The 115,343-nt window shown below is 63.1% G+C and carries 95 protein-coding genes and 4 pseudogenes (1 of these 99 running past the window's edge); 58 read left to right on the forward strand and 41 right to left on the reverse strand.

The features are described 5' to 3' along the window. From dnaA to gyrB, 3 genes are all read left to right on the forward strand, one after another. Positions 1–1,410, forward strand: a complete 1,410-nt coding sequence (gene dnaA, locus F9K07_RS00010; protein WP_159588150.1) for a chromosomal replication initiator protein DnaA — start codon at positions 1–3, stop codon at positions 1,408–1,410. Between the two features lie 108 nt (positions 1,411–1,518). Beyond that, a complete protein-coding gene (gene dnaN / locus F9K07_RS00015) occupies positions 1,519–2,625 on the forward strand; it encodes a DNA polymerase III subunit beta (RefSeq protein ID WP_159588152.1) in 1,107 nt (368 codons plus the stop codon). Positions 2,626–2,707: 82 nt separating this feature from the next. Next, a complete protein-coding gene (gene gyrB, locus F9K07_RS00020; protein ID WP_201451494.1) occupies positions 2,708–5,323 on the forward strand; it encodes a DNA topoisomerase (ATP-hydrolyzing) subunit B in 2,616 nt (871 codons plus the stop codon). Positions 5,324–5,977: 654 nt separating this feature from the next. Here the strand turns inward: gyrB and F9K07_RS00025 are convergent. The 4 genes from F9K07_RS00025 to F9K07_RS00040 all read right to left on the reverse strand — a co-directional run bounded on the left by F9K07_RS00025 (position 5,978) and on the right by F9K07_RS00040 (position 14,950). Then, complete coding sequence (locus tag F9K07_RS00025) at positions 5,978–7,717, reverse strand: hypothetical protein (RefSeq protein WP_159588154.1); 1,740 nt, start codon at positions 7,715–7,717, stop codon at positions 5,978–5,980. After that, a complete protein-coding gene (locus tag F9K07_RS00030; protein ID WP_159588156.1) occupies positions 7,714–9,672 on the reverse strand; it encodes a hypothetical protein in 1,959 nt (652 codons plus the stop codon). Before F9K07_RS00030 ends, F9K07_RS00025 begins: the two co-directional genes overlap by 4 nt. Positions 9,673–11,030: 1,358 nt before the next feature. After that, entirely contained in the window at positions 11,031–12,812 is a 1,782-nt protein-coding gene (locus F9K07_RS00035) for a UvrD-helicase domain-containing protein (protein WP_159588158.1), read from the reverse strand. After that, on the reverse strand, positions 12,812–14,950 hold the full coding sequence (locus F9K07_RS00040; RefSeq protein WP_159588160.1) for an AAA family ATPase: 2,139 nt from the start codon (positions 14,948–14,950) through the stop codon (positions 12,812–12,814). Before F9K07_RS00040 ends, F9K07_RS00035 begins: the two co-directional genes overlap by 1 nt. A 393-nt stretch (positions 14,951–15,343) precedes the next feature. Between F9K07_RS00040 and F9K07_RS31675 the strand changes: the two genes are divergently transcribed. The 10 genes and pseudogenes from F9K07_RS31675 (at position 15,344) to F9K07_RS00080 (ending at position 23,765) form a co-directional block, all read left to right on the forward strand. Continuing rightward, positions 15,344–15,616: a tyrosine-type recombinase/integrase gene (locus F9K07_RS31675; RefSeq protein ID WP_442907363.1), complete on the forward strand. Its 273-nt coding sequence runs from the start codon at positions 15,344–15,346 to the stop codon at positions 15,614–15,616. A 537-nt stretch (positions 15,617–16,153) separates the two neighbouring features. Next, positions 16,154–16,585, forward strand: a complete 432-nt coding sequence (locus tag F9K07_RS00050; RefSeq protein WP_159588162.1) for a helix-turn-helix transcriptional regulator — start codon at positions 16,154–16,156, stop codon at positions 16,583–16,585. Positions 16,586–16,836: 251 nt separating this feature from the next. Then, positions 16,837–17,610 (forward strand): TnsA endonuclease N-terminal domain-containing protein, encoded by a 774-nt coding sequence (locus F9K07_RS00055; protein ID WP_159588164.1) that lies wholly within the window; start codon positions 16,837–16,839, stop codon positions 17,608–17,610. Next, complete coding sequence (locus F9K07_RS00060) at positions 17,591–19,600, forward strand: Mu transposase C-terminal domain-containing protein (protein WP_159588166.1); 2,010 nt, start codon at positions 17,591–17,593, stop codon at positions 19,598–19,600. The genes F9K07_RS00055 and F9K07_RS00060 overlap by 20 nt, the downstream gene beginning before the upstream one ends. A gap of 15 nt (positions 19,601–19,615) precedes the next feature. Continuing rightward, a complete protein-coding gene (locus tag F9K07_RS00065) occupies positions 19,616–20,572 on the forward strand; it encodes a TniB family NTP-binding protein (protein ID WP_159588168.1) in 957 nt (318 codons plus the stop codon). Continuing rightward, positions 20,569–20,943 (forward strand): annotated as a pseudogene (locus F9K07_RS32230) (TniQ family protein); the annotation flags it as partial. The gene F9K07_RS00065 and the pseudogene F9K07_RS32230, both read left to right, overlap by 4 nt. Positions 20,944–21,165: 222 nt before the next feature. Next, positions 21,166–21,927: a hypothetical protein gene (locus F9K07_RS31680; protein ID WP_236581752.1), complete on the forward strand. Its 762-nt coding sequence runs from the start codon at positions 21,166–21,168 to the stop codon at positions 21,925–21,927. 118 nt (positions 21,928–22,045) lie between these two features. After that, a pseudogene (locus F9K07_RS32235) lies at positions 22,046–22,324 on the forward strand (TniQ family protein); the annotation flags it as partial. A gap of 132 nt (positions 22,325–22,456) precedes the next feature. Then, entirely contained in the window at positions 22,457–23,260 is an 804-nt protein-coding gene (locus tag F9K07_RS31685) for a hypothetical protein (RefSeq protein WP_236581753.1), read from the forward strand. 58 nt (positions 23,261–23,318) lie between these two features. Then, a complete protein-coding gene (locus F9K07_RS00080; RefSeq protein WP_159588174.1) occupies positions 23,319–23,765 on the forward strand; it encodes a helix-turn-helix domain-containing protein in 447 nt (148 codons plus the stop codon). Positions 23,766–23,807: 42 nt separating this feature from the next. Here the strand turns inward: F9K07_RS00080 and F9K07_RS00085 are convergent, their stop codons facing one another. The 15 genes from F9K07_RS00085 to F9K07_RS00155 all read right to left on the reverse strand — a co-directional run bounded on the left by F9K07_RS00085 (position 23,808) and on the right by F9K07_RS00155 (position 39,945). Then, positions 23,808–24,308 (reverse strand): dual specificity protein phosphatase family protein, encoded by a 501-nt coding sequence (locus F9K07_RS00085; RefSeq protein WP_159588176.1) that lies wholly within the window; start codon positions 24,306–24,308, stop codon positions 23,808–23,810. Positions 24,309–24,502: 194 nt separating this feature from the next. Then, entirely contained in the window at positions 24,503–24,868 is a 366-nt protein-coding gene (locus tag F9K07_RS00090) for a hypothetical protein (protein WP_159588178.1), read from the reverse strand. A gap of 36 nt (positions 24,869–24,904) precedes the next feature. Beyond that, positions 24,905–26,665 carry an AAA family ATPase gene (locus F9K07_RS00095; RefSeq protein WP_159588180.1) on the reverse strand — a complete coding sequence of 587 codons (1,761 nt, stop codon included), beginning with the start codon at positions 26,663–26,665 and terminating at the stop codon, positions 24,905–24,907. 472 nt (positions 26,666–27,137) lie between these two features. After that, positions 27,138–28,286: a CaiB/BaiF CoA transferase family protein gene (locus F9K07_RS00100; RefSeq protein ID WP_159588182.1), complete on the reverse strand. Its 1,149-nt coding sequence runs from the start codon at positions 28,284–28,286 to the stop codon at positions 27,138–27,140. A 227-nt stretch (positions 28,287–28,513) separates the two neighbouring features. Next, positions 28,514–29,779, reverse strand: a complete 1,266-nt coding sequence (locus tag F9K07_RS00105; RefSeq protein WP_236581754.1) for an acyl-CoA dehydrogenase family protein — start codon at positions 29,777–29,779, stop codon at positions 28,514–28,516. Then, positions 29,760–31,322 (reverse strand): acyl-CoA synthetase, encoded by a 1,563-nt coding sequence (locus F9K07_RS00110; protein ID WP_159588184.1) that lies wholly within the window; start codon positions 31,320–31,322, stop codon positions 29,760–29,762. Before F9K07_RS00110 ends, F9K07_RS00105 begins: the two co-directional genes overlap by 20 nt. A 9-nt stretch (positions 31,323–31,331) precedes the next feature. Then, positions 31,332–32,480 (reverse strand): thiolase C-terminal domain-containing protein, encoded by a 1,149-nt coding sequence (locus tag F9K07_RS00115; RefSeq protein WP_159588186.1) that lies wholly within the window; start codon positions 32,478–32,480, stop codon positions 31,332–31,334. Further along, positions 32,477–32,914: a Zn-ribbon domain-containing OB-fold protein gene (locus F9K07_RS00120; RefSeq protein ID WP_159588188.1), complete on the reverse strand. Its 438-nt coding sequence runs from the start codon at positions 32,912–32,914 to the stop codon at positions 32,477–32,479. Before F9K07_RS00120 ends, F9K07_RS00115 begins: the two co-directional genes overlap by 4 nt. Beyond that, positions 32,911–33,774, reverse strand: coding sequence for a MaoC/PaaZ C-terminal domain-containing protein (locus F9K07_RS00125; RefSeq protein WP_159588190.1), 864 nt, complete (start codon positions 33,772–33,774; stop codon positions 32,911–32,913). Before F9K07_RS00125 ends, F9K07_RS00120 begins: the two co-directional genes overlap by 4 nt. Before the next feature lie 15 nt (positions 33,775–33,789). Beyond that, on the reverse strand, positions 33,790–34,719 hold the full coding sequence (locus F9K07_RS00130) for an SDR family oxidoreductase (protein WP_159588192.1): 930 nt from the start codon (positions 34,717–34,719) through the stop codon (positions 33,790–33,792). A gap of 11 nt (positions 34,720–34,730) precedes the next feature. Beyond that, on the reverse strand, positions 34,731–35,741 hold the full coding sequence (locus F9K07_RS00135) for a Bug family tripartite tricarboxylate transporter substrate binding protein (protein ID WP_159588194.1): 1,011 nt from the start codon (positions 35,739–35,741) through the stop codon (positions 34,731–34,733). A gap of 122 nt (positions 35,742–35,863) precedes the next feature. After that, entirely contained in the window at positions 35,864–37,072 is a 1,209-nt protein-coding gene (locus F9K07_RS00140) for a CaiB/BaiF CoA transferase family protein (RefSeq protein WP_159588196.1), read from the reverse strand. 8 nt (positions 37,073–37,080) lie between these two features. Continuing rightward, positions 37,081–38,067, reverse strand: a complete 987-nt coding sequence (locus F9K07_RS00145; RefSeq protein WP_159588198.1) for an HpcH/HpaI aldolase/citrate lyase family protein — start codon at positions 38,065–38,067, stop codon at positions 37,081–37,083. 7 nt (positions 38,068–38,074) lie between these two features. Further along, on the reverse strand, positions 38,075–39,043 hold the full coding sequence (locus F9K07_RS00150; protein ID WP_159588200.1) for a Bug family tripartite tricarboxylate transporter substrate binding protein: 969 nt from the start codon (positions 39,041–39,043) through the stop codon (positions 38,075–38,077). 14 nt (positions 39,044–39,057) lie between these two features. Continuing rightward, a complete protein-coding gene (locus tag F9K07_RS00155) occupies positions 39,058–39,945 on the reverse strand; it encodes a TauD/TfdA dioxygenase family protein (protein ID WP_236581755.1) in 888 nt (295 codons plus the stop codon). 163 nt (positions 39,946–40,108) lie between these two features. Here F9K07_RS00155 and F9K07_RS00160 point away from each other — a divergent pair. Beyond that, a pseudogene (locus tag F9K07_RS00160) lies at positions 40,109–40,482 on the forward strand (IS3 family transposase); the annotation flags it as partial. 670 nt (positions 40,483–41,152) lie between these two features. Here F9K07_RS00160 and F9K07_RS00165 read toward each other — a convergent pair. Continuing rightward, positions 41,153–41,656 (reverse strand): Lrp/AsnC family transcriptional regulator, encoded by a 504-nt coding sequence (locus F9K07_RS00165; RefSeq protein WP_159588204.1) that lies wholly within the window; start codon positions 41,654–41,656, stop codon positions 41,153–41,155. A gap of 71 nt (positions 41,657–41,727) precedes the next feature. Here F9K07_RS00165 and F9K07_RS00170 point away from each other — a divergent pair, with 71 nt between their 5' ends. Continuing rightward, on the forward strand, positions 41,728–42,915 hold the full coding sequence (locus F9K07_RS00170) for an MFS transporter (RefSeq protein ID WP_159588206.1): 1,188 nt from the start codon (positions 41,728–41,730) through the stop codon (positions 42,913–42,915). Positions 42,916–43,218: 303 nt separating this feature from the next. Here the strand turns inward: F9K07_RS00170 and F9K07_RS00175 are convergent, their stop codons facing one another. Beyond that, positions 43,219–44,535: a serine hydrolase domain-containing protein gene (locus F9K07_RS00175; RefSeq protein WP_159588208.1), complete on the reverse strand. Its 1,317-nt coding sequence runs from the start codon at positions 44,533–44,535 to the stop codon at positions 43,219–43,221. A 265-nt stretch (positions 44,536–44,800) separates the two neighbouring features. Here F9K07_RS00175 and F9K07_RS00180 point away from each other — a divergent pair, with 265 nt between their 5' ends. After that, the gene (locus F9K07_RS00180) at positions 44,801–45,730 is read left to right on the forward strand and encodes a LysR family transcriptional regulator (protein WP_159588210.1); all 930 of its coding nucleotides are present in this window, start codon (positions 44,801–44,803) and stop codon (positions 45,728–45,730) included. 713 nt (positions 45,731–46,443) lie between these two features. Here the strand turns inward: F9K07_RS00180 and F9K07_RS00185 are convergent. Next, positions 46,444–47,325, reverse strand: coding sequence for a LysR substrate-binding domain-containing protein (locus F9K07_RS00185; protein WP_159588212.1), 882 nt, complete (start codon positions 47,323–47,325; stop codon positions 46,444–46,446). 242 nt (positions 47,326–47,567) lie between these two features. Between F9K07_RS00185 and argH the strand changes: the two genes are divergently transcribed. From argH to F9K07_RS31535, 5 genes and pseudogenes are all read left to right on the forward strand, one after another. Then, positions 47,568–49,067 (forward strand): argininosuccinate lyase, encoded by a 1,500-nt coding sequence (gene argH / locus F9K07_RS00190; RefSeq protein WP_159588214.1) that lies wholly within the window; start codon positions 47,568–47,570, stop codon positions 49,065–49,067. A 34-nt stretch (positions 49,068–49,101) separates the two neighbouring features. Next, positions 49,102–50,070: a Bug family tripartite tricarboxylate transporter substrate binding protein gene (locus tag F9K07_RS00195; protein ID WP_159588216.1), complete on the forward strand. Its 969-nt coding sequence runs from the start codon at positions 49,102–49,104 to the stop codon at positions 50,068–50,070. A gap of 69 nt (positions 50,071–50,139) precedes the next feature. Further along, a complete protein-coding gene (locus tag F9K07_RS00200) occupies positions 50,140–51,084 on the forward strand; it encodes an ornithine cyclodeaminase family protein (protein WP_159588218.1) in 945 nt (314 codons plus the stop codon). Further along, positions 51,081–52,406, forward strand: coding sequence for an FAD-dependent oxidoreductase (locus tag F9K07_RS00205; RefSeq protein WP_159588220.1), 1,326 nt, complete (start codon positions 51,081–51,083; stop codon positions 52,404–52,406). Before F9K07_RS00200 ends, F9K07_RS00205 begins: the two co-directional genes overlap by 4 nt. Positions 52,407–52,616: 210 nt before the next feature. Continuing rightward, positions 52,617–52,790 (forward strand): annotated as a pseudogene (locus F9K07_RS31535) (integrase core domain-containing protein); the annotation flags it as partial. 404 nt (positions 52,791–53,194) lie between these two features. On the opposite strand, the gene glpK reads toward F9K07_RS31535, so the two are convergent. Both glpK and F9K07_RS00215 read right to left on the reverse strand, forming a co-directional pair. Next, positions 53,195–54,688 carry a glycerol kinase GlpK gene (gene glpK / locus F9K07_RS00210; protein ID WP_159588222.1) on the reverse strand — a complete coding sequence of 498 codons (1,494 nt, stop codon included), beginning with the start codon at positions 54,686–54,688 and terminating at the stop codon, positions 53,195–53,197. After that, on the reverse strand, positions 54,685–55,464 hold the full coding sequence (locus F9K07_RS00215; RefSeq protein WP_159588224.1) for a DeoR/GlpR family DNA-binding transcription regulator: 780 nt from the start codon (positions 55,462–55,464) through the stop codon (positions 54,685–54,687). The genes glpK and F9K07_RS00215 overlap by 4 nt, the downstream gene beginning before the upstream one ends. A 139-nt stretch (positions 55,465–55,603) precedes the next feature. Between F9K07_RS00215 and F9K07_RS00220 the strand changes: the two genes are divergently transcribed. The 10 genes from F9K07_RS00220 to glpD all read left to right on the forward strand — a co-directional run bounded on the left by F9K07_RS00220 (position 55,604) and on the right by glpD (position 66,405). Next, on the forward strand, positions 55,604–56,461 hold the full coding sequence (locus tag F9K07_RS00220; RefSeq protein WP_236581756.1) for a phytanoyl-CoA dioxygenase family protein: 858 nt from the start codon (positions 55,604–55,606) through the stop codon (positions 56,459–56,461). Then, positions 56,458–57,996, forward strand: coding sequence for a class I adenylate-forming enzyme family protein (locus F9K07_RS00225; RefSeq protein WP_159588226.1), 1,539 nt, complete (start codon positions 56,458–56,460; stop codon positions 57,994–57,996). Before F9K07_RS00220 ends, F9K07_RS00225 begins: the two co-directional genes overlap by 4 nt. Positions 57,997–58,007: 11 nt before the next feature. Next, complete coding sequence (locus tag F9K07_RS00230; protein ID WP_159588228.1) at positions 58,008–58,940, forward strand: phytanoyl-CoA dioxygenase family protein; 933 nt, start codon at positions 58,008–58,010, stop codon at positions 58,938–58,940. An 11-nt stretch (positions 58,941–58,951) separates the two neighbouring features. After that, complete coding sequence (locus F9K07_RS00235) at positions 58,952–60,196, forward strand: serine hydrolase domain-containing protein (protein ID WP_159588230.1); 1,245 nt, start codon at positions 58,952–58,954, stop codon at positions 60,194–60,196. A gap of 37 nt (positions 60,197–60,233) precedes the next feature. After that, on the forward strand, positions 60,234–61,490 hold the full coding sequence (locus tag F9K07_RS00240) for an ABC transporter substrate-binding protein (protein ID WP_159588232.1): 1,257 nt from the start codon (positions 60,234–60,236) through the stop codon (positions 61,488–61,490). A gap of 63 nt (positions 61,491–61,553) precedes the next feature. Next, the gene (locus F9K07_RS00245) at positions 61,554–62,432 is read left to right on the forward strand and encodes a branched-chain amino acid ABC transporter permease (RefSeq protein WP_159588234.1); all 879 of its coding nucleotides are present in this window, start codon (positions 61,554–61,556) and stop codon (positions 62,430–62,432) included. Continuing rightward, complete coding sequence (locus F9K07_RS00250) at positions 62,429–63,424, forward strand: branched-chain amino acid ABC transporter permease (RefSeq protein ID WP_159588236.1); 996 nt, start codon at positions 62,429–62,431, stop codon at positions 63,422–63,424. Before F9K07_RS00245 ends, F9K07_RS00250 begins: the two co-directional genes overlap by 4 nt. Then, positions 63,421–64,140, forward strand: coding sequence for an ABC transporter ATP-binding protein (locus F9K07_RS00255; protein ID WP_159588238.1), 720 nt, complete (start codon positions 63,421–63,423; stop codon positions 64,138–64,140). The genes F9K07_RS00250 and F9K07_RS00255 overlap by 4 nt, the downstream gene beginning before the upstream one ends. Continuing rightward, the gene (locus tag F9K07_RS00260) at positions 64,137–64,844 is read left to right on the forward strand and encodes an ABC transporter ATP-binding protein (protein ID WP_159588240.1); all 708 of its coding nucleotides are present in this window, start codon (positions 64,137–64,139) and stop codon (positions 64,842–64,844) included. Before F9K07_RS00255 ends, F9K07_RS00260 begins: the two co-directional genes overlap by 4 nt. Further along, the gene (glpD, locus tag F9K07_RS00265; RefSeq protein ID WP_159588242.1) at positions 64,765–66,405 is read left to right on the forward strand and encodes a glycerol-3-phosphate dehydrogenase; all 1,641 of its coding nucleotides are present in this window, start codon (positions 64,765–64,767) and stop codon (positions 66,403–66,405) included. Before F9K07_RS00260 ends, glpD begins: the two co-directional genes overlap by 80 nt. A 161-nt stretch (positions 66,406–66,566) precedes the next feature. Here glpD and F9K07_RS31540 read toward each other — a convergent pair whose 3' ends face one another. Both F9K07_RS31540 and F9K07_RS00275 read right to left on the reverse strand, forming a co-directional pair. Next, positions 66,567–66,818 carry a hypothetical protein gene (locus F9K07_RS31540; protein ID WP_201451495.1) on the reverse strand — a complete coding sequence of 84 codons (252 nt, stop codon included), beginning with the start codon at positions 66,816–66,818 and terminating at the stop codon, positions 66,567–66,569. 130 nt (positions 66,819–66,948) lie between these two features. Further along, on the reverse strand, positions 66,949–67,989 hold the full coding sequence (locus F9K07_RS00275; protein ID WP_159588244.1) for a Bug family tripartite tricarboxylate transporter substrate binding protein: 1,041 nt from the start codon (positions 67,987–67,989) through the stop codon (positions 66,949–66,951). Between the two features lie 232 nt (positions 67,990–68,221). Between F9K07_RS00275 and F9K07_RS00280 the strand changes: the two genes are divergently transcribed. Next, complete coding sequence (locus F9K07_RS00280; protein WP_159588246.1) at positions 68,222–69,736, forward strand: amidase; 1,515 nt, start codon at positions 68,222–68,224, stop codon at positions 69,734–69,736. Here the strand turns inward: F9K07_RS00280 and F9K07_RS00285 are convergent. Next, a complete protein-coding gene (locus F9K07_RS00285; RefSeq protein WP_159588248.1) occupies positions 69,700–70,629 on the reverse strand; it encodes a LysR substrate-binding domain-containing protein in 930 nt (309 codons plus the stop codon). The genes F9K07_RS00280 and F9K07_RS00285 overlap by 37 nt on opposite strands. A 296-nt stretch (positions 70,630–70,925) precedes the next feature. On the opposite strand from F9K07_RS00285, the gene F9K07_RS00290 reads away from it, so the two are divergent. Genes F9K07_RS00290 through F9K07_RS00335 form a run of 10 tightly spaced genes read left to right on the forward strand, consistent with a single transcriptional unit; the run spans position 70,926 to position 81,219 of the window. Next, positions 70,926–71,699, forward strand: a complete 774-nt coding sequence (locus F9K07_RS00290) for an SDR family NAD(P)-dependent oxidoreductase (protein ID WP_159588250.1) — start codon at positions 70,926–70,928, stop codon at positions 71,697–71,699. A gap of 13 nt (positions 71,700–71,712) precedes the next feature. Further along, entirely contained in the window at positions 71,713–73,089 is a 1,377-nt protein-coding gene (locus F9K07_RS00295) for an acyclic terpene utilization AtuA family protein (protein ID WP_159588252.1), read from the forward strand. Positions 73,090–73,094: 5 nt separating this feature from the next. Beyond that, positions 73,095–73,409: an AtuA-related protein gene (locus F9K07_RS00300; RefSeq protein ID WP_159596753.1), complete on the forward strand. Its 315-nt coding sequence runs from the start codon at positions 73,095–73,097 to the stop codon at positions 73,407–73,409. Continuing rightward, positions 73,406–75,010: a carboxyl transferase domain-containing protein gene (locus tag F9K07_RS00305; protein WP_159588254.1), complete on the forward strand. Its 1,605-nt coding sequence runs from the start codon at positions 73,406–73,408 to the stop codon at positions 75,008–75,010. Before F9K07_RS00300 ends, F9K07_RS00305 begins: the two co-directional genes overlap by 4 nt. Positions 75,011–75,014: 4 nt before the next feature. Then, a complete protein-coding gene (locus tag F9K07_RS00310; protein ID WP_159588256.1) occupies positions 75,015–77,009 on the forward strand; it encodes an acetyl/propionyl/methylcrotonyl-CoA carboxylase subunit alpha in 1,995 nt (664 codons plus the stop codon). Positions 77,010–77,011: 2 nt separating this feature from the next. Continuing rightward, positions 77,012–77,389: a DUF6285 domain-containing protein gene (locus tag F9K07_RS00315; RefSeq protein ID WP_159588258.1), complete on the forward strand. Its 378-nt coding sequence runs from the start codon at positions 77,012–77,014 to the stop codon at positions 77,387–77,389. A gap of 18 nt (positions 77,390–77,407) precedes the next feature. Next, entirely contained in the window at positions 77,408–78,604 is a 1,197-nt protein-coding gene (locus tag F9K07_RS00320; protein ID WP_159588260.1) for an acyl-CoA dehydrogenase family protein, read from the forward strand. Continuing rightward, the gene (locus F9K07_RS00325) at positions 78,595–79,614 is read left to right on the forward strand and encodes a phosphotransferase family protein (RefSeq protein WP_159588262.1); all 1,020 of its coding nucleotides are present in this window, start codon (positions 78,595–78,597) and stop codon (positions 79,612–79,614) included. Before F9K07_RS00320 ends, F9K07_RS00325 begins: the two co-directional genes overlap by 10 nt. A gap of 28 nt (positions 79,615–79,642) precedes the next feature. Then, on the forward strand, positions 79,643–80,419 hold the full coding sequence (locus tag F9K07_RS00330) for an enoyl-CoA hydratase/isomerase family protein (protein WP_159588264.1): 777 nt from the start codon (positions 79,643–79,645) through the stop codon (positions 80,417–80,419). Between the two features lie 23 nt (positions 80,420–80,442). Beyond that, complete coding sequence (locus F9K07_RS00335; protein ID WP_159588266.1) at positions 80,443–81,219, forward strand: SDR family NAD(P)-dependent oxidoreductase; 777 nt, start codon at positions 80,443–80,445, stop codon at positions 81,217–81,219. Between the two features lie 57 nt (positions 81,220–81,276). On the opposite strand, the gene F9K07_RS00340 is transcribed toward F9K07_RS00335, so the two are convergent. After that, positions 81,277–82,434, reverse strand: a complete 1,158-nt coding sequence (locus F9K07_RS00340; RefSeq protein ID WP_159588268.1) for an acyl-CoA dehydrogenase family protein — start codon at positions 82,432–82,434, stop codon at positions 81,277–81,279. Positions 82,435–82,588: 154 nt separating this feature from the next. On the opposite strand from F9K07_RS00340, the gene F9K07_RS00345 reads away from it, so the two are divergent. Together F9K07_RS00345 and F9K07_RS00350 are read left to right on the forward strand one after the other, a co-directional pair. Beyond that, entirely contained in the window at positions 82,589–83,842 is a 1,254-nt protein-coding gene (locus tag F9K07_RS00345) for a CaiB/BaiF CoA transferase family protein (protein WP_159588270.1), read from the forward strand. 11 nt (positions 83,843–83,853) lie between these two features. Beyond that, positions 83,854–84,624 (forward strand): IclR family transcriptional regulator, encoded by a 771-nt coding sequence (locus F9K07_RS00350; RefSeq protein ID WP_159588272.1) that lies wholly within the window; start codon positions 83,854–83,856, stop codon positions 84,622–84,624. A 274-nt stretch (positions 84,625–84,898) separates the two neighbouring features. Here the strand turns inward: F9K07_RS00350 and F9K07_RS00355 are convergent, their stop codons facing one another. Next, a complete protein-coding gene (locus F9K07_RS00355) occupies positions 84,899–85,684 on the reverse strand; it encodes a crotonase/enoyl-CoA hydratase family protein (protein WP_159588274.1) in 786 nt (261 codons plus the stop codon). A gap of 141 nt (positions 85,685–85,825) precedes the next feature. On the opposite strand from F9K07_RS00355, the gene F9K07_RS00360 reads away from it, so the two are divergent. From F9K07_RS00360 to F9K07_RS00380, 5 genes are all read left to right on the forward strand, one after another. Then, complete coding sequence (locus tag F9K07_RS00360; RefSeq protein WP_159588276.1) at positions 85,826–86,638, forward strand: SDR family oxidoreductase; 813 nt, start codon at positions 85,826–85,828, stop codon at positions 86,636–86,638. Positions 86,639–86,918: 280 nt separating this feature from the next. After that, positions 86,919–87,902: a Bug family tripartite tricarboxylate transporter substrate binding protein gene (locus F9K07_RS00365; protein ID WP_159588278.1), complete on the forward strand. Its 984-nt coding sequence runs from the start codon at positions 86,919–86,921 to the stop codon at positions 87,900–87,902. A 6-nt stretch (positions 87,903–87,908) separates the two neighbouring features. Beyond that, the gene (locus F9K07_RS00370) at positions 87,909–88,796 is read left to right on the forward strand and encodes an SMP-30/gluconolactonase/LRE family protein (protein WP_201451496.1); all 888 of its coding nucleotides are present in this window, start codon (positions 87,909–87,911) and stop codon (positions 88,794–88,796) included. Then, the gene (locus F9K07_RS00375; protein ID WP_159588280.1) at positions 88,793–89,596 is read left to right on the forward strand and encodes an NAD-dependent epimerase/dehydratase family protein; all 804 of its coding nucleotides are present in this window, start codon (positions 88,793–88,795) and stop codon (positions 89,594–89,596) included. The genes F9K07_RS00370 and F9K07_RS00375 overlap by 4 nt, the downstream gene beginning before the upstream one ends. A gap of 138 nt (positions 89,597–89,734) precedes the next feature. Then, positions 89,735–91,099: an amidase gene (locus F9K07_RS00380; RefSeq protein ID WP_159588282.1), complete on the forward strand. Its 1,365-nt coding sequence runs from the start codon at positions 89,735–89,737 to the stop codon at positions 91,097–91,099. Here the strand turns inward: F9K07_RS00380 and F9K07_RS00385 are convergent. Both F9K07_RS00385 and F9K07_RS00390 read right to left on the reverse strand, forming a co-directional pair. After that, the gene (locus F9K07_RS00385; protein ID WP_159588284.1) at positions 91,079–91,690 is read right to left on the reverse strand and encodes an SRPBCC domain-containing protein; all 612 of its coding nucleotides are present in this window, start codon (positions 91,688–91,690) and stop codon (positions 91,079–91,081) included. The genes F9K07_RS00380 and F9K07_RS00385 overlap by 21 nt on opposite strands. Before the next feature lie 4 nt (positions 91,691–91,694). After that, positions 91,695–93,371 carry a thiamine pyrophosphate-binding protein gene (locus F9K07_RS00390; RefSeq protein ID WP_159588286.1) on the reverse strand — a complete coding sequence of 559 codons (1,677 nt, stop codon included), beginning with the start codon at positions 93,369–93,371 and terminating at the stop codon, positions 91,695–91,697. Positions 93,372–93,579: 208 nt separating this feature from the next. Here F9K07_RS00390 and F9K07_RS00395 point away from each other — a divergent pair, with 208 nt between their 5' ends. Further along, positions 93,580–95,115 (forward strand): amidase, encoded by a 1,536-nt coding sequence (locus F9K07_RS00395; protein ID WP_159588288.1) that lies wholly within the window; start codon positions 93,580–93,582, stop codon positions 95,113–95,115. A 27-nt stretch (positions 95,116–95,142) separates the two neighbouring features. On the opposite strand, the gene F9K07_RS00400 is transcribed toward F9K07_RS00395, so the two are convergent. From F9K07_RS00400 to F9K07_RS00415, 4 genes are all read right to left on the reverse strand, one after another. Continuing rightward, positions 95,143–96,096, reverse strand: coding sequence for a Bug family tripartite tricarboxylate transporter substrate binding protein (locus F9K07_RS00400; protein WP_159588290.1), 954 nt, complete (start codon positions 96,094–96,096; stop codon positions 95,143–95,145). A 91-nt stretch (positions 96,097–96,187) separates the two neighbouring features. Next, on the reverse strand, positions 96,188–96,637 hold the full coding sequence (locus F9K07_RS00405; protein WP_159588292.1) for a DNA-binding protein: 450 nt from the start codon (positions 96,635–96,637) through the stop codon (positions 96,188–96,190). Continuing rightward, positions 96,585–97,274, reverse strand: a complete 690-nt coding sequence (locus F9K07_RS00410) for a nucleotidyltransferase domain-containing protein (RefSeq protein ID WP_236581758.1) — start codon at positions 97,272–97,274, stop codon at positions 96,585–96,587. The genes F9K07_RS00405 and F9K07_RS00410 overlap by 53 nt, the downstream gene beginning before the upstream one ends. Beyond that, positions 97,267–97,566, reverse strand: a complete 300-nt coding sequence (locus tag F9K07_RS00415) for a DUF3892 domain-containing protein (RefSeq protein ID WP_159588294.1) — start codon at positions 97,564–97,566, stop codon at positions 97,267–97,269. Before F9K07_RS00415 ends, F9K07_RS00410 begins: the two co-directional genes overlap by 8 nt. Before the next feature lie 111 nt (positions 97,567–97,677). Between F9K07_RS00415 and F9K07_RS00420 the strand changes: the two genes are divergently transcribed. The 7 genes from F9K07_RS00420 to F9K07_RS00450 all read left to right on the forward strand — a co-directional run bounded on the left by F9K07_RS00420 (position 97,678) and on the right by F9K07_RS00450 (position 106,810). Continuing rightward, complete coding sequence (locus F9K07_RS00420) at positions 97,678–98,277, forward strand: restriction endonuclease subunit S (RefSeq protein WP_159588296.1); 600 nt, start codon at positions 97,678–97,680, stop codon at positions 98,275–98,277. Further along, entirely contained in the window at positions 98,274–99,785 is a 1,512-nt protein-coding gene (locus F9K07_RS00425; RefSeq protein WP_159588298.1) for a type I restriction-modification system subunit M, read from the forward strand. Before F9K07_RS00420 ends, F9K07_RS00425 begins: the two co-directional genes overlap by 4 nt. A gap of 179 nt (positions 99,786–99,964) precedes the next feature. Continuing rightward, entirely contained in the window at positions 99,965–100,813 is an 849-nt protein-coding gene (gene dinD / locus F9K07_RS00430) for a DNA damage-inducible protein D (protein ID WP_159588300.1), read from the forward strand. A gap of 70 nt (positions 100,814–100,883) precedes the next feature. Further along, a complete protein-coding gene (locus F9K07_RS00435; RefSeq protein WP_159588302.1) occupies positions 100,884–101,327 on the forward strand; it encodes a hypothetical protein in 444 nt (147 codons plus the stop codon). A 105-nt stretch (positions 101,328–101,432) separates the two neighbouring features. Next, positions 101,433–102,602: a restriction endonuclease subunit S gene (locus F9K07_RS00440; protein ID WP_159588304.1), complete on the forward strand. Its 1,170-nt coding sequence runs from the start codon at positions 101,433–101,435 to the stop codon at positions 102,600–102,602. A gap of 193 nt (positions 102,603–102,795) precedes the next feature. Beyond that, positions 102,796–106,080, forward strand: a complete 3,285-nt coding sequence (locus F9K07_RS00445; RefSeq protein WP_159588306.1) for a type I restriction endonuclease subunit R — start codon at positions 102,796–102,798, stop codon at positions 106,078–106,080. 7 nt (positions 106,081–106,087) lie between these two features. After that, positions 106,088–106,810: a M48 family metallopeptidase gene (locus F9K07_RS00450; protein WP_236581759.1), complete on the forward strand. Its 723-nt coding sequence runs from the start codon at positions 106,088–106,090 to the stop codon at positions 106,808–106,810. Positions 106,811–106,817: 7 nt separating this feature from the next. Here the strand turns inward: F9K07_RS00450 and F9K07_RS00455 are convergent, their stop codons facing one another. The 5 genes from F9K07_RS00455 to ilvB all read right to left on the reverse strand — a co-directional run bounded on the left by F9K07_RS00455 (position 106,818) and on the right by ilvB (position 114,085). Then, on the reverse strand, positions 106,818–107,270 hold the full coding sequence (locus F9K07_RS00455; protein ID WP_268894764.1) for an AAC(3)-I family aminoglycoside N-acetyltransferase: 453 nt from the start codon (positions 107,268–107,270) through the stop codon (positions 106,818–106,820). Between the two features lie 53 nt (positions 107,271–107,323). Then, positions 107,324–108,019 (reverse strand): nucleotidyl transferase AbiEii/AbiGii toxin family protein, encoded by a 696-nt coding sequence (locus F9K07_RS00460; protein ID WP_159588312.1) that lies wholly within the window; start codon positions 108,017–108,019, stop codon positions 107,324–107,326. Next, entirely contained in the window at positions 108,006–108,554 is a 549-nt protein-coding gene (locus tag F9K07_RS00465) for a MarR family transcriptional regulator (RefSeq protein WP_159588314.1), read from the reverse strand. The genes F9K07_RS00460 and F9K07_RS00465 overlap by 14 nt, the downstream gene beginning before the upstream one ends. Before the next feature lie 66 nt (positions 108,555–108,620). Further along, positions 108,621–112,184, reverse strand: coding sequence for an indolepyruvate ferredoxin oxidoreductase family protein (locus F9K07_RS00470; protein WP_159588316.1), 3,564 nt, complete (start codon positions 112,182–112,184; stop codon positions 108,621–108,623). A gap of 122 nt (positions 112,185–112,306) precedes the next feature. Beyond that, positions 112,307–114,085, reverse strand: coding sequence for a biosynthetic-type acetolactate synthase large subunit (gene ilvB / locus F9K07_RS00475; protein WP_159588318.1), 1,779 nt, complete (start codon positions 114,083–114,085; stop codon positions 112,307–112,309). Between the two features lie 56 nt (positions 114,086–114,141). On the opposite strand from ilvB, the gene F9K07_RS00480 reads away from it, so the two are divergent. Further along, positions 114,142–114,654, forward strand: a complete 513-nt coding sequence (locus F9K07_RS00480) for an Lrp/AsnC family transcriptional regulator (protein ID WP_159588320.1) — start codon at positions 114,142–114,144, stop codon at positions 114,652–114,654. Between the two features lie 53 nt (positions 114,655–114,707). On the opposite strand, the gene F9K07_RS00485 is transcribed toward F9K07_RS00480, so the two are convergent. Then, on the reverse strand, positions 114,708–115,343 hold the 3' portion of the coding sequence (locus tag F9K07_RS00485; RefSeq protein ID WP_159588322.1) for an alpha/beta fold hydrolase. Its footprint extends 210 nt past the window's final position; only the last 636 of its 846 coding nucleotides appear in the window; the start codon falls outside the window, past its right edge; the stop codon is at positions 114,708–114,710.

Raw genomic sequence — 115,343 nt, forward strand, 5'->3', positions numbered from 1 at the left:
ATGATCGAGGGCACTTCCCCTGACACCCTCCCGGCCGCAGGCACCGCCTCGCTCTGGTCCGCCTGCATGGACCGTCTGGCCCAGGAAATCCCCGAGCAGCAGTTCAACACCTGGATCCGCCCGTTGGCCGCCACGGTCGCGCCCGACGGTTCCCGCATCACCCTGGCCGTGGCCAACCGGTTCAAGATGGACTGGATCCGCGCGCAGTATGCGTCCCGAATCAGTGCGTTGCTCGAGGCCATTCAGGGCGCCCCCACGATCCTTGAGTTAGTGCTCGCTCCTCGCGAAACCACCAGCAGAACCTCCCCTTCTCCGCGGGTTGCTCAAGATCCCGTGCTGGCGGAGCTCCCCGATCTGGCACCTGTGGAAGCGGCGGCGCCCAGTGGGGCCAAGACAAGGCTCAATCCGGCGCTCACCTTCACCACCCTGGTGGAAGGCTCGGCCAACCGCATGGCGCGGGCAGCGGCCATGCACGTCGCCGGCAGTCTGGGGCAGTTGTACAACCCGCTGTTCATCTACGGCGGCGTCGGCCTGGGCAAGACCCACCTGGTGCACGCCATCGGCAACCATTTGCTGGCGGATCGTCCACAGGCGAAAGTTCTGTACATCCACGCCGAGCAGTTCGTCTCCGATGTGGTCAAGTCCTACCAGCGCAAGACCTTCGACGAGTTCAAGGAGCGCTACCACTCGCTCGATCTGCTGCTGATCGACGACGTGCAGTTCTTCGCCAACAAGGAGCGCACGCAGGAGGAGTTCTTCAACGCATTCGAGGCGCTGCTGGCCAAGAAGAGCCACATCGTCCTCACCAGCGACACCTACCCCAAAGGCCTGGCCGACATCCACGAACGGCTGGTCTCGCGCTTCGACTCGGGCCTCACGGTGGCCATCGAACCGCCCGAGCTGGAGATGCGTGTGGCGATCCTGATCAACAAGGCCGCGGTGGAAAACGCCGTCATGCCAGAGGAAGTCGCCTTCTTCGTGGCCAAGAACGTGCGTTCCAACGTGCGCGAGCTCGAGGGTGCCTTGCGCAAGATCCTGGCGTACTCGCGGTTCAACCAGAAGGACATCTCGATCCAGCTGGCCCGCGATGCGCTCAAGGACCTGCTGTCGATCCAGAACCGGCAGATCGGCGTGGAGAACATCCAGAAGACCGTGGCCGACTTCTACAAGATCAAGGTCGCGGACATGTACAGCAAGAAGCGCCCGGCAAGCATTGCCCGCCCGCGCCAGATTGCCATGTTCCTGGCCAAGGAGCTCACCCAGAAAAGCCTGCCGGAAATCGGCGAATTGTTCGGCGGACGCGACCACACCACCGTGCTGCACGCGGTGCGAAAGATCGGCGCGGAACGCCAGCAGAACACCGAGTTGAACCAGCAACTGCACGTGCTCGAGCAGACGCTCAAGGGATGAGCTCACAAAAGGGCAAAATAGCGAGGATTTGGCCCGCGCAAACAAGGACACGGGGCCACCGGGAGGCAGGGGCCGGCCGACACGCAACCAGAGAAGAAAGAGTCTGACATGATCGTTTTGAAATCGACCCAGGACAAGGTACTGGCCGCGCTGCAATCCGTGGCGGGCATCGTGGAACGGCGCCACACCCTGCCGATCCTGGCCAACGTCCTGCTTCGCAAGACCGGCTCCCAGGTGCAGCTGACCACCAGCGACCTGGAAATTCAGATCCGCACCACGGCCGAGCTGGACGGCGACGGCGCAAACTTCGCCACCACCCTGGGCGCGCGCAAGCTGATCGACATCCTGCGCACCATGCCGGGCGACCAATCCGTGAGCCTGGAGTCGAGCGGCGGCAAACTGATCCTCAAGGGCGGCAAGAGCCGTTTCACGCTGCAGAGCATGCCCGCCGAAGATTTCCCGCTGGTGCAGGAGTCGGCCAGCTTTGGCCCGGTGTTCTCGGTGCCACAGAAAACGCTGAAGAACTTGCTGGGCCAGGTGTCGTTCTCGATGGCCGTGCACGACATTCGCTACTACTTGAACGGCATCCTGTTCGTGGCCGAAGGCAAGCAGCTCAGCCTGGTGGCCACCGATGGCCACCGTCTGGCATTTGCGTCCGCCACGCTGGATGTGGAAGTGCCCAAACAAGAGGTGATCCTGCCGCGCAAAACCGTGCTCGAACTGCAGCGCCTGCTCTCCGACAAGGAAGGCGCGATCGAAATGCAGTTCGCCGCCAACCAGGCCAAGTTCAGCTTCGATGGCATGGAGTTCGTCACCAAGCTGGTCGAGGGCAAGTTCCCCGACTACAACCGCGTGATCCCGAAGAACCACAAGAACATCGTCACGCTCGGCCGCCAGCCGCTGCTGGCCTCGCTGCAACGCACGGCCATCATGACGAGCGAGAAGTTCAAGGGTGTGCGCTTGAATGTCGAGCCCGGCGTGCTGCGCGTGGCCTCGAGCAACGCAGAACAGGAAGAAGCGGTCGACGAGCTCGACATCGACTACGGTGGCGACACGATCGAAATTGGCTTCAACGTCACCTACCTGATCGACGCGCTGCAGAACATGTCGCAGGAGATGGTTCGCATCGAACTCTCCGATGGCAACAGCTCCGCGCTGGTCACCAATCCCGACGACAACGCCTTCAAGTACGTTGTCATGCCCATGCGCATCTAAGGCCAGCCACTCCGCTTGCCTGCGCCTTCCAAACCCGCGACCACCGCGGGTTTGGCGTTTACTGAGATCGAGAAATTCCACCATGTCCGACGTCAACAAGCCCGCCGACTCCGTCAACACCGGTGCGGCCCAAGCCGACAGTTCCAATTTCCAACCCACCATTGACGCCCACCAGGCTGGCGCCAGCGAGGGGTATGGCGAGGGCTCGATCCAGATCCTGGAGGGCCTGGAGGCCGTGCGCAAGCGCCCGGGCATGTACATCGGTGACACTTCCGACGGTACTGGCCTCCACCATCTGGTGTTCGAGGTGGTCGACAACTCGATCGACGAGGCTCTGGCCGGCCACTGCGACGACATCGTCGTGACCATCCACACCGACAACTCCATCAGCGTGGTGGACAACGGCCGCGGGATTCCCACCGGCGTGAAAATGGACGACAAGCACGAGCCCAAGCGCTCAGCGTCCGAGATCGCGCTGACCGAACTGCACGCGGGCGGCAAGTTCAACCAGAACAGCTACAAGGTCTCGGGTGGCCTGCACGGCGTGGGCGTGAGCTGCGTGAACGCGCTCTCGCAATGGCTGCGCCTGACGGTGCGCCGAGAAGGCCATGTGCACCAGATCGAATTCGCGCGCGGCTTCGTGCAGAACCGTCTGATCGAGACCACGCCCACCGGTGTGGAGATCTCGCCCATGCGCATCACGGGCGCCACCGAGAAGCGTGGCACCGAAGTGCACTTTCTGCCCGACTACGAAATCTTCCGCGAGAACGCCGATTTCCACTACGAGATCCTGTCCAAGCGCCTGCGCGAGCTCTCGTTCCTGAACAACGGCGTGCGCATCCGCCTGAAGGACGAGCGCAGCGGCAAGGAAGACGACTTCTCCGGCGCTGGCGGCGTGAAGGGCTTCGTTGATTTCATCAACAAGGGCAAGACCGTTCTGCACCCCAACGTGTTTCACGCCATGGGCGATCGCGCAAGCGACCAGGGCACCAACATCGGCGTCGAAGTGGCGATGCAGTGGAACAGCGGCTACAACGAGCAGGTACTGTGCTTCACCAACAACATTCCGCAGCGCGACGGCGGCACCCACCTCACGGGCTTGCGCGCGGCGATGACGCGGGTGATCAACAAGTACATCGAAGAAAGCGAAATGGCCAAGAAGGCCAAGGTGGAGGTCACCGGCGACGACATGCGCGAAGGCCTGTGCTGCGTGTTGAGCGTGAAGGTGCCCGAGCCCAAGTTTTCCAGCCAGACCAAGGACAAGCTGGTGTCCAGCGAAGTGCGCGGCCCGGTGGAAGACATCGTGAGCCGCTTGCTGGCCGACTACCTGCAGGAGCGCCCGAACGACGCCAAGATCATCTGCGGCAAGATCGTGGAGGCCGCGCGCGCGCGTGAAGCCGCGCGCAAGGCGCGCGAAATGACGCGCCGCAAGGGCGTGCTCGACGGCATGGGCCTGCCCGGCAAGCTGGCCGACTGCCAGGAAAAAGACCCGGCACTGTGCGAGATCTACATCGTCGAGGGCGACTCCGCCGGGGGGTCCGCAAAGCAAGGCCGCGACCGCAAGTTCCAGGCAATCCTGCCGCTGCGCGGCAAGATTCTGAACGTGGAGAAAGCGCGTTACGAGAAGCTGCTGACCAGCAACGAAATTCTCACGCTGATCACCGCGCTGGGTACCGGTATCGGCAAAGCCACGGGTGTGGGCGGCACGGCCGGCGTGGACGATTTCAACGTCGCCAAGCTGCGCTACCACCGCATCATCATCATGACCGACGCCGACGTGGACGGCGCGCACATCCGCACGCTGCTGCTGACCTTCTTCTACCGCCAGATGCCCGAGCTGGTCGAGCGTGGCCACATCTACATTGCGCAGCCCCCGCTGTACAAGGTGAAGGCCGGCAAGGAAGAGCTCTATCTCAAGGACGGTTCCGCGCTCGACGGCTTCCTGCTGCGCATCGCGCTGAAAGACGCGAGTGTGTTCACCGGCGGCGCCACGCAAGCCACGCTGAGCGGCGACACCCTAGGTGAACTGGCGCGAAAGCACCAGGTGGCAGAGAGCGTCATCGCGCGCCTGTCCAACTTCATGGATGCCGAGGCGCTGCGCGCGATCGCCGACGGCGTGTCGCTCAACCTGGACAGTGTGGAGCAAGCCGAAGCGAGCGCGGTGGCGTTGCAGGCCAAGCTGCGCGAACTCACCACGACCGGCGTGCCCGCCGAAGTGGCTTCCGAGTTCGACGCGCGCACCGACAAACCCATTCTGCGCATCAGCCGCCGCCACCACGGCAACATCAAGAGCAGCGTGCTCACGCAAGACTTCGTGCACGGCGCGGACTACGCCGCGCTGTCGACCGCGGCCGACACCTTCCGCGGCTTGCTGGGCGAAGGCGCGAAAGTGTTGCGCGGCGAAGGCGAGAAGCAGAAGGAAGAAAAGGTCAACGACTTCCGCCAGGCCATGCGCTGGCTGATCAGCGAAGCCGAACGCACCACCAGCCGCCAGCGCTACAAAGGCCTGGGCGAGATGAACCCCGAGCAGCTGTGGGAAACCACGATGGACCCGAACGTGCGCCGCCTGTTGCGCGTACAGATCGACGACGCGATCGAGGCCGATCGCGTGTTCACGATGCTGATGGGCGATGAGGTGGAGCCGCGTCGCGACTTCATCGAGACGAACGCGTTGCGGGCAGGGAATATCGACGTATAGGCCTGTGTAGATGAGAGGAACTCGAATTAGTCGGACTGAACTCGAGTTCCTCAGACTGGAGAAACTGAAATAGTCAGACTTTCTCGCTTACTCTTCAGATGTGAGTTTGCGATCACTCTCAACAGAGAGGCCAAAAACGGCGCTTTTCTTACGCAGGCATCCCGATACCAAGGCTCTGGCGTTTTCGACCCAAGGCATGCGGGAACGTTGCGCGATCCCGCTTCCGAACTGGCAACTTCTCCGAGATCGCAAGCTCTTGTCCCGCCTCAGCTGTCTCACCCCCCGCCTCGGCCCAGTCTTCACCTGACAGATGCTCCTCCAGGGAGGTTTAGCGCTGCGGCTGTGTCAAATTGCGGTGGATTGAGCAGCCAGGGGCGGCTGAGCAGCGGGAGGAGTCGGTCGGCGGCAACGGCCACACTCCCGGTGCGCGCCATCTCGCTGACGTTGGGTCAGGCGGCATTCGCTGGCCCGAGCGTCGGCTCCCCGATGGGAAGCGGACCCTGGGGCCCCAGTTCGCCGCCTCGCCGCTTGAACGACTCTACTGCGATTAACGCCTACTCCACTGTGGTCGCGACTGCGCGCGCCCTATACACAGTCCGTCAAGCTCGAATGCTGCAACTTCGCCTAGCCAGAAAACTCTGAGGACCGCGTACTTCATCTCGCCACCGAGACCTGCGCGACATTGGTATCCACTGGATTCTCATTTCCGAACCGATACCAAGCAGAGGCTGGAACCGGCATTCGAAAGTGTCGGCATGCAACGAAGTCAAGGGCCCAAAGCCCGACCTTGCGCGTCGGCGACGACTCAACCCAATCGAACTCCGGTTGCTCAAGGAACTGCTTCATCCGCAACCGCATGTCTGCGGTAGACGAAAGGAGTGCGTAGGGAGCCTCTGCTTCTCCCTGGTCCAGCGCATCGCCGAAGTACCAAGATTCGGGCCACTCTTTGGTCGGGTGCCAGAGTTGAGCACAGACCTTGTCATATGGTCCCGTGGCGCCTCGTGCAAGGGCAGCGTAGTGGTCATCCAGCTTGAAGATCACACACAGCGCCGCGATCGTAGCCAAGGACCAGGATGTGCTCATCAGTTTCTCGGTCAGCTTGGAGTCCTTAGGACTGACTTCGAGCTCCACAAGGTCCTCTAGAGAATCCGTCGACACAGGAAACTTCGACTCGGTCTGAAAGCAGTAGTCCAGCCGCTTCGCCATTTCGGCGACCCAGCCCTTGGCCTCGTCGTGTCGTCCAGCAAGAACCAAGAAAATCACTGCCAGGGTGGCGTCAATGATGTGACCGTCGAGACGTGGCGATGCACTCGCTTCATGATTTTTAATCAGCGCGCAAAGACCATCTGCGATCTCCGCGACATTGCTTTCGATGGTCGCCACAGCCTCTGCGCCATTGGCTGGCTCCATCCGGCAGGCGAGGCCGATCGCAGCGATCAAGCCGATGTGCTCGAAGAGCACGACGGCGAACGCTGCGCCTTCGCTGCCGTAACCCGCCATGCCGTCCCGTACCTCAAGATGCGGTCGAATCACATCGAAGTATCTCGCTGCTGCCTCCGTATACGAGTGCCACATTCCAGCGATCGTCGCGTGCAGCTTGGGTCGCTCGTTTGGATCTGTCAGCTGAAGTCTGTGCCAAGCCCAAAGCAAAGTGCGCTCGCTGATCCAAAGCGCTTGCCGGGAATCGCCTTCAGCTTGCGCCCACCTCGTACAGATCTGCGCGGCAAGGTGAATTCGTCGGAAGGCCTTTTGCAGCGCCTTCGTGTCCAGACTCGGCATCTGTAGCTTTCCGTCTGCTGTGAGGCCCAATTGCCTCAGCAGCATGCGATTCAGATCGCGGAAGTCGTACTCTGAGTCGCTGGCCAATGCGAGAGACTTTCGAAGATCAGCTCGGTCGCTTGGAGCAAAGAGGTTCTCGTCCAACATGAATCGCTCGACCAGGTGAGACACGCGATCCGCACCCCAAAAGTCAAAACTCGCCCGTGCTGAGTTCTGCTCCTTGAACCCTGTCCAATTCGTTTCAACGTCTTGCTTGAGGTCCCCCGTCGTGGCCAGAACTATCGTCTTCCGCAATCCAGCATGTTCCGGCGCCACGAGTTTCGTCAAATAGACGTCCAGGACTTCGTTGAGGCTCGGTCGGACCGAGGTCGGCTCGCCGTTATCCCAGTCCCGGCGTCCAAGGTCTCCTTGTTTGATGACCAGCAGGAGCAATTCTTCTATGCCATCAACTGGCGATTTCCCGACAGCAGCCAGGTCGACGCCGAACTGCCTCACACCGGTCTGAGGTTTTGCTAGCGGCACGTAGCCCATGGCCAGCAGCAGGTCGGGAAGCAACCTGTCGAACTCATCGCGCTCGCGCAGCGTTCGCAGAAACTGCGAAATGATCAACCTCATGATTCGTCCAGCTTCGCAAGCCTGAATCCAAGATGGCGGATTGAGTTTCCGATCGGATCAAAGGCTTCGCGCCGCGGAAGCTCGATCGAGTGAGACATTGATGAGAGCTTCATCGAGGGACCATAGTTCGCATCTTGGTAGCTGAATGTGCCTCGCCCAGCCTTGATGGTGATCTGTGTCGAGACCTGCCGCCAAATAGAGTCCCGGCTGGCCTCTTCAAATGACTCGTTCATCTGCTTCGCTCGGGCTCGAGAGAAAAGTCTCCGCAGCCTAGTGGGCGGTCGAAGCTCGTTGAGCATCGGTAGGGAACTCTGCTCATTGACGACTTGGTCGACCGTTTCTGCCACTTTCAACAAGAACTCCTTATGGCTACCCATGGATGCAGCTTCGGTTGCGTTGCGGCACGCAGCTGATGTGCTTCCGGGATAGTCATACCCGATCTCGTCCACAAGCAAGGCGCCAAGTATTGGGTAGATTCGCCTCTCCGACTCATTCGACAGAAGCATCGACAAGGCCAGCGAGGTCAGTTGCGCCCTGTCGTGAACGTAGCCGAGCAATCGTCGAGCAAGAAAGAGGAGATCCTCCGTTGCAAGCCCATTCAAGCGTCCCTTGTCCAGACGCAACTCCGTGCGCGAATGGTGACTGAGTTGACTGAGAAATCCAGCCAATGCTGCGGGATGCGCCTGCTGGTCGCTGAGCAGCCAGTTTGTTACCAATGACTCCCAACTAGCTTCGAGCGGGACAAGCTTGCGCACGGTGTGGTTGAAGAGACTCGCCGTCTCAGAATCGATTGCCGCCCTGTGACCATGATTGGCGACCCACTTCTCTAATGTCGACGCGACCATAGGCGCATTGGCTGGGTCCGATAGCAGCTTGGCCAAAGCATGATCCAGGTTGCGGATAGCACCCTTGAATTCGGGTTTGAGCGACGTCATGAGTCCAACCCAACGCGGAGTGCTGCCGCGCTCACTAAAATCCTTTGCCCTGAGGAAGAGCGCTGTTGCTACTGCGCAAAGCACATCCTGATCGCCACCCTCGGCTAGACGTTCGAGGATGGAATCAAAGACGGCCAAGATGTGCATGGCGCTTGCGGCCGCGTGAATCGCCTGCAATCGCAGTTCGCCCTGTTCGCGCTCGATGAGGGTGACAACTTCCCTTGTAACCAAGTCGATCAAAGGTGACGGCGCGCGCTCGTCGAGGAGCAGCCGACCAAGCGCCCAAACGCCGACTCGCTCCCTCAGAGGAGCTCCTGACCGCACATCCCGTCTTGCGACTTCAATGGCTGATGCATAGTCAGTCTTCGCGAGGGCAGCAACCGCATTCCCTAGCAGGCTCGCGGTAGCTTCGGACAGGTTCTCCAGCACCTTTGCATGAAGTTCCAGAGCGGCACCTACGTGCGTCTCCAGCCAGGATTCAAGGGCGCCATGAATTGCTCCACTCGCCATGTCATTCTTGGTGGGTTCGTACTTGGCAACGAACAGATCGACTATCGATGACGCCTCTACTTCTTGCAGGTGGGGCAATGCGGCTTCGACAAGGTGGAGAACGTCGAAAACGTCTGAGCCGTCACGTATGCGTTGGGCTGCAACTGCGAGAACATCAATGTTGACCGAAGCCAGTGCGAGGAGGCGCCCAGAAGCTTGGTCGTTGTGACCGATCTCGTCGCACCACAGCCCGTAGGCACGCTCAAATAGCTCATTCGCATCAATGCCGGAAGTCGAATGCAGGCCCTCAAAAGTTGCACTCGCGACTATGACGTTGCGCGCCTCAAGCGAGTCGAACTGGACTGCCGCGCCTTCTACCAATTGACAACCGTCCGGCATATCAGCTGCGGCCAGAACCGCGCCGTCGGGCACGTCGATGTGCAGGCCGATGCCATCCTCTCGGTGGAGACGGAGCGCAAGCTCAGTCACCAGTGGCCTACAGAGTCCTTCTGGATAAACAACTTGGCTCACTGGATTCCCCCTTCACTCCCGGCAGCCCTTTGTGAGACCGAAGTATCAGTCACTCAAATTCCGATCTTGGAAATGCATCTGACACAACATGCCGTTGTCGACGAACACGTGAAAGACGCCCATAGTGCTGCGTCCGGCCGCTCCGCGCGCGAATCTGCGCGGAGACTACGCCGATGATAGAGGCTTGGCTTGTGAGGAGACCTTTTGATGTGAGACCCCGCTGCGATTGGCCTTTTCGGAAGCAGTTCGCGAGTCGATCAACCGTTTCGGGGCTGGCAACTTGAGATCGCATATGGTTCCTCCGGGTCGCTTGCTTCGCCGATTTGCTCACCTGCAGGCGTCGGTTCTGCCCGCTTCGGCGCACACGGGTCGAAAGGCTGCTGTTAAGGGTGATGCTGTCGTCGATTCGGTTGGAGTTCAATGGCCGTTGCTTAACGCAGCAGCCCTTCTACCTTCACGCCTCGAATGACGCAGTCCAGTCTGGAGCTGCCTCCCACGTGCGCACGTCTGCGTGGCAGATGGTCGCTGGTCGCCGGTCGCCGGTCGCCGGTCGCGTAAGGCTACGGGAGATTTGCCCGCTCCTGGCCGAAACGGGAGGGCTAGCCTTCGCGCTTGTCGCGGCCACTGTTCACAGCGATTTCAAATCCGGGAGCCAGCACGGGGCTGAGATTTTCAGGTTGAGCGACACCCGGGCGAGCGTTGAGAGGTCGGGTCGCTTTTATCCATTTTTATGGAATTCGGATAATTATCTTCATTTCATAATTTCTGTTAAATCGCTCCAGCCGAGCGAAGGACTGGCCGTTCTCGAGGACGGGAACAGACGGTTCTCGGACATGCTCGCATACCGCGTCATTGGTCCCCACCTTCGGCATGGACGACCGCCGCCCTGCACAGCTGATATTGGCATCTGAACGACGACTTCAGACTGGCTGCTGACCTTGAGTTTCCAGATCTGAGTGAGCGCCGCTTGCGAAGCCCGCCATTCAGGCTCGACAAACGCGTCTGCCCGCTGTCCCCCCGGAACCGGTCAATCAGCGACAGCTCGCCGCCAAATCGCGCGAACGGCTGCTCGCGCAGTTCGCGAGTTGGCGCTGTGCGCCCACAGCAGCCGTTCAACGATCTATTGGGCTTGCACAGGACCGGTCGTTCAAAGCGTGCGCGTTCGACAGGCTGGTTCCCATTTTCTTCCTTGTCCGGCCCCTGCTATGGCGCCTACCAGTTCCCGAGCGATCTCTGGTCCGACACTGCGGTGTCCTCGGGCCCGTAAAGACGGGCGCGCGCATTTCCAGGATTTAGCCGACCGCCGCGATGTGGTCCGAGGTGTTGGGGCAGATATCCTAAGCCGCGCGGCGCCGCCCTTAGTACCCGTTGTAATCGAACCTACACCGGAGCAGCGCCTCGGTGGGGCCGTACTCTCCGCGTCTGCCACGCGATCGACCCGCCTCCGAGATCAGGTGCAAGTTTTTGCGAGCGCGCGAAGCTAGGACGTATAGCAACTTGCTCGCCGCGACATCACCGTCGACTTCGCTGAAGTGGGGCACCATGCCCTCAAGAAGCCCGAATGCAATAACGACGTCGAATTCGGCGCCCTTGACTCCGTGGATCGTCGAAAGGGTAATCCCGCTTCGCTCGCGGAACACTTTTTTGAAGAACGACAAGTCAGTGATGTATGCCGCACCGGAGTTCTGGAGCCTCTCCAAACGCGCCTGTGAACTCGCAAAGAACGCCTCGCGGTGCTCCAGCAGCCCGGGAAACGAATTTAAGTTGATGCCCAGGCGATCAAGCAAAGCGACAAACGCCTGATCGAGATACGCCAGGCCGTCTGTTTCGGTGATGTTCAGGGAGTTGGACTCGCGCAGCAACGCCCTTTGGGTGATCCCCGACGTATCGACGCCGAGATCTCTCAGGTCGGCGATGACGTCCCTGGCCCATCGCATGCGTCGCACCAGCATCTGGGGCGACGACTCCGTCAGCAAGATCTTGGAGAGTTTGAACCAGAAGTTGTCAGGATCATTGCTGAACGGCACCAATCCTGGGCCATCGAACTGCTGCTCGGGGAGCAGCGCCACAAGTTTTCGGGTGGTCGACGCCAGCAAGATCCACCACGGAGCAAGCACGCAAATCTCTTCGGGTGCATGTCCTTCGGCCAAGCTCTTTTGAATGAGCCTGACCAGCTCATCGTGAAGGTCTTCGTGCGCAACGAGTCGGTTGTAAGAGACTTGGCTCGGAAATCCAACCATCTTCCCTGCTCCCTCGATGTCGGTGGCGTGCACATTGAAGTTGGAGAAGTGCCCGATGATCCTAGCGCTTGAGCGGTAGTTCAAACGCAGCGCCATCTCCCGAATGGGGATGTTCGTGAGCGCGCGAAAGTCCACCGCTGAAATGGCATAACCGCCAAGCGAGCCGTAAATCGCTTGATTGGGATCTCCCACGATGAACGTCTTGGTGCTGCCGGCTCCTGCCCGCAGGATGGACCCCACCAGGTTGTATTGGATCCGCTTCGTATCCTGGTACTCATCGACGAGGACATAGGAGAAGACTTGGGAGAGCAGCGCCGCGATATGCGGCTGATTTCGGATCAGCACCTGGGAATACCAAAGGATCAACTCGAAATCGATTCGTCTCGTGTCCGCCAGTTCTCGGAAGTAGGCCGTCAGCACCTGACGGATCGCGTCATGCTTCCATGTGTCCGCGCACCCCAGCCGGTACTCATCCCCTTCGAAGTAATAGTCGCAGTCCCATGAGGTCACGCCGCGATACGGTGCGCAGAGCCGCTCCAGCATCTTCTCCCGGTCGTGCCGATCCAACACCGTGTACCCACGTTCCAGTTCCGGGACGTAGATCCCGTAAGGCTTGATGATCCATTCGAGACAGAACGAATGGATCGTCCCGATCCAAAGGGCAGTGGTGTCAACTCCAAGGGCCTCGATGCGCTCCTGAATCTCGTCAGCGGCCCGGTGCGTATAGGTGATGGCCACGACGATGCGCTTGTCCGTGCGCCGGGACAGCTCATAAGCGATCTTGTATGTCAGCGTGCGCGTCTTCCCGCTGCCCGGACAGGCGACAAGAAAAACGCTCAACGGTTCCTCGACGGCGGCCGCTTGCTCAGGATTGAGTTCGCTGGCATCCCAGACAAACATCAGGTCATCCCGGCCAGGAACTCATGGACCGCGTCGCCCGGCAATGCGGTTGCGGCGGCGGCACGAAGGGTAGGCAGATCGATCTGCAGGTCACCATACCGCTTAAGCTCTGGGGTAAACGCCGTCAGACGAGGGTGCGAGGCGACATCACTGCGCCACAGGCATTTCATCCGGTGATGGAGGATTCGAATGATCAGCGGGCGCGAGAACACGCCATGCGCGAACAGCACAGCATTTCGAATGTAGGGCGGCACGACGACTTGGTGATCCAAAGTTTGGGCAAGCAGGATGGCGAACCATCCCTTGCCTTCCTGCTCGGCCATCGTCAAGGTCCGGTAGCCACTTTGATGGATGTGCCCCGAGCGAAGGTCGGTCGTTGCCTGCGTGATCGTCGCTGGCGCCTTGTAGACCTTGTCGACGCTTCGCACGAACGCTTCATGATTGCCTGCCCCGACCAGATCTACCTCGAAGGTATGTGTGGCGTAGAAGCTCCGGACCCAGGCGTTGCCCGCGCCGAATGTGTCCAAATCGATCTTCCGTTGCGCCCCTGCCGCTTGCGAGCCGATCGCCTTTCGCTTCCTGGCGGCCAAGACGTCGCCATCCGCCGGATTCGGCGTGGTGTCGAAGAAGACAGTGTCCAGGTCAGTGACGATCGCGCACCGCTTGCGGATCCGGGTGTCGTGGAACAGGACTGCGACGTTTTTAAACCCGGTGCTGCGGATGTTGATGACGCTGAGCCCCAACTCATCCACGCTGAGGCCCAGGACCTGCTTCACGAGCGCAGGGATCAGGATCTCTTCCGCATCCCCCTCCACCAGGATCACGCTCTTGGCGAACAGCAGGTTGCTCCGCACCGCGTCCAGGTATCGCTGGATGCTGGTCACCTGGGTAGGATCCAGCCCGGTCGCCGGCTGATAGGCCTCACAGAACGCGCCGCGTCGACCCAAGATGTTGACGTTGCTCACATTGCTCACCTCGGAGATCTGCGTAGAGTGGGTCGTGTAGATGACCTGGGCATCCTCGTAGGCGATGCGATCGAAGAGCGTCTTCTGGATATGGGTGTGGATATGCGCTTCGGGCTCTTCTATGAGCAGGAAATTCGCGATCGCCATCTTCTCGCGCTGATACTTGAACTCCAGCAGTTTGAGGGTCAGGTAGATCAGATTGGCGCCGCCGAGGCTGAGTTCGTTGATAGTCCCTTCATACCCGTCCTCCGACTCCCCGACGAACAGACGCAGCGACTGAAACAGCTGCTCCGCTTCCTCGGGCAGGTCCGACCGGATCGACAGCGACGTCGGGGAGTAGGTTTCGCCGGCGGTGTCCTTGATGGTCTCGCGGATGTGCTTGCGCACAGACTGCACGTCCTCGAGTCCTTCGATGGCGCCATTGAGATCGCGCACCTGGCCCACGATAGGCACAAGGGCCGCCGCGTCGATCTCACCGCTCTTGCTCTTGAGCAGAGTGAGCAGCGGATTGGTGCGGTTGTTGTGAAACTCGGCCACGACGTCGCGAAGTGCCTGGATGAAGGTAAGTGACACCTCCTTGGTAACCGACAGGAACCCCGGCACCTTGGCCCCAATCTCAGGGAACTCGGTTTCGTCAGAGAAGGAACAAAAGTCGAAGTCTCCGACGATCCGTTGATACGTCGCCGGATCACCAAAGTCAGCGCTGCTTCGGCCGGTGAAGATGGTCTCGTAGTCGTCGATGGTTAAGCCATCCCGAATTGCCTTCAACTCCGCATAGTCAAAGTCATCGAGGGCCGCCAGCTTCAGCCGGATTTCCTTCTTGGGGCGGAAGATGAGGTTGTAGGTGGCCTTGGAAATCGGTCCAGCGTGGATACCGGCGGTGCCGTGCAAGAACAGCGCCTGGACCGCCTCATCCGGGCTGAGGTCCTCGAACTCCATGCTGATGATGATCCAGTGGCCCTGCCACTGATCCAGCGCGCGGCTGAAATCGGACCCTTCAAGCCGATAAGCTGCGCGGACCATGTTGTCGTCCAGGAGCAGCCGGATAGCGCGGAGGATGTTGGACTTGCCCGCGCCGTTCTCTCCGATGATGGTATTGACGCCGCGCTGAAACGTCAGACTGGTGTTCTTGAAGTTTCGGTAATTGACCAGCGTGAGTTTGGAGATGTGCATGTCTTTGGCCTTCGTGCTCCCTGGGGCATCAGTGTCTATTTGTAAGCTATCGTAACGTGGCGGTGACGGCGAGAGCGCAGTCCTGGCGGCCGATTGCCGCAAACCCGCGAGGAGAGAGGGTTTCCACACAAAGGGGTCGGTCTGGACACGTGTTGATAGCGCCAGGCGACTGCGCAGAGCGACGACGCCCTTGGACCATCGGCGCATGAACTGGCGGCACGTGGCCGCGCCGCGTGCCTGGGAGGCATTCAGTGAGTTGCGCCTGCGACTGCGCGAGTCGAACCTGCCCTCCCAGTTCTCTGCGCAGCACGTGCATACGCCCAGCAAAGCAGTGATTCAGCTTCACGCGTCGCAGACCCACACCTGCGTTTTCAACAGGAAGAATCACGCGCCATGGAACGCCCCCCTACGTCGACACGGCTATACGACCAGACTTTTCAGCGCGCTTTCAAGCACGCGGTGCAACTGTTGGGGGTGCCCAAGCCGGCGACGCCGAACACTTTGCGCCATTGCTTCGCCACGCATCTGCTGCAAAGCGGCAACGACATCCGAACGGTGCAGGAGCTACTGGGGCAGTCTGACTGCGGCCACCACGATGATCTACACGCACGTGATGCGGCTGTCCGCAGGCCATTCCAGTGCGGTCGTTCGGGCCACGCGAGGTAGGGGGCTTCAGCGACGCAAACTGGCGCAGACCGTTTGCTCGCCGTTTAGGTGGCAACGGCGGCAACCACTGCACAGCCGGCTTTCACACCAGGAGGATGGCTTCAAGCTCGCCTCGGTCACTCGACCGTGCAAGTCAAACTGAAGGGTGCGCTAACGGTTGTTCGAAGGCTACCCCGGGCAATGCCAGTAGCTCGTCGACTTAGTCCATTCTCGCAACCCAGTGCCCAAAAGCCAAGCCGCTAGGCCTAAGCAGCTCAGGTTCTTGTTCACCGTAGAGCGCATGCCATCGTACGTTAGTGCTGTTCGCTTACCGTTTATCGGATGAGAAGCTTCACAGCGGGCGCAAGATTTCCCGAAATCCTACTTAAGAAGTGTGCTGCAGGTGCTTGAAATTACGTTGCTTTGCTTTTTCCACCATGTGTAAGAGATATACAAATTACCTTATAAATCAACAGCTTACGAAAACTTCGCATGTAGACGGGAGCTGCCAGCAGATGTATCTTGGCTGCCGTCGCGTTTTCAAGTCATATCTGTCACATGAGCCCCTTTTCTGAAGCGTTGAGATCCCTACGTTTCCAACTTGGTCTCCGCCAGCAGGAACTGGCCGACCTTGTCGGCTGCGACCGCACTTATCTCTCGGCACTTGAGAACGACCAAAGGCCAGCACCCACCATAGAGTTTCTGGAAAGGTTGATCCAGGCTCTCGCTTTGAATGAAGAAGAAGCAGAGGGCCTGCGCTCAGCCAGGAGTCGTTCCAGGAGGACGTACACCGTGCCGGGCGACTCACCCCAGGCGACTTACGATTTTGTGCACGATCTATTCACCCGTCTGGACAAGCTGACGACCAGGCATCTGCGCGCGTTAAGCGCTGTATTGCAGATCAGTGATCCACATGCGGGGAGAGGACGATCTCGAGCGAGTCGTCCTTCAAGTGCCATCCATCACGATCAAAAGGAGGACACCATGTAAAAAACGGGACAAACCTCTCGGCCTGCCCCGTTTGTGGGATGCAGCTGACGCTACTTCTCGGTGGTACTTGAAGTATCGCGCCAGTTCCCGCGACGGTCAACTACGCGCGTGCGCAAACTCCAAATTCCTGTGCAGTCAATGTTGACTCGTGCTGGATACGTTTGTGCGCGCCAGACCATCACCTGGCGCGACGCATGGCAGTCACATTGACTGTGTGAGGGCCTGTTGTCGCCAAAATTCTGGAGCGACACATGAAAAACCCCATGGGCACACGCTCGGGCGTCATTCCGTACAGGGACGTCACGCCTTCGCAGCAACTGCTACCGAGCCGCAATCCCATCACGATCAGCGGCGACACCTTTAGGGGAAAGTTCAAATCCCTGACATGTGGCAGCACGATCAAGTGCGAGTCACTGACCGAAATCCGTGCAACGGACCTTCTCGAGTTCAGCAAGCAGATTCTTCACATCACCTACCAACCACCGACGCTGAAGTTCAGGCTGGACGGCAAACGCCGGCGCTACACCCCTGACTTCGCCGGAAGCCTTGTTGGTGGCGGTCATCTTCTTGTCGAGGTCAAACCGCAAGCGAAGGCTTGCCTTCCGGAAATGAAGGCCTTCTTCAAAGCGGCAAAGGTGGCTGCTGCACAGGAGGGCTGTCGCTTCGCCGTGGTCACCGAGCACCACTTCAGACGACCGGGCATGAAGGATGTGAAACGCCTTCTGAAAATGCGCCGCGACTGGGTTGTCGAGAACCTGGGCGGGCCTCCCTTGGACGAATCACTGGATGCCACCGCTGCTTCCATCTGGCACGAAAACCCAGCCCTTCAGCGTGCTTTTGAAAACAAGCCTCGCATGTCAGTGGCGGAGGTCGTACGGATGCTTGGGGGGACGGACGAGGCCAGGTGGTCGCTGGACCTTCTTCTCCTCACGCGCATTCTCGCTTGGCCGATTTCTCAATCGCTGTGTCGCTCCACGCAACTTCACATTTACTCGGAGGTCGATGATGAGAAACTCTTCATTTGATGTCGGCAGTGAGTTCTGCCTTCGCGGGAAAAACTACCGTGTGACATCTGCAACCAAACAGCGCCTCGTACTCGAAGACATCAAGGCCGAGGAGGTCGAGGTCAAGAAGCGTTCCGAGCTTGTCGCCGCATACAAAGAAGGCCATCTCGTTTTCAGCGACCTTCTTGCGACGGCCTCATCGCATCTGGAGGAATTCCAGCTCGAGAAATCGTTGTCCGACTTCTCGGCGCGCGTGAAAAGCGAGGCCGCAGGGAAGCTTCACTATCTGCGAAGCATCTGCCCTCGCGGTCACGTGCTCTTCAGTCGGCGTGAGCTTCGGCAAAAGCTGAAGGAGTGTCATGCCGAACTCCCCAAAGAACTTCTTACGCCTCGCGCTCCCAGCATCGCCACCTTCTACGAGTGGCGCAGCCGGTGGATGAGGTCTGGCTACCAGACGCGAAGTTTGGTCAACCGATACGATCTCCGCGGCAGGAAATGCGATGAAACAAACCCGCGCGTGATGCCTTTCCTTGAGCAAGCCATAGAAGAGACCTTCCTCAAGCCGAACCACCCGACGGTCGCAGAGACCTTGGACCACGCCAACGGTTTGATCGAAAAGAGCAATCTGAACGTACCTCCGATTGACGCCATTCCAAGGGCGACGAGGACTCAGATCATCCGTGAAATCGGCAAGCTCGAACGAAAACGGGTCTTGGAGAAGCGCTACGGAAAGGCTCACGCAGAGGCCGCCACCGGCGTACGAGGAAAGAAGGCGGAGCCCGAGGGGTTGCTGGATCGAGTCGAGGTCGATCACACCCCCCTCGACCTCATCGCTCTCACCAGCAAGGGGGGCTTTGCAGGAAGGCCCAACCTCACTGTACTCATTGACGTTGCCACACGCATGATCCTGGGCATCTGGATCAGCTTCCAGCCGCCGAACTCGGGCTCTGTCCTGCGCGCACTGCGGGTGGCCATCCTGCCGAAGGACGATCTCATGCGCAAGCTGAGGATCAAGAGTGAGTATGACGCACACGGCGTCCCGCTTGAACTGGTCCTGGACAACGGCCTTGAGTTCCATGGCAACGACCTGGAGGGCGCCGCGCTGGATCTGCAGATCAAGGTGGTGTACTGCCCTCGTCGGCAACCGCGCTTCAAGGGGGTGGTCGAAAACTGGCTCAAGCAGATCAACTACCGATTCATGCACCTGCAGCCAGGGACCACTTTGGATCGCTACTTCAAACGCAACGAGCTTGATCCGTACCGGGACGCGGTGATCCCTCTTGAAGATCTCAAGCGATTCATCTGGAAGTGGATCGCAGAGGTGTATAGCCGCCGATTCCATCGCGGCCTTCAAACCTGTCCTCGCGAAAAGTGGAGCGAGCTCGCGAAGCTCGGCCCCCCGGTCTTGCCTAAGCGCATGGACGTTGTCACCTTCTACACGTCGCCCATCCACCAGCGCATGCTGAGCTCGAAGGGCATCGAGATCAACTGTCAGTTCTACAGGTGCGACGAACTCGCGCACGTTCGCGCGGTTCACGGCAATCTTGAACTTCAGATTCGTCCTGACTTGGACGATCTGGGGAAGATCAACGTGTTGCATCCCGACACACAGGCGTACTTCGAAGCGTTTTCCACGAATCCGTCGTATGCCAATGGCCTGAGTATTGAGGAGGACAAGTGGATTCGCCAGCTTGCCCGTGAGAAGTACAGCGCACTCGATCACGAAACCGCCATGCTGTTGGCAAAACAGGAGATTCGCGAAGAGGTCGCTGCGATGCAGAAGGAAAAGATCGAGGGAGCCGACAAACCTAAGGCGAGGGCCTCGCGGAAGACCGCAAAGACCACAAGCAAGCGCACGCCAAAGGCGGTTCACGTCGCTGCCTCGGTCAGCAAAGCCATCGAATCCGTCGTATTGGATGCTGAGGCCTCACCTCCTCAGGTCACACCCAAGCGTATGCCGAACTTCGCAAAGCTCAAGGCCTTCCCAAGTGGCCAATCGCCCTTGTTCTAAGACCAGGAGAACATCATGACAAGCCAATCCTTTGCGGACCTCGATGCCATTGAAGAGAAGGTCTCGACGTTCAGCAATGTCCTTATCCAACATGCGCCTTTGCAGGCGGGCATTGACGCCCTGAAGGTCCTTATGACCGCATCTCGACACAATCGGAAAAAGGCGCGCGGCGCCCTCATCTACGGTCTTTCGGGCGCCGGGAAAACGACGCTTTGCAAATGCCTGGAGGAACAGTTCCCGCGCTACGATGCAGACGACCGCACCATCATCCCTGTTCTCTTCGTCGAACTTCCCTCTCAGCCTACGCCGAAAGTCATTGCAGAGGCGATCCTCACCGCGATGGGCGATCCAATGGCGCACAGCGGCACGGCGGAGTTCAGGCTTTCGCGTGTGCGCACCCTGCTCGCAGCGTGCAAGGTCGAAATCGTTCTCATCGACGAGGTCCAGCACATCTCTGACAACCTTGATGGCCGCACGCGCGACATCGCCTCAGACACCCTAAAAAACCTCATGAACGCGACGGGGATCCCGTTTGTCTTCCTTGGGCTGCCTTCGGCGTCGAAGTACTTCTCCAATCGCATGCAGCTCGGCCGTCGGCTCAATCCTAAGATCCATCTGGGCGTCTTCTCGTACGACACCGATGCCAACCAGGACCTGTTCGCAACGCTGCTCTTGAGCTTTCACGAGAAGCTTCCGTTCAGCGGCAAATCAGCCTTGATCGACCCAGTGCTCACACCGCTCTTTCATCGGGCCTGCTACGGCTTGATAGGTTCCCTAGCCATGTTGCTAGAAGCTGCGGTCCGAATTGCGCTTCGAGCGCGCGCGAACTCACTCACCCGAGAACACTTGAGGAAGGCCTTTGGCGAGGAGGTGTATCTCGGCTGCAAAAGCAACCGAAACCCTTTCGATGAAAAGTTCGACCATCGTCCCTTGGTCAACGTGGGGGAACCATTCTTCGGGTTCGGAAAATGATCGCGGGACCTCTTCTGGTAAGACCTCTGCCCATGGAGGGTGAAAGCCTTCGAGGGTACTTGCTGTACCTAGGTGAATTTAACGGGCTCGGCAGCCTACTTCTGGAGGAGGTCCTGCGCACCGGATTGCGGGGGTATCGGACGTGCATGGCAACGGTTGCCGCCTTGTCCGGCCTAGAAATCACACAGCTTCCAAAGATCTGGTGGCAAGAAGCGCGACGCGCCTCACACTCTTCCCGGACCTATGGAATTGCGCTGCCTCCCTCTGAAGTTCGCCACGTTCAATGCTCCATTTGTCCACGGTGTCTTCAAGTGCAAAGCCGCGCTCGGGCTGAGTGGGAGATCTCAGTTTTTTGTGTATGCCCAGACCATGCCTGTCACCTCATTGACGTCTGCCCAGGTTGCAGCAAAGGCATCTCGTGGCACCGCCCCGGTGTAAGCAAGTGCGGTTGCGGATTTGATCTCGCCAACTCGTCATCGACTGAGGCCGCGCCAGAGGTCGTGGCCCTGTCCGCGCTACTCTCTGACCGCCTGAGGGGATTTGCGCGCGCGGATACACCTGGCGCCCTTGGATTTCACAGGACCTTGAAGCGCATGGATGTGCGTGCCCTGGTAAGGACAGTCGAAATCCTGAAAATGCTCCCCTCTCCTATTTGCTCACTTTTCTCGTTTCGCCCGTCCGATGGCCACATCAGTGAACGCCTTGCGCGCCAGACCTGGGCGCAAACATCGGCTGCTCACAACTTGGCCCACTGGCCTAGGAACATCAACCTCGCACTCCAAAACTCAGCCAAGGAAACTTCCGGAAGCGAGGGCAAGGTCTGCGATATTCACGTGATCAAATGGCCGCATGTCATCTTCCGACTCGCGCCGTCCAAGGAGAAGGCCGAACGGATAGGCCTGCCGATGTTGATTCGTGACGAAGTGGATCGCTTCGTTAAACGGCAGTCGGTGACAGCGCGGGGAAAAACGTACTTCTTGTTGTGCAAGCGGCCACCGCCTCGGAAGACCGCGTGGGGGCACACTTGTTTCAACGACAGGTCTCAGACCATCCGAGACCACTATCTTGTATCGAACGCCGCCATGGCACATGCTTTCGGCGTCTCCATTCCCCGCCTAAGAACGCTTGTGAAAGCTGGGCTTGCGCCGAACAACACGAAGCCTGTGCGTGCAGTGGAATTGGACTCCTCAATGCGTCGCCTCTTTTACTGTGCCGTCGGGCGTACATGGGGATACAGGCGCCTTCAGGATCTGCTTTCGCGAGGGGATTCCGACGCGCGCGGCCTACGTCGTGCCGTCGAGGAACTCAGCGGTGGAAAGTTTGGCGCATCGGACCCCGCGCGGAAGAAGAAGTAGGTCTCGCGCTTCGCACCAGAGACAGTTGCTGCTCAAAATCGGGGGGGATGTAGTGATTGAAGTTCCTACCAAACTGCTTGTTCGGCCCGTTGCACGCTCAGGAGAGCTCGCACAAGCAGTGTTGTTGCGAGTCTCCGGCGATAACGCGTTGAGCTCCCCTCGATCGCTGGCAACCTTAGGATGGCGGGGCGACAACCTCGCCGAACGCCTAAACGGCGGTTCGATACCCATAGGCCCAATCAACGGCTTAGGTCTGCTGAATCGCTCTGCGGGCAACCGCGTTCCGAGTAGATTTTGGACCTTGAGAAGGTCGCGCTTCTGTCCAATTTGCTTGCAGGAAACCCTGTTTTGGAAGGCGGAATGGGGGCTTTGTTTTACCGTCGCATGCCCCATTCACAGGGTCAAGCTTGTGGATCGTTGCTCATGCGGCAAAGAACTCCGCTGGACCAGGCAGAACTTGCACTCCTGCACCTGCGGTGAGGACATTCGGTGTCTTTCCACTGAGCCAGCATCTAAAACAGCGATTTACATGTCTGCAGAGATTCAGATAGCTGGCGAGGCCTGCTGGAGCGACCCTTCAGTCAGTGCGGCGGATCATCTCTGCGATCTCCTGCATCGTGTCTGGCTGCTGGGCGCGCATGTCGTGGGCACAGGGGTCAAGCGCAAACAGCTATCTGACTTGCACGATTGCCGCCGAGCAACTGAAGTTGTGGAAGCGGCCGGTCGTGTTCTTGGCCATTGGCCGGAGGCGTTCTTTGAACTGCTTGACGACCTTAGCGCAGGCATTCCGCCGGACAAGTCGAATCGCGTGGCTGCTGCCTTTGGCCCTGTCTACCGTGACATTTATGCGAAGGGAACGTGGCGAGCCTTCAGCATGCTCCGCGAATCATTCGAGCAATACGTTCGCTTGAGATGGACAGGACAAGTTGCAAAGCGAAACCGCCGGCTTGGTGACGAGGCGGCAACAGAGCATGTCTGGATACCTGCGACCCGCGCAGCAAAGGAGTTGGGCTGGAGAGCACCGCGCCTTCGGCGGGCGATCGCCGCGGGGATATTGCGCGGACATGTCAGACCCCTTCCTTCAGGGAGGACCATGTCTGTCGCCCATCGCGAAGACGTCGATCATGTCAAGAAAGAGCAGCTGCAGTGGATCGATCTGAGTACTGTTTGTCGATTCCTCCGAATTGGAAAACGCCACGCGAAAGGGCTGATGCAAAGTACGAGACTTCGTCCAGTAACTGGGCCGAGTGTGGACGGCTCTTCGGTCTGGCGCTTTAGGCAGATCGACGTGACTGAGTTGGCGAGAACACTGAAAACGGAACCAGCTGTCTAGCCTGGCGTTTCCCAATCGTGGATATAGCAGGGGACTTTTAATAAGGCAGAATGAAACTATGACTACTTTCGCAACCTCTCTCAAGAGAGAAATCGCGCGTATCGCCCGCAAAGAACTGCGCGATGAAATTTCAACCCTCCGTAAGGGCTCCGCAACCTATCGCTCCGATATCGCTGAGCTCAAGCGAAAGATCAAATCGCTAGAGTCTCAGGTCAAGTCCTTGGGTCGTGCTACTTTGAGGCCCGAGGTGGCGTCCAAGGAGATCGCTTCGGTTCGTCGATCGAAGCCGGGACGCAAAGTGACTTTTGGTTCAGCCGACTTGTTGGCGTTGCGTCAAAAGCTTGGTTTTACCCAAGCACAGATGGGGACATTGGTGGGTGCGTCATCCCTTTCGATTTACAAGTGGGAAAGCGGGCAGGTGACTCCCCGAGCCGCTCAGCTTGAGAAACTCTTGGCTGTTCGCAACATCGGCAAGCGCGCGGCTATGGCGCGTCTCCAAGCCTAAGAGAATCTTGCGCGCGGAGCTCGCGGCAAGCGCGCTCTCGCATCAGGCGCCCTGTCGGTTGTGCAGGGAGGCTTTCGAGAGCAAGCGCAGCACGCGAGGATTCGCCCCATCTAGCTTGTGAATGCCGTCGCCCAGTTGTGGCAGCGGAATTCGATGGAACTCTCCCACCCACTTGGCCACCGCAGCCGAGCGGCTGATGCCACTTTGGCAGTGCACAACCAACCGCATCTCCTCGGGCGCTTCGTGGTGCGTGCTGACAAACTCAACGATGCGCTGCGCGTCGATAAGTTCGGGGGCCTTCTCCTCGTCGTACTTGCAGATCGCCTTGTGTTCTTCTTCTGACATCTGATCCGGCCAGGCGGGCTCGCCAGGGTTTTCAAAGGTGTCCACAAAGTACAGGATCAGGTGATCCCGAAACTGGTGCAGGTGTTCGGGACGGTTGCACTCCTCAAACTGGTTGAGGATCGAAATGATCACCGTGTCCGAACTCGGCACGAGCTTGCTTGCCTCTTTCACCCCCATGAAACGCACATCCTTCAACATACGTGGCTCCTTCGTCTTGTGCGTTGGACAGACCTAGCGTGCGTAAGGCGGGTTCAAAAGCTTTCCAGAACTGATCCGGTCCGGAGACCCATTCACTAGCCAGCTCTTGTAGCGGTCCTTGAAGTCAGCGCTTGATATCAAGCCCAATTCGTGCAGCTTTCTCACGTCGCACTCATGGACGCAGGGGAATAAATTCAACTTGCTGATTGCCAGGTCGATGGGGGGACGACGTGGCGCTGCAAAAGGGAGGTGCCGGCATTCAGTCGATTTGCTCGATCCCGGAATCGCTCTGGCAGGCACGACTTCGTCTCGAAGTAACCCGGATCCAGTGCAAGCCGTGGCGTTGGCACGCACAGGTGAGGCGCAAGACCCCAATGGCGCGCATCCACGATGGCATCCACATCCTTGGGCACACGGTCACCGTCGTAGAGGTGCATGGCGGCCCCTCCGGCCAGGTACATATTCAGCGGTTCGCGAAGTTGCATTTCCGCCTCGATCTCCCGGAAGAGTTGCCAGACCTCGTGGGCGACCTCGGTCTCGAGAAACAGCTTTGCAGTCATGGCGACACCGGACGTTCTTCGCTTGGCATGCTGCGCTCAGTGCTTGAGACCGGGACGCATGTTCAGATTGGCCCATGCCGTCAGGTAGCGGGTCAGGAAAACCTTCAACGCTCGCATGCTGGACACCTTCACGTTGTCTGGCGGCACAATGGACGCGAAAACATCCTTCGGCAGGCCCCAGTCCTGAGCGATGTCCTCCAGGGCAAACGGAATGGCCTTGCGGACGTCGGCGGCTGACGGGCACCCGAAATGCAGGATCGTGAACCGCGAGCGCAATGCCTCCGGCAACCAGGTCAAGTCATTGGCCGTGGCGATGAAGATCATCCGCGAAAGATCGCACTCCGCCTGCAGGAAGGAATCGAACCACCGGCGGGCGCTCTCCGGCTCCAACAGACCCAGCAGAAAACTCGAAGCAGGCGGTGTGTTGCGCTCTCCGTCGATGGCCTTGTCGATTTCATCAAGTAGCACCAGCGCGGATGCCGACTTTGCGTTCAGAAAGGGTTCGAGCAGCGCGGAGGGCTGGCCGGATGACCATCCGCGCGAGGTACCCGTGAGCGTGCGGATGTCGGACATGCCCCCCAGCCCAATAGCTCGAAACTCCAGTTCCATCTCTTCTGCGAAGCGCCGGGCGAAGCGGGTCTTGCCAACACCAGGGGGCCCGAGCAACAGCACCGGACGCAAGCGGAATTCCAGCGCCCCGAACTGCCGACACGTCATGAGCTCATCAAAGATGGAGCCGATCGCCGCACTCGCCCAGGGAAACTCCGCGAGGAGCATGGTCTGGATTTTTTCCAGACGGGGAACGTCTGGCAGCAGGGCGACAGGCTGCGCTGACTCCAGTGGCTTGAAGCGCTCCAGCACGGTCATGTCGTTGGCGTCATTGGCCGGAGGCACCGGCCCGCGCACGACGATGCGGTGTGGCACCTTCTGTTCTTCTGCATGGGATGTCGACCGTACCGTCGCCGTCGGATCCTGCGCTTGTTTGCCCGCGACTTGACCATTGCGGGCGGCGAGCACCGCGTCATTGGCTTCGGTGAGCCGCTTGAGGACAGACTCGTAAAGGCCGTGCTGAAGCGGATCCATCCTGGCGGCCCCAGCTGATTTCGTGTCGGCAACTGGGTCCAAGAGGGCCCGGTGCTTCAGCGCCACCCAGAAAGTCCGAGCTGTCTCCGTATGAAACTCCAGCCTATCACCAGTCGTCCAATCGCTGTTCTGGGGCCTGCCATGCTGGGCGAACAAGCTCAACAACTCCGCAGCCTTGAAGCACTCCATGAAGCCAAGTGCGGCCGATCCCCGCCAAATCAGATTTTTCAGCAACTCCTGAGTGCGCTCCAGGCACGGCCAAAGAGAATGGCCTACCAGACGGCCCACGGGCAGCTCCATCGTGGCGACCGCCAGGACAAAGATTCGCTCGGTGCACTCGCTCGACTCCCGCCGCTTGATGGTGATGCCTGCTGCTGACAGGTGTGCGATAGCGAAGGAGTGAAGCAGGTTCACTGACCAAGTCAGCCGGTCAAGAAGACGGAAGAGGTCGATCATGAAGGCCTCGACGTTCATGTCCGCTGCGTGGGTTCTCAGCCACCTGCCGATATACCGGATAGAGGAGCAGCGCAGCGTCTCACTGCTTTGCGGGTCGAGCGCGTGGCAGACGTACCGTTCCAGCTCGAGTAGGTGCGCACCAGACCCGCAGGGGAACGGCATGGCCAGAAGGAGGGGGTGGCGAAGCTTGAAAGGGAGGTCGGTGAACAAGGCTCGCGCCCTGGCGGGAATGCGGGATTCCGGATGTGCTGTTTCCATGCTGCTCTCCACAAGTACGTTGCGGTTCAAGCTGCGCTGCAGCCTTCGGAGAGCAACCAACAGGGCGGGGAATCTATGAGATTTCCGCCCGCTTGAGACGTACTTTACGCCCGAGTCAAGGGCGTTGCAAGAGCTCCAAAACTCCCCTCGAGTGATGATCTGTGTAGGAGATATTCGGGATGCAACGAGATGACATTAAGGTCGATTTTTTTTCATAGGGAGATGCTCAAAATAGACCGCCTGTCAGTTCGTCTCAGCCGATATGTATGCGTCGCCAAGTGGTCTTGCTTTCAACGCAGACCCGGGTGCGAAGACAACTCTAGCGACCGTCTGACAGCTCTTCCCTCCGCTGGCGCGAAACGCCTTCGTCGACGTTGAGTCTCGCTTATCTGGTTGCCATTTCGCCATGAGCATTGGCACTGCGCTTTGCTGGCACTAACCGACCAAGGCGATTCGATTGAGGCGATGAACATCACTGAGTGCGAAGCAATCCGTTTACCTCGCACTCGTCAAAACCGCACCAACGCAGAATCTCTTCCGAATGCTCGCCGGGCATCGGGGGCGCTAGGGGCACATCCACAGGTGTTTCCGAGAGTCGCGCAACGGGCGCAGGCTGAAGGACCCCAGCGATCGTCGTGAATGACTTGCGCGCCTCGCTGTGAGGATGCAGAGCTGCCTCCTCCATGTCGAGCACTGGACTCAGACAAACATCGCTTCCAGCCGTCGCTGCACACCATTCATCCCGGCGCCGGGTTGCGAAGCGGCTGGCCAGCAAAGCACGTTGCCGAGGCCACTGCGCCTTGTCGTGCTGGGAGCCGTATGCCTCTTCTGTCAAATCGAGTTGACGAAGGAGGGCCTTGAAGAATTGGGGCTCGACCGCGCCGACGGCGATCCAGCTATCGCTGCATCGGTACGTGCGATAGAACGGAGCGGCGCCGTCGACAATATTGCAGCCACGGCCCAGATCCCAGCGTCCTGCGGCTTTCATTCCGTATTGCATGGCCATTAGGGAAGCCGCCCCTTCGAACATCGCGATGTCCACCACCTGCCCTGCGCCGCCGGCTCTGGAATGCAGCAGAGCGCTGACAGTGCAGAGCGCCAGCATCATGCCTCCACCGCCAAAATCACCCACCAGGTTAAGGGGAGGGATCGGCGCACCGTCCACCTCGCCAATGCTATTCAGCACGCCGGCAACCGCGATGTAGTTGATGTCATGGCCTGCCTCCTGAGCGAGCGGGCCACTCTGGCCCCAACCCGTCATCCGACCGTAGATCAGCTTCGGCTGAGCTGCCAAGCAAGTCTCTGGGCCCAGCCCGAGACGCTCCATGACGCCGGGTCGATAGCCCTCAATCAAGATGTCCGATCGTGCGACAAGTCGCAGCGCTGCCTCAGTCGCATCCGCCCGCTTGAGGTCAAGGGCGAGGGAGCGACAGCCGCGCTGGAGAACACGGGCGTTGGCCGTGGCTCGAGTCATCTTGGCTGGGCGCTCGATGCGGATGACATCCGCCCCAAGGTCTGCCAGCTGCATTGCGCAAAAAGGGCCTGGACCCAGACTTGCAAACTCTACGACCCGGACGCCGGCGAGCGGCCCTGACTTCTTGGACCATTCATGCGAGATCATTGTGCTGCCTTCAGACTAGTACTGCGTCAGCCGCGACCACTCAGACTTTCGAGTACTGAATGAATGGCAGGGCAATGATGACCGAATCACGACACCGGGCAATCGGCAGAGTTTTCAGCTGATCAAGCGCTCGAACCGCTCCCCTTCCGCAGCAAGTCGAGCACAAGATCTATCCAAGGACTTGGTAAGTCCTACTTCAACTCACAATTTCTAAAAGACCATGGCGCTTACAGTAAAGTTTCGCCGTTGATGAGAGCTTGTCCGATCATCCTGCGGTGAATCTCCGAAGTGCCATCGGGGATTCGCATTGAGCGGACGAAGCGATAGCCTTCCTCAAGCCGAAGTTCGTTGGTCAGTCCCATGGCGCCATGCACCTGGATGCACCTGTCAAACACCCGGCCGGCTGCTTCGGTAGCCGCGACCTTGGCCATGGAGACCTGCATTCGGCACGGCTTGTCTTCATCTACCAGCAAAGCGCAGCTCTGTAGCAGGGAGTGAGTCGCATATATGTCGAGGGCACAGTCCGCCAGCATGTTTTGTACTGACTGAAGGTGGCCGATCGGCTGATCGAACGCCTTTCTGACACGTGCGTACTCCACAGCCCTGTCCAACGCCCAGCATGCGAGGCCGAGGCATCCTCCAGCAACGCCGAGACGGCCTGCCTGCACGCCACCCAAAGCAACCTTGATACCTTCGTCCACTGCGCCGATCCGGTGCGAATCCGGCACAAAAACGTCTTGGAGATGCACAGTTCCGAGGTCACTACCGAGGTGACCCATAATGGAAATCATGCTTTTGACCTCAACACCCAACGTTTGCATTGGAACGAAGAAACCCGTCACTCCTCCCCGACGCGAGCTGGCCTTGTCAGTGTCGGTAACGGCAAAGATCATCGCGTAGTCAGCGTAGGGTGCATTCGTAATCCATTGTTTGGTGCCATTCAGAACCCAGCCGCCTTTCTCGGGCTTGGCACGTGTCTTCATGGCGAAGATGTCCGATCCAGCATCGGGCTCACTTAGGCCGAAACACAATGTCTTGCTGCCGCTGGCGATCCCTTCTCGGTACTCTGAGAGCACCTCGGGCTCCAGGTGACGTAGCAATGGTGACAAGCCGTTGGTGAACGCTGAAGGCAATACGACCGTCTGGATCAGACGTCGGCCTGGACCGGCAAAAGCATTCAGCCGGCGCTGAACGTAGGCGGCCGCTTGCGCACCGAGACCGCCACCGCCAAGCGATTCAAGCGAGAAGGCCGTGTAGAAACCGAGTTCTGCGGAGCGCATCCGTACGTGCCTGCGCAGTTTGAGAAGCTCCGGCGCGAAGCTCCCGTCCTCAGTAAATAGATAGCGCTCGCTGGAGAACAGTCGCTTGTGCTCGCTCTCCAGCGGTACGACTTCTCGCTCCACGAATCGAATTAACGAATCGGCGAAGGCGATCCATTCTGGTGAAACTTCATGTCCCGCGGACTTGTGCTCCTCACGACCTTCCATATACATCTTTCAGGGCTTTTTTATCCATTTTTCCGTACTGGGATCGGGGAAGCTGCGATGTGAACTCGATGGACTTTGGCACCATGTAACGGGATACCTTGCCTCGGACGAATTGCAGTAGTTCATCAGCCAAGCTGCTGCTGCTTTGAACGCCACGAGCCAATTCAACGATCGCTTTCACTTCCTCACCCATTTCTGCGTTTGGAACGCCGATGACGGCGGCGTCCCCAACGCTGGGATGCTGTATCAGAGCGTCCTCGATCGCGCGCGGGTAAATGTTCACTCCCCCGGAAATGATGGTGTAGGCCAGCCGGTCGGTGAGGTAGAGGTAGCCTTCTTCGTCGATATGTCCGATGTCACCGATGGTCGTCCAGTTCTCGTGCTGGGGATGCTGTGCAGACCGCGTCTTCTCCGGATCTTTGTAGTATTCGAAAGGCCGTACGTCACGTTCAAAGTAGACCAATCCGTCTTGGTGCGGGGGAAGCAGTTCCCCCTGCTCGCTGCAGATTCTCAGAACCCCAACGGTCGCGCGGCCTACAGATCCTGGGTGATCCATCCACTCCCGACTGCTGATCGCCGTGTTGCCGCAGCCCTCGGAACCACCATAGAACTCCTCGATGATCGGCCCCCACCAGTCGATCATCTGCTGCTTCACTTCTCTGCTGCAAGGTCCCGCCGCATGGATAGCGCATTGATGAGAGCAAAGATCAAACCCCTCTCGTTCGGCAGGAGCCAGTTTCAGCATTCGAACGAACATCGTGGGCACCCACAGGCTGTGGGTGACCCGATAGCGCTCAATCATTGCCAGAGATGTGAGTGCATCGAACTTTTCCATGAAGATCACCGTCCCCCCATGGAACTGCACGTTCAAGGAGTACAGCAGCGGAGCACCGTGGTAGAGCGGCGCACCCGTGAGGAATACGGTTTCATTCGAAAAAAAGTAGCGCTCGGCCAACTTCCTCCAGACATCGACTGGACCGTCAGCGGCCTCCATGACAGGCTGCTCCCGCAGGATTCCCTTTGGACGCCCCGTGGTTCCCGAGCTGTAGAGCATGATCGCGCCGAGCCGCTCATCGGCAACGGGATCTTCACTGAATGAAGACAATGCAGTCTCGTAACTCTCCCAATCCTCCAGAACGTCTCCGATCATGAGCTTGCGGCAATTCCCGAGCTGCCCCTGCAACTGCTCTGCAACCTCTCGCATGGCATGGGAGAACACCACCAACTTGGCGTCGCAATTTTGAATGACGTACGCGGCTTCGTCGGGTGTGGAGTACCGATTCACCGGTGTGATCAGTATCCCGCTGCGCATGGCGCCCCAGAGGATCTCGAAGAACCGCAAATTGTTCTCCATCAACACGGCGATGTGATCACCAGGTCGTAACCCCATCGCGTGCATGAACCGCGCGAACTTGTTCGAGCGCGCGTTCAATTCTCTATAGGTCAACGTCTCACCGGTGCTGCCATTGATGGCCGCTGCCTTGTCACTCGCGCAAGTGGCGAATTTTGTTAAAGCGAAGGATCGATTGGGCACGATGCTGGAATCCATGTTGTTATTTCAGGGCTGTTGGTTGCCAAGAACGAGGGTGGCTGCGGCAGTGAACATCCCGCCAACGCCTTGCACCACGCTCGTGCGAACGTTCTCGACCTGACGGAAAGCCTCGCCCCGCAACTGCCGCACAGCCTCCTGAATGGCGAACATGCCGTACATGCCGGTGTGTGTGTAGAGCAAACCTCCGCCGTTTGTGTTCATCGGCAGGCGACCGCCAGGGCGCGTGTTGCCTTCGGCGATGAAATCTCCTGCCTCGCCACGTCCGACAAATCCAAGGTCCTCCAGGCCGAAAAGCGGCAAGTGGGCGAAAGCGTCGTAGATCATCAAATGATCCACGTCCGAATGCTTGATGCCAGCCTCCTTGAACGCGGCGCGGCTTGAAAGCCGAAAGGCCTTTGACGAACTCATATCGTCCATCATTGAAATACAGGCACTGTCCGACGCCTCACCCGAGCCCAGCACGTAGACCGGGTTTTTCGAACGGCGAAGATCGCGCGCGCGATCGGCCGATGTGATGACCAGTGCTCCACCGCCATCGGTGACAACGCAGCACTCCAGCTTGTGGAAAGGGTAGGCAATGAAAGGCGAAGCCATCACGTCATCGACGCTCAGCAGACGCCTCCTGCTTGCGCGCGGATTGTCCAAGGACCAGTGGCTTTGCGCCACTGGCACATGTGCCAGATGCTCGTGTGTGGTTCCGGTGTCCTTCATGAACCGCATCACCGGCAAGGTGAACATGTTGGCCGCCGTGTGAACGCCATAAGGCACTTCGAACTGCCCGCTCATGGAATGAGGGGGGCGTTGCCGGGCAGGTCGGAATCCCACCCTTGAACGTCCAGACTCGCCGTGGATCACGAGTACGTTCTTGCATTTGCCTTGGCGTATGGCCGCAGCCGCGTGGGCGACGTGAACAAGGAACGAACAGCCACCAACCGATGTGCCGTCGTACCAGCTTGGAGTGATGCCCAGCATATGGGCCATATCGTTCGGAGGCTCGACCGCAGTTGCGATTCCGTCAATGTCTTTGACCTCGAGACCGGCATCAGCCAAAGCTCGATACGCTGCATCCGCTCGGAGATCCAGCTCAGAAAGATGAGGCAAGGCGCCCAATTCGGTCTCGGCCGCGCCGACGATCGCGATAGGTTGATGATTCACGCTTGGGATCCTTTAAGCTGCAAAGGCTCAAACACGGTCAACACCATGTCGCCACGCGGTACGAACGCGACTTGCAAGGGCATGTCGAGCTTCAATAACTCCGGGTCAGGTGGAACACCGCGGAGATTGCTGAGCATGCGAGGACCCTCTTCCAACTTGACGACAGCGACAACGTACGGAACGTCCTGCTCCCATCCAGGTGGAGCCACATGGTTGATGATGTAAGAGTGCAGAGTGCCGCGACCACTGACCGGCGTCCACTTCAGCGCGTCCTTGCCGCAGTGCTCGCAGCGCAGACGCGGGTAGAACGTGTACTGCCCGCATGCTTCACAGTGCTGAAGCTGCAACTCGTGCGCCTTAAGTGCATCCCAATAGGGACGGGTTATGGGCGTGGGTTCCGGCAAGGCCTTCCCAGTCGACGATTCGGCGGTCATGAGCGGCTTTCAGTTGCGAACTTCAGGCTCCCGTAGTCCATCACGGGTTCACCCTTGCCATTGAGCGTACGGAAACGCACGCCATCACTGTCGTGCCAGCCCAAGACCTTGAGTGTGTCGCCTGGCATGACAGGGCGCGTAAAGCGCGCGGACATCGAGCGCACGCGACTCGGGTCGCCGTCGCAGAAGGCGTTCAGAAGCAACCGTCCCGTGACGCCGTAAGTGCACATCCCGTGAAGGATGGGCCTGGGAAAGCCTCCGCGCTTGGCAAAAGACGGATCGCTGTGCAGCGGGTTGCGGTCACCGCTGAGTCGATAAAGGAGTGCCTGATCCTGACGCGTTTCTGCTTCCACGACCACATCGGGCTCAGTTTCTGGCATAGGCTGCACAGGAACACTCTTGCGACCTGGATCAAACCCGCCCGCGTCTCGAACAAAGCTCGCAGATGTCGATGTCATCAACAGCTCATCGGTTTCGACGTCGAAGGCTTCGCCATGGAAACGAATCAACGCACCGGAACCCTTGTCCTCGATGGCCACAACCTGGTTGGTAACGCGAACCTTGCCGTTCACAGGTAACGGCCGGAACAGTTCGAAGCCTTGCTCCGCATGCACGGACTTGCTGCGATCGATATCGCCGAAGAAGGGCCGGTTACCTGCGTTCTGCATGATGACGACCGCATAAGTCGGCAACACGCATTGGACGAAGTCCTCGGAATTCTCGGTCGTAAACTGCAATTCCTTGCCAGGATCTTGCTGCCCGGCGCCAACGCCAATGGCATACAGCATCGCGTCGCGCGAATCCCAAGCGACCTCGGCGACCGGTGCCGGTCTACCGATTGAACTCATGTCAAGAGCCATATTGAGCAGCCTCCTTCAAGCCGTTGCGATATCGCCGTTGCGGTCAGCGTTTGGAGAGGCCCGCTTGTGGAGGTCCGGCAGGACGGAATCAAGTTCATCCAGCGTCCAACGACCTTCCTTTTCGACTCGGGGGCCGACGCGCCAACCTTCGGCGACCGTTATGCGTCCGCCACGCAGACCGAAGACGCGTCCGGTAATGCTCGACGAGCGCTCGCTGCCCAGCCACACCACAACGGGTGCCACGTTCGCGGCATCGAGAGGATCGAAGTCACCGATCGGCTTGGGGGCTTCAATACCTGCTACCTTGCCGAACACATCTTGCGTGAGCCTGCTCCAGGCGGTCGGGTAGATGGCATTGACAGTCACGCCGTATCGCTCCAACTCGCGTGACGCAATAACAGTCAAAGCCGTGATCGCCGCTTTGGCCGAGCCGTAGTTGCTTTGTCCAGGGTGGCAGTAGAGTCCCGCGGAGGAACCGGTATTGATGAGGCGCGCCGTCCTCGCACGTCCAGATTTCGATTCCTCACGCCAGTAGGCAGCGGCGTGATGTGCGCACGCAGCAGTTCCCTTAAGGTGCACGCGTATGACCGAATCCCAGTCTTCCTCGGTCATGCTCACCAGCATGCGATCGCGAAGGATGCCGGCGTTGTTCACCAGGACATCCAATCCCCCGAAGTTCTCGCGAGCGCAGTCGATGATCCGCTTGGCGCCTTGCCAATCTGACACATCGTCCCCGTTGGCAACGGCCGTACCGCCGAACCCGATGATCTCATCCACCACTTGCTGCGCGGGAGTGCTGTCAACCCCACCTCCATCTGGGTTCGATCCGAGATCATTGACCACCACCTTGGCGCCTTGTTTGGCGAATGCCAAGGCGTACTCGCGCCCCAGCCCTCGTCCTGCACCCGTGATCACGACGATACGGTTCTCACAATTGCGTTCCATCAACTATTCCTTTACTTGTTAGGTTGAGTGGCGTTGACCGCCTGCGCATACCGCTTGCGCTCCATCGCCAAAAATTCCGTCGCATCACTTCCCGACAGACCCAGCACTTCATTTCCGCCCAGGCGGCTAACTAAGTTGCCAAACTCCGGACTCTTGATCGCATTTGACAGAGCCACTTCGACCCGCCGCGCCACGTCATCCGGTGTATTCCTACGCATGCCGAACGCCATCCAGCCGTAGTTCTCGTACGGGACGCCCAGCTCCTTCATACTGGGCACGTCCGGAAGCAGGGCGCTTCGATCGCGGCCGGTAACAGCCAATGCAATAAGCTTGCGGTCCTTCAACAATCCCAGAACACTGCTCGGATCCATCTGGGCAACATCGACAATGCCTTGCATGAGATTGGTGATCAACGAGCCCGCTGATCCTGCGTAGGGGACGTAGGTGAATCGGGTGCCAGTTGCTTGTTCCATAGTGGAAAGGCTTATGCGGAAGTAATCGCCATATCCACCCATCGTGACGCTGCCGGGGCGCGCGCGTACTTCGGCCATTAATTCCTGAAGCGTCTTGTATTTGGAACCTGCACCTACGGTAAGGACCATGGGCCCGCGCGTGGCAATGCTAAGCAGGCGAAAATCTCTCTCCATGCTGTACGGAAGATCTTTATTTACCAGCTCATTGATGACCCCAGTTGATGGCGTTAGCACCATCACGCTGTTTCCATCGGCGGGAGCACGCATCAAGGCCTGTACCGCAATGACGCCATTGGCTCCGGGCAAATTCTCCACGACAACGGCTTGACCGAGTTCTTTGCCAAGGGGTAGTGTCAACCCCCGTACCAATGTGTCGGACATACTGCCCGGACCGATAGGCACCAGGACGCGAAATGGTTGAGAGCGGTCCGAAGCGGATACACCAAAGCTGGCTCCTGCTGCGATCATCGCGCCGAGAAACTTGCGTCGCTTGGGTTCGAAGGATTGGATTGGCCTATCGTCCTTCTGCTGTCTACTTGTAGTCGTCATGCGTTGTCTCCAGTTGTAGTAAAAGTGCTAGACGTTCGGCGGTCGCTCGAACGCCGCCGCTACGCCGATCCATCCAACTTGCTTGCGAGAGAGCACTGCCAAGAACAGCAGCGCGATGGAACTCAAATCACCTTCGCCTTGCGCAGGCTTTCGAAATCGCCCGCAGTCATCGATAGCAGGTCGCTAAGTACTTCCTCTGTATGAGCCCCAAGAGCTGGACCCAGGGTGTCAAGAGAGCCAGGCGTCGCCGAGAGCCTGGGAACCACGTTGGGCGCGTGGAAGTCTCCTACCCTTTCGTCTGCCATCTGCTTGATATTGCCGCGCGCTTTGTACTGAGGATCATTGAAGATGTCCTCGATGTCGTACAGCAGCCCACAAGCCATTTCGTTCGCTTCACAGAGGTCAAGGACGTCTTTTGCGGCATAGCTGGCGGCCCAGTCACCCACCATCTTGTTCAACTCATCCCGACGCTTGTCGCGCTCGCCCATGGTTTTGTATCGAACGTCCTGCGCGAGCTCGGGACGTCCCATGGTCACAGCGAGCCTTTCGAACATCCGATCACTGGAACACGCGATTGCCACCCACCGATCATCGGCAGTCCGATAGTGGCTGTGTGGAACGATGTTTACCGTGTCAGCGCCCATGGGTTGGCGCACAAACTTGTTCCGGCCATACGACGGCACGAGTTCGTCCATGATCCGGAAAACGGACTCGTACAGACCGATATCGATGAACTGACCTCGCCCGGATTTTTCGAGTGAACGCAAAGCGAGCAACACACCAACGGCGCCGTACAGCCCAGAGAAGTAGTCGGCAAGCGATGTCGACCCCGGCATGACGGGTTTGGCACCTGGCTCACGTGCAAGGTGCGACAGACCACTAAAGGCATGAGCGATGCGCGCATAGCCTGGCTTGTCCTTGTAAGGGCCGGTCTGTCCGTAAGCGCTGACGCGCAGCATCACCAGTCGGGGATTGATCTTGGACAAGTCCTCGAACCCAAGACCCCACTTCTCGAGTGTTCCAGGACGAAAGTTCTCCAGAACGACATCCGATTTCTCAACGAGCTTGCGGAAGATTTCCTTTCCAGCCTGCAGCCGCAGGTCGAGGGTAACGGACTTCTTGTTGCGAGCCTCGCTCAGCCAAACAAGCGAATCTCCGCAATCCGTAGTGGTTCCCCAATAGCGCAGAGGATCACCAATTCCAGGCTGCTCGATCTTGATGACCTCCGCACCGAACTCGGCGAGCGTTGAGCCGCAGAAAGGAGCAGCGATGAAGGTCGCAATATCCAGGACACGCAGTCCGGACAGCGGTTTCTCGGTTTCAGAAGTCATGTGTTCACTCATGCTGCGTTAGTGCGGGCGCTGATCGCGCGGCTGCGCTCCAGGACGTTATGGGTCATCTTCAGGTGAGCAAGATCGACCAGCTCGCCATCAATACTGATGGCGCCTTGTCCCTTGGCAGCGGCCTCGCGCACGGCCGCTGAGACTTTCTCGGCCCAGGCGACCAAAGTTTCCGAAGGCGTGAACACCTCGTTGGCCCAGTCCACCTGATGAGGATGAATGGCCCATTTGCCGTCGAAGCCGAGCGCCCTTGCGCGTGCGGCCGATGCCTTGTATCCCTGCTCGTCTCGGAAGTTGGTATACGGCCCATCCACTGGACGCAACCCATAGGCACGGCAAGCAGCTGCAATACGCGCCATGGCGTGATGCCATTGATCGTTGTAGTGAGCATGCCGACGGCCATTCGTGTCCGCATCGGTGAGCACCGCGTAGTCTGGGTTGATCGCACCGACCATGCGGTCCGGCGCCTGCATGCTGATGATGAAATCGCCTACACCAAAGATCAATGCTTCCAGCCTGTCCGAGGATCGGGCGATCTCTTCGACGTTGGCAAGTCCTAGCGCGGTCTCGATCAGCGCTTCGATCCCGATAGGGTCCGTTCTTCCGATCTCGGCTTCGATGCCCGTGAGGAGCGTTTCGACAAATTCGATGTCGCGAGCTCCCCCTGCTTTTGGAAGGAGAATGAGATCGAGCCGTGGACTCGATTGAGCTACCTCGACAATGTCCCGCCAGCCCCATTGGGTGTCAAGCCCGTTCACTCTAACTGCCACCGTCTTGTTGCCCCAATCGATGTCACGCAATGCAGCAATGGCCAGCTTGCGCGCAGCGTCTTTCTGAGCTGGAGCCACCGAATCCTCAAGATCAAGGAAGACGACATCGACATTGCTGCGCGCAGCCTTCTCGAAAAAGTGCTCGGAAGAGGCAGGAACGGCAAGTTCGGAGCGGTGCACCCGGAAGCGGCGAGAAGGAATTTTGATAGAAGTCATGTTTGGATCATTCCGGTTGAATGCCCGCTGCCTTAGCGGAGGTAGCCCAGTTCGCAATCTCCTCACGGGTGAAGGAACGCAGTTGCTCTGGTGTCGTCGCGAACGCTTCCATTCCGTTGTTGCGAAAGAAAGTTGTTGCGCCTTCCGAGCGGACACCTTCGCTGATGAGCTTGTTCAGTGCCGAGACAATCTCCGGTGGCGTTCCAGCGGGCGCATAAGCTGCAAACCAGTACCCGGCTTGGTAGCCACTAAGACCTGCTTCTTGCAGCGTGGGCAATTCCGGCAGGTATGAAGATCTCGTCTTGCTGGTAACCGCGAGTGCGCGCACCTTGCCGCCGCGGATCATTGGCAGTGCCGTGGTCATGTCCGGAAAGAAGATTTGGATCTGACCCGCAATCAAATCCGCCATTGCCGGGGGATTCCCTTTGTAGGGAACATGCAGCAACTTGACTCCTGCCATTTGGGCGAAGGTTTCACTGGCGACTCTCGCAGACGCGCCTCCACTGCCATACGCATATTTGTCGGGATTGGCCTTGACCAAGCCGATCAAATCTGCGATCGTTTTCACCGGAAGATCGTTGTTAACAACGAGGACCTGCGAGCCACGCCCAAGTCCGGATATGGGCGCAAAGTCCTTATCGGCGTCGTAAGACAGTTTTTTGTAGAGAGAAGGGTTCGCCGCGTTGGTTGTCGAGTTGCCTATCAACACTGTGTACCCGTCCGGCGCCGACCGCGCAACGGACTCGGCTGCCAGAATTCCGTTCGCGCCCGGCTTGTTGTCCACAAGTACAGGCACGCCACTTCGTTGCTGCACAGTGGATGCTATCGCTCGCGCAAGCTGGTCGGTTGCACTGCCCGCCGTGTTGGGAACGATGAACCGGATGGTCTTTTCAGGAAAGGTTGCTGCCTTGGCAGGAAGGGCGAAGCCAAGCAGGCACATGAGTGCAGCAGCCAAAGGGTGGAGGATTGTTCGCATGCTAGGCTCCCCGGTCAGCGAGGCACGTCGCCCTGGACCACGGTGCGATGCAGGCGTCGAACGTGACCACCCATGTCGAAGTCGTCGCTGGCCTTGTGCATGAGGCTTCGGTTATCCCAGATGACGATATCTCCCGTCAGCCATTGGTGACGGTAGATGAACTGGGCTTGCGTCGTGTGCTCCAGGAGCTGCTTGAGGAGCGCCCGCCCTTCTTCAATAGGCATCCCTTCGATATGGGAAGTGTGGTTGCCGAGGTACAGGCCCTTGCGCCCCGTCTTGGGATGGGTCCGCACGAGCGGGTGCGCGACCGGCGGCGCAGCCGCGATCTCTTCTGCGGATGCAGGCCGGCTTCCTGAGTTGTGCCGGGATTGCTCCCAGCTGTGCACGGCACGGAGCCCATCGATGCGCTGCTTCATTTCCGTCGACAACGCGTCGTAAGCTGCGTGCATGTTCGCGAACAACGTGTCACCGCCGCTGGGCGGAATCTCAATGGCGTAGAGCAGTGTGGACGATGCCGGCCGCTGCATGTAGGACGCATCGGTGTGCCAGAAGAAGTTGCCAGGATTGTCTAGCGCGGCCTTCGGATTGGGCTTGCCGTCCTTTCCGAGATTGCTCACGACGTGCAGCGCCGGGTAGTCCTTGCCGAGATAGTCGGCGCGAATGGGCAGTTCAAGCTCGCCGAATCGCTCACTGAAGGCGATCTGGTCGGGCTTGGAAAGTTGCTGGTCACGGACAACGAGGATCGAGTAGGTGCCATAGGCCTCCCTCAGGCGATCCCATTCGCCCGCCTTCAGGTTGGCCAAATCGACGCCTGTGCATTCGGCACCCGTGAACGAGGACAGAGGTTTGATCACGAGGGCACTTGCCTCCGTGGTGGACCGAGAAGGTGTTGCAGCAGTCATTTCGTGTCTCCTTTGATGTGATGGATTTAAGCAGTGATGAAGTGTGCACACAAGTGGGATTATTGGAACGATTATCCCGTTTAGACGATCAATTATCGTGAACGGAATTTGTAAACTGCGTCACAGGCGACGACTGAGCTTGCCCCCTGAATGACCAGTCATCGTGACCGCTACGTTCGAAAAGGACTGCAGTGATCGCGAAATCAGGGCGTTCCGCGCGTGGGAGGGCAAAGAGCTCCCAGGCGAGCCAGTGCGCGAGATGCTCATCGAAGCCGTCGAGAGGCACTTCGGGGCCGTGGAGGCCATGCCCGCGGGGCACCTGCTGCAGGTCCTGCCGGACAACGGCAGCACTACGTCGCCCAGGAAACTCGACGCGTCGTCAGAACCCTGGGCCTCACGCCGGTCAATACCTCGGTTTGCAGTCCACAGATCAACGGCATGGCCGAGAGCTTCGTCAACACCTTCAAGCGCGACAACGTCAGTCGAATGGACCTCAGCGATGCACGCACCGTCCTGGCACAGTTGCCTGCGGCGTTTGGTACGCGTCCGGCAATCCCATCTTGAGCTAGACACAGCGCCGAGGCATCGTGTGCACGATGAAGATCATGCACGCCATGGCGAACGACACGATCGCCCAACGCCCCAATCGGCGCTACTACCCACCACAACTCAAAGACCAGATCGTGGCTGAATGCCAGGTCTGACGCGTCAGTGGCATGCGTAGCGCTTGCACACGGAATCAACGCCAACATCGTTCATCGCTGGATGCGCGAGCAAGCGGACGCCCTGTTGCCAGCGCCCCGGAATGAGTTTCGTTGCGCTGAATCTGCCTCGACCAGTTGAACAGGTCCCAGCAACTGACACCAGCTCACCGCCCGTGGCGCGCTCGATCCACGTTGAGGTTCGTCGCAGTGCCGGCGTACTCACCGTGAACTGGCCACTGGAAGATGCAGCGCCATGTGCAGCGTCGCTGCGCGACTGGCTCCGATGAACCGCATTGATCCACTGTGGCTTTCCACCGAGCCGCTTGACATGCGAGCTGGCACCGAGACTGCGCTGGCACGTGTAGTGGCTGTCTTTGGCGCAGCGCGCCCACACCACGCCTACCGAAGCCGATCCTTGGGCCATCCCTTGGGGTCGACCGCGATAAGTTTTCACACAGCCTGGGCCCAAAGCCGCCGCTTGCCCCCGGATTTCCGAAAGCGCGCTAAAGATGTGGGTCCGGACCACGTTCGACGAATGTGGACAGCACTACATAGCTGCGCGTGCTTTCAACGCCGTCGACGTCCTGTACTTTGCCGAGCAGTTCTTCCAGACTCTCCGTGTCATGCGCGCGCACCTTGAGCATCACACTGCTATCGCCTGTCACGGTGTGAATCTCCTCGATTTCAGGGAGGTTGCTCAGCGTCAGGAGCCGCTTCGTGCTCACCACGTTCTTCGTGTTCACCAGAACGAAGGTCAGCAGCGTGCGCCCCACCTTGCAGCCATCGATTTGTGCGACCGTGGCCTTGATGACGCCGTCGCGCTTGAGGCGCTTGACGCGGTCATGGACCGCAGGCGCCGACAGGTGCAGGATTTCGCTCAGCTCGGCGTAAGTTTGCGAGCTGTCTGCTGCCAGGAGGCCTAATATTTTTCGGTCTGCCTCGTCCAGTTTCACCGGCTGGTGACGCACTTGCCTCACAGCATTCGTTTCTTCTGTTTTGTTAGGCATTTTCTGTTTATTTCCTACTGATGTTCAGTAATCATGCATCAACTGAACATTTTTAGTCATAGGAAAACACCATGCCTTTTGCGCTATGGGCCCTCGTCATCGGGGCCTTCGGAATCGGAACCACTGAATTCGTCATCGCTGGGCTGCTGCCGGCCATCGCCGCCGATTTCGGCGTCTCCATCCCTGTCGCCGCGCGCCTGGCGACGAGCTACGCACTGGGCGTGTTCGTAGGGGCACCAGCGCTCATCATCCTGGGCTCGCGCACCTCCAAGAAGTCGATGCTTGCCTACCTGGCCGGGTTGTTCGTAATGGGCAACCTGGTGACAGCCCTGGCGCCGTCCCTCGAAGTGGCCATCGTCGGCCGGCTCATCACATCGCTGACCCATGGTGCATTCTTCGGCATCGGATCGGTGCTGGCCGCGGAGATGGTGCCAAAAGAAAAGCGGGTCCGTGCAATCGCCTTCATGTTCTCCGGCCTGACCGTGGCCAACCTGGTGGGCGTGCCGGTCGGCACGTGGCTGGGTCAGCAATTCTCCTGGCAAGTGACGTTTTATGCCATCACCGCGATTGGTCTCGCCACCGTGGCGGCCGTGCTGGTACTCATTCCTGCGACACCGAAGCCGAAGCCCCAGCCCTTCGGCCATGAGTTCGCCGCGTTCGGCAATCCCAAGGTCCTGCTGGCGATGGGAATCACTGTGCTCGGCCCCGCTGCCTTTTTCACGTCCATCACTTACATCGCGCCCATGATGACCGAGGTCACCGGCTTCCCCGAGAGTGCCATCACCTGGTTGCTGATGGTGTTCGGCGCCGGCCTGTTTGCCGGCAACTGGCTGGGCGGCCATTATGCGGACCGGGCCCTGATGCCCATGCTGTATGGCACCTTGCTGGCGCAGGCCATCGTGCTGTTTGTCTTCCATTTCGTGGCCGGCAACCAAGCCGCGTCCGTGGTGTGCATCTTCCTGATGGCGGCGTTCGGCTTCGCAACGGTCTCGCCGATTCAGAAGCTGGTGATGGACAAGGCCAAGGCAGCGGGCGCACCCACGCTGGCGTCAGCGGTCAACATCGGCCTGTTCAACCTGGGCAACGCGCTGGGTGCCTGGCTGGGCGGCTGGGTCATCGCGCACGGCTTCGGCTTCAGTTCACCCAACTGGGCGGGTGGACTGATTTCGCTGGGCGCACTGGTGTTGGCGATTGCCTCGGGCCTGCTCGACCGGCGCGGTGCGGCGATGGGGAAATTGAAGGCGATGCAAGTGCATTGAGATTTGTAGGAATGACTGCTTCTGGCCGCCGATTCCTGAAGTCTAGCCTCGGAGCTGGGGAGCAGCTACCATCAGATGGGACGCCGGCCGCTTACGGCGTTTGAGCACTTCAACGAGGTCCACCCACACTCAAGCTTGAGCATGAAATCGCCGCGCGAGTTCAGGCAACAACAGATTGAGCAGTTACGCAGCGCTCAACACGAACGGATGCAACGCGCGCTTGCTCGAATTTTTTCTGCGTGGGATGGAGCCGCTCATTTCCCAACCTCGAGGATGCGGCTTGGGCTGATCCTTCGCGCTCGACTATGCCGCTGCCCCTTCCGCCTTGAAGCGGTCCATCTCTTCCACGGCGTAGAGTGCAAGGAGGAGGTTCCTTGTCCGAGGATCGGGCCCCGACCACACGGGTGACAGCATCTTGTTCATGGTATAGCCAATACCCAATCGTCGCGTCGGATCGGCCACGCCCAATATGCCACCCGCACCCTCATGCCCGAACGACGCCGGGTTGGCTCCGTGTCGGCCGGAGGCATTGACGCGAAATCCCGCCGAATATCCACCAAGCCCACCGCTGCTTTGGTCAAATCCGAAAACGCGCGGACGCGTCGCTACTTCGAGTGCCCGCGTGCTCACCAGTGGCCCGTCGCGGCGAACCAGACTGCCGTAAAGTTGAGCCAACGCCCGTGCGCTTCCCGTGCCCCATGCAGCGGGGAACCCGCTTGCCTGCGCACGGCGCTGCTGGGCTGCGCTGTCAGTAAGGAGTCCCTCTACAGGCCTGCCCGGAGCGGCACCGATCTTCGGATTGGGAGAATCGAAAGACGCACTGGCGCCCGGCGTCGGCACCATCAGGGCAGTGCGCTGAACTTCCGTGGGAGGAAGGCCGAGGAAGGCATCGATGTCAAGCTTCGACCTTACTTCTTCCTCGTAGAAGCGATGTATTGTGCGTCCATCGGTTCGACGAACAAGCTCGTCCGACAATGTTCCCATAGTCCACGCGTGATACGCCCAGAGACCCGGCTTAAAGAACGGCTCCTGCGCCGCAAGCTTGGCGGCAACTTTGTCGTGCGATATCAAATCGTCAAATGTTATGGGGCCAACGCGCCACGTTGGGAGCCCTGCCTGGTGCGACATCAATTGGCCGACGGTGATCGCCGATTTGCCGTTGGCTGCAAATTCGGGCCAATACCTAGCGACCGGAGCCTCGTAGTCGAGCTTTCCCCTATCGACCAGCATCGCGATGCAAATGGCCGCAAGGCCCTTCGATGCGGAGTGGAGGGTAAAAAGTGTTCGATCAGTGACTGGGACAGCCCCTTCTAGGGCGGCCGTGCCGCCCCAAAGCTCGACCAAAGGCTTTCCGTCACGGTAAACGGCAAAAGAGGCGCCAGTTTCCAGGCCCGACGCGAAGTTTTCCTCGAATGCCTCCAGGACGCCTTCGTACCCAGGAAGAATTGTTCCCCGAACTGTCCGGACTACGCGTGGTTTGACTGGCTGCGGGTTACGGGCTTGCGCCAAGGTTTGTGCCCCGAGCGGCACAGTCGCCGCCACGGCGGCCGCTCCGATTAATATCCCGCGACGAGTTTGGAATGTGGAAGCCATCTTCTTTACCTCTGCTGCTGCAGTCATTTCGTGTCTCCTTTGATGAGATGGATTTAAGCAGCGTTGAAGTGTGCAAACAATTGGGATTATTCGAACGATTATCCCGGCAGGACGATCAATAATCAGATGTGAATGCCGGAACATCGCGTTAAGGCGAAGAGAGGTGTGGTCCGTAGTTCCACAGCATCTTGGTCGGCTTCTTGCATGGCGATACCCCAAAATTGTCTGGCGTGGGTGTTCGCACCTACACCCACAATCGGGTGATCGCTTCCACCATCTACCTGTACGCTCAATGAACATTCGGCAGATCGAAACCTTTTTGGCGGTTGCGGAGTCCGGTAGTTTCAGACGTGCTGCCGAACTCCTGCACCGATCGCAGTCCGTGGTGAGCGTGCACGTCCAGCAGCTCGAAGAGGATCTTGGAGTGCCTTTACTGGAGCGGACGACTCGGCGTGTGAGTCTTACCCCGGAGGGACGCACCTTTTTGTTGCGCTGCAAGGGCGTCATGGCAGACCTAAAAGAGGTCGCTCAGCAACTCCGGGAAGAATCGATCCTTCGGCGCGGGCGGGTTTCGATCGGAGCTGCCCCGTCAGTCTCGACTCACCGCCTGCCTCCCATCATTGCCGCATATCAAAGGCTGTATCCAGGCGTGACTCTGGAACTGCATGAAGCGTTCGCGAAGGGTATGTACAACGACGTTTTAGAGAGAGTGACCGACTTCGCGATTGGGCCACGTGTGAGCGGTCTCAAGGACTTTGACATTCAACCGATCATTCGCGACCCTATCGTTGCGGTGCTTCCCAACAGCATTGCGCTGAACACGGGGTCCACAGTCACGCTGAAGCGGATTGCACGCGAGCCTCAGCTGAGCATGCCGCGCGGAACAGCGATTCGTGAGACAGTCGAGCGGGCCTTCCAGGATGCTGGGTTTGACTTTTCACCTAGGTTCGAGGTGATGCACCAGCAAACGCTCTTCAGCCTTATTGAGGCTGGCCTCGGCGTCACGCTGTTGCCGTTCATGAGCGTACCGCCAGACCGCAAAGGACAGTATCACGTAGCTGTTCTGAAGGATCCGGCAATCACCCGCGAGATCTGTCTGATCACCTTGAAAGGAAAGAAGCTCTCCCCGGCTGCAAGCACTTGCGCCGAAATGATTGCAAGCGAACTCCAATCTCAGTTCAAGCAGTCGTCCCAACTCCAACGGCGAGGGTCGAAAACCTGAGTGCGTACATTCAGGCCCATCAGCGCGCGGGGTAAGAACGCTACAAGTACCTCCATCGATCATCCATGGCTGAGTGCAGCTGGCCGCTTCCAGTACTCCGATCTCCTGCACCATCTACCTGAATCGGCTGGAGTCGATCGGAACCACTCGCAGAACTGAGCCAGCGCTGGCCGCTGAAGCCGTTCGGAAATGGACTGCCATGCGCTGTGGCGCTCGTCCGGAGGGGGAGCGTTGACGTGCAACTACCAGCCTGAAACCGTAGATGTGAGGAAGTCCAACTTATTTGTTCTCCCTCAAGCAGAATGTCCAGTTTTCTCACGTTTGAAGGTCACAGGGAGTGCAAGATATAGTTGGACGCCCTTTGTTTCCGAAGGGCTACATGTCCAGCTTTATTTCATCTCTCTCAGTAGATGCGTAGGGAGCCAAAGTAGTTGCGACTCGCGCCACAGTTCTGCGACTGGCTTTCGCTAGTTGATGCGACTACCCTACATGCTTGTGGTCGCCGAAGGTGTTGAGACGGGCATCGACTCACCGGCGCACGACTGGTATTAATTGGGTCGCCCGTACAGAGCTTTACGAGACGGGTCGGTCGCCCACAGCTGGACTGTCTGGCACTGGGACTTCGTCTCAGTGCCTTTTTGCTTTTGTGCGCAACGCACAAAATCCTGGCCGACGATCAACTCAAAAACATCTTGAGTCGGACAAAGACGTGTCTATTGGTGTTGCTTGAACGCCGCTCGCATACAAGAAGCGAAAAAGCTCGTGTGCGTATCACGCGGTGCCAACTGAGCCTTGAGCATATAGCTCTTGAATGGGATGTCCGGCTTGAACGGCACATCCACGACTCCAGGTAGCTTCATTGCTCGGCTGACCATGGGATTGACCAGGCTCACGCCTACTTTCTCGCTGACCATTCTGCAGATAGTTGCAGCGAATGTGGTTTCAAGTGCCAGGATGCGCCCAGGCCCGGAAAATGCGGCATCAACAGCGCGCCTCGACTGACTTCCGCTAGGAAGTGATATGAAACGTTCGCCATCTAGATCCTGCGGTACGAGATGTTTTTTCTTCGCAAGTCTGTGCCGGGATGGCATGACGCAAACGGCGCTTTCAGTGTGTATCACGGAAGCTACGACACCTGGCTTGTCAGGGTAGGAAGAGACGAACCCAATGTCGCAATGCTGTGTGGCGATCCAGTTCGCAATGATTGGCGACGCACTGGTGTCCACGACAACGCGAACGTAAGGGTATTTCTCACCGAACATGCGAACTGCCGAGGGAAGGACGCTCATCGAAATTGAAGCAGACGCGGCAACTCGGAGCGTTCCTGAGCCAAGTTCTCGGATCGCGCGTGCAGACTCGGCAATGCTGTCCAGTCCCACGAAGGCGCGTTCAATTTCTTTGAATAGCGCGTCAGCTCCTTTGGTTGGTACCAAGCGCCCTCCATGTCGGTCGAAAAGCTCAAAACCAGTTTCCGCTTCGAGCTTTCCAATGACGCGGCTGACGTTGGACTGAGATGTGTGTAGCTGCTGTGCGGCCACGGTCATAGATCCGGTGACCATCACTGCGCGAAACGTCTCAAGCTGTTTGAAGTTCATTGCGAAGGTGCCAAGTCTGTGGGGTCTTGTGCTCTTGTAGCCGAATGATCGTAGTCGAAATGCAGGAGCTGGCACACAGGCAATTTGCATTGCCTACCAGCACTAAACACGCTTGATCGACACGCCGAAAGCTCGCGGCGCCATGCCACATATCAAAAGTGCATGGCCTCTATGAAAACAGTCATTTGACCTGCATGGCAGCTCGTTTTCATACTCACACACTCCCAACAAACACATCAAACATGGAATCGAAAGTTAGCCGTCGGCTCAAGGAATCGCTTGCCAGCGAGATCTGCGAACACATCTACGGGCCGCGTCTCGAACGCGACTTCTCAAAGGTGTTTGCTTACCTCAACGAGGTCAATCAAGCTCATCTTCTGATGCTGCACAAGACCAGCATTGTTTCGCCAGACGTTGCGAAGAAGCTGGCTGCGGGACTGTTGCAGATGGAGGCCGAGGGTCCCTCTGCCGTGGACCTTGACGCTGCGAAAGAAGACCCCTACTTCAACTATGAAGCAAAGCTGATGTCGCTGACTGGTCGCGACATTGGGGGCCGGCTTCACACGGCACGAAGCCGCAACGATCTCTCTGTGACGATTGACCGAATCAGGGCCCGGGGGGCTGTGCTGAACATGATCCAAGCCCTCGGGCGTGTACGAAGCGTTGCACTCAACCGCGCTGCCGACTGCGCGAGCGTGGTGATGCCTGGCTATACCCATTTGCAACCGGCACAACCTATCACCTTCGGCTTCTATCTAAGCGGTGTGGCCGAAGCACTGGGCCGCGACATGGACAGGCTTCAATGCGCACTGATACGAATCGATGCATCGCCATTGGGCGCCGGCGCTTTGGCGGGAACGCGTTTCCCAATCGACAGGAACGTGACCGCGGCAGGACTCGGTTTCACGACTTTGATGCCCAACACGCTAGATGCAGTTGCATCAAGAGACTTTGCATGGGAGGCGATGTCAGCAATGGCCATCGTTGCGCTCACTTGGGGACGTGTGGCGCAAGACTTCCACATTTGGTCTACGCCCGAATTTGGACTCGTGTCATTCCCCGATCGTGTCGCCAGTGTGTCGAGCATCATGCCGCAGAAGAAGAACCCTGTTGTGCTCGAGTACCTGAGGGGCAAGAGCAGTCACATCATTGGTCTGCTGAATACGGCGCTGATCGCGGTCAAGGGAACCAATTTCACGCACTCTGGTGACAGCAGCCGAGAAAGCATGAGGAACTTCTGGGAGTCAGCTGAGGAGACTGTCCGGTGCCTCTCGTTGTTTGAGCTGATCATGAGCACTGTAGAGCCGCGAGTGCAGAACATGCTAGACCATGTGAGATTTGACTTCTCCGTTGCGACCGATCTTGCGGATGGGTTGGTGTCTGAATCGGGAATGTCTTTTCGCGATGCGCACCACGTCGTCGGCGGATTGGTTCGGCTGGCAATGGATGCTGGCAAATCCTCGAACGAACTGACCAGCGAGATGCTCGATCGAGCGGCTGTGGATGTGATAGGTGCTGCTGTCGGATGGCCCGAGGAGAAGCTGCGCAGATTTCTGGACCCTGTCATGAGCGTGAACGCTCGGGGTAGCGGAGGTCCTGCACCTTCAGAGGTCGCTATTGCCGTAGAGAAGCAACGCGACCACATCAAGAGCATTCTGGACAGCGTTGAGTCGACAAAGCAGCGCCTTGACTCGGCACGCAAACAACTTAAGAGCGACGTCTTTGCTTTAGCCAGCCGGTGACCACTCCATTTCAAACCACTTAAGGCCTCGAATCATGAAGAAAATTACCAAAGCCCTGATAGCCGCTGTTTCTTTCTCTTGCGCGGCTACTGGAGCAATCGCACAAAATTATCCGGAGAGGACGGTCCGATTGATCGTGCCATTTGCTTCGGGAGGAACTGTCGATGTCGTTGGGCGGATTCTCGCGGAGCGACTTTCACGTGCCCTCGGTCAGACGGTGATCGTCGAGAACAAGGCCGGTGCAGCAGGAACACTTGGAGCTGACTTTGTTGCAAAGTCGCCTGCCGATGGTTACACGCTTCTTCTTGCTGCGTCTTCGCATCAGTCGATCCACCAGTTTCTTTACAAGAAGCTGCCTTATGACCCCAATAAGGCCTTCGCTCAGGTCGCTCTCTTTTCGACAGTTCCGAACGTGCTTGTCGTCTCCAGCAAGGTTCCGGCAAAGAATGTTGCAGAACTGATTTCTGAGTCGAAGGCCGGAAAGAGGAGGTTCATGGGGTCGTCAGGAACTGGCGGCGTCAATCACCTGATTGGGGAGCTGTTCCAGTACAAGACGGGGGCGGATTTTGACCATGTGCCGTACAAAGGTGCTGGACCAGCAAACAACGATTTGCTCGGTGGGCAGATTGATCTGATGTTCGTGAACCTGCCTACTGTTCTTTCACAAATCCAGTCGGGAAAGTTGCGGGCTTTGGCCATTGCCGGAGCGGAGCGTTCACCTTCATTGCCAAACGTGCCGACGATGGCCGAAGCGGGGGTTGCCGACTTTGTTGTGGACTCCTGGTCTGGCGTGTTGGCGCCAGCGGGCACGCCAAAACCGATCATCGACAAGCTCGCTACAGAGATCAACAAGATCGCGCGGGACAAGACCGTGGCGCAAGCGCTGGCTGCGCAAGGCGGGATTCCTCGGCCAGGGACGAGCGAGGAATATGCAGATCTGGTGCGATTTGAAACGCAGCGGTGGGCCGAGGTGATCAAAAGGACGAATGTCACCCTCGACTAAGAGTCGCTTGTCGTCCAGCTCCCCCTGTCGCGCCTTTGGCCTGAACGTCATCTTCGAAGAGTTGTTCGCATGAGCATTCCATTTATCAGCGACCGGCAAGTGGCCGAGTTGCTTGATTTCCGTACGGTGGCCGCAGCACTTGGCGAGGCGTTCTCCAGCTTGGCATCGGGTGGCGCTGCCGTACACCGCCGCCAGCGTACCGATTGCCGTGACCTGCGTCTGAGCACGATGGGGGCGGTGTGGGCCGAGCGAGGCGTTGCTGGGGTGAAGGTGTATCCCACTGTACGAGGGCAGTTCAGTTTTTCCATCCTGCTCTTTGATTTGGAGACAAATCGGCCCCTCGCTGTGCTTGACGGCAACGAGATCACACGGCTGCGTACAGCGGCCATCACGGTCCTGGTGGCGTCCAAGGCCGGCCCTGTGCGCCCGCGCAAGTTGGCGGTGTTTGGCGCTGGCTTGCAAGGCCGCGCGCAGGCCGAAGCGCTGAGCGACTGGTTTGACTTCGAGGAGATCGCACTGGTAGACCCCGCTGGAGACCGTGCCTGGGCGCAAGCGCTAACCAACAAGTCAGGTTGCTCGGCAGCCTTCACCACGCCCCAGGCTGCCGTGACTGGAGCCGACATCGTTGTCACGGCCACACGCTCCGTCACGCCTGTGTTCGATGGAGCGTGGCTCAAGGACGACGCCTTTGTTGCGGCTATGGGCACAAGCTCGCCCAAAGGCCGTGAGTTGGACGATTCGACGATGGACCGCGCAAGCCGGATCATTTTGGAATGGCAACCCCAAAGCCTAGCCGAGGCCGGAGAAGTGGTTCTTTGGGAGGGGCGCACCAGTCGTTCGCCTTTTGTGGATCTGCCACAGCTTTTCGCAGGCGATGCTCCGTGGCGGACTGCTGGACCAGCCATCACGGTGTTCAAGTCCGTGGGTCTCGGCTTGGCCGATGTAGTGGTGGCGCAGCTCGCTGTGTCGCGCAACATGGAGCGAGATGCCGTCCTGGAGCGTGCACTGCCATGAAGGTTTGCGTGATTGGCGCGGGTGTAATCGGCTGCGCCACGGCCTACGAACTCGCGCGCCAGGGCCAGGAAGTACATTTGCTCGACGCAGAGCAGGCGCCCGGGCTGGGTACCAGCTATGCCAACGGCGCGCAGCTGAGCTACAGCTATGTGGAGCCTTTTGCTTCTCCTGCCACGCTGCGCGGTCTGCCCAAGATGCTGTTCTCGTCTGGCTCGGCTGTGCGTTTCCAACCGCGCTGGGATTGGCGGCAGTGGGCCTGGGGCCTGCAGTTTTTGCGAGCCTGTTCGGCGAAGCAGTCACTACAGGGCACGGCGCAACTGTTGGAGATGGCGCGGTCCAGTCGGGCAACTCTGGCGCGTTGGATGGCCGAGGAGGCGTGGTCCTTCGACTTTGAGGAGAATGGCAAGCTGGTGCTATGCCCCTCGCTTGAGTCGCTGCGCCTGCAGGAACGTCAAGTGGCCTTGCAGGCCGCGATGGGGTGCCAACAAGAAGTGCTTGGTCCGCGCGAATGCCTGGAAAAGGAACCGGCCCTTCAATTCGCGCCAGCGATGAAATGGGCCGGTGGTGTCTGGACGAGCGATGAGTGCATCGGTGACCCGCATCGGCTGTGCGTGGACTTGGTGGCCAGCATCCGATCGCGCGGTGGGTCGGTATCCATGGGTGTGCAGGCGCGGACGTTCGTTAGACATGGGGGGCGTGTTAGTGCGGTGGTGACGGACCAGGGCGAGATCACGGCCGATGCTTTTGTGCTGGCTACGGGCCCTCGCGTTGTGTCACTTGCCGCGCAGTTGGGCATCTACCTACCCATCTACCCCATTAAGGGATACAGCATCACCGTGCCGTTTCGTGTAGGCGCCCTGAAGCCCCGCGCTAGCGTGACAGATCTTGGTCGCAAAACGGTGTTTGCACCGTTGGGTACCAACCTTCGCGTCGCCGCCATGGCTGAGGTGGGGGCAAGCGGGCTCGACGTGCCCGCAGACCGCGTAAACACCATGGTGGCTGCTGTTGCACAGACCTTCCCCGGCCTATGCGACTTGGATGCTCCAACCGTGTGGGCTGGCCTGCGACCCGCCACGCCCACGTCAGTGCCCGTCGTTGGCCGCTGGCGCGAGAGCAACGTGTTCCTCAACGTGGGCCATGGGGCGCTGGGCTTCACACTAGCGGCTGGTAGCGCCACAAGCATCGCGCATTCAATTCTTGAATACCCCACGATCAAGATGACTGGCAACATCCGGCGGGCGGCAGAAGACGCAAGTGTGCCAGGCGCGATCGAGGCCGCCGACATGCCAGTCAGCCCGAGTTCGTCATCAAGGATTCAGTGACATCGATTTTGGCCAAATAGACCACGACCGTCACTCCCGAAGTTCCGCTTCCCACCCCCAAACCAGACGCGCACAGTCCCACGCCAATCTGCTGCAGCCCCCTGCATAGACGACCTTGACACCGACGTTTTATGCGCTGTGAGAAGGGCACTCTGGCGTCTTGGCGAAATCAATGGCTCACAAGACCTAGTGCCAAATGGGTGGTCCGCCGCAGGTCTGCGCGAGTGGGCCTACGGCTGGACTTACCAGAACTCGGGCGAGCGCACGCAGGCCCTGGCCAGCTGGCAGCACCACTACAACTGGCACCGTACCCACAGTGGCATCGGCGGCTTCGCTCCCATGTCCAGACTCAGCTCTTCAGGAAACAATCTCTTGACTCTTCACATCACCCCTATCGGAAACACCTTCAGTCGGTGGCGGATGACGACAGAGACGGCCACTGCCAGCATCGAATCGAATCAGCCACGTTCTACACGGTGGACAAGTCCAGGACACCTTTTCCGTGGCATCGGCCTCGCAGACGCCCTTCGCGTTGCTCTTCAAGGCGTGCAAGACTTCTTGGCGTTTTTGCAGTTCATCGCGATGCGCTCTTTGGCCGCGCCGTATTCGGCTATGTTCATCGTCTGAGTCGACGCGAAAGCAGGGACGGCGCAGACTGGATTGGTCTTTGCAGGAAAGCAACCTAAGTGGCGTAGAGCCGCTCATGCGGTAGGCTCTCAGCAAGCCGCAGTGGAGCCCACTTGAGAGTGGCACCGCTGGCTGTGGAGCACTGCATTCAGCGTGGGTCTTCAGCTTTGCACAGTCTGGCGCACCGCCCGCTCCCAACGTGCCATCGCTTCTTCGGCGCGTGCCCTGTCGATCGAGGGCTCGAAGCGACGCTCGGCGCGCCATTGGGCGCTCAGGTCGGCTGTGCCGTGGTAAACGCCGCAGGCCAGGCCCGCGAGGTAGGCCGCACCCAGCGCGGTGGTTTCCGTGACGGCTGGCCGCACCACCGGGATACCCAGCAGGTCGGCCTGGAACTGCATCAGCAGGTCGTTCACTGCCGCGCCACCATCCACACGCAGTTCGGCCACCGGCGTTCCGCCCGTGGCTTGCACGTCGCGGCTCATGGCCGACAGCAGCGCTGCGCTCTGGAAGGCGATGCTCTCCAGGGACGCACGCGCGATGTGGGCCAGCGTGGTGCCACGCGTCAAGCCTGTGATGGTGCCGCGCGCGTCGGCGTTCCAGTAGGGCGCTCCCAGTCCGGTGAATGCCGGCACGACCATCACGCCACCGGCATCGGGCACGCTCTCGGCCAGCGCCTGGACTTGCGCGCTGCCCTCAATCGCCTTGAGCCCGTCGCGCAGCCACTGCACGACAGCGCCACCCACAAAGACGCTGCCTTCCATTGCGAATTGCGGTGTGACCGTGGTCTGCGCGGCGCTGGTGACCACCAGGCCATTGCCCGATGGCTGGAAGCGCTCGCCCGTGTGCATTAGAAGGAAGCAGCCTGTCCCGTAGGTGTTCTTTGCCATACCGGCCGTGAAACAGGCCTGGCCAAACAGCGCGGCCTGCTGGTCGCCAGCGACGCCTCCAATCGGCAGCGCTCGCCCGAGCAAGGCACGGTCGGTTTCGGCGAACCGGCTGCTGGAGGGCTCCACGCGCGGCAGCACGGAAGCCGGGATGTCCAGCAGGCGCAGCAGTTCCTCGTCCCAGGCGTTGCGGTGCACGTCGAACAGCATGGTCCGCGATGCGTTGCTGACGTCGGTCGCGTGCACGCGACCCCCTGTGAGCTGCCAGATCAGCCAGCTGTCGACGGTGCCGAAGGCCAACTCGCCGCGCTCGGCCGCTTCGCGCACCCCGGGCACCTCATCGAGCAGCCAGCGCAGCTTGGTTGCGGAAAAGTAAGCATCGATCACCAGCCCCGTCTTCGCACGGATGGTCTGCGCCAGTCCCTGTTCGCGCAGTCGGGCGCACAGCGGCTCGGAACGGCGGTCCTGCCAGACGATGGCGTTGTGCACCGGTCGGCCGGTGCGCCGGTTCCACACGAGGGTGGTCTCGCGCTGGTTCGTGATGCCGATGGCCTGCACGGCGTCTGCTGCGGCACCCGCCCGAGCCAGTGCCTCGCGCGCTGTCGCCAACTGGCCGTTCCAGATTTCCAGAGGGTCGTGCTCGACCCAGCCTGGTCGTGGATAGATCTGCGGCAGCTCGCGCTGCGCCATGGACACAATGTGCCCTTCGCGGTCGAACACGATGCTGCGAGAACTGGAGGTGCCCTGGTCGAGCGCGAGCAGGTAGCTCATGTCTGTGGTGTCTGGAGGGCAATGGCGCAGCGTACCCCTGCCTCTTCGAGCAGGCAGGCGTAGGGCATGGGTGGCTGTCTGTCGGTGAAAAGAATATCGATCTGGTCGAGTCGGGCCAGCTCCACCATGGCGCGACGGTCGAACTTGCTGTGATCGGCCACCAGCCACACCTCCCGAGACTGGCCAATGATGGATTGCGCGACCTTCACCTCGCGCAGATCGAAGTCGCGCAGCGTGCCGTCCTGCTCGATGCCGGAAACGCCGATCAGGCCGATGTCGACGCGGAACTGGCGGATGAAGTCCACCGCCGTCTCGCCGACGATGCCGTGATCGCGCGAACGCACCACGCCGCCGGCCACGATGACCTCACAGTCGGGGTTGTCCGAGAGGATGGCGGCGACATTCAGGTTGTTGGTGATCACGCGCAGGCCCCGGTGACGCAACAACTCGCGCGCCACGGCTTCGGTGGTGGTGCCGATATTGAGGATCAGTGAGCACCCCTCAGGCACCGCGCGGGCCACTTCCTTCGCTATGGCTTGCTTGGCGCCTTCGTTGAGCAACTGGCGCTGGCGGTAGGCGATGTTCTCGGTGGTGGAACCTGGCATGCGCACGCCGCCGTGGTAGCGCGTGAGCAGCCCCGCCTCGGACAGATGCTTCACGTCGCGACGCACTGTCTGTAGCGTCACGCCGAGGCGGTCGGCCAAGGCTTCCACGGTCATGGCGCCCTGGCGCCTGACCTCCATGACCAACTCATCCAGGCGCGGGTTCGTACTCATGGGCCAGCAGCATAAAACGAAAATAAACGAACAAATATTAGGGTTATCTATAGGGTCAAACGGCCTATAAAAGGAATTCAAACAATCATAATCAATCATCACATCGCAGCGTTTATGCGAGCTTGACCTGGAGACAAACGTGGAACCCGTACCCGCCGCACAACTGGCCACCTGGCAGCAGGACTTCGCCCGCGATGGCTATGTCGTCTTGCGCGACCTCATCGCGCCCGAACAGGTTGACGAGCTGAAGGCCGCGCTGCTTGACGTGGAAGAACGTCATGGTTTCGGGTACGCCAAGACCACGTTCGAGGGTCTCAGGACGGTTCGCATCAACAATTTGCTGGCGCTGGACGAGCGCTTCTGGGGTGTGCCGCTGCAGCCCGCCGTGCTCGCACTGGTGGAAGCGTTGCTGGACAAGGAGCTGTTGCTGTCCTCGCTTTGTTCGCTGACGCTGGGGCCGGGGCAGGAGGCCCAGCCGCTACACGAGGACACGCAGCAGCTGCCGCTGGCGCGTCCACGGCCGCCATTGGCGCTGAATGCCATGTGGGCTTTGAGCGATTTCACCGAGGCCAACGGCGCCACGCTCATCGTGCCGGGCAGCCACAAGCTCGACCACTCACCGCCCTACGGAGCCGAGGTAAAGACAGTGGCCGCCACCATGTCCGCTGGCAGCGTGATGCTGTTTGACAGCGCGCTTTGGCACAAGGGCGGCGCGAACACGACCGAGGCGCGTCGCTATGCGCTGTCTTGCTATTACTGCATGGGCTGGATGCGTCAGCAGGAGAACCTGCAGCTGGGCATTCCGCGCGAGACGGCTGCGCGCTTCCCGCGTCGGCTCCAGGAGCTGTGTGGCTTCAGTATTTACAAGGGTCAGTACGGTCACATCGACAACCGCGATCCGATCGAGCTGTTGGGCCAGGCGGGCAAACCCACCGTCTGGGAGGCCACCGATCTGAAGCTCAAGCGCAAGGCGGCCACCCCCCCTTCGCAGCCATGACGCGACACTTGCAGATAGCCGACGTCCCGGCTTCCGTGGTTCATCTGCTGCGCGACGCGGCGGCACAGCACCCCGAGCTCTGGGCCGTGCGCTTTGAGGGTGAGCGGCTGCGGTATGCCGAGTACGCGGGGCTGGTCGGCGCGTTCGCGCACGAGTTGCAGGATCGCGTCGCCGCAGGCTCAAGAGTGGCGTTGCTGATGCAGAACTCGCTGGACCTCGCGATCGCCACCTTTGCCGTGCATGCCCTACGCGCGCAGGTGGTCGCGCTGAACCCGGCCTATGGTGAGCGCGAACTGGCGGCCATGCTGGAAGATGCCGAACCCTGCCTGGTGCTCGTCGACGACAGCGCGCGCGCCGATGCGGCAGCGCTCTGCCCCGCGCCTGTGGCTCGACTGGGCGATGGCAAGACGTTGTTGCGCCTGCGCGGGGCGCCCCGCGCGTTGCCCGAGGCGCTGCCCGCGCACGAAGATCTCGCCACCTTGCAGTTCACTGGCGGCACAACGGGCCGGGCCAAAGGCGTCGACATCCTGCACCGCCAGCTCGCCTTCAATCTGGTGCAGCGCGAAGCCTGGCTGCCCACGCGCCGTGGCCAGGAAGTGATGCTGTGTGCCATGCCGCTGTTCCATGTTTCGGCGGTGGCCATGTGCCTGCATCTGTCGGTGTTTGCAGCAGGCGAGCTGGTGATCCACCGTCGTTTCGATGCTCGGGCCGCGGTCGACGCTCTGTCCGACGAGGGCATCACGCTGATGTCGGGCGCGCCCGCGATCTTCCACGACCTGCTGCAACAGAGTGACCTCCCGCGCGTGGCCAGGGGCTCGTTGCGCGCCTGCTACTCCGGCGCTGCGCCGTTGCCTGCGCGGACCCTCGAGCAATTCGAGCGCATCACGGGCTGCCCGATTCACGAAGGCTATGGCCAGAGCGAGGGCGGCCCCTGCCTCACCTACAACCCCGTGCACCTGCCGTGCAAGCCCGGATCGGTCGGATTGCCCGTGCCCGGCGGCGAGATGCGACTGCTCGACAGCGCCGGCATGGAAGTTCCACGTGGCGACATTGGCGAGATCTGTGTGCGCGGACCGCACGTCATGGCCGGCTATCGCAAGCGCCCGGATCTCACGGCCGAGGTTCTTCGCGCAGGCTGGTTGCACACCGGCGACCTCGCGCGGCTGGACGAAGACGGCTTTGTCTACATTCAGGGCCGCCTGAGCGAGGCCATCAACGTCGGCGGCTTCAAGGTGTATCCCCTGGAGGTCGAGCAGACGCTGCGCGAATGCGAGGCGGTGGCCGAGTGCGCAGCTTTTGCCGTGCCCGACGAACGACTCGGGCAGGTGGTGCACGTGTGGGTGACGGCGGCGACCGGACACGTTCCGCAGCCGCAGGCCTTGCGCGACCACTGCGCGGCCCGCCTCGCCCACTACAAGGTGCCGCGCCGCATCGGTGTGACCCAGCACTTGCCTCGCACTGGTGTGGGCAAGCTTGCCCGCAACCAGCTCACCCCAGTCGGGCTCGGCGACATGCCGGCCTTTGCAACACCCTGAAAGGAACAACGATGGTCAAGGACCTCGACATCGACAAACTGAAGCACCAGCTGGCCGAGGAAGGCTATGCGGTGATCGAGAACGTGCTGGACGCCGATCAGCTGGCGCAAGCGCGCAAGGCGGTCGAGAAACAGATGGAACACGAGCTGGCCCATCCCCTGCCACTGGACGACGAGCGCCACGAGGATGACGACGAAATCCGCGCCTACTACAAGAAGCACTACACCGTGAGCGAGGCCGAGGCCGAGCGCATGGTGGCGCGCGTACACCAGTACCGACGCGACAACGCCGGCACGCGCTGGCCAGTGCCGATCGGCAAGGTTTCCAAGAACTTTCTGCACCTGCCCACGCTCTTCGACGACGACCAGTCGCAGCGCGTGTGGAACTTGCTGAACAAGGCACCCGAGCTGATCCCCCTGATTGAACACCCTGTGGTGCTCCCCATGGTGCGGCACGTGATGGGTCAAGACTGCACCCTGCACGACTTTCAGTCCACCAGCATCGGCCCGCACACGGGCGGGGGCGCGTGGCACGTGGATGCGCCGCTCGGCCAGATCCCCGAGCCGCTGCCCGAGTTTCCGCTGACGCTGCAAAACGTGTGGCTGCTCGACGACTTCACGCCCGACAACGGCGCAACGCGCGTGATGCCGCGCAGCCACAAGCTGCGCAAGCCGCCACCATGGGGCAGCGGTCCTCTGGACGGCGAGGTCACGCTCACGGCGCCGGCGGGCTCGATAGCGATCTGGCTGTCCAATACCTGGCACCGCTCCGGACCGAATACGACCGACCGGCAGCGCCGCGCGATCCTGTGCAACTACAACGTGTCCTGGCTTCGCGGCTTTGCGGATTTCACCACCTCCCTGCCTTCGGAGGTGATCCCGACGCTGTCGAACGAGGCCAGGTACCTGCTGGGCTTTGCCGCGCGCGCGCCGCGTACCCGTTGAGCGGCGACACCATGGCAGTGCAGCGCGTCGACCTCGCGATCGCCCGACCAGAGCTTGCTGGTGCGCGGATCTCAGGCCATTGCGATCCCGGTTACCAGGGCGTGCTGGACGCGTTCGTGCAGAACTTCGAGCACGACGTGGAGATCGGTGCTTCGTTCGCCGTTGAGGCGGCGGGGCAGTCCGTGGTGCATCTGTGGGGCGGCTTTGCCGACCTCCCGTCTCGCACGCCCTGGCGTGAGGACACCATCGGTGTGGTGTTCTCCAACACGAAGCCGGCCACCGCGCTCTGCGCCATCCTGCTGGCAGATGCTGGCATGCTGGACCTGGACCGACCGGTTGCCCATTACTGGCCTTCGTTCGCCGCACATGGCAAGCAGGCCATCACGGTGCGCATGTTGCTGGACCACAGCGCCGGATTGCCCGCGCTGCGCGAGCCCTTGCCCGACGGCGCAGCGTTCGACCCGCAGGGAATGGCCGATCGCCTGGCGCGAGAGGCGCCGTTCTGGGCCCCCGGCACGCGCGTGGGGTACCACGGCCTGACGTTCGGCTGGTTGGTGGGCGAGGTGGTACGACGCGTCGCCGGCGTCTCGCTGGGCGAATTCTTCCGTGCGCGAATCGCAGAACCGCTGGACCTGGATTTCTGGATCGGGCTGCCCGAGCAACACGAACCGCGCGTGGCCACGATCATTCCAGTGTCGCCGTCCGCACAACCGCGCAATGCGTTCGAGCGCGCGTTGGCCGAAGAGCCGGACAGCGTCAGCGCACTGTATTTCCGCAACACCGGCGGCTGGCGCCCGAGCGGTTTCAACGCGCGCCGTGGCCATGCAGCCGAGATTGGCGCGGCCGGCGGCATCACGAACGCCCGTTCGCTCGCTCGTCTGTATGGCGTGCTGGCGATGGACGACGGCCGACTGTTGCGTCCGACCGCGCTGGCGCGCGCCACCGAAGTGTCTTCTGCTACGCACGAGGACGTGTGCCTGCGCGTGCCCACGCGCTTTGCGAGCGGCTTCATGCGCCAGATGGACAACCGAGCGCGGGCACTCGACAGCGCCCGCTTCGGCCGCGATGCCTTTGGCCATGCCGGCGCCGGCGGCTCACTGGCATTCGCCTCACCCCGGCTCAAGCTGGGCTTTGGCTACACGATGAACCACATGGGCGCGGGCGTGCTTCTGAACGCCCGCGCCGATCGCCTGGTGCGCGCCGTCCATGTGGCTCTGGGCAGCACCGAATTCCACGATCCCGACCCGTCGCGCTGACCCGCGGCACTTTCCACCCAACCAGGAGACTCACAACATGATCAACCGCAAAAACTTCATCCTGCAAGCCGGGCTGGCCGGCACACTCGCCGCAATGGGCTGGGGTACCGCCCTGGCGGCCGACCCGGTGCGCATTGGTTACCTGATTCCGCTGTCGGGCAGTGCTGCCGCCTCGATCGGCAAGGACATGTCGCGGGCCACGCACCTCGCGATCAAGCACATCAACGAGTCGGGCGGCATCAAGTCGATGGGGGGCGCCAAGCTTGAACTGGTCGAGGTCGACACCCGCGGCGACCCGAAGGTTGCCATCACGGAGACCGAGCGGCTGATCACGCGCGAGAAGACGCCCGTGCTGCTGGGCGCGTTCCAGAGCGGTGTGACCTTCCCGGCCACCGCCGTGGCCGAGAAGTACAGCGTGCCATGGGTGGTGGACCTCGCGGCCAAGGCCGACATCACCGAACGCGGCTTCAAGTACGTGTTCCGTCCGACGCAAGTGCCGGCCTCGGCCAACGCCGAGAGCATGGCGGACTTCGTGATCTACGCGAACAAGGCCACCGGCAAGGCCGCCAAGACGGTGGCCATGGTCTATGAGAATACCGACTGGGGCCAGGACATGGCCAACACGCTGCGCGCCAAGTTCAAGGCTGCCGGCATGGAAATCGTGCTCGACGAAGGCTACCCGCCGAACTCGCCCGACCTGCGCCCGCTGGTGCTGAAGATCAAGGGCCGCAAGCCCGACGTCGTGACCGTGACCTCCTATGCCGCCGACGCGGTGCAGATGCACAAGCTTTTGGCGCAGATGCAAGTCAATGCCATGGGCTTCATTGGCAGCGCCGCAGGCCAGATTGACAGCCAGTTCATCCCGTTGGCGGGCAAGGACATCACCAAGCAGGTTTTCACGACGAACGGCTGGGCTGGATACGAGTCTTCCATCACAACCCCGTTCGCCAAGAAGTTCTGGGACGAATTTGTCGCCACGAACAAGGTCGAGCCCAACGAGTTGTCCGTCAGCGCTTACGCCGCTGCCTGGGTCGTCAAGGATGCACTGGAGCGCGCAGGCAAGGCCGAACCGCAGGCAATCCGCGACGCTCTGGCGAAGACCCGGATCGTCGGGACCGACCTGAACAAGCTGATCGGCTATGACATCGTGATCAACGAGAAGGGTCAGAACCCACTCAAACGTTTCGTCATGCAGCAGATCACGGCAGACGGCCAATACCGTACCGTCTGGCCCGAGGCTCTGGCGTCCAAGTCCTACAAGTTGGTGTGGCCGGTGCAGGCCTACAAGCCCTGAGCCAAAGCCCCGTCGCCGGCCGCCCACGCGGCCGGCCGCACCTTTCCCTTCGGAGAATCTCCCTTGAACACCTATTTCCAGGCCCTGTTGAGCGGCATCGCGAGCGGCGCCGTCTATGGACTGATCGCACTAGGACTGAGCCTGCAGTTCGGCGTGATGAAGATCATCAACTTCGCGCACGGCTCGTTCCTGATGATGGCGATGTATGTCTCGCTGCTCGCCTGCAATCAGTGGGGCCTGCATCCGCTGGCGTCCGCGCCGGTGACGGCGGCCGTGCTGTTCGTGGTCGGCTGGGCCTGCCAGCGCTGGCTGATCGACGGCATTTACCGCAAGGAATCTTCCCGCGAGCCCATCGGCGTGCTGATCTTCACGACTGGACTGTGGATCTTTATGGACTACGGCGCCTTGCTGGTGTTCGGACCGGACAGCCGTTCTGTTTCCCACTCCTGGACCAATGAGGTCGTTGTCACAGGGGACCTGATCTTTACCTACCCGCAGATCGCCGGATGTTTGCTTGCGGGCGTCGTCACGCTGGCGCTGGTGCTGTTCATGCGGCACACCGCCACGGGGCGGGCGATCCGTGCAACGGGGCAGGACCGTGAGGCCGCCAGCGTGTTGGGGATCGACAGCCAGCGCATCTATCGGCTGTCCTTTGCCATCGGCCTTGGCGTGCTGGGTGTCGCGGGCGCCTTGCTGTTGTCGCTGTACCCCGTCAACCCCTTTGTCGGCGACATCTTCGGGATGCGCGCCTTCGTGATCGTCGTGTTGGGTGGTATTGGCTCGATCGCAGGCGCGTTCTGGGGCGGCATCATCGTCGGCATTCTTGAATCGGTCGGCAGCCAGCTGATCCCGGTGACTTATGCCGAGGCCTTGATCTTCCTGCTGTTCCTGGCCGTCATGTACTTCCGGCCCCGTGGGCTGTTTGGCGTGGAGAACGAATGATGACCGGAACCCGTTCTTCGTTTTCCAGGCCCTGGCTCTGGGTGGGCGTCGCCGCCCTTGCCCTGGCACCGCTTATCGGCGGCAGCCAGTACTTGCTGTCGATCGCTGTGATCACACTGTTGTACGCCTACCTGGCGCTGTCCTGGAACGTGCTGGGCGGAATTGCAGGGCAGCTCTCGCTGGGGCATGCCGCCTATTTCGGCATTGGTGCGTACACCTCGACCTGGCTGTTCGTCAACCTGGGCGTGTCTCCCTGGATCGGCATGTGGGGAGGCGCGCTCCTCGCCATCGGGGCCGCCGTGATCGTGGGCATGTCCTGCCTGCACCTGCGCGGCGCCTACTTTGCGCTGGCCACCATCGCCACCAGCATGGTGCTCAAGACGTTGGTGGAAAACGCCGACCAGCTGCTCGGCGGGCCGCGCGGCATGGAGGTCACACTGCTGCGCGACGCACCATGGCAGTTCCAGCACACGCGCAAGGAGTTCTACTACGTCATCGCGCTGGTGTTCACCGGCGTGGCGCTGTTCGTCAACCACCGCATCCTGCGCAGCCGTTTCGGCTACTACCTCGCGGCGGTCCGCAACGACCAGGAGGCTGCGCTGGCGCTCGGCGTCCCGACGACCCGCTACAAGCTGATGGCCGCGATGATCAGCGCGGGCATGACCGCGCTGGGCGGCACCTTCTATGCTCAGTTCGTGCTGTACATCAGTCCCGATAAAGTATTTGGCGCCAACCTGAGCGTGGTCATCGCTGTGGTCTGCATCATTGGCGGGCGCGGCACGCTGTGGGGTCCGGTGCTCGGTGCGTTGTTGTTGCTGCCGGGTGAGGAGCTGGCGCGCGCGATGACCGGCGGCATGGTGGGCATGGACATGATGCTGTACGGGCTGCTGCTGATGCTTGTAATCCACTACGAGCCGCAGGGCCTGATGGCCATCCTGCGAAGACTGTGGCGCCGCCGCGCGGTTCCGGGCGCGAAGGAGGTCACGCCATGAGCCTTCTCGAATTCCGTGGCGTGGGCAAGAGCTTCGGCGGCCTGCGCGCGATCGACAACGTCAGCTTCTCGGTGGCCGAGGGCGAGATCGCCGGCCTGATCGGCCCCAACGGTGCGGGCAAGACCACACTGTTTGCCATGGCCTCAGGCTTTCTTGCCCCCACCGACGGCCAGATCCTGTTTCGCGGCCAACGCGTCGACGGCTTCGACCCACCGCGCATCTGCCGCGCGGGACTGGTGCGGACTTTTCAAATCGTCAAGCCCTTTGGCGAGATGACGGTGGTCGAGAACGCCATGGTCGGCGCCTTCCTGCACGAGTCCAAACCTGCAGCGGCGCGCGCGCTCGCCACGAAAGTCCTGGGTCAGGTCGGTCTGGCCGGCCGTGAGGAGCAGATTGCCAACACCCTGACACTCTCGGGCCGCAAGCGGCTGGAAGTGGCCAAGGCACTGGCCACGCGGCCCAAGCTCCTGATGCTGGACGAGGTCATGGCCGGTCTTACCACCGTCGAGACCTCCGAGATGGTGGACCTTGTGCTGCGCTTGCGCGATACCGGCATCAGCATCCTTGTGATTGAACACAACATGAAAGCCATCATGAACATGTCGGACCGCGTCGTGGTGGTCCAGTACGGCAAGAAAATCGCGGACGGCGCACCGGCCCAGGTCGCCAACGACCCGCAGGTCGTCTCGGCTTACCTGGGGGGAGAGGCGGCATGATGCTGGAAGTGAAGAACGTTTCGTCCGGTTATGGCGACGTGCAGGTGCTGCGCGGCGTCGATCTGACCGTGGACAAGGGTGAAATCGTCAGCATCGTCGGTGCCAATGGCGCTGGCAAGACCACGCTGATTCGCACCATCATGGGCACCCTGCCGTTGACGGAAGGCGAGATCCGCTTTCAGGGTGAACGCATCAACGGGCTCCCGCCGCACACCATTGCGCGGCTCGGGCTGGCGCAGGTGATGGAGGGGCGGCGTCTGTTCGGCCACATGGAGGTGGAAGACAACCTGCTGGTTGGCGGGGACATCCTGCGCGACCCCGCCCGCAGCCGCGAGAACCTGGAGTGGATCTACGGCATGTTCCCCCGGCTCAAAGAGCGCCGGCGCCAGCTGGCGCGGTCGTTCAGCGGTGGCGAGCAGCAGATGCTGGCGATCGGTCGCGCCCTGATGACCTCTCCGAAACTGCTCCTGCTGGACGAGCCTTCCATTGGCCTGGCACCCATCATGGTCAAGGACATCTTCGGCAAGCTGCCGACGATCAGCGCGCGTGGCATCACCATCCTGCTGGTGGAGCAGGATGTGCACCGCTCGCTCTCGATGTCTGCTCGTGGCTACGTGCTCGAGCATGGTGAGGTCGTGCTGGCCGGCACCGGCAGCGAACTGCTGGACAACGAGCGCTTGCGCCAGGCCTACCTTGGGATCTGAGCTGCACCCACTAGAGCCATCGGGGGAGGCCGACTGCGATGTGCTGGTGGTAGGTGGCGGCATCAATGGCTGCGGCATCGCCCGTGACCTTGCCGGGCGCGGCTGGCGTGTGGTGCTGTGCGAGCAGGACGATCTCGCCGCGCACACCTCCTCGGCATCCACCAAGCTGATCCACGGGGGCCTGCGCTACCTGGAGCATCGCGAATTTGCGCTGGTGCGCAAGGCGTTGCAGGAGCGGGAAGTGCTGCTGCGCAGCGCACCGCACATCATGTGGCCGCTGCGCTTCGTGATGCCGCACGACCCCGCAATGAGACCGGCCTGGATGATCCGCGCAGGGCTGTTCCTGTACGACAATCTTGCGCGGCGCGAGGTGCTGCCGGGTTCTCGCGCTGTGGATCTTCGGCAACACCCTGCGGGCGAACCGCTCAAGCCCGAATTTCGCAAAGGGTTCGTCTACTCCGATGGCTGGGTTGACGATGCTCGGCTCGTGGTGTTGAACGCTCTCGATGCACAGGCATGGGGCGCCCGCATTCTGACGCGCACACGCTGCACCGTGGCCCAGCGCGATTCGAAGGGCTGGAACGTCACGGTACAGGCCGCCAATGGCAGCCCGCGCACGGTGCGCGCCCGCGCGCTCGTGAACGCCGCTGGACCCTGGGCTGCGTCGTTTCTGGGCGATGTGGCCCGCCCAGGAAATGGCGAGCGGTTTGCCACGCGCCGTCTGCGCCTGGTCAAGGGCAGCCATATTGTGGTGAGGGGACTGTTCTCGCACCAGCATGCCTACATCTTCCAGAGCCCGGACAAGCGCATCATCTTCGCGATCCCCTACCAGGACAATTTCACGCTGATCGGCACGACCGACGTCGAATGGCACGGGCCCGCAGCCGGGCCGGTGCGCATCGGTCCATCGGAGGTTGACTACCTTTGCGCGCAAGCCAGTCGCTATTTCGCGCGGCCGGTTACTACCAGCGATGTGGTCTGGAGCTTTTCCGGCGTTCGACCCTTGTTGGACGACGAGGCAGGCGATCCCTCTGCCGTGACGCGCGACTACCTTCTGGAGCAGGACTCGGCAGGCGCGCCGTTGCTGTCGGTCTGGGGCGGGAAGATCACAACCTTCCGCAAGCTGGCGGAAGATGCCGCCGACGCCGTGGGTGCCTTGTTGGGTGAGCACCGCAAACCGTGGACGACGGGGGCCTTTCTGGCGGGGGGCGAACTGTCAGCGGCCACTAGCGATCCGGCACATGCTGGTATGCCGCAGGAACGCTTTGCCAGCTTCCTGCAGACGGTGCAACAGCAGCACGACTGGCTGCCACCCGCGATGACGCGACGCATGGCGCACGCCTATGGCGGACGCATTCACCGCGTACTGGCCGGCGCCAACGGCCTCGCGTCTTTGGGCGAGGAAGTGGCGCCCGGCCTGTTCGAGCGCGAGCTGCAGTACTTGCGCGAAGAGGAATGGGCACGCACCGGCGAAGACGTGCTGTGGCGCCGCTCCAAGCTGGGATTGCGGCTGACGCAGGCGCAGCGCGAGCGCGTTGGAGATTGGATGTCGAAGGCCTGAAGCTTGGTTCAGAGGCTCACCGGTCCCGGCATCCTTCTCGAGGAGAGCCTGTACGAAACGGGTCTGTCCCGTGCCGGCCAGGCCAACGACCCGCAGCACCTGCCCCGGCCCGGTTAGGGCGGTCCGCAGCCTTCCAAAGCCCTCTGCGATGGCTACGGCCTTCACTCGTCGCCAATGATCCAGCGCCGGCCTTTCAGGCGTTCATTGAGCACGGCGAGCAGGCGTTTCACCAGCGCCCAGTCGCAGCCGATGTTCTTGTCCGACTTGCGAGATGTGCGCGCCCATGACCGAACCCCTCGCTGAGCACCTCCGGCAGGCGCGCCCGTTTCAGCCAACGCACGGCACGCCGGAGGTTCTCCCGCTTCTTCCAAGAGAAGCGAAAGGCTATCAATTTCTGCATCAAGATGAAGCAAATCGGCACAAGCAGCTCATGCTGCCCCGCGTGCTCCCGCACACCCGCAACGGGCATCACTGCCGCGAAACAAACGCCTTGGCGGTTTCGCACGTTATCGCTGCAGCACGCCTCGCTCTACGAGCCGCCCCTCACTCCGGCACGATCCCCGCCTGCTTGGCCACCCGCATGTACCGGTCCACCTCGCTCACCACGAAGCCGGAGAACTCGCGTGGCTCCATCGGCGTCCACACGCCCGAGGCCATGGCGTTGGCGATCTGGGCTTGAACGTCGCTCGGTGCCAGAGCGCGGTTCACGGCCGTGTGCAGCCGGCGAACGATGGCCTGCGGCGTGCCCTTGGGCGCGAACAGTCCGAACCAGACCGATACCTCATAGCCTTGCAGCCCCGCCTGCGATGTGGTCGGCACATCGGGGAACTGCGGCAGGCGCTGCGGTGCGGCCACCGCCAGCGCACGGATGCGGCCGGAGCGGATCAGGGCCGAAGAGGAGCTCGCCGACTCGAACGACACGTGCGTGCGCCCACCGATCATGTCGGTGATGGCATGCCCCGCGCCACGGTACGGCACGTGCATCAGTGTGATGCCGGTCGTGGTTTCGAAGAGGCGGCCCGCCAGGTGCGGCGCGCTGCCGTTACCGGGGGTGCCGTAGAACAGCTGGCCGGGGTTCGCCTTGGCATGCGCCATGAACTCGCCCAGCGTCTTGAACGGCGAGTCCGCCGCCACCGAGATCATCTGCGGCACGGAGGCCAGCATCGCCACCGGTGCGAAGTCGCTGCGCGGGTCGTAGCTCAGCGATGCGATCACCGCGGGCGCAAGTGCGTTGGACGCATTGGTGCCCAGCAGCAGCGTGTAGCCATCGGGTGGCGCCTTCGCCACCAGACCTGCCGCGATCGTGCCAGTGGCGCCGCTGCGGTTTTCAATGACGACGGGTTGGCCGAGCTCGGCCGCCAGCTTGGGGCCGATCAGGCGCGCCAGGATGTCGGTGCCACCGCCCGGTGGGTAGCCGACCATCAGCTTGATCGGCTTGTCGGGGTAGGCCCCTTGCGCGCCGGCCCACAGCGGCGCCACCGCGACCACGGCGGCGCACAACAGGCGGCGGGCCGCGGCCCATCCACGTTCACTTCGGCTTGCTCGCGCACGCGCGCGTGGCGGATTCATGTGTTCGAACATCATGCTGGTCTCCAATCTTGTAAACCCGGATGGGCGTGCCCATTCTTGGGCGACAGGCGCTGGTGCAACGGGCGGTTCCACCGCGTGGAAATCGCCCGGACATCCAGACGCGCAAGGTCTTGATCGTCGACCGGAAAGTATTGGACGCTGCCGTGGCCACGGATCGATAGTTCCGCCGCGGCACGCGCCCGTGCGCGGCGCGTTGTTCCAACCCATACGCACAGGAAACACGATCATGCAGAGGCGAACTTTTATCGCGGTGAGTGGTGCCATCGGCGCCGGTCTGGCGCAGGCAAAAACGGGCGAGGCCCAGGAAGCCACCGCTTTGTCGGCCTTGCCCAAGGAGATCTGGAAGTGGGACGCCACCAGCACCGTGGCCGCCATCCGCGCCGGCAAGATTTCCAGCAAAGACGCGGTCAAGGCCGCGCTATCGCGCATCGAAGCCATGAACGGCACGGCCAACGCGGTGGTGCAGACCTTCGAAGCCGAAGCGCTGCAAGCGGCCGACGCGGCCGACAACGCACGCCGCCGCAGCGCAAGCGCCACCGGCGTGCTCCACGGCCTGCCGATGACCATCAAGGACAACACCGACCAGCGCGGCAAGCGCACGGTCAACGGCATGAAAAACTCACAGGCGCAGGCCGCGCCCGAAGACAGCCCGGTGGTGCACAACTTGCGCGCGGCCGGCGCGATCTTCATCGGCCGCACCAACACGCCCTGCCTGTCTTCGCGGTGGGAGACGGACAACACGGCCTACGGCCGCACGCTCAACCCCTGGTCGCCCACACGCACGCCGGGCGGCTCCACGGGTGGCGGCGGCGCGGCGGTGGCGCACGGCATGGGCGTGATCGCCCACGGCAACGACATCGGCGGCTCGGTGCGCTACCCGGCGTTCTGCTGCGGCGTCGCCGGCATCCGGCCGACGTCGGGACGTGTGCCGATGTTCAACCCCACCGCGGGCGTGGAACGCTCGCTGTGCAACCAGCTTTTCAACGTGGAAGGCGCGTTGGCGCGCAGCGTGCGCGACCTGCGCCTGGTATTGCCGGTGCTCAGCCAGGGCAGCGCACGCGATCCGCTGTGGACGCCGACACCTGCGCCGCTCGCGCTGCCGCGCGCACTCAAGGTGGGTCTGATCAAATCGTCGCCCGGTCTCTTCGTGCACCCCTCCATCGCGAGCGCGCTCGACGAGGCGGCGCAACGGTTGCGGGCGGCCGGCTTCGAGGTGGAAGAGATCACGCCGCCCCCCATCGCCGAGACCGTGGCGCTGTGGGCCAAGATGGTGTTCGCGGAACTGCGCGAAGCCATGCCCGGCTTCAGTGCGGTGGCCGATGCGGACGCGGTGCGCGCCAACCAGCTGTTCCTCGAAGTCACCGCGCCCATCTCGGGTAAGCAGTACATGGATGGCATCGGCGAAATTCTCGCGATGCGCCGCCAATGGGCGCAGTTCCTCGAACGCTACCCGGTGCTGGTCGGACCCAACTCGGGCGACCTGCCCTTCGAACACGGCTTCGACCTGAAAGGTGCGGACGCCACGCGCCACCAGATCGCCGCGCAAGCGCTGATGGTCACGGTGAACCTGCTGGGTCTGCCTGCCGTGGCGGTGCCCACTGGCAAGGTAGGCGTAGCCGATGCACCTAGGGGACTGCCCGTCGGCGTGCAGGTGATTTCACCGCGCTTTCGCGATGAGTGGGCGCTACAGGTGGCGCAGGAGATTCAGCAGCGAGGCTCGGGCATGGCCACCTGGGCTTGAAGTGGCATGCGCTCGCGCACTGCGGCAATAAAGGCATCGCGCGGCGGGTTCGGCCCGTCGTCCGGCCACACCATATAGAGCGGCACCCGCGCGGGCACTTCGGGCGAGGGGTCCGCCACGCGCACGAAGCGCACGCCCTCGGTGTGCGCCACCACCGAGGCCGGCACGATGGAGACGCCCATGCCGGCCTCGACCAGACCCAGCAGCGTCTGCATGTTCTCCACCTCGTGGGCAAGGGTGGGCGTGAAGCCCGCCGCGCGGCACAGACGCAGCAGGTGTGCGTGGTAGGCCGGCCCCAGGCGCGGCGCGGTGAAAACGAACGACGCTGACGACAAGGCGGCCAGCGCCAGCTGCGTGTGTTGCGCGAGCGGATGCCTGGCATCGACCACCGCGTACAGGCTTTCCTGTGCCACGCAGGCGCTCGCGAAGTGCGGCCCCAAGGTGTCCACACCGCGCACGAAGGCCACGTCCGCGGTACGCGCTTCCAGCCAGGCCAGCTGTTCCACCGTCGTGCCTTGGCGCAGCTCCATGCGCACCCCCAGAGGCGCTTCGCACACGTGCTTGAGCGCGGCCAACAGGAAGTCGTAGCCCCGGAACTGCACGCCACTGACCACCAGCACCTGGTGGGCCATGGCCACCGCATGCGCCTCGGCCACCGCGTCGTGCAGCAAGCGCAGCACCGCCTGCGCCCGCTCTCGAAACACGCTGCCAGCCGCTGTAAGCACCACGTGGCGGCTGCTGCGCTCGAACAGCGCCACGCCCATCTTCTCTTCCAGCCGCAGCATGGCCTGGCTCAGGGGCGGCTGCGCCATGTGCAGGCGCACAGCCGCGCGGCCGAAGTGGAGCTCTTCGGCCACCACCAGGAACTGGCGCAGCAAGCGGGTTTCGATCATGTGAAAGGGTGGTTGCGCAGGCATGGCCACTCTATGCAAGCGCCGCGCCAGGACACAGGGCGTACCACAGCGCGGAACGCAGTGCAGAGGAGAGTGTCAATGCCTCCGGCGAGCGTGCCCCCATCCAGGGGCATCGAGGGACGGCTACGCCGGCCCAAGATGCCGTCCCCCCCTCCAAGCGCCGGAGGCGCGCTGGAGAGGGGGGAAGCCGCGCAGCGGCGCAGGGGGGTGTTTCCAGTTCCACCGCGTGGAACATGCGTTGACCACCTCCAGGGGCTCGCCGAACATCGCCGCCCATGGAAACACAAACCAAAACCCCGCCCAAACCTGCGCGGGTCGCGCTCGTCACCGGCGCCAGCCGCAACATCGGGCGTGAGATCGCGCTCGCCCTGGCGCGCGACGGTTGCACCGTCTGGTGCCTGGGCCGCGACGCAGCGGCCCTCGAAGAAACCCGTGCGCTGGTGCAGCGCGCCGGCGGCCAGGCCCACATCTTCCTGGGCGATGCGGCCACGCCCGACACACTCGACGCCTTCGCGGCGCAAGCGCAACGCGAACACGGTCGCATCGACGTGGTGGTGAACAACGCGGGCGCGGTGCGCGAAACGCGGGCGAACCAGCTCACGCCGGCGCAGTTCCTCGAAGACCTGCAGCTCAACCTGGTGAGCCAGTTCGCGCTGGCTCGCGCGGCCTACGACGGCCTGAAAGCCACGGGCGCGGGCGTCATCGTCAACATCGGCTCGATCGCAGGCGCACTGGGTTTTCCACGCGCCCTGTCGTACTGCGCCAGCAAGGCGGGCATCGAAGGCATGACGCGCTCGCTGGCGCTCGACTGGGCTCGCGACGGCATTCGCGTGCTGTGCGTGGCGCCCGGTTACGTCGAATCCGGCGTCTCGGCCGGTGCGCTGGCCAACGACGCCGCGCGCCAATGGATTCTGGAGCGCATCCCGCAGCGGCGACTTGCAAGCCCTGCCGACATCGCGGCCTTCGTCGCTTTTCTCGCTTCGCCTGCCGCCTCGTTCGCGACCGGCGAGACCTACACCGTGGACGGTGGCCTGCGGTCCACCTTGTGAAGAAAGAACCTACATGAAAGACACCATCCGCCTGGGCGCGGGCTCCGGCTTCTGGGGCGACGGCATGGACCCGGCCGTCGAGCTGCTTCGAGAAGGCGAGCTCGACTACCTCTGCTTCGACTTCCTGGCCGAACTCACGATGGCGCTGCTGCAGCGCCAGAAATCCAAGAACCCGCAACTGGGCTACGTGCCCGATGCGGTGCAAACCATGAAGACGCTCATGCCGATGGCGCGCGAGCGCGGCACGCGGCTGGTGTCCAACGGTGGCGGGGTGAACCCCCGTGCCGCCGCGCAGGCCATCGTGACCGACGCGCGCGCGCTGGGCCTGGGTGGCACCCGCGTCGCGCTGGTGGAAGGAGACGACCTGCTGGACAAGATCGATGCGATGGTGGCCGCGGGCGTGCCCATGACCAACATGGACACCGGCAGCAGCGACTTCGCATCCATCCGCTCGCGCGTGGTGAGCGCCAACGCCTACACCGACTCCACCGGCCTGGTCGAAGGCCTGGCGGGTGGGGCACACATCGTGGTGGCCGGACGCGTGTCCGACAACGCGGTGTACGTCGGCCCGCTGGTGCACGAATTCGGCTGGCAGCGCGACGCCGCGCACGTCGACCGCATCGCCTCGGCCATCACCCTGGGCCACATCGTGGAGTGCGCCTCGGCCTGCACTGGGGGCATGTCCTCGCGCTTCGCCGACATGCCGCACATGGGCCGCGTGGGCTTTCCCATCGTCGAGTTCCACCGCGACGGCAGCGCGGTCGTGACCAAGGTGCCCGGCTCGGGCGGCAAGGTCGACGCCTTCACCATCAAGGAACACCTGGTCTACGAGATCGGCGATCCGCGCCGATACCTCATGCCCGATGGCATCGCCGACTTCACCTCGCTGGCGCTGCGCGAGGACGGCACGGACCGTGTGCACGTGAGCGGTGTGCGCGGCCAGGCAGCCCCCGAACAGCTCAAGCTCGTGATCGGCTACCAGGACGGCTGGATCGGCGAGAGCCTGTGCTTCTTCCCCTGGCCACATGCCTACGCGCGCGCCGTGAAGGCCCGCGAGACCATGCTGGAGCGCTTCGAACGCCTGGGCCTCAAGGCCGACCAGATCCACTTCGATTTTGTGGGCATCAACACGCTGCACGGCCCGGGCGCGCCACTGCCCGAAGGCGCTGCGCTGGACAACCTCAACGAGGTCGGCCTGCGCTGCGCGGTGCGCACGCGCACGGCGGAAGAGGCCGACAAGGTGCGCCGCGCCGCCACCCACCTCTGGATCATGGGACCGGGCGGCACGTCGTTCGGCACGCCGATGAAGGCGCGGCCCGTGGTCTCGCTCTGGCCCACGCTGATCCCGCGCGAGTTCGTCCGTCAAACCGTTGAAATCCTGGAGGCATGAACACCATGACGCGACTGCTCAGCGACATCTGCTACATCCGCTCCGGCGACAAAGGCGACGTGTGCACCGCCGGCCTGATCGCCCGCACACCCGAGGACTACGCCACGCTGCTGCGCAGCGTGGACCCGCAGAAGGTGCGCGCGCTCTACGGGGACTGGGTGCAAGGCACGGTGCACTGCTACCCGATGGACAACATCCACGCCGTCGTGGTCGTCATGGAGCGCGCCCTGGGTGGCGGCGCCACACGCACGCTGCGCCTGGACCAGACGGGCAAGGCCTTGGGCCATGCCTTGTTGCGTTTGCCGGTGGTGGAGGCATGACGGTCCTGCGCCCCACACAAGCTCTGGCGGACGCCCGCGCCAACGCGAACGCCGCCAGCTACGAGCAACTGCGCGCGGAGCTGCAGGCCGCGCGCGACGCGAGCGACCTGGGCGGCGGCGCGCGTGCGCTGGAACTCCACCGCTCGCGCGGCAAACTCACCGCACGAGAACGCATTGGCGCGCTGTGCGACCCGGGCACGCCGTTCCTGGAGATCGGGCAACTCGCCGGGCACGGCGTGTACGACGACGCCGTGCCCAGTGGCGGCATCGTGGTTGGCGTGGGCATCGTGTCCGGGCGCGCCTGCATGGTGATGGCCAACGACGCCACGGTGAAGGGCGGCAGCTACTACCCCATCACCATCAAGAAACAGCTGCGCGCGCAGGCCATCGCGCGCGAGAACGCGCTGCCCTGCCTCTACCTGGTGGACTCGGGCGGCGCCTACCTGCCGATGCAGGAAGACATCTTCCCCGACGAACACCACTTCGGCCGCATCTTCCGCAACATCGCGGAGATGTCGTCCATGGGCCTGACGCAGATTTCGGCGGTGATGGGTTCGTGCACCGCAGGGGGAGCGTACATCCCGGCCATGAGCGACGAGACCGTGATCGTGCAGGGCGCGGGCACCATCTTTCTCGGCGGTCCGCAACTGGTGCAGGCCGCCACCGGCGAGATCGTCGACGCGCAGCGCCTGGGCGGCGCGCACGTGCACACGGCGAAGTCCGGCGTGGCCGACCATTTCGCGCAGGACGACCTGCACGCCCTCAGCCTGGTGCGTCAGATCGTGGGCCGTTCGGCGGCACCGAAGCTCGCACCGCCGCCGCTGGCTCCGCGCGCGCCGCTGCACGACCCCGAAGAGCTCACGCGCATCATCAACGCCAACCCGAAGGACCCGATCAGCGCCACCGAGGTGCTCGCCCGCCTGCTCGATGGCAGCGAGTTCGTGCCCTACCGCGAGCGCTATGGTGCGAGCCTGCTCTGCGGCACGGGCGCGATCGGCGGCTATCCCATCGGCGTGCTGATCAACGACGGTGTGCTGTTCTCCGAATCGGCGCAGAAGGCGGCGAACTTCATCGAGCTGTGCTGCCAGACCCAGGTGCCGCTGCTGTTCCTGCACAACATCTCGGGCTTCATGGTCGGCGAAAGCTACGAGGCCGGTGGCATCGCGAAGGACGGGGCGAAGATGGTCAACGCCGTGGCCACCGCGCGCGTGCCCAAGTTCAGCATCGTCATCGGTGGCAGCTACGGCGCGGGCAATTTCGCGATGTGCGGGCGCGCCTTCGGCCCGCGCCTGATGGCGATGTGGCCCAACGCGCGCACCTCGGTGATGGGCGGCGAGCAGGCCGCCAAGGTGCTGGAACTGGTGCGGCAGGACCAGCTTGCGCGGCAAGGCCAACAAGCCACACCCGAAGAACTGGACGCCATCCGCCAGCCCACGCTGGAGCGCTACGACCGCAACGGTCGCCCGCTCTACGCGGCCGCGCGGCTGTGGGTGGACGCCGTGGTGGACCCGGCGCGCACGCGCGAGTGGCTCACGCTGGGCCTGGCCATGGCCGCCGCCTCGCCCCCTGAAGCCACGCGCTTCGGTGTTTTCCGGATGTGACGCCATGAAACGTTTGTTGATTGCCAACCGGGGCGAAATCGCCCAGCGCATCGCGCGCACCTGCCAGCGCATGGGCATCGAATTCGTGGCGGTGTACTCCGACGCGGATGCCCACACACCGCTGGTGCGGCAGGCCCATGCCGCCGTGCACATCGGGCCCTCGCCCGCCATCGAAAGTTACCTGAACGGTGCGCGCCTGATCGAGGCCGCGAAGACCACGGGTTGCGACGCCATCCACCCCGGCTACGGCTTCCTGTCGGAGAACCCCGGGTTCGCGAAGGACGTGGAAGCCGCCGGCCTGGTCTTCGTCGGTCCGCGCGCGCAGACCATCGCCGACCTGGGTGACAAGGCCCGCGCCAAGCGCCTGATGCGCGACGCCGGTGTGCCCACCGTGCCCGGCCTGCCGGATGCCAGCGACGACCCGGCCGAGATCGCGCGCCTGGTGCGCGACATCGGCTTTCCGGTGCTGCTCAAGCCCAGCGCGGGCGGCGGCGGCAAAGGCATGCAGGTGGTGGAAACCGAAGACCAACTGCTGCCCGCGATCGAGCAGGGCATCCGCCTGGCGCGGGCCAACTTCAAGGACGGGCGGCTGCTGGCCGAACGCTTCGTCGCACGGCCCCGGCACATCGAGGTGCAGATCTTCGGCGACCCGCAGGGCAACGTGGTGCACGTGTTCGAGCGCGAGTGTTCGCTGCAGCGCCGGCACCAGAAGGTGGTGGAAGAAGCGCCCGCGCTCAGCCTGTCGCCCTCGGTGCGCCAGGCGCTGCTCGACGCGGCGGTGCGCGGCGCGCGCGCGCTGGGCTATGTCAATGCGGGCACCTTCGAATTCATCGTCGCCGAGGACGGCTCCTTTTACTTCCTGGAGGTGAACACGCGCCTGCAGGTCGAGCACCCGGTGAGCGAAGAAATCAGCGGCCTGGACTTCGTCGAGTGGCAACTGCGCATCGCCGACGGCCAGGCGATTCCGCTGCGCCAGGAGGCGATCACCGCCACCGGCCACGCGATCGAATGCCGGGTCTATGCCGAAGACGCGGCCAACGGCTTCCGGCCCTCGCCGGGCCGCATCCTGGCGCTGCGCTGGCCTGCCGGCACGCGCGTGGAGACCGGTGTGGAAGCGGGCAGCGAGGTCACGCCGTTCTACGACCCCATGATCGCCAAGCTGGTCGTGCACGGCGCGAACCGTGACGCGGCGTTGCAGTGCATGCGCCAGTCGCTCAGCGACTGCACGATCCTCGGCCTCACGACCAACCTGGGTTACCTCGCGCACACGCTGAGCGACCCGGCGGTGCAGGCGAACCGCATCTTCACCGCCTACCTGGACCAGCAGCTCGCTGGCTACTGCGAGCAGCGCGACGGCGCGGCAGCCGTGGCCTGCGCCGCGGCGATCGAACACGCGCAGACCCACCCCGCACGTGACGCAGGCGATTGGCCCTGGGGCCGGCAAGCGGGACACGGCCTGGTGGACCGCGCCAGCCTACACCCCCAGGAACCCATGGGCAGCTTCCACTTCTGGGACGGCGTACAACGCCGCAGCGCCGCGCTGCTGGACCAAGGCGGCCACGCCACGCGCCTGCGTTGCGGCACCCGTTCCTTCGACGTCGCGATGCTGCCGCGCGCGCCTGCCGACCTCTGGCACGGCACGGTCAACGGCACGCGCTGGTTCGCCCTGCCCGCCCACGGTGGTCTGGAAATCCAGGTCGGTGGCGAACGCGCGCAACTCTTGCCACACGCGGCCCACGACCCGTCGCGCACCACCGCCGAAGGCGAGGCCGTGGCGCCCATGCCCGGCGTGGTGGTGGCGCTGAATGTGGCTGTGGGCGACACGGTGCGCGCGGGCGACACACTGGCCATCGTCGAGGCGATGAAGATGGAAAACCGCGTCGTCGCCAGCTTCGACGGCACGGTGGAGGCGGTGCACACCGCGCTGGCGAGCCCGGTGGTCGCGGGCGCCGTGCTGGTCACGGTCACCAAGGCCGGGGCAACGGCAGAGGCGGTGTGAGCATGCAGCACGCGCCCACCACCCCGGAACTGCTGCGCATCGCGCGGCTGAGCTTGCTCGAACGCGTGCTGCCCGCGGTGCCCGCCGGGCTTGCGCGCGAGGTGCGCATGGTCGCGCACACCCTGGCGATCGCGCAGCGCAGCTGGGCCGAACAGCCCGAGGCCATGGCGGCCGAACGCTGGCGGCTGCAGGCGCTGTACCCCGCCGACCTGCAGCAGACCACCGAAGCGCTCGAACGCCGCCTGGCCACCGAGCTGCGGCACTGGACCTTTGGCGCGCACGCCGCGCGCGAAAACCTGGTGCGCGCGCACCTGCGCCAGAGCACCGTCGAAAAACTCCGTGAAAACAACCCCAAGGCGCTGCCCGCCAGCGCCACTTGAAGCAGCGACAAGAACCCCATGGACTTCAGCCTCTCCCCCGAAACCAATGCCTTCCGACTGCGTGTGCGCGACTTCGTCAGCGAACACATCCTGCCGCTCGAAGCCGACCGCGCCCACTACGACGACCACGAGAACATCGCGCCCCACGTGCTCGAACGGGTGCGCGCCGAAGTGCGCAAGGCCGGGCTCTGGGCGCCGCAGATGCCCCGGCACATGGGCGGCCAGGGTCTGGACGTGGTCGGCATGGCCGTGGCCTACGAAGAGATGAACCGCTCGATCTTCGGCCCGGTGTGTTTCAACTGCGCCGCGCCCGACGACGGCAACATGATCGTGCTCGACAAGGTATTGCCCGAGTCGGCCAAGGCGCGTTGGCTGCAACCCATCGTGGACGGCAAGGTGCTGTCCTCGTTCGCCATGACCGAGCCCGCGCCGGGCGCCGGCTCCGACCCGTCGATGATGCAGACGAGGGCCGAGAAGAAGGGCGACCGCTGGGTCGTGCACGGCCGCAAGTGGTTCATCACCGGCGGTGGCAAGGCGCAGCATTTCATTCTGCTGGCCAAGACCTCGGACGATCCGCGCCGCGGTTTGACCGCCTTCCTGTTCGACCGCGACCAGCCCGGCTGGCGCATTGAACGGCAGGTGCCCATCATGGGCCCGGAAGACCACGGGGGCCATGCCGAGCTGGTGTTCGAGGGCCTGGAAATTCCCGACGACCAGGTGTTGCTGAAAGAAGGCGATGGCCTGAAGTTCACCCAGATCCGCCTGGGCACGGCGCGGCTCACGCACTGCATGCGCTGGACCGGCATGGCCAAGCGCGCGCTGGAACTGGCCTGCGAGTACGTCGAGCAGCGCCACAGCTTCGGCCAGCGTCTGGCAGACCGCGAAGGCGTGCAATGGATGCTGGGCGAAGCGGCGATGGCGGTCGACATGGGCCGCCTGCTGACCATGCGCGCGGCCTGGCTGCTCGACCAGGGCAGCTTCGCGCGCAAGGAAGTGTCCATGGCCAAGGTGGTCGTGTCCGAGGCCTTGCACAAAGCGATCGACACCGCCATTCAGCTCTGCGGCGCCAAGGGTTACTCCAAGGACATGCCGCTGGAATGGATGTACCGCTACGCGCGCCTGGCGCGCCTGGGCGATGGCGCCTCCGAGATCCACAAGATGGTGCTCTCGCGCTTCCTGCTGGCCGAAGGCACGGACTTCTGGTCATGGACCTGAACGACCCCGACGTGCAGCAGCGCATCGCGCGCTTCATGGCCTCGCAAAGTGGCCGGGCGGTGCCGCGCGTGGCGCTTGCCACGCAACTCTCGGGCGGCACCTTGCAGGAGAACTGGCGCCTGGACCTGCAATGGCCGGACGATGGGCACACAGGCGCTTACGTGGTGCGCACCACGGGCGTGAGCGGCATCGGCGGCAGTGCCACGCGCGCGCAGGAGCACGCGGTGCTGCGCAGCGTGGCGGCTGCCGGCGTGACCGTGGCCACGCCGCGCGCCGTGTGCACCGACGCGCAAGTGGCGGGCAGCGAGTTTCTGGTGACCGACTTCGTCCAAGGCACGGCCGCGCCGCAGCGCATCTTGCGCGACGCCCAGGCCTTCGGGTGGGGACCGTCGCTCGCGTTCCGGCTTGGGCAGGAACTCGCGCGCCTGCACCGCGTGCGCGCCGACGCGGCGCTGGAATTTCTGCCACCACCTGAGCAGGGCACGGCGCTCGGCCTGGTCGCGCAGTACCGCCACTACCTCGACACCTTGGACCACGCGCATCCCACACTCGAATGGGCGTTGCGCTGGCTCGAAGCGCACGCACCCGCACCGCAAACCACCGTGCTGTGCCACGGCGATTTCCGCACCGGCAACTACCTGGTGCATGAAGGCACGCTGTCGGCGGTGCTGGACTGGGAGCTCGCGCACTGGGGCCAGCCGTTCGCCGACATGGGCTGGTTGTGCACCCGGTTCTGGCGCTTCGGCGCGCACGACAAAGCCGTGGGCGGACTGGCCGGGCGCGACGTTCTCTACGACGGTTTTGAGAGCGAAGGCGGCACGCGGCCGAGCCCCGACGCCGCGCACTACTGGGAAGTGATGGCCAACGTCCGCTGGGCCGTCATTTCGCTGCAACAGGCACAACGCCACCTGAGCGGGCGCGAGCCTTCGCTGGAACTGGCGCTCATCGGGCGGCAGACCTGCGAGATGGAGCTGGAAGCGCTCGACCTGATCGAGCACGGCCCGACCTGAGACACCACCACGAAGAGAAGAGACCCCCATGGAAGAAGTGCTCTACGCCGTCGACGACGGCATCGCCACCATCACCCTGAACCGCCCCGCGCAGCGCAACGCCTTGTCGGTGGCCAGCGCCAACCGCTTGTTCGAACTGTGGACCGAAGTCGACCGCGACGAGCGCGTGCGCTGTGCCGTGCTCACCTCGGCCGATTGCGGCACCTTCTGCGCCGGCATGGACCTGAAGGAGGCGGCGCGCGTGCGCGAGGAACAAGGCCGCGACATCCTGGACCTGCTGCGCGACCCGTTCTACGAACGCATGCGCACGGTGGAAAAGCCGGTCATCGCCGCCATGACGGGCCACTTCACCGCGGGCGGCATGGTGCTGGCCTTGAACTCGGATCTGCGCGTCGGCATGGCCGGCACCCGCGGCGGCATCACCGAAGCCAAGGTGGGCCGGGGATCGCCCTGGGGCATTCCGCTGTTGTGGATGCTGCCGCAACCCGTGGTGATGGAAATGGTGCTCACCGGCGACATGGTGACGGTGGAGCGCCTGCACGCGCTGGGCTTCGTCAACCACGTCGAGCCCGATGCACAGGCGGTGCGCGAGCGCGCCCAAGCGTTGGCCGCACGCATCCGCGACAACGCACCGCTGTCGGTGCGGGCCGGCAAACACAGCCTGATGGCCGCGATGAGCCTGGGTTGCGACGCCGGCCTGGCCGCCGCGCGCCACACCTACCGCGCCGTGTACGCGAGCGCCGATGCGCAGGAAGGTCCACGTGCGTTCGCGCAGAAGCGCGCGCCCGTGTGGAGCGGCCGATGAACTCTCAACAACATCCCACACCCATGACAACCACAGAAGAATTTCCGGCCGGCGTGGCCATCGTCACCGGCGGTACCGGTGGCATCGGCAGCGTGGTCTGCCGCGTGCTCGCCACGCGTGGCGCGGACATTGCCGTGGTCTACCGCGGCAATGCCGGGCGCGCGGCAGAAGTGGTGCAGCAGATCCGCGCGCTGGGTCGCCGCGCCGAGGCCTACCAGGCCGACCTGTCCGACCTGGACAACGTGCGCCAGATGGTCGAGCGCGTGCGCGCCGATTTCGAGACCCTCCACACCGTGGTGTACGCCGCCGGCCCACACGTGCACATGCGCTACCTGAGCAAGCTGCCGGCGTCCGAACTGCTGGAATACCTGCAGACCGACACCATGGGCTTCTACCACCTCGTCACCGCCGCACTGCCCGCGCTGCGCGAGAGCAAAGGCTCCATCGTGGCGTGCCACACCGCCGGCCTGGCGCGCTGGCCCGCGCGCGACGCCCTGTCGGTCGTGCCCAAGGCCGGCGTGGACGCGCTCATCAAAGGCTTTGCCAAGGAAGAGGGGCGCTACGGCGTGCGCGCCAACGCGGTGGGCACAGGGACCGTGGAAGCCGGCATCCACTTTCGCGCGCTGGAGCTCGGCGACTTCGACGAACACTACCTGCGCGTGGCGACGGCCAACACCGCGCTCAAGCGCATTGGCCAGCCGGAAGACACCGCCGAAGCAGTGGCCTTCCTCGCATCGAACCGCGCGAACTTCGTGACCGGGCAGACCTTGATGGTGGACGGCGGGTATTCGATCGGGTGAGCCCATCCGCGGTGGCGAGCGAGACCTGGGCCGGCCCACAGGACGGCCCGTTGTGACTCAGTGAACACCCACGCCTGAGGCCAGGTCCACGTAGTCCACCAGGTGCCGCCCCACGTAGTTGCGCAGCGTCTCGGTGGTACCTCCCCCCAGGCTGCCGAAGCGCGCGCCACGGTACAGGCGCGAAACCGCGAATTCGTCGGTGAAGCCGTAGCCGCCATGGATCTGCACGGCGGTGTTGGTCACACGGATGGCCATCTCGTTGCAATAGGTCTTGGCGGCGGCGGTGATGAGCGGGTCCGGGAACGGATCGGCGCTGGCGGCGGCGCGGTAGAGCAAACCGCGCGCGGCCTCGATCTCGATGTACATGTCGGCGGCCTTCCAGCGCAGGCCCTGGAAGTCGCCGATGCGCTGGCCAAAGGCCTTGCGGTCGCGCAGGTAACGAATGGACTCTTCCAGCGCGCCTTCGGCCATGCCCAGGCACATGGCCGAGTTGAGGCAGCGCTGCGCGTTGAAGGCGTTGATCAGCGTCTTCATGCTGTCCTGCTGGAGGATGAGGTGGTCCAGCGGCACGCGGCATTCGTCGAAGGTGACGTCGCACAGGTGGTCGCCGCCCATGGTGCGGTAGGTGGCCTTGGCCTGCAGGCCGGGCGTGCCGCCCGGCACGAGCACGCAACCGATGCCCGCCGCGCCGGCAATGCCGTTGACGCGCGTGAAGACGATCAGCACGTCGGCCAGTTGCGCGCGGCTGATCAGGGTCTTGGCACCGTTGATGACCACCTCGTGGCCTTCGATGCGGCTGTTGGTGCGGAAGCTGGCCACGTCGGTGCCAGCGTCGGGCTCGGTCATGCAGATCGACAACACGCCTTCGCCCGAGGCGATGCGCGGCAGGTACTTCGCTTGCAGATGCTCGGGTGCGTAGGTCGAGATGATGCGCGACTGCACGCCGATCTCGCCGATCACCGCCTCGGCCGTGATGTAGCAGCTCTTGGCGATTTCCTCCAGCGCGAGCACCGTGTCCAGAATGCTCGCGTCACTGCCGCCGAAGCGCTCAGGAATGGCCATGCCCATCACGCCCACCGACGCCAGCGCCTTGATGTTGTCGTGCGGAAATTCGCCGCCGATGGATTGCAGCGCACGTGGCGCGATCTCGCGCTGGCGCACCTTGCGCACGGTGTCGACGAGCTGCTGCTGTTCGGGTGAGAGTTCGAGTTTCATAGGCTTGATGAAGGGTGTGAGGTGACGCCTTCATGCTATGTGAACGTCTCTGAACCGGGCTTCGGTGTTCCATGGGATGGAACCTCGAATGGCGCCGCCGCTGGGCTGGACACAATGGTTTCGAACCCAACCACAGCACCGCGAACGTACCCACATGGCCACCTCCGCCCTCCCCACTCCAGATGCCGATTTTTCCAACGCCGCGCTCGGCGGCCTGCGGGTGCTGGACCTCTCGCGTGTGATTGCAGGGCCCTGGTCGGCGCAGGTGCTGGCCGATCTCGGCGCGGATGTGATCAAGGTGGAGAGGCCTCGCGTGGGCGATGACAGCCGCGCCTGGGCACCGCCGTTCATGCGCGACCGCCACGGCAACCCGGTGGATCAGGCGGTGCAGTTTGCCGCCTGCAACCGGGGCAAGCGCTCGATCGAATTGGACCTGGCCCACCCGGACGACGCCGATGCGCTGCGCAAGCTGGCGGCCACGGCCGACGTGCTGATCGAGAACTACAAGGTGGGCACGCTGGAGAAGTACGGCCTGGACTACGCCACGCTCTCCAAGGCCAACCCGGCGCTGATCTATTGCTCGATCACCGGCTTCGGCCAGACCGGCCCTTACCGCGACCGACCGGGCTATGACACGATCATGCAAGGCATGAGCGGCTTGATGGGGCTGACCGGCCACCCCGACGGCACACCGAATGGCGGCCCCTTGAAAACCGGCCTGCCGGTGATCGACCTGGCCACCGGTCTCTACGCCACCATCGGCATCCTGGCCGCGCTGCAGCGCCGCGCCGTGACGGGGCGTGGCCAATGGGTCGACATGGCGCTGCTGGACGTGGGCGTTGCGTCGCTCGCGCACCTGGGCCTGCGCTACCTGTCGGGCAATGGCGCGCCCAGCCGACAAGGCAACCGCTTGCCGATGGTGGCGCCCACCGATGCTTTTGCGTGCCGCGACGGCCGGGTGATGGTGATCGTGGGCAACGACCGCCAGTTCCAGTCGCTGTGCAAGGTGCTGGAGGTGCCCGAACTCGCCGAGGACGAGCGCTTCGCCACGAATGGCCAGCGCCTGGCCCACAGCGCCGAGTTGTATGCGCAGCTGGACCGCGCCTTCCAACAGATCGACACGCAGGCCTGCGTGGAAAAGTGCTCCACGCACGGCGTGCCGTGCGGCCCGATCTACGACGTGGCCGAGGTGTTCGAAGACCCGCAGGTAAAAGCGCGCGGCCTGGTGCAGTGGATCGCGCACCCGCAGCAGGGCGAGGTGCCCGCCATCGGCAGTCCGGTGCGCATGTCCGACAGCACCACCACCGCCACGAGCGCTGCACCCACGCTGGGCCAGCACACGCAGGCCATCAAGGCGGCGCTGGCGCGCAGCGCCGCGCCCGCCTGGCCGCGGCCGCTCTCCAGTTAGCATCCACCCCCATGCGCACCGTCGACCGCGTCTTCTCCGTCCTGGGCTGCTTCTCGCTGGAGCACGCCACGCTGTCCCTGCAAGAGATCGCCGATGAGATCGGCCTGGCGAAATCCACCACCTCGAGGCTGACCGGCGACCTGCAGCGCCTGGGCTACCTCACACGCGGGCCGGACTTGCGTTTCAGCCTGTCGATGGAATTCGTGCGCCTGGCCGCCATTGCCAACCAGACGGTGGACGTGCGCCGCTTGTTGCGGCCGGTGATGGCCGAACTGGTGGAGGCCACGGGCGAGACCGTCACGCTCAACAGCATCGATGGCAACGACCGCCTGTGCGTCGAGGTGTCGCGCTCCTCGCAGCCCCTGTTCGCCGTGAACCGTCCCGGCGAGCGCACGCCGCTGGGGCTGGGGGGCGCCTCGCTGGTGCTCATGGCGTTCATGGAACCGGATGCGCTGGAGCAGGTGATCAAGCCGGCCACGCGCGAGATCCGCTGCACGGTGAAGGAGTTGCGCTCCATCCTGGACACGACGCGGCGCCAGGGTTATGCCGTGTCGCATGGGGGCGGCATCAAGGGCCTGAGCGGTATCAGCGTGCCTCTGTTCGGCAGCGATGGCGCGGTGCACTACTGCCTGTCGGTGGTGGTGCCCACCAAACGCGTGACGGGCCACGTGATCGACCTGCTCAAGGCCGCACGGCACGCGGCGGTGGCAGGGTCGCGCCGGCTGGGGGGTGAGCGCGCGTCGCGCACGGCGCGCGAGAAGCTGGGCGACTTCGACGAGTGAAGGATTTCGCTCCTTCCTCCGCTGGGCATTGGTATCTACACATGTTGTGGTGCTTCAAATACACCCTCACCCCAACCCTCTCCCGCAAGCGGGAGAGGGAGTAAGACACAGACACGGCTACCGACGAAACGAGCGCGTGCTCACGCTGTGGTCGGAGCGCGGGATTTGCTCCCTCTCCCGCTTGCGGGAGAGGGTTGGGGTGAGGGGAACGCGGGAATGGTGTGCATGGTGAGGCCAAACTTCCCCCAGAGGGGGAGGGAGCCAGAAGGGTGGCTCAGTGTTTGCGAGCCGCCAGAAAGGCCTCCACCGCCTCGATGTGCTCGGGCGTGAAATGCGCAATGGCCTGGTACGAACCGGCCAGATCCAACGCCGCCTCCAGCCGTTGGTGCGACCCTTCGCGCAACAGCCGCTTGGCCATGCGCAAGGCAGGGCGCGGGTTGGCGGCGATGCGCTGCGCCAGCGCCATGGCCTCGTCGAGCAGGTTCTCGTGCGGCACCACGCGCGACACCAGACCACAGGCCAGCGCCTGCTGCGCGTCCAGCACGTCGCCGGTGAAGGTCATCTCCGCCGCCTTGGACATGCCGACCACGCGCGGCAACAGCCAGGCACCACCATCGCCCGGCGTGATGCCGAGCTTGACGAAGCTCTCGGCCATGCGCGCCTTGTCGGAGGCGATGCGGATGTCGCACATGCAGGTAAGGTCGCAGCCCGCGCCGATCGCCGGGCCGTTGATGGCGGCGATGGTGGGCAGATCGAGGTTGTAGAGCGCCAGCGCGATCTTCTGAATGCCACGGCGGTAGTTGTCGCGGATGTCGTACGGCGAACCGCCGGAGATGCCGGACTTGTATTGCATGTCCTTCAAGTTGCCGCCGGAGCAGAACGCCGAGCCCGCGCCGGTGAGGATGACGCAGCTCACCGACGCGTCTTCCTGTGCGCGCGACACCGCGGCCACGAGGGCGTCGTACTGCGCCTGGGTCGACAGGGCGTTGCGCATGTCGGGGTCGTTCAGCGTCAAGGTCACGACGCGGTCTTGCTGTTGGTAAAGGACGAAATCGCTCATGTGAAAGTGCTCCTGGAAGTGCGATGGATTCTAGGAAGCGTCCATGGGAGCAGCGCCATCAGTTCCACGACATGGAACCTCCGGAAGCACCTCGAATGCGGCACACGATCATCGCGGCCAGTTCAACCACAGAGGCATTGCATGCTGGCCAACCACACATTCGCAGACCAAGTCATCTTCATCACCGGCGCGGGCACCGGCATCGGCCGCGGCTTCGCGCTGCGCGCGGCCGCGCTGGGTGGCACCGTCGTGCTCTCGGGCCGGCGTGAAGCGCCTCTGGAGGAAACCGCCGCGCTCGTGCGCGCCGCCGGCAGCTCGGCGCACGTGGTGCCACTGGACATCCGCGACGCCGGCGCGGTGGAAGCGGCCATCGACAGCGTGGTCGCACAGCTGGGCCGCATCGACGTGCTGATCAACAACGCAGCGGGCAACTTCGTCTCGCGCGCCGAAGACATCTCGGCCAACGGCTGGCGCACGGTCATCGACATCGTGCTCAACGGTACCGCCCACTGCACGCTGGCGGCCGGTCGCCACATGCTGCGCCAGGGCTCGGGCAAGGTGCTGAGCATCTCCGCGGCGTATGCCTGGACCGGCGGCCCCGGCACCTGCCATTCGGCCGCGGCGAAGGCGGGTGTGATCGCGATGTCGCAGACGCTGGCGGTGGAGTGGGGTCCGCGCAACGTTCAGGTGAATTGCCTGTGCCCGGGCTTCGTCGACACCGAACAGTCGCGCACCGCGCTCTGGCCCACCGAAGCGGGCCGCGAAAAGATCCTGGGCACCATCCCCGCCGGCCGCTTCGAAACCGTCGAAGAGACGGTGGAATGCGGACTGTTCCTGTGCGCGCCGGTGGCCAGCTACATCACCGGCGAGGTGCTGGTGGCCGACGGGGGACAGTGGCTCAACAAGGGCGTTTTCGTGCTGCCGGAAAAAGGCGCACGCTACAAAAAAGTTTAAGAAGGTGTGAGCGGGTCCGGCGTGGTCGAGCAGCCTGTCCAGGCGCGCCCAATCAAGGCGCAAAGCACAGCCGTAGCTCGGGCTACGGCGAGCATTTGCAACGCCGAGTGGGTGCGTCTGGGCAGGATGAGCGGCCATGGCGGACCCGCTCACACCTTCCAGGTTCCACCGCGTGGAACGCATGGGCTAACCCCGTTGCCGCGCCGCTTGCCAAGGACTACCTTTCGCGAACCGCGCGGCTCCACCCTTCATCATTCCTACACCGAGACAAGAGAGCACCATGTACCCAACCACCCGGTTCCTGGCGTCCGCCATGGTCGGCGTCGCCTCCATTTTTCTATCGACCACACCGGCGTCCGCGCAAGCGAGCTACCCGGACAAGCCCATCCGCTTCGTCGTGCCCTACTCGGCCGGCGGTCCCACCGACATCGTCGCGCGCGCCGTGGGCCAGAAGCTCACCGAAGCCCTCGGGCAGACCGTGATCATCGACAACAAGCCCGGCGGCAACGAGATCATCGGCGCCGACCACGTGGCCAAGTCCGCGCCCGATGGCTACACCTTCCTGTTCGCCACCGACGCCGGCCTCAGCCTGAACAAGTACCTGTACGCCAAGCTGCCCTACGACCCCGAGAAGGACTTCGCGCCCGTGACCCGCATCGCCGACGCGCAGATGCTGCTGGTGGCGCCCCCGGGCAGCGGCTCGCTGAGCGAATTCGTCGCACGCGCCAAGACCACGCCGGGCGCGGTGTCCTACGCCTCGGCCGGCCTGGGCAACACCTCGCACCTGGCCATGGAATGGTTCGCCAGCCTGAACCAGATCACGATGACGCACGTGCCCTACAAAGGCGCGGCCGCGGCGTTTCCCGACCTCGCTTCGGGCCGCGTGAGCGGCATGTTCACCGCCGTGACCGCGGCCTTGCCGCAGATCCAGCAGGGCAAGCTGATCGGCCTGGCCATGTCCGGCCCCAAGCGCCTGGCGGCCTTGCCGAACGTGCCCACGTTCAACGAGCTGGGCTACAAAGATTTCGAAGCCTCCTTCTACCTCGGCCTGGTCGCGCCCAAGGGCACGCCGCCAGCCATCGTCAACAAGATCGCGGGCGAGCTGCGCAAGATCCTGACCACGCCCCAGTTCAAGGCCCACAGCATCGATGCCTGGGGTCTGGAGCCGGTGGGCGAGAGTCCGGCAGAATTCGCCGCTTTCCTCAAGCGCGATTTCGCGCGCTCGGCGCAGCGCATCAAGATCGCGAACGTGAAACTCGACTGACCCGGCGTGAGCACCTTCGAACCGATGGACATGGACTTCGCGCTGGCCTGGGATGCGCGCTGCGACACCGGCGAAAGCGCGGTGTGGGATGCGGCGCGGGGCCAGCTCTGGTTCTGCGACATCCCCAGGGGCGTGCTCTACGCGTTGCACCTCGCCTCGGGCCGGCAAGCGTCCTACACGCAGCCCGAACCGGTGGGCAGCTTCGGGCTGTGCGCCTCCGGCGAGCTGCTCGTGGCGCTGCGCCACCGCGTCGCGCTGTTCAACCCCGCGCTGGGCACCCGGCGCCCCTTTGCGGACATGCGCGACATCCCCGCGCACGCGCGGCTCAACGACGGCAAGACCGGACCCGACGGCTGCTTCTGGGTTGGCACGGTGGACGAGCGCGCCGTCAAGGAAGACATCGGTGTGCTCTACCGCGTGCGGCCCGACGGCGGGGTGGAGAAAAAAGCCGAAGGCTTCAAGGCCTCCAACGGTTTGGCGTGGAGCCCTGACGGGCGCACCCTGTACCACTCGGACAGCCGAGGGCCGTGGATCGACGCCTGGGACTTCGATGCCCACAACGGATCGATCTCGAACCGCCGCCGCCTGGCCACCTTGAGCGCCGAAGAAGGCCGACCCGATGGCGCGGCCTGCGACACGCAAGGCATCTACTGGTCGGCCGGCGTGTCCGCCGGGTGCCTGAACGGCTTCTCGCCTTCGGGGGCTTTGCTGCACAAGGTGCGCGTGCCGGTGCCTGCCCCTACCATGCCGTGTTTCGCCGACGGCGCGGTCTACCTCACCTCCTTGAGCGCCGGCCTGCCACCCGAGCGCGCCGGCCACCCGCACGCGGGCTCGCTGTTTCGCGCGAGCACCGCGCTGCGCGGCGTGCCCATTGCCCTGTTTGAACCGATATGAACGACGACCTGCCGATTCCCTCCCTGCCTGTGCTGATCACCGGTGCCTCCGGCAAGCTCGGACGCGACCTGATCCCCAGCCTGATCGCGCGCGGCTGGCGGCTGCGCCTGACCGACATCGCACCGTTTCCCGACCCGCTGCCGGCGAACGCCGAGTTCATCGCGGCCGACCTGAACGACCGCGAGGCCATGCTTCGACTGGCGCAAGGTTGCGCCTGCATCGTGCATTTCGGCGGCCTGGTGGAGTACGGCACGTTCGAGACCGTGCTGGGGCCGAACCTGCGCGGCGTGCACCACGTGTTCGAAGCGGCGCTGGCGCACGGCCTGCGCGTGGTCTACGCCTCGTCCAACCACGTGATCGGTTTTCACGAGCGCGAGACCGTGCTCGACAAGGACTGCACCTACCGCCCCGACAGCTACTACGGCCTGTCCAAGGTGTTCGGCGAGATGGTGGCGCGCTTCTTCTGGGACCGCAACGGCGTGGAAAGCGTGTCGCTGCGCATCGGCTCGTGCTTCCCCGAACCGAAGCAGGAACGCATGCTCGCCACCTGGCTCTCGCGCGAGGACATGGCGCGCCTGGTGGCCCACAGCGTCACGGCAGCCTCCACCGGCTGTGCGGTCGTCTGGGGCGTGTCGAACAACCGCGCGAGCTGGTGGCAGGGCGACGACCGCGCGCGCATCGGCTGGGCGCCGCGCGACAGTGCCGATGCCTACCAAAGCCAGTTCCCACCGCCAGGGGACAGCCCCGCCGACCGCTTTCAGGGCGGCGGGTTCTGCGAGATTGGCTACACGCGAGGATGAAACACCCCCTGCGCGCCTTCGGCGCTCCCCCCTGGAAGGGGGGCGACACCTGGGGCCGGCAAAGCCGGACCCTCGGTGTCCCTGGACGGGACCACTTCATGCGTGACGAGTCGCGCTTCGGCGCAGTGGAGGACTGACGTGCTCGCACGGTTGACGTTGACCCAGGCGGCGCAAGGGCTGCAGTCAAGGCAATGGACGGTGCCGGACATCGTGGACGATGTGCTGCGCCAGGCCCACGGCGTCGGCGCGGCGCACAACGCCTTCCTATCGGTGTTCGACGAACACGCGCGCTCGCTGGCCAGAGCGCACACCGGCCACGACACGCGCCCGCTCGCCGGTGTGCCACTCTCCCTCAAAGACGATCTGTTCACCGCCGGCCTGCGCACCACCGGCGGATCTCCGCAACTCCAGGACTTCGTGCCCACGGCCGACGCTCCCGCCGTGGCCCGCCTGCGCAAGGCCGGCGCGATCGTGTTCGGCAAAACCAATCTCTCGGACTTCGCGATGAGCCTGGCCCATGGCAGCAGCCTCGGCGGGCCATGTCGCAACCCCTGGGACCCGGCGCGCTCGGCCGGTGCCTCGTCCTCGGGTGCCGCGTGCGCGGTGGCGGCGGGCATCGGCGCGGTGGCCATCGCCACCGACACCGGCGGCTCCATCCGCTACCCGGCCGCTTTGTGCGGCGTGCTGGGTTTCGCGCCCTCCAACGGCCGCGTGCCCCGGCACGGCAGTTTTGGCGCGAACCGCTTCTTCTGCGCCATCGGCGTGCTGGCGCGCGACGTGCGCGATGTGGCGAAGCTGCTCGCGGTGATGAGCGGGGCCGACCCGTCCGACGCGGAAACGGCACGCCATCCACAGCCCTTGCTGAGCGACGCACTGGACGCGACCCGCGCACAGGGGTTGCGCGTCGGCGTGCTCGACACCGGCACCGCGCCAACGCCGCGCGGGCGCGCCATCGACGCGCTGTGGCGCACCACCATGTCGAACCTGGCGCGCGAGAGACGCTGGGCGATGGAGCCGGTGGCGCTGGACTTCTCCACCAGCGGCCACGCGTTCAAGGTGATCTCCGACGCCGACCGCCTCTCGCTGATGACCCGCAGCGGCACCCTGGCCCATCTGGACGAAGCGCTGCTGCCCGATGCGCTGCGGCAGCGCTTCGAACATGCGCGCGGCTTGAGCGAGGCCGACGTCGCGCGCGCGATGGCCGAGCGCGCGTCCTTCACCGCTCGAATCGACACGTTGTTCGGCACGCACGATCTGCTGATCGGACTCACGCACCACGACGTGGCGCCACTGCTGAGCGAGACAGGAGTGCCTTTCGAACTGGCGTGGACCAACCTGGCGGGCTGCCCGGCGGCCAGCGTGCCCCTGGGCCTGGTCGACGGCCTGCCCATCGGCCTGCACATCGTGGCGCGGCCGGGCCACGACGAGACCGTGCTCAACGCCTGCGCGGCGTTGCAGGCCTCGTGGGCCCCTGAGGGCTTTTCAGCGGCCCCGGGACGCTGAAGGCAGCAAGCCCCAGGCCCGCAAGCGCGAGAGCAGCACGCGCCACAACATGCGGCTGGCCGACAGCTCGGCCGCGCGCGGCGGGGCCTGCGGTGGCGCAGGCTGTGCGCCGGGCTCTGCGCTGGCGGCAGCGGTGGTCGCCGAGGCCGAGAGCGTCTGGCTGAGGTTGTTCGCGAACTCCTCCATGAGCGCCTTGGCCACGGCCGCGCCGCCGGCGGTGGCGAACTGCGCCAGCACACCGTGCATCTCGGTGCGCGAGGCGATCTCCACACGGCTGCGGCCAGCGCTGACCGGTACCACCGCGAAGCGCGTGTTCATCTGCACCTGCGCCGAGCGGCCCGCGGCCGCGCCGCCGCCGCTGAGCACGCCGGTGCGCGCTGCGGCGTCGAACTCGCACTGCATGCGGCCCTGGAACTTCAGGCGCTTGGGGCCGAAGGCCACCGTCATCGTGCCGAGGTAGTGGCCTTGCTCGTCCTGGCCTTGCAGCGACACACCGGGCACGCAGGCGGCGATGGCGTTCACGTCCATGAAGCGCTGCATCACGGCGTCGGGATCGGCCGGCACCTCGAACTGGTCATCGAAAACGATCATGGGTTCACCTCTTGGGGCCACGCAGCAGCGGCGCGCGGTTCTCCACGCCGAACTGCAGTTTCAGATAGGGGTCGCTGATGGTGCTGGGCGACACGCGCGCGTCGACCAGGTACAGCCCGCCTGACGCGAAGCCGCGTTGCAGCGCGGCCTGCACGTCTTCCTCGCGCTCCACGCGCTCGCCATCGCCGCCGAAGCCGCGCGCGACCGTGACGAAGTCGGGCGACGTCGGCCAGCGGCCCAAGGCTTCGTCGGCCTTCTTGGCTTTGAGCTTGTGCACCTCGGCACCGAAGCCCGCGTCGTTCCAGATCAACACCACTGCAGGCCGGCCGTGGCGCGCGAAGGTCTCCAGCTCCTGGATGTGCATCATCGCGCTGCCGTCGCCCTCGATCACCAGGTGCGCACGGTCCGGGTGCGCCACCGACACGCCCATGGCGATCGGCAGGGTCTGCCCGATGGAGCCGAACTGGTACGACATGTAGAGCGGCAGGTCGGCACGCACCGGCGTGTACATGTGGAAGAAAGCCCAGAAGTGGCCGCAGCCGATGGTGACCACGGCGTTGTCGGGCAAGGCCGCACCGATGCGCGCGGCGAGGGCGCGTGGGTCCATGCCGTCGGTGGCTTTTTCGATCGCAGCTGGGGGCGCGTCGAGCACCGCGCGCGTCTCGGCCGTGCGGTAGCCTTCGCGCCGTTCGCCGCGCTCGGCCAGCACGCGGTTGATCGCTTGCGCGGTGGCCTTGGCGTCGCCCTGCAGGTACAGGCCGGGCAGGACACCGAGCTCCTTCGGGTGGGGCGCGGTGTCGATGCGCGCCACCTCCGCCCCCGGGAACAGCAGCCCGCCCTCAGTGGTGTAGTAGCCCAGTTCGGCGCCCACGCCGAGCACGAAGTCCGCCTCGCCCAGCAGTTGCTCGGTGGGGGCGCTGGCGAAGGCGCCGGCGATGCCCGCGTCATACGCCTGGCCGGCGAAGAAGCCCTTGGCTTTGAGCGTGGTGGCCAGCAGGGCACCCACACGCTCGCCCAGTTCGGCCAGCGCCTCGCCCGCGCCCGCGGCTTTTGCGCCCAGACCAGCCAGAACCACTGGGCGCTCGGCTTGCAAGAGCTTTTCCACGAGCTGCTGAAGGTGTTCGGCCGGCGGCGTGGACGGTGGCGCGGGCACGTGGTCCTTCGCGGGCTCGTAGGCAAAGTCCCATTCGAACGCCTGCTCCTGCACGTCGACCGGCATGTTGAGCACGACGGGCTGGCGGCGCACGCGCGCGGTGTAGAACGCCTCGGCCACTTCCTGCGCCACGTTACCCGTGCCGGTGACGTTCACAAAGGCCGCTCCGCAGGCTTCGACGAAGCGGCGCTGGTCGAACTTCTGCACGTTGTTGCGGTCGGCCAGCGGCACGTCGCCCACCGCGACGACGATTGCGCTGCCATTGCGCACGGCGGCCACGAGCGAGGTGCCGATCTGCGTGAGGCCGGGGCCGGAGGTGATGGTGGCGATGCCCACCTTTCCACTGGCACGGAAATGGCCATCGGCCATGGCCACGGCGGCAGCTTCGTGGCGCGCGGAGAAAATCTCGACGTTCGGCTTCGCCGCCAGACCGATCCACAGCGGCATGTTGGCGTCTCCCAGCAAGCCAAAAACCACCTCGCCACCTTCGAGGCAGAACGCCTGCGCTATCGCTTCACTGACTTTCATCGGCACACCTTGCTTGAATGGGCGCTCAGGATAACAAGCGGCACTTCGGCGGACGTTCGGAGTTCCACAGCATGGAACACCCCGTGCCCATCACAGAGACTGTTCTCATAGAGAGTTTCCACCCCATGGAACGACCATGGGCGGTCTGCGGAGCTGTGTTCATATGCCCCCACCGCACCCACCGGGCTTGAACACAGGACGACGACCGATGCAGACATGGAAAGGCCGCTTCAGCAACGCATGCGTGGCAGCCCTCGAGACCGCCCAGGAGGCGGCGCGCAAGCGCAGCGCGCCCTGGCAATGGTCCTTGCTGGAGGCGGCCGCCATGCTGCAGTCTGGCCAGGTCTCCTCGGTGGAACTCACCACCGCGTGCCTGGCGCGCGTGGACGCTGCCAATGGCGGGTCGCCCAGCTTCGACGGTGCGCCCGACGCCGTCAACGCCTGGGTGCGCCTGTACCCCGAACGCGCGCTGCAAGCGGCCCATGTTGCCGACCGCCTGCTCGCGTCCGGCGAGCCTGTACCGCTGCTGTGCGGCACCACGCTGGGCATCAAGGACGTGATCGCCATTGGCGGCCTGCCGCTCACCGCTTCCAGCCGGGTGCTGGAGGGCCACATCGCGCCTGAAGACAGCGCCCTCTGGCGCGGCCTGCGGGCGCACGGCATGGTGCCGCTGGGCCACACGCACACACACGAATTCGCCAACGGCGCCACGGCCGACCAGGTGGGCAACCCGTTCGATCTCGCGCGCAGCGCGGGCGGCTCCAGCGCGGGGTCCGCCGCCGCCCTCGCCACAGGCATGGTGGCGGCCGCGCTCGGCACCGACACCGGGGGTTCGCTGCGCGTGCCGGCCGCGTTGTGCGGCGTGGCCACCCTCAAGCCCACCTACGGCAGCCTGCCGCTGGACGGTGTGATTCCCATGGCACCAAGCCGTGACACCGCCGGGCCGATGGGCCGCACGGTGGACGATTGCAGCGCGCTGTTGCACGCCATGTGCAGCGACGCGGCCGGAATTGCGGCCGTCGATGCGTTTGCCGACGGCACGCGGCACCTGCCGCTTTTGCCTGCTGCCCAAGACCAGCCCCTGCGCGGCGTGCGCATCGCCATGACCGACCGACCCCATAGCGCGACGCTGGACGACGACGTGGCGCACGCCCTGGCGCGCGCGCGCGACTTGGCGATCACGCTCGGTGCCGAGCTGCTGGACCTTGCCGCACCGCGTTCGTGGCTCAGCGCGGACGACCTTGCGCTGCTCCTCTATCCCGAGGCCTGGGCGTACCACCGCCAGCACGTGCCCGAGCGGCTGCACCTGTACCGGCCATCGGTGCGCGAGACGGTCGAGAAAGCCAGCCGCTCCTATGCACTGGCCGACTACATCGCGGCGCGCGAGCGGCGCGACCTGGAGACCCTGGCCTGGGACCGTTGGATGGCCGAGCACCGGGTTGACATGGTGCTGGAGCCCACCGTGCACCACGTCGCACGGCCCCGGGGAAGCGGCTACGACGTCGCGTCGGGCACGGGATCGCTGCACGCGGTGTCGCTGCCGCGCCAGTGGAACCTGCTGGGCTATCCGGTGGTGTCCCTGCCAGTCGGACTCGGGGCAGACACGGGCCTGCCCGTATCCGTATCGCTGGCCGCGCGGCGTTTGCACGAGCGCGTGGTGATCCAGGCGGCCTTGGCCTTGCAGCAGGTGTTGAACGCTCAGCAGGCATTTCAACACCGGCTGTGGGGAGCCGGGCGGGCCTGAGGCCACGCCCGCTTCGCAAGCGCAGGCTTACTGCGGCTCCACGCCCGCCGCACGGATGCTGCGGCCCCAGGCGTCGTACTGCCGCCGCACGAAGGCGGCCTGCTCGGCCAGGGCGTTGGTGTCGACCTCGAAACCCTGGGCTTCGAACTGTTGGCGCACCTTCGGGTTCTGCGCCACGCGCTGCAGCGCGGCGTTGATCTTCTGCAGCACGGGCACGGGCGTGGCGGCAGGCGCCCCCAGGCCCATCCAGACCTGCACGTCGAGCTCCGGCATGCCCGCCTCGCGGAACGTGGGCACCTCGGGCAGGAGCGACAGGCGTTTGGACGAAGTGGTGGCCAGCGCGCGCAGCTTGCCCGCCTTGAGGTTGGCCGCGACCACCGAGGGATCGACCATCATGAAGTGGATGCGTCCGCCCATCAGGTCGAGCACGGCCTGGGATTGGCCCTTGTAGCCCACGCCGATGGCGTCCACACCCAGCGTCTTGAGCAGCGAAGCCGCCGCCACTTGTGCGGTGGCCGAACCGTAGCCGTAGCTGAAACCCGGGTTCTTCTTCGCGTAGGCCACGAATTCCTTCACATGGGTAGGCGCGTCCGCGCCGGCCACGGCCAGGAAGGGCACGGTCACCACACGGCCGATGTGGGCGAAGTCGGTCACCGCGTCGTAGGGCGACTTCTTCGACAGCCACGGGCCCGCCGAGTGCGTGCCCGAGGAGGTGATCATCAGCGTGTAGCCATCGGGCGCGGCACGGGCGACCGATTCTGTGCCGATCTGGCCCAGCGCGCCCGGCTTGCCTTCCACCACGAAGCTGCTGCCCAGGTTCTCGCGCAATTCGTCGGCCAGGATGCGCGCCACGTTGTCCGCGCCGCTGCCGGGCGTGCTGACGTGCACGATCTTCACGGGCTTCTCGGGGTAGGCCTCGGTGGCCATGGCGACCGTGTGGGCGCTCGCGGCCACACACATTCCGATCAGGAACTTGCGCATCTTCTTCTCCGGATTGAGGGCTGAGGAAGGGCCAGTCTAGGAAGGTGGCAAGCACAGATTCAGGACGTTCCAGGGTGTGGAACGTGGGCCATCATGGTTGTGCGAGCAGATCGGGGCGGTGGGCGCGCAGCCAGACTTCGGTATGCGCCAACAGCATCGCAGCCTGGTCTCTACACGCCTGCGACGTGGCGTTGGACACCGGGTCGCCTTCGTAGTCGCTCGCGTTGCGCTGCCGGCGCAGCGCATCGAACACGATGATGTCCGGTTGCGCCACACCCATCGTCAACCCCAAGCTTTGAAGCGCGGTCTGATGATGGCCTGGCTGGCTGGTCGAGCTGCGATAGCCACTCGCCCACAAGCCCAGCATGGCGCACTGCATGATGCATTTGTAGGCGGCATCAAATCGGTTGTCGGCGCAGATCTGCTCGATATCCGCATCCGACAGGTTTCGCCGCGCGGCCTGCAGCAGCTTGGCAATGCCGGCGGCATCAGGCTGATGAACCTGCAGCCGCCCTATCGCCAGCAAGTTTTGCAAGCTCATCGGCATCTCCCTTTACAAACAACTGGGGTTTGGCCAGCACATCGCGTGCAAACGCATCGCCATCGCGCACGCGCGAGAAGAAGTCTTCAGGCGTGTAAAGCACCGTGTTGACCTCGCGGGCCAACGCAGTGTGCAGCGGAAACATGGCCTGCGCCAACGCGGCAAAATCCACACGGCCCAACACCAGCAGGTCTATGTCGCTACCGGCGGTGGCCTCGCCTCGCGCCACAGAACCGAACACCAATGCCACCCGTATTTGCGAGTCCAGTGGCGACAGTGCCGTTCGCAGCGCAGGCACCACACCATGCGTCTTCCGAAACAGCGCGGCCAGATCGCCAAACAGCGGATGTGCGGCGTTCGCCTGATAGCGCACCTGATTGCCCTGTTCACTGCGCAGCAAGAGACCGGCCTGGGTTAACTTGTCTAGCTCGCGCGCCAGCGTGCCCGCATGGCTCTGGGTCAACCGGGCCAATTCGCGCAAGTGAAAGTCCGACCGAGGCTGCAACAGGAGCCGCGCCAGGACGCGCTGCCGCGACGGAGAAAACAAGAGGTCCATCAAATTATCGTTGCCCATAGGGCGACGATTGTTGCCAAAAAGGCGACGAGTTGCAAGTGTGCAGGTTGGCCAGTCAAACAAGTTTGCACTCCGCTCCGCAGTCACCTTGTGCCAACAGGTTGTTGTTCCATTTCTGGTCGGCGTACGTTCGTAAATAAGGCGCCCGACCGGGTTCGCGCACCACGCCGATGTAGGCACGCACCCGTCTGGACTTGTCGACCGTGTAGAACGCGGCCGACTTCGACTCGATGCTGGCAATGGCCGTCTCCGTCGTCATCCGCCACCGACTGAAGGTGTTGCCAATGTGGGTGATGGCCTCGTGCGGGCTGTCGCGATGTGGCTTGGTCACGCAGTTCACCTCGTATTCGTGCATCTGAGCCTCCTGAAAAAATTTGCATCAACCCATGTGATGTTGAAGAAACGATAGTAGTTGCTTTTTTCAGTTCGCACATTGATAATTTCGCATCATCCGTATTGATGCAATATGAAGCAAGCTCTCCTCACGCTGGCAGACGTACAAGCCGGACACCCGTTTCGGGGAAGCGTGCCCTTCGTGAAAGATGGCAATGCCTTTGCCCTGCAAATGCGAGACCTCAGCCCCAACGGCGACATTGCCTGGGATGGGCTGATTCGAACGGAAGTGGACGCCAACAAACCTGTGCAATGGCTCCGCCCGGGCGACGTGGTGTTTGTCGCGCGCGGCTCGCGCAACTACGCCGTCAGCGTGCGCGACGTGCCCAAGCCCACGGTGTGCTCCCCCCACGTTTTTCTGTTGCGCATCAAATCGCCCACCGTGTTGCCCGCATTCCTGGCCTGGCAGATCAACCGGGCGCCCGCGCAGCGCTACCTGGCCAGCAACGCCGAAGGCTCCGACCAGCTGAGCATCCGCCGCCCCGTGCTGGAGGCCATGCCTCTTGCCGTGCCGCCCCTGGCCGAGCAACAGCTCATCGTGGCGCTGGCCGACGCGGCCGCGCACGAAGAGCAGCAATACCAGGCCCTCATTCGCAACCGCCAGCAGCAGCTCGACGCGCTGGCGCACGCGCTTTTGTCTTCATCCGAATCCCTGTCCGAACCCACACCATGACCGCCACCCCTATTCAGCAAGACGCCATCAACGCCGCCGTCTGGAACGCCTGCGACACCTTCCGTGGCACGGTCGACCCGAGCATTTACAAGGACTACGTCCTGACCATGCTCTTCCTGAAATACATCTCCGACGTCTGGCAAGACCACTACGACCGCTACAAAAAAGAGCACGGCAACCACCCCGAGCTGATCGAAGAACTGCTGAAGAACGAGCGCTTCGTGCTGCCGCGCAGCGCCAACTTTTATGCCCTGCACGAAGCGCGGCACCAGCCCGGCAACGGCGAGCGCATCGACAAGGCCTTGCACGCCATTGAAGAAGCCAACCTGAGCAAGCTGCGCGACGTGTTCCAGGACATCAGCTTCAACTCCACCAAGCTCGGCGACGAGGCGCAGAAGAACGACATCCTGCGCCACCTGCTGGAAGACTTCGCCAAGCCCGAGCTCAACCTGCGCGAGAGCCGCGTGGGCAACCTCGACGTGATCGGCAACGCCTACGAATTCCTCATCAAGAACTTCGCCTCCACCAGCGGCAAGAAAGCCGGCGAGTTCTACACGCCACCCGAGGTCTCGCAGCTCATGGCGCTGCTGATGGAGCCGCAGAAGGGCGACGACATTTGCGACCCCACCTGCGGCTCGGGTTCGCTGCTCATGAAGTGCGGCCAACTCATCCGCGCCAACGCCGGCAGCCGCCAATACGCGCTCTACGGGCAGGAAGCCATTGGCAGCACCTGGGCGCTGGCCAAGATGAACATGTTCCTGCACGCCGAGGACAACCACCGCATTGAATGGGGCGACACGCTGCGCAACCCGAAGCTGCTCGACAGCCAGGGCAACCTGAAGCACTTCGACATCGTCGTGGCCAACCCGCCGTTCTCCTTGGAGAAGTGGGGCTTTGAAGCCGCTTCCGACGACCCGCACAAGCGCTTTCGGCGCGGCGTGCCCCCGCGCACCAAGGCCGACTACGCCTTCATCCTGCACATGGTTGAAACCATGAAACCCGGCACGGGCCGCATGGCGGTGGTGGTGCCGCACGGCGTGCTGTTCCGCGGCGCGGCCGAGGGCAAGATCCGCCAGAAGCTCATTGAAGAAAATTTGCTCGACGTGGTGATTGGCCTGCCGGAAAAGCTGTTCTACGGCACCGGCATTCCTGCGGCCGTGCTGGTGCTGCGCAAGAAGAAGGCGGACGACAAGGTGCTCTTCATCGACGCCAGCCGCGCCTACCAGGACGGCAAGAACCAGAACCTGCTGCGCGCGAGCGATCTGGACACCGTCGTCGCCACCGTACGTGCGCGGCAGAACGTGGCCAAGTACGCGCATCTGGCGACCATCGCCGAGATCGCCGAGAACGACTTCAACTTGAACATCCCGCGTTATGTGGACACGTTTGAAGAGGCGGAGACGATCGACCTGATGGCGGTGCGGGAAGAGCGCTTGAGGCTCAAGGCGGAGCTGGCGGGGTTGGAGGAGAAGATGGCGGGGTATCTGAAGGAGTTGGGGTATGAGTGACCATTTTGATGACGTCGTCAAAATGGTCGACGCAGAGCGAGCGAACGCTGCGAAACGCAGTCCCTCAGGGCCTCGCGTACCAAGCCATCCGAACTTGAACTATTAAGGCGCACTTAAAGGTTCGATGCGTTCAAAGCCAATTACATGTGAGCAAGTCCATTCGAAAGGGAGTTCAAAAGATGAATAGCGTGCAGCACCAAGCCTCGGAAAATGGTTTTGAAAACATCCGCCAAGAGGACGAGCAAGGTCGCGAATTCTGGTACGCACGCGACTTGGCGCCGATATTGGACTACCCGGTCTGGCGCAACTTTGCAGGCGTCATCGAGAAGGCCAAGCAGGCTTGCGACAACTCCGGACACGCGGTGGCCGACCATTTTGACGACGTCGTCAAAATGGTCGGCATCGGTTCAGGCGCACATCGCCGGGTGGAGGACGTCAAGCTTTCGCGTTACGCCTGCTACCTGATCGTTCAGAACGGCAATCCGTCCAAGCCTGTTATCGCAGCAGGGCAAACCTACTTCGCACTGCAAACGCGCCGCCAGGAGCTGCAAGACCAAGCCCAGTTCACGCAACTGTCAGAAGACGATCGTCGCCTCATGCTGCGCAACGAACTCGCTCGACACAACAAAGACCTGGCCGCAGCGGCGCAGCAATGCGGCGTCATCACACCGCTGGACTATGCGGTGTTTCAGGACCATGGCTACAAGGGCTTGTACGGCGGCCTCGGCGCCAAGGAAATCCATGCGCGCAAGAGCCTGAAGAAAAGCCAGAAGATCCTCGACCACATGGGCAGCACGGAGCTGGCGGCCAACCTGTTCCGCGCCACACAGGCCGAAGAGAAGCTGCGGCGAGAAGGCGCGCAAGGCAAGGCAGCCGCCAATCGAACCCATTTGGAAGTCGGGCGCAAAGTGCGCCAGACGATTCAGGAACTGGGCGGCACGATGCCGGAAAACCTGCCGCCGCCGGACAAGAGCATTCAGCAGCTAACGCGGGAGCAGCAAAAACGCGTGGGGAAGAAGGCTTCATGAGAAGCTTCGATCCGACGTGCCGACGGCAGTTATTCTGTAATTCCGAATGGCTTCTCGGAGAGACAACGCAATGAACGACAAGTCATGCGATCCAGCGGTCGCACAACACGCGACCATTCCCATCCAGCTTCCGGACTTTCTCGCCTATTGGTGGGTGGTCGGCATGGAAACTTTGGTCGGCAGCGGCGAAGTCATCAATGTCGCGGCGATCGTGCAGCCTGCAAACGGTCCATCGCAGATTCGTCAGAACATTGCGCCGGCTATGTTGATCAGCATGTTTGGTGCGGCTGGCAAGGGGGTTGTATCTATCGTGGACGAGACGATGACCGATGTTCAGAAACAACTCGATGCGGGCGTGCGTGTCGAAGCTCTGCAAATGCCCTTCGGCGGTTTTGACGTGGGCGAGCCGCGCGAGTGCGCGGCGCACGACATAGACGAGGTGTTTGGCATAGCCGTGAAACTATCGACCGGATTTTCCGAATCGAAATTCGGCAGGAACAAGACAGCAACATGAATTCTTCGCATCTCCTGCAAGCCATAGCCACCGCACATGCCGTGGCGTCAATGCGCTTTTCATCGCCGCACGAAGCGGCGCAACACCTTGCAAGTCGGATGAACCATGTTGCCTGATGGATGGTTGAGATCAACAGTTGGTGCGGTGTGCGCGATTCGCAACAACCTTCGCTTTCCAATCAGCGCGGAAGAGCGAACAGGGATGCCAGGGCCGTATCCATACTTTGGTCCGACTGGCCAGTTGGACTCCCTCAATCACTATCGAATCGACGAAGCTTTTGCCCTTGTTGGGGAAGATGGAGACCACTTCCTGAAGTTTCGAGAGCGGTCGATGACCCTCTATTTTTCAGGCAAGGCCAATGTCAACAACCATGCCCACGTCATTGGCGACTCTCAGAAATGCCTTGCAAAGTGGTTTCACTACAGCTTCATCCATCGTGACCTGACACCCGTACTTTCGCGGCAGGGGGTGGGGCGGTACAAGCTAACAAAAGCGGGGCTTCAAGAACTGGAAATAGTCGTTCCACCGCGAGAAGAGCAGCTCGCGATCGTTCAACTTCTAGACACTTGGGGTGACGCAATCACCACCGCCGAAAAGCTTCTCGCCAACAGCCGAAGGCAAAAGGCAGCACTAGTCCAGCATCTGCTTTTAGGACAAACGACGTCGTGGAGTAGCGCGCGTCTTGTCGAAATTGCACATCGCATCCAACGACCCGCCGATGGTGGCGTACATCCCGTTTTGATGATTTCGTCTGGGTCTGGCTTCGTTAGACAAGATCAAAAGTACAGTCGATTTATGGCGGGTAAAAGCTTGAACGACTATGTGCTGCTCCAGCGCGGTGAGTTCGCCTACAACAAAGGCAACTCGAAGCTGTACGAGTTCGGCTGCGTATTTCAATTAGACGAATATGAAACTGGGCTGGTGCCTCACGTCTATGTGTGCTTCGCGATGGACGACGCTCTGTGCCATTCGCCGTTCTTCAAGTACCTCTTCGAAGCAGACTATTTGCACGGCCAACTGGGCGCCTTGGTGAACACAGGCGTTCGCAACAACGGCCTTCTCAACATTCGGCCAACTGACTTCATGAATGTGATGGTTCCACTTCCTCCGATGGAACGTCAGAAGCAGATTGCAGAAGTGCTGGATGCGGCTTCAAAGGAGATAGACACCCTTGCACAAAACGTAGACGCACTGCGCCAAGAAAAACGCGCGCTCATGCAAGACCTTCTGACCGGAAAGCGCCGGGTCAAACAGGCGATGACCGCTTCAGCATGAAAGTCCTCAGCGTGTCCGATACCCAACCCCAGTTCGCCCAGAAGCCACCGCATGTAAACTCGCGGCAACATAACCGCCACGCCTCTGCTTCTGCATGCGCAACCTTGGCGGTTTTTCTTTTGAGGCAGGTGCGGCGCAACACCGTGAGCATGCCCACCGATTTAGCCCAGCACCCCGTCTGAGCCTGATCACCATGAGCCTCACCCCCCAAACCCGAGAACACTACAGCGCCCACATCCCCGCGCTGCACCTGCTCGTCAACCTGGGCTGGCATTTCCTCCCCACCGCAGAAGCTCTCGCGTTGCGCGGCGGCAGCACCCGCGAAGTCATCCTCAAACCCCGCCTCATCGAAGTTCTGCAAACCCGCCGCTTCGACTACAAGGGCGAAACCTTCCCACTCTCCCCCAGCGGCATTGACCAGATCGTGCGCCAGGTGCAGGCGCTCAACCTCGCCGAAGGTTTGCTGCCCGCCAACGAGCGCCTTTACCAGATGCTCGCGCTGGGCGTGACCATCACCGAGTTCATGCCCGACGGCAAGAAGCACCAGCCCACCATTGCGCTGGTCGATTGGTACGACGTGACCTCCAACCGCTGGGACGTCACCGAAGAGCTGCAGGTGCTCTCCACCCACGGCACGCACCACCGCGCGCCCGATGTCGTCGCGTATGTGAATGGCCTGCCGCTGGCCGTCATCGAAGCCAAACGGCCCGACGCTTCGCACACCGGCACCGCGATGGTGAACGAGGGCATCAGCCAGCAACTGCGCAACCAGCGCCCCGACGAAATTCCGCAGCTGTTCGCCTACGCTCAGTTGCTGTTCTCGGTGAGCCCTACCGAGGGCCGCTACGGCACCACCGGCACGCCGCTGAAGTTCTGGGCGCGTTGGCGCGAAGAAGCATTCAGCGATGCGCAATTGAGCGAGTGGAAGAACCGGCCGCTCACGGCGGATGCGCAAAACGCGCTGCTCGCAGGCAAGCCAGGCAAGCTGCAAACCTATTTCCGCGCGTGGTGGTCGCAACCCTTGTTACCCACCGACCAAGACCGCCTGCTCGCCGCCTTGCTGCACCCGCAACGCGTGCTCGAGTTCCTGCGCCTCTTCGTGTTGTTCGACCGCAAGGCGGGCAAGGTGGTGGCGCGTTACCAGCAGTTCTTCGGCATTCGCGCCTTGCTCGAACGCATCGCCCAGCGCCGGCCCGATGGTGGGCGCGAAGGTGGCGTGGTGTGGCACACCACCGGATCGGGCAAGAGCTTGACCATGGTGTTTCTCACCAAGGCGCTCGTGTTGCTCGCGAGCACGCAGGCCTGCCGCGTGCTGGTGGTCACCGACCGCCTCGATCTGGAAGACCAGCTGGCGCGCAACTTCATGAACAGCGGCGCGTTTGGCTCGGCCATCGCCACCAAGAAAGAGGGCGAGCGCGCCAAGGTGGGTTCGGGCCGCGAATTGGCCAAGCGCATTGGCCAGGGCAACGAGCGGATCATCTTCACGCTGATCCACAAGTTCGCCACCGCGTCCAAACTGCCCGAGTGCCACAACCCCTCGGCCGATTTGATCGTGCTGGTGGACGAAGGGCACCGCAGCCATGGTGGCGAAACGCACGAGCGCATGCGCAAGGCGCTGCCGCGTGCCGCCTACGTGGCCTTCACGGGAACACCGCTGCTGAAGCAGGAAAAGACCGCCAACAAGTTCGGCCCGATCGTGCACGCCTACACCATGCAGCGCGCGGTGGAAGACGGCACGGTGGCACCGCTGCTGTACGAAGAGCGCGTGCCAGAGCTGGCAATCAACGAAGATGCGGTGAACCGCTGGTTCGACCGCATCACCGCCGCCCTGAGCCCCGAGCAAGCGGCCGACCTCAAGCGCAAGTTCGCGAACAAACAGGTGGTGTACGGCGCGGCCAACCGCATCGAGCTGATCGCATGGGACATTGCGCAGCACTTCAGTGAGAACATTCACAAGCTGGCGCTGGGCCTCAAGGGGCAGGTGGCCACGGCGAGCAAGCTCGAAGCCATTCGCTACAAGCAGGCGCTGGACGCGACGGGCCTGGTGAGCAGTGCGGTGATCATCTCGGCGCCCGACAGCCGCGAAGGCAACACCGAGCTGGACGAGAGCACGGTGCCCGAGGTGCAGAAGTGGTGGAACACGCATGTGGGCCGCAACGCCGAGCAGTATGAAGAGCAGGTGCTGCAGGCCTTCGGCAGCGATGGCGCACCCGACCTGCTGATCGTGGTGGACCGCCTGCTCACCGGCTTTGACGAGCCGCGCAATACGGTGCTCTACATCGACAAGCCCTTGAAGGCGCACAACCTGATCCAGGCGGTGGCGCGGGTGAACCGCCTGCACGAAGCCAAGCGCTATGGCGTGCTGGTGGATTACCGAGGCATTCTGAAAGAGCTGGACACGGCGGTGCGCGCGTACCAGGACCTGGAGACGCGCACGCAGGGTGGCTATGAGCTCGCCGACATCGAAGGGCTGTACCAGCAGATCAGCACGGAATACAAGCGCTTGCCGGGGCTGCACGATGCGCTGTTTGCCGTCTTCGCCGACGTGAAGAACCTGCGGGATCCGGAGCAGTTCCGGCAGGCGCTGATGCCGCGCCATGCGAACGATGAGGACGGCCAGGCCTACGACACGCGGCAGAAGGTGCGAGAGGATTTTTACGAAGCGTTGACCGCGTTTGGCCTGTGCCTGCAAACGGCACTATCTTCGCGCAGCTTCTTCGAAGACCACCGCTTCTCGGAAGCCACGGTGACCCGCTACAAGGAGGACCTGCGCTTCTTCACCGAGCTGCGCGCGATCGCCCGCCGCGATGCGCTGGAGACGGTGGACTACAGCGTGTACGAAGCGCAACTTCGCCGCCTGGTGGACCAACAGGTGATCGGCCACCAGGTGCGCGAGCCAGAGGGCGTGTACATGGTCCACCGGTTGGGCCAGCCCGAAACGCCCGAAACCTGGAGCGAAGAAAAAACGCGCAACGAAACGGACATGATCCGCACGCGTTTGAAGAAAACCATCGAGCAGGATCTGGCGGACGACCCCTACGCGCAAAAGGTGTTTGCCGAGTTGCTCAAGCAGGCGATTGCCGAGGCCGAAGCGATGTTCGACCACCCGTTGAAGCAGTACGCGTTGTTCAAGAAATTCGAAGAGCAAGTGGAGAGGCGCGACGTGGGTCGCATGCCGGAGGCGTTGGGGGACAACCCGCACGTGCGCGCGTACTTCGGCATCTGCCGCCTGGTGTTGGGTGAGGAGGCCTTTGCGCAAGCCGACGAGGCCGCGCTGGTCCAGCAGGCGCACGAGATGCACGGCGTGGTGCAGCAGGCCGTGGCCGAACATTCGCTGAACCCGCAGAACATCGAAACCGCCATCGCCAAGGCGCTGTTGCCCCAGCTGTTTGGCCTGATGGGGCTGGACAAGGCCAAGCAGGCGATCGACGAGGTGATCCAGGTCACACGGGTCGGGCTTTCCAGACATGGGCGCTGAGCCGAGCGTGCACGCCATCGCGTATGGCGATGAGCGCATCCAATTTTCGGTGCGGTTTCTGCCGCGACCGCAAAGGCGGGTGGCGATTCACGTGTTGCCCGATGGTGCAGTGCAGGTGGACGCGCCCGAGGGCACGGCGCTGTCGGCGGTGAAGCACGCCGTGCGCCAACGCGCCAGCTGGGTGTGGCGGCAATCGCAGGCGGTACATGCACGTCAGCTTCATGTGCTGCCACGCGAATACGTGAGCGGCGAAACGCATGTCTACCTGGGGCGGCGCCATGTGTTGAAGGTACTGCCTGCGCAGGGCCAGGCGATGGGTGTGCGTTTGTGGCGCGGGCGGCTGGAAGTGACCACAGACCAGCGCGACGCGGCCACGGTGCGCCGCCTGCTGGAGCGGTGGTACCGGGCGCGGGCCACGGAGGTGTTTGCGCGGGTGCTGGAGGAGATGGCTTCCCGCATGCGCCTGGGCCATGCGTTGCCAACGGTTCGCCTGCGATCGATGAAGACCCAATGGGGCAGTTGCTCACCCCGTGGCGAGCTGCTGCTCAACCCGTCGCTTGTGAAGGCACCGAAGGCCTGCATCGAGTACGTGGTCGCGCACGAGCTGTGCCACTTGAAGGAGCACAACCACAGCGAACGCTTCTACCGCTTGCTGAGCCGCACCTTGCCCGACTGGGTCGCGCGCAAGGAGGAGCTGGACGAGTTGGCGCAGCGGTTGTTGAACCGATGAATTTCGCTCAAGCCTTCGCTGGCACCGGCGCAATGTCGAAGTGCAACACGTCCTCGCGCACACCCAGCTTGGTGTAGAGCGCAATCGCCGGATCGTCTCCGTGGTCCGCCTGCACGAAGATGACGTAGATGCCCCGCTCCGCGGCCAGCATCTGGAGCCGCAGGATCAACCCGGTGGCGACGCCGCGCCGGCGCCAGGCTTCTTCCACCGCCAGGTCGTAGATGTAGAACTCGGAACGTGCCTGCTCGAATTTGGGCAGCACGTATCCCGCCAGAGCGCCGATCACGCGGTCGCCGGCGGTGGCGACGATGGCCACGAAGGTGTCGCTGCCGAGCAGGCGCTGCAGGTACGGGTCGTCGGGCTGCCGGGCACTGTAGGTGGGCACGTCATCGAACTCTCGCCCGAACAGGTGAAGCATGGCGCGGGCTGTGCTGGTGTCTTGAGCGCCGAGCACGCGAATCTGGAAGGCTTCGTGGTTCGACGATGGGTTCGGCACAACGGCTCCTTTCGTGTTCAATCCTTGGGGGATCGACATAGGCTGCGCAGGCGCTGCAACACAACGCCCGCGCGCTCGGGCTCGGCCACCAGCCCCGGCAACACATTGGCGAAGTCGGGGTTGTTGAGCAATCGTGCGAATGCATCTCCCATCGCCTGTCGCACTTCTTCAGGCGCATCAGCCATTTCCGCACCGAGTTCTTCGCGACCGTCCACGATGTTCAGCACGTCCTCCAAATCATGGCTGCTGAGAAAGTCGCCACCACCTCTGCTCGCAAATGCTTCCAGCTTGGTCGCGACAAAAGCCACGGCACTGACCAAGCGGATCGTCACGCCATCACCAAGGTCTACGGATGCTGCGGTTGCCACGGCATACGGGTACCAGCGGTTGGAAAACCCCAGTATCTCGGGCTGCACCGGCATCAGATCGAAGAGAACGCCGGATGGCTTGTGGGTCCAGCGACAAATCACATCGCTCGTGACGTCGCGAGCAAAGCCGCGTTGCGCCACGGCTTCTTCAATGCGGTGAAACGTTGCACGGCTCGCGCTCACGATGGCATCCACATCGCGCGTGGCGCGCACGCTGTCGGCCAATGGGTCGGTCACCAACAGACCGGCGACCGCACCGCCCACGAACACCACCTGTTCGCGCAGATCGCCCAGCGCCGATGCGATTTCTCGCAAATAAGGCAGGTTCGGGTCATTCGTCCGCATGGGAGATCCCTGCTTCATGCTGCATCAACTCGCTCTTCAGCAGTTGGGTTGCCAACGTGCGCTCGCGCGCGCGCCCCGTGCGCAAGGCGTCCAGCAAAGCCAGCAGGCGGTGCAGTGCAGGATCGGCCAATGCGGCCTGGGGCGCAGACCGGTAGAGCGGTGAAAGCGTTGGGCCTTTGGCAACGCCCGATGGATGTGCCCAGACAGGCGCTTCTCCCACGGCAGCCGTCACGTGGCTGGCCAGCGGCTCTACGCCGAATGAGGTCGGAATGCCGCGCTTGACGGGGCCCGGCGTCGCCGGCCATATGTAGCGCACACCATGCTGCATGAACTCCAACAGGTTGGGCCGCACGGGTGACCACTCGCCGCGCGAAGGCGATACCGCCAATCCTGATGCCACGGCGCGTTTCGCGCTGGCATGCGCCTCAGAGGCGCTCATGACCAAGGCTTCACCCAACGCGGCGTAGGTCCAGCGCTGCGGGGGATGCGCCGCCACTTTCAACAACACCAGCAGGTCTTGGGGTTTGAGGTCCATGCTTCGATCATATTCGCTATTCGCGAATAGCGAATATCCACACCAAACCCGTCACCGCGGCAGGCCTCAGACCTCCGCCACCTCCTGCCCCGCGACCCGCTCTGCCCGCAATGCGCTCCACCGCGCCCGCGCGCTCACCACACTCGCGGCTTTGACATGGCCGTAACCCCGGATGGTCTCCGGCACACGGGCGAGCGCCAGGGCACGCTCCAGGCGGGCGTCGTCCAGATCCGCGATCTCGCGCTCGATCAGGGCCTGGTACTCCTCGATCAGGGCGCGTTCCATGCGGCGTTCCGCCGTGTGGCCGAACACGTCGAGCACCGTGCCGCGCAGGAACTTCAGGCGCGCGAGGACGGGGAACACAGCGCCCATCCACGCGCCAAAACGGCGTTTGCGCGGCGGGCCGCCTGCCGCGTCCAGCACCGGTGGCGCGAGGTGGTATTGCAGCTTCAAGGGACCTTCGAACGCGGCTTCCAGTTGCGCCTTGAACGCCGGGTCGCTGTACAGCCGCGCCACCTCGTATTCGTCTTTGTAGGCCATGAGCTTGTAGATGTTGCTGGCCACCACCTTGCTCAGCCGGTCGCCGCCCACCGTGCGGGCTTCCGCCTCGCGCACGCGTTCGACCACGGCCGCGTAGCGCGCCGCATACGCCGCGTTCTGGTAGGCGGTGAGCAAGCCCACGCGGCGTTTCACCAGCTGCGCCAGACTTTGCGGGCGGTGCAGGGTGATGGCTTGCGCGGGTTGCGCCAGACGGTGCACGCGCTCGGGGTCGATGGCGGCCAACCGGCCCCACTGGAAGGCCTGCACGTTGGCGGCCACGGCCACGCCGTTGAGTTCGATCGCGCGCAGCAAAGCTTGCAGCGACAGTGGCAGCGCACCTCGCTGGAACGCCAGGCCGAGCAGGAACAGGTTGGCGCCGATGGCATCGCCCAGCAACGCGGTGGCCAGGGCCGTGGCGTCGTGGAACTCGGCGCGCTCGCCCGTCGCTTCGCGGATCAGGCCTTGCAGATCGTCGGCGGGGAATTGCCAGTCGGGGTCGCGCGCGAACGGGCCTGCCGGTTGCTCGTGCCGGTTGACCACCGCCAGCGTGCGGCCGGGGCGCATCTTGGCGAGCGCATCGGCCGCGCCGGCGGTGAGCATGTCGCAGGCAAGGATGAGGTCGGCCTCGCCGGTGGCAATGCGTTGCGCGCGCAGTTGCGCCGGCTGCCCGGCCAGGCGCACGTGCGAGGTGACCGCGCCGTTCTTCTGGCTCATGCCGGTCATGTCGAGCACGCTGGCGCCCTTGCGCTCCAGATGGGCCGCCATGCCGATCAGCGCGCCGATGGTGATCACGCCCGTGCCGCCGATGCCGGTAATGAGGATGTTGAAGGGCTGCGCGAGCGAAGGCGCGCTGGGCAGCGGCAAGGTGGAAAAATCGGGCAGCTCGCGCGCGGCGGCTTTTGCCCGGCGCGGTGTGGCACCGCTGACGGTGACGAAGCTGGGGCAGAAGCCCTTGAGGCACGACAGGTCCGCGTTGCAGGACGACTGGTCGATCGCGCGCTTGCGGCCGAGTGGTGTTTCCTTGGGCAGGATGGCGGTGCAGTTGGATTGTTGCCCGCAGTCGCCGCAGCCTTCGCACACGGCTTCGTTGATGAACACGCGCTCGGTGGCCTGCGGGTATTCCTTCTTCTTGCGCCGACGGCGTTTCTCGGCGGCACAGGTCTGGTCGTACACGATCACGCTCACGCCGGGCACGTCGCGCAGGGCGCATTGCACCGCGTCGAGTTCGGCGCGGTCGTGCAGGGTGGCCTGCCCGGGCAGGCCGGTGCGATCGGCGTAGCGGCCCAGGTCTTCGGTGACGACGGCGATGCGCTGCACGCCTTCGGCGCTCAACTGGCGCGCGATCTCGCGCACGCCGATGGGGCCGTCCACCGGCTGTCCGCCGGTCATGGCGACGGCGTCGTTGTAGAGCACCTTGTAGGTGATGTTCACCGGCATCGTGCGGTTGGCGGCCACGGCGGCGCGGATCGCGAGATAGCCCGAGTGGTAGTAGGTGCCGTCGCCCAGGTTGGCGAACACGTGCGGCACCTGGCTGAACGCCGAGGCGCCGATCCAGGGCGCGCCTTCGCCGCCCATTTGCGTGGTGAGTTTGTTGAACTCGGGGTAGATGGCGGTGGCCATCACGTGGCAGCCGATGCCGGCCAGCGCGAAACTGCCTTCGGGCACGCGCGTGCTGGTGTTGTGGGGGCAGCCCGAGCAGTACCAGGCCGGGCGCGTGGGCGTGGCCACGGCACGTTGCAGCAAGCGGTCCTTGGCTTCGAGGAAGTCGAGCCGCGACTGGATCAGGTCTTCGGTGTGTGTCTCCAGCCCCAGGCGGCGGATGCGCGCGGCGATCACGCGCGCCACCTGCGCGACCGAGAAATCGCCCGTGGCCGAGAGCAGCCAGTCGCCACGGCCGCGCGGGTTGTGCACGTCCCACTCGCCGCGCTCGTCGAACTTGCCAATCACGCGCGGGCGCACGTCCTCGCGCCAGTTGTAGAGCTGTTCCTTGAGCTGGTACTCGACCACCTGGCGCTTCTCTTCGACCACCAGGATTTCTTCCAGTCCGCGCGCGAACTCGCGGATGCCTTCGGGCTCCAGCGGCCAGGGCATGGACACCTTGAACAGGCGAATGCCGATGGTGGCGGCCAGCGCTTCGTCGATACCGAGTTCTTCCAGCGCTTCGAGCACGTCGAGGTAGCTCTTGCCCGAGGCCACGATGCCCAGCCGCGCGCCGGGCGCATCGATGGTCACGCGGTTGAGCCGGTTCTCGCGCGCATACGCCATGGCGGCGTAGATCTTGTGGTCCTGCATCAGCGCTTCCTGCTTGCGCGCCTGCACGCCCAGCGTGTCGGTGGAGAGCCGGTTGTTCAGGCCCCCCTCGGGCAGCACGAATTCACCGGGCAGGCGCGTCTGCACCGCGAACGGGTCGGCGCTGATGGAGGCGCTGGACTCCACCGTATCGGCCAGGGCCTTGAAGCCCACCGCGCAACCGGAGAAGCGCGACATGGCCCAGCCGTGCAGGCCGAGTTCGATGTACTCCTGCACGTTGCAGGGGTAAAGCATGGGGATCATGGACGCGGCGAACACGTGGTCGCTCTGGTGCGGCAGGGTCGACGAGTAGGCGTTGTGGTCGTCCCCCGCGACCAGCAGCACGCCACCGTGGCGCGAGGTGCCGGCATGGTTCATGTGCTTGAAGACGTCGATGCTGCGGTCCACGCCCGGGCCCTTGCCGTACCAGAGGCCGAACACACCGTCGTAGTCGCTCTTGCCGAGCAGGAGCACCTGCTGGCTGCCCCACACCGCCGTGGCGGCCAGCTCTTCGTTGACACCGGGCACGAAGCGCACGTGGTGCGCGTCGAGGTGCGGTTTCGCATGCCACAGGGCTTCGTCCAGTCCGCCCAGCGGCGAGCCCCGGTAGCCCGAGACGAATCCCCCCGTGTGCAGGCCGGCGGCCTGGTCGCGCAGGCGCTGCATGAGCGGCAGGCGCACCAGGGCCTGGATGCCGCTGAGGTAGATCTCGCCGGTGGTGGCGGTGTATTTGTCCTCCAGCGTCACCTCGCGCAGAGCGGGGGGCGTGGGCGCGTGCAGCGCGTCGATGCGAGCGTTCATCGTGGGTCTCTCTGCGGCCTTGTGGGCACGCTTCGGTGAGGGACAGCGGCGGCGGGGTCACCACCACGCGTTGTCCGGAAACGGTGCGCGCGCCACGGGTGGGCGGCGCGCGCACCAGGGAATCAAAGTGCTTCGCGGCTTTCGTCGCGGTACCAGCGGTCGTCGGCCAGCATCACCTCGTGGTGGCCTCGGCCCGCCGGCATCATGGGGTAGCAGTTCTCCTGCGCGGCCACGCGCACGTCCAGAAAGAAGGGGCCGTCGTGCGCCAGGCATTCGGCCAGTGCATCGTCCAGCTCGCCCGGATGGTCCACGCGCCGCGCACCCCAACCGAAGGCGTGCGCCAGCGCCACGAAATCGGGCAGGGCCGCGTTCCAGCTGTGGCTCAGGCGGTTGCCGTGGTTGAGCTGCTGCCACTGGCGCACCATGCCCATGTAGCCGTTGTTGCACAGCACCAGCTTCACCGGCGTGGCGTGCTGCACGGCGGTCGACAGCTCCTGGATGTTCATCAGCACCGAGGCATCGCCGCTCACGCAGACCACGGTCTTGTCGGGGTGAGCGACCTGCGCGCCAATGGCCGCCGGCAGGCCATAGCCCATGGTGCCCGCGCCGCCCGAGGTGAGCCAGCGCCGCGGCCGCTCGATGGCCAGGTGCTGCGCGGCCCACATCTGGTGCTGGCCGACGTCGGTGGAGACGATCGCGTCCTGGCCTTCGAGTTGCGCACGCACCGCGCACATGAGCTGCTGCGGCAGGATGGTGGTGTCGCTGGGCGTGAAGGCCAGGCAGTCGGCCGCGCGCCAATGGTGGATGCGCGACCACCACGCGTCCAGCCGCTCCTTTGCCGGGGGTGGCGGCAGCAGTGGCACCAGCGCCTCCAGCACATTGCCGCAGTCGCCCGGCAGGGCAACGTCCACCGGCACCACCTTGCCGATGTTGCCGGCGTGGATGTCGATGTGGATCTTGCGCGCGTGGGGCGCGAAGTCGCTCAGGCGGCCGGTGATGCGGTCGTCGAAGCGCGCGCCCACGCACACGATGAGGTCGGCGTGGTGCATGGCCAGGTTGGCCTCCAGCGTGCCGTGCATGCCGAGCATGCCGAGGAAGAGCGGGTCGGACGCGGGCATCGCACCCAGCCCCATCAGGGTGAGCGTGGTGGGCAGGTGCCAGGCCTGCGCCAGCGCGGTGAAACGTTCACACGCGGCCTCGCCCGCGTTGATCAGGCCGCCACCGCCGTAGAGCACCGGGCGCTGCGCCTTTGCGATCAGCGTGGCCGCGGCTTGCAGCGCGTCGTGCGATGGCAGCGCGGGCGTGGTGGGCACGGGCGGTGCAGCGGGCGTTTCGACCGGCCTCACCGCTTGCAGCTGCACGTCCTTGGGCAGATCCAGCAGCACCGGGCCGGGCCGGCCTTCGAGCGCGATGCGCACCGCTTCGCGCACGGCCTCGGCGATGTTGTTCGCATCGCGCGGCTGGTGGTTCCACTTGGTCACCGGGCGCGAGATGCCCAGCGCGTCGCATTCCTGGAACGCCTGTGTGCCGATCACGCCGCTGGCCACCTGGCCGCTGATGCACAGCAGCGGCACCGAATCGCTGATGGCGTCGAGCAGGCCCGAGATGGTGTTGCCCACGCCCGGCCCCGAAGTGACCAGCACCACGCCCAGGCGCCCGGTGGTGCGCGCATAGCCCTCGGCGGCATGCACGGCGGCTTGTTCGTGGCGCACCAGCACGTGGCGGATCGCGGGCTGGCCGTGCAGCGCGTCGTACAGCGGCAGCGCCGCGCCACCGGGGTAGCCGAAGAGGGTGTCGATACCGCAGGCGACGAGGGTGTCGAGCAAGGTTTCGGCGCCGTTGCGCGCCGTGGAGGCCGCGGCCGGCACGTTGGCGGGATTTTCGAGAGATGCGGTGTTCATGTGCAGATTTTTCTCACTTCCGGTCAAAATAGGCTTCTTTATTCGGGCCCCAAACCATGGCAACGTCGAAAAAAATTCGAAGCATCGACACAGATGAAGAAAAACCACCGGTTCAGTTCGACAAACACGACCTCGCCATCCTGCGCGAGTTGCTCGAAGACTCGCGCCGCACGCTGCAGGAGATCGGCGCTGCGGTGAAGCTCTCGCCCACCACCTGCTGGAGCCGTATCAAGCGGCTGGAGGCCGAGGGTGTGATCAAGCAGTACCGCATCGAACTCGACCGCACGCGCCTGGGCTACCGCGACACGGTGATCGTGCAGCTCACGCTGGAGAGCCACACCGACGAGACGCTGTTCGAATTCGGCCGCGTGCTGGCCGAGATTCCCGAGGTGATGGACGCCTACCTGGTCTCGGGCGACTACGACTACTACATCCGCATCGCGGTGAAGGACACGCGCGACTACGAGCGCCTGCTGCGCGAACAGCTCTACAAGATCCCGGGGATTCGGCACAGCAAGTCGAGCTTCGTGCTGCGGGTGCTCAAGGATGGGCAGGTGCCGGTGGGCTGATGGGCGTCGATGAATGTGCCGGCAGCTCGACGACCGGCGTCGACGTTCAAAGCTCATGGCGATGGTGCGGCCCTAGCACCGAACCACTCCCTCAGGATCGTGTTGCAAGCACCGGCCGCTTCAAACTGAACCCAATGCCCGGCGTCGGGCACTAGCGCCAGATCGCGAAACCCGGGACATGTTTCCAGCATCGAGCGCACGGTGGACCATTCGCCGCGGTACAGCACATCTTGCTCGCCAAATACGGCGCGCGTGTCGCACGCAATGCGGCCCAACGCCCGCGCAAAAGCATCCGTGGTGACCAGCCGGCGCCGGCGCATGCGGTCCCGCCCCGCATTGGCGGCATGCAAGGCCACGGTGTGCGCGTCGATCGCGGCCGGGTTGTGGAACATGATGGCCGCGAGGTTGGCGCGGTGCACGTCGGCTTGCTCGGCCGTACCGGGCAGGTGCCGCCAGGGCCGCAGCGCCACACCCTTTCCACGGCGCAGCGGCAGCACAGGCGGCCCCAGCAGCAGTAGGCGACGCACGCGCTCTGGATGCGCGGCCGCCAGCAGGCCGGCGACGAGGCTGCCGAAGGAGAACGCCACGACGTCGTGCGTGGCCTGACCCAGCAGCTGTTCCATGCCCCGCAGCAGCGGTGCGACCACCGCGTCCGCATCGGCGCGCTCGCCCAGGCTCGCCGAGTCGCC

This window comes from Hydrogenophaga sp. BPS33 (assembly GCF_009859475.1).
Taxonomy (GTDB): domain Bacteria; phylum Pseudomonadota; class Gammaproteobacteria; order Burkholderiales; family Burkholderiaceae_C; genus Hydrogenophaga.

Bases quoted from the DNA above. Each gene is read 5' to 3' on its own strand.
- dnaA (WP_159588150.1), top strand. From the start codon at position 1: ATGATCGAGGGCACTTCCCCTGACACCCTCCCGGCCGCAGGCACCGCC.
- dnaN (WP_159588152.1), top strand. From the start codon at position 1,519: ATGATCGTTTTGAAATCGACCCAGGACAAGGTACTGGCCGCGCTGCAA.
- gyrB (WP_201451494.1), top strand. From the start codon at position 2,708: ATGTCCGACGTCAACAAGCCCGCCGACTCCGTCAACACCGGTGCGGCC.
- F9K07_RS00025 (WP_159588154.1), bottom strand. From the start codon at position 7,717: ATGAGGTTGATCATTTCGCAGTTTCTGCGAACGCTGCGCGAGCGCGAT.
- F9K07_RS00035 (WP_159588158.1), bottom strand. From the start codon at position 12,812: ATGTTTGTCTGGGATGCCAGCGAACTCAATCCTGAGCAAGCGGCCGCC.
- F9K07_RS00040 (WP_159588160.1), bottom strand. From the start codon at position 14,950: ATGCACATCTCCAAACTCACGCTGGTCAATTACCGAAACTTCAAGAAC.
- F9K07_RS31675 (WP_442907363.1), top strand. From the start codon at position 15,344: ATGGAACGCCCCCCTACGTCGACACGGCTATACGACCAGACTTTTCAG.
- F9K07_RS00050 (WP_159588162.1), top strand. From the start codon at position 16,154: ATGAGCCCCTTTTCTGAAGCGTTGAGATCCCTACGTTTCCAACTTGGT.
- F9K07_RS00055 (WP_159588164.1), top strand. From the start codon at position 16,837: ATGAAAAACCCCATGGGCACACGCTCGGGCGTCATTCCGTACAGGGAC.
- F9K07_RS00060 (WP_159588166.1), top strand. From the start codon at position 17,591: ATGAGAAACTCTTCATTTGATGTCGGCAGTGAGTTCTGCCTTCGCGGG.
- F9K07_RS00065 (WP_159588168.1), top strand. From the start codon at position 19,616: ATGACAAGCCAATCCTTTGCGGACCTCGATGCCATTGAAGAGAAGGTC.
- F9K07_RS31680 (WP_236581752.1), top strand. From the start codon at position 21,166: ATGGATGTGCGTGCCCTGGTAAGGACAGTCGAAATCCTGAAAATGCTC.
- F9K07_RS31685 (WP_236581753.1), top strand. From the start codon at position 22,457: ATGTCTGCAGAGATTCAGATAGCTGGCGAGGCCTGCTGGAGCGACCCT.
- F9K07_RS00080 (WP_159588174.1), top strand. From the start codon at position 23,319: ATGACTACTTTCGCAACCTCTCTCAAGAGAGAAATCGCGCGTATCGCC.
- F9K07_RS00085 (WP_159588176.1), bottom strand. From the start codon at position 24,308: ATGTTGAAGGATGTGCGTTTCATGGGGGTGAAAGAGGCAAGCAAGCTC.
- F9K07_RS00090 (WP_159588178.1), bottom strand. From the start codon at position 24,868: ATGACTGCAAAGCTGTTTCTCGAGACCGAGGTCGCCCACGAGGTCTGG.
- F9K07_RS00095 (WP_159588180.1), bottom strand. From the start codon at position 26,665: ATGGAAACAGCACATCCGGAATCCCGCATTCCCGCCAGGGCGCGAGCC.
- F9K07_RS00100 (WP_159588182.1), bottom strand. From the start codon at position 28,286: ATGATCTCGCATGAATGGTCCAAGAAGTCAGGGCCGCTCGCCGGCGTC.
- F9K07_RS00105 (WP_236581754.1), bottom strand. From the start codon at position 29,779: ATGTATATGGAAGGTCGTGAGGAGCACAAGTCCGCGGGACATGAAGTT.
- F9K07_RS00110 (WP_159588184.1), bottom strand. From the start codon at position 31,322: ATGGATTCCAGCATCGTGCCCAATCGATCCTTCGCTTTAACAAAATTC.
- F9K07_RS00120 (WP_159588188.1), bottom strand. From the start codon at position 32,914: ATGACCGCCGAATCGTCGACTGGGAAGGCCTTGCCGGAACCCACGCCC.
- F9K07_RS00125 (WP_159588190.1), bottom strand. From the start codon at position 33,774: ATGGCTCTTGACATGAGTTCAATCGGTAGACCGGCACCGGTCGCCGAG.
- F9K07_RS00130 (WP_159588192.1), bottom strand. From the start codon at position 34,719: ATGGAACGCAATTGTGAGAACCGTATCGTCGTGATCACGGGTGCAGGA.
- F9K07_RS00135 (WP_159588194.1), bottom strand. From the start codon at position 35,741: ATGACGACTACAAGTAGACAGCAGAAGGACGATAGGCCAATCCAATCC.
- F9K07_RS00140 (WP_159588196.1), bottom strand. From the start codon at position 37,072: ATGACTTCTGAAACCGAGAAACCGCTGTCCGGACTGCGTGTCCTGGAT.
- F9K07_RS00145 (WP_159588198.1), bottom strand. From the start codon at position 38,067: ATGACTTCTATCAAAATTCCTTCTCGCCGCTTCCGGGTGCACCGCTCC.
- F9K07_RS00150 (WP_159588200.1), bottom strand. From the start codon at position 39,043: ATGCGAACAATCCTCCACCCTTTGGCTGCTGCACTCATGTGCCTGCTT.
- F9K07_RS00155 (WP_236581755.1), bottom strand. From the start codon at position 39,945: ATGACTGCTGCAACACCTTCTCGGTCCACCACGGAGGCAAGTGCCCTC.
- F9K07_RS00165 (WP_159588204.1), bottom strand. From the start codon at position 41,656: ATGCCTAACAAAACAGAAGAAACGAATGCTGTGAGGCAAGTGCGTCAC.
- F9K07_RS00170 (WP_159588206.1), top strand. From the start codon at position 41,728: ATGCCTTTTGCGCTATGGGCCCTCGTCATCGGGGCCTTCGGAATCGGA.
- F9K07_RS00175 (WP_159588208.1), bottom strand. From the start codon at position 44,535: ATGACTGCAGCAGCAGAGGTAAAGAAGATGGCTTCCACATTCCAAACT.
- F9K07_RS00180 (WP_159588210.1), top strand. From the start codon at position 44,801: ATGAACATTCGGCAGATCGAAACCTTTTTGGCGGTTGCGGAGTCCGGT.
- F9K07_RS00185 (WP_159588212.1), bottom strand. From the start codon at position 47,325: ATGAACTTCAAACAGCTTGAGACGTTTCGCGCAGTGATGGTCACCGGA.
- argH (WP_159588214.1), top strand. From the start codon at position 47,568: ATGGAATCGAAAGTTAGCCGTCGGCTCAAGGAATCGCTTGCCAGCGAG.
- F9K07_RS00195 (WP_159588216.1), top strand. From the start codon at position 49,102: ATGAAGAAAATTACCAAAGCCCTGATAGCCGCTGTTTCTTTCTCTTGC.
- F9K07_RS00200 (WP_159588218.1), top strand. From the start codon at position 50,140: ATGAGCATTCCATTTATCAGCGACCGGCAAGTGGCCGAGTTGCTTGAT.
- F9K07_RS00205 (WP_159588220.1), top strand. From the start codon at position 51,081: ATGAAGGTTTGCGTGATTGGCGCGGGTGTAATCGGCTGCGCCACGGCC.
- glpK (WP_159588222.1), bottom strand. From the start codon at position 54,688: ATGAGCTACCTGCTCGCGCTCGACCAGGGCACCTCCAGTTCTCGCAGC.
- F9K07_RS00215 (WP_159588224.1), bottom strand. From the start codon at position 55,464: ATGAGTACGAACCCGCGCCTGGATGAGTTGGTCATGGAGGTCAGGCGC.
- F9K07_RS00225 (WP_159588226.1), top strand. From the start codon at position 56,458: ATGACGCGACACTTGCAGATAGCCGACGTCCCGGCTTCCGTGGTTCAT.
- F9K07_RS00230 (WP_159588228.1), top strand. From the start codon at position 58,008: ATGGTCAAGGACCTCGACATCGACAAACTGAAGCACCAGCTGGCCGAG.
- F9K07_RS00235 (WP_159588230.1), top strand. From the start codon at position 58,952: ATGGCAGTGCAGCGCGTCGACCTCGCGATCGCCCGACCAGAGCTTGCT.
- F9K07_RS00240 (WP_159588232.1), top strand. From the start codon at position 60,234: ATGATCAACCGCAAAAACTTCATCCTGCAAGCCGGGCTGGCCGGCACA.
- F9K07_RS00250 (WP_159588236.1), top strand. From the start codon at position 62,429: ATGATGACCGGAACCCGTTCTTCGTTTTCCAGGCCCTGGCTCTGGGTG.
- F9K07_RS00255 (WP_159588238.1), top strand. From the start codon at position 63,421: ATGAGCCTTCTCGAATTCCGTGGCGTGGGCAAGAGCTTCGGCGGCCTG.
- F9K07_RS00260 (WP_159588240.1), top strand. From the start codon at position 64,137: ATGATGCTGGAAGTGAAGAACGTTTCGTCCGGTTATGGCGACGTGCAG.
- glpD (WP_159588242.1), top strand. From the start codon at position 64,765: ATGGTGAGGTCGTGCTGGCCGGCACCGGCAGCGAACTGCTGGACAACG.
- F9K07_RS00275 (WP_159588244.1), bottom strand. From the start codon at position 67,989: ATGATGTTCGAACACATGAATCCGCCACGCGCGCGTGCGCGAGCAAGC.
- F9K07_RS00280 (WP_159588246.1), top strand. From the start codon at position 68,222: ATGCAGAGGCGAACTTTTATCGCGGTGAGTGGTGCCATCGGCGCCGGT.
- F9K07_RS00285 (WP_159588248.1), bottom strand. From the start codon at position 70,629: ATGATCGAAACCCGCTTGCTGCGCCAGTTCCTGGTGGTGGCCGAAGAG.
- F9K07_RS00290 (WP_159588250.1), top strand. From the start codon at position 70,926: ATGGAAACACAAACCAAAACCCCGCCCAAACCTGCGCGGGTCGCGCTC.
- F9K07_RS00295 (WP_159588252.1), top strand. From the start codon at position 71,713: ATGAAAGACACCATCCGCCTGGGCGCGGGCTCCGGCTTCTGGGGCGAC.
- F9K07_RS00300 (WP_159596753.1), top strand. From the start codon at position 73,095: ATGACGCGACTGCTCAGCGACATCTGCTACATCCGCTCCGGCGACAAA.
- F9K07_RS00305 (WP_159588254.1), top strand. From the start codon at position 73,406: ATGACGGTCCTGCGCCCCACACAAGCTCTGGCGGACGCCCGCGCCAAC.
- F9K07_RS00310 (WP_159588256.1), top strand. From the start codon at position 75,015: ATGAAACGTTTGTTGATTGCCAACCGGGGCGAAATCGCCCAGCGCATC.
- F9K07_RS00315 (WP_159588258.1), top strand. From the start codon at position 77,012: ATGCAGCACGCGCCCACCACCCCGGAACTGCTGCGCATCGCGCGGCTG.
- F9K07_RS00320 (WP_159588260.1), top strand. From the start codon at position 77,408: ATGGACTTCAGCCTCTCCCCCGAAACCAATGCCTTCCGACTGCGTGTG.
- F9K07_RS00325 (WP_159588262.1), top strand. From the start codon at position 78,595: ATGGACCTGAACGACCCCGACGTGCAGCAGCGCATCGCGCGCTTCATG.
- F9K07_RS00330 (WP_159588264.1), top strand. From the start codon at position 79,643: ATGGAAGAAGTGCTCTACGCCGTCGACGACGGCATCGCCACCATCACC.
- F9K07_RS00335 (WP_159588266.1), top strand. From the start codon at position 80,443: ATGACAACCACAGAAGAATTTCCGGCCGGCGTGGCCATCGTCACCGGC.
- F9K07_RS00340 (WP_159588268.1), bottom strand. From the start codon at position 82,434: ATGAAACTCGAACTCTCACCCGAACAGCAGCAGCTCGTCGACACCGTG.
- F9K07_RS00345 (WP_159588270.1), top strand. From the start codon at position 82,589: ATGGCCACCTCCGCCCTCCCCACTCCAGATGCCGATTTTTCCAACGCC.
- F9K07_RS00350 (WP_159588272.1), top strand. From the start codon at position 83,854: ATGCGCACCGTCGACCGCGTCTTCTCCGTCCTGGGCTGCTTCTCGCTG.
- F9K07_RS00355 (WP_159588274.1), bottom strand. From the start codon at position 85,684: ATGAGCGATTTCGTCCTTTACCAACAGCAAGACCGCGTCGTGACCTTG.
- F9K07_RS00360 (WP_159588276.1), top strand. From the start codon at position 85,826: ATGCTGGCCAACCACACATTCGCAGACCAAGTCATCTTCATCACCGGC.
- F9K07_RS00365 (WP_159588278.1), top strand. From the start codon at position 86,919: ATGTACCCAACCACCCGGTTCCTGGCGTCCGCCATGGTCGGCGTCGCC.
- F9K07_RS00375 (WP_159588280.1), top strand. From the start codon at position 88,793: ATGAACGACGACCTGCCGATTCCCTCCCTGCCTGTGCTGATCACCGGT.
- F9K07_RS00385 (WP_159588284.1), bottom strand. From the start codon at position 91,690: ATGATCGTTTTCGATGACCAGTTCGAGGTGCCGGCCGATCCCGACGCC.
- F9K07_RS00390 (WP_159588286.1), bottom strand. From the start codon at position 93,371: ATGAAAGTCAGTGAAGCGATAGCGCAGGCGTTCTGCCTCGAAGGTGGC.
- F9K07_RS00395 (WP_159588288.1), top strand. From the start codon at position 93,580: ATGCAGACATGGAAAGGCCGCTTCAGCAACGCATGCGTGGCAGCCCTC.
- F9K07_RS00400 (WP_159588290.1), bottom strand. From the start codon at position 96,096: ATGCGCAAGTTCCTGATCGGAATGTGTGTGGCCGCGAGCGCCCACACG.
- F9K07_RS00405 (WP_159588292.1), bottom strand. From the start codon at position 96,637: ATGAGCTTGCAAAACTTGCTGGCGATAGGGCGGCTGCAGGTTCATCAG.
- F9K07_RS00415 (WP_159588294.1), bottom strand. From the start codon at position 97,566: ATGCACGAATACGAGGTGAACTGCGTGACCAAGCCACATCGCGACAGC.
- F9K07_RS00420 (WP_159588296.1), top strand. From the start codon at position 97,678: ATGAAGCAAGCTCTCCTCACGCTGGCAGACGTACAAGCCGGACACCCG.
- F9K07_RS00425 (WP_159588298.1), top strand. From the start codon at position 98,274: ATGACCGCCACCCCTATTCAGCAAGACGCCATCAACGCCGCCGTCTGG.
- dinD (WP_159588300.1), top strand. From the start codon at position 99,965: ATGAATAGCGTGCAGCACCAAGCCTCGGAAAATGGTTTTGAAAACATC.
- F9K07_RS00435 (WP_159588302.1), top strand. From the start codon at position 100,884: ATGAACGACAAGTCATGCGATCCAGCGGTCGCACAACACGCGACCATT.
- F9K07_RS00440 (WP_159588304.1), top strand. From the start codon at position 101,433: ATGTTGCCTGATGGATGGTTGAGATCAACAGTTGGTGCGGTGTGCGCG.
- F9K07_RS00445 (WP_159588306.1), top strand. From the start codon at position 102,796: ATGAGCCTCACCCCCCAAACCCGAGAACACTACAGCGCCCACATCCCC.
- F9K07_RS00460 (WP_159588312.1), bottom strand. From the start codon at position 108,019: ATGCGGACGAATGACCCGAACCTGCCTTATTTGCGAGAAATCGCATCG.
- F9K07_RS00465 (WP_159588314.1), bottom strand. From the start codon at position 108,554: ATGGACCTCAAACCCCAAGACCTGCTGGTGTTGTTGAAAGTGGCGGCG.
- F9K07_RS00470 (WP_159588316.1), bottom strand. From the start codon at position 112,184: ATGAACGCTCGCATCGACGCGCTGCACGCGCCCACGCCCCCCGCTCTG.
- ilvB (WP_159588318.1), bottom strand. From the start codon at position 114,085: ATGAACACCGCATCTCTCGAAAATCCCGCCAACGTGCCGGCCGCGGCC.
- F9K07_RS00480 (WP_159588320.1), top strand. From the start codon at position 114,142: ATGGCAACGTCGAAAAAAATTCGAAGCATCGACACAGATGAAGAAAAA.